At 69.0% G+C, this 91,313-nt stretch carries 87 protein-coding genes, 1 tRNA gene and 1 pseudogene; 48 read left to right on the top strand and 41 right to left on the bottom strand.

What is annotated here, in order from left to right; translation table 11 throughout:
• The 5 genes from CS1GBM4_RS22435 to CS1GBM4_RS22415 form a co-directional block, all read right to left on the bottom strand.
• On the bottom strand, positions 1-1,309 hold a 1,309-nt coding region (locus tag CS1GBM4_RS22435; RefSeq protein ID WP_186420984.1), incomplete at its 3' end, for an AAA family ATPase.
• Positions 1,310-1,567: 258 nt separating this feature from the next.
• Positions 1,568-2,188, bottom strand: coding sequence for a DsbA family protein (locus CS1GBM4_RS22430; protein ID WP_186420983.1), 621 nt, complete (start codon positions 2,186-2,188; stop codon positions 1,568-1,570).
• 82 nt (positions 2,189-2,270) lie between these two features.
• Positions 2,271-2,768 (bottom strand): DciA family protein, encoded by a 498-nt coding sequence (locus tag CS1GBM4_RS22425; protein WP_186420982.1) that lies wholly within the window; start codon positions 2,766-2,768, stop codon positions 2,271-2,273.
• A gap of 57 nt (positions 2,769-2,825) precedes the next feature.
• Positions 2,826-3,548, bottom strand: a complete 723-nt coding sequence (locus CS1GBM4_RS22420; protein WP_186420981.1) for a cytochrome c biogenesis CcdA family protein — start codon at positions 3,546-3,548, stop codon at positions 2,826-2,828.
• 9 nt (positions 3,549-3,557) lie between these two features.
• Positions 3,558-3,953 (bottom strand): thioredoxin family protein, encoded by a 396-nt coding sequence (locus tag CS1GBM4_RS22415; protein WP_186420980.1) that lies wholly within the window; start codon positions 3,951-3,953, stop codon positions 3,558-3,560.
• A 188-nt stretch (positions 3,954-4,141) separates the two neighbouring features.
• On the opposite strand from CS1GBM4_RS22415, the gene mutY reads away from it, so the two are divergent.
• A complete protein-coding gene (gene mutY / locus CS1GBM4_RS22410; RefSeq protein WP_186420979.1) occupies positions 4,142-5,215 on the top strand; it encodes an A/G-specific adenine glycosylase in 1,074 nt (357 codons plus the stop codon).
• 62 nt (positions 5,216-5,277) lie between these two features.
• Here mutY and CS1GBM4_RS22405 read toward each other — a convergent pair whose 3' ends face one another.
• From CS1GBM4_RS22405 to CS1GBM4_RS22390, 4 genes are all read right to left on the bottom strand, one after another.
• Positions 5,278-6,480, bottom strand: coding sequence for a site-specific DNA-methyltransferase (locus CS1GBM4_RS22405; protein WP_186420978.1), 1,203 nt, complete (start codon positions 6,478-6,480; stop codon positions 5,278-5,280).
• Between the two features lie 315 nt (positions 6,481-6,795).
• Positions 6,796-7,407 (bottom strand): ribonuclease HII, encoded by a 612-nt coding sequence (locus tag CS1GBM4_RS22400; RefSeq protein ID WP_186420977.1) that lies wholly within the window; start codon positions 7,405-7,407, stop codon positions 6,796-6,798.
• Between the two features lie 60 nt (positions 7,408-7,467).
• Entirely contained in the window at positions 7,468-8,361 is an 894-nt protein-coding gene (locus CS1GBM4_RS22395; protein WP_186420976.1) for an alpha/beta hydrolase, read from the bottom strand.
• 66 nt (positions 8,362-8,427) lie between these two features.
• Positions 8,428-9,621 (bottom strand): PA0069 family radical SAM protein, encoded by a 1,194-nt coding sequence (locus CS1GBM4_RS22390; protein WP_186420975.1) that lies wholly within the window; start codon positions 9,619-9,621, stop codon positions 8,428-8,430.
• A 117-nt stretch (positions 9,622-9,738) separates the two neighbouring features.
• Between CS1GBM4_RS22390 and CS1GBM4_RS22385 the strand changes: the two genes are divergently transcribed.
• The gene (locus tag CS1GBM4_RS22385; protein ID WP_186420974.1) at positions 9,739-10,227 is read left to right on the top strand and encodes a hypothetical protein; all 489 of its coding nucleotides are present in this window, start codon (positions 9,739-9,741) and stop codon (positions 10,225-10,227) included.
• Between the two features lie 83 nt (positions 10,228-10,310).
• On the opposite strand, the gene CS1GBM4_RS22380 is transcribed toward CS1GBM4_RS22385, so the two are convergent.
• The 4 genes from CS1GBM4_RS22380 to CS1GBM4_RS22365 form a co-directional block, all read right to left on the bottom strand.
• Positions 10,311-11,198, bottom strand: a complete 888-nt coding sequence (locus CS1GBM4_RS22380; RefSeq protein ID WP_186420973.1) for a neutral zinc metallopeptidase — start codon at positions 11,196-11,198, stop codon at positions 10,311-10,313.
• An 88-nt stretch (positions 11,199-11,286) separates the two neighbouring features.
• Entirely contained in the window at positions 11,287-12,291 is a 1,005-nt protein-coding gene (gene cydB, locus CS1GBM4_RS22375; RefSeq protein WP_186420972.1) for a cytochrome d ubiquinol oxidase subunit II, read from the bottom strand.
• Positions 12,292-12,304: 13 nt separating this feature from the next.
• Complete coding sequence (locus CS1GBM4_RS22370) at positions 12,305-13,735, bottom strand: cytochrome ubiquinol oxidase subunit I (RefSeq protein WP_186420971.1); 1,431 nt, start codon at positions 13,733-13,735, stop codon at positions 12,305-12,307.
• Between the two features lie 137 nt (positions 13,736-13,872).
• Positions 13,873-14,673, bottom strand: a complete 801-nt coding sequence (locus tag CS1GBM4_RS22365; RefSeq protein WP_186420970.1) for a uracil-DNA glycosylase — start codon at positions 14,671-14,673, stop codon at positions 13,873-13,875.
• Positions 14,674-14,847: 174 nt separating this feature from the next.
• Between CS1GBM4_RS22365 and CS1GBM4_RS22360 the strand changes: the two genes are divergently transcribed.
• The 3 genes from CS1GBM4_RS22360 (at position 14,848) to CS1GBM4_RS22350 (ending at position 19,821) form a co-directional block, all read left to right on the top strand.
• A complete protein-coding gene (locus CS1GBM4_RS22360) occupies positions 14,848-16,527 on the top strand; it encodes an electron transfer flavoprotein-ubiquinone oxidoreductase (protein WP_244607357.1) in 1,680 nt (559 codons plus the stop codon).
• 464 nt (positions 16,528-16,991) lie between these two features.
• Entirely contained in the window at positions 16,992-18,755 is a 1,764-nt protein-coding gene (locus CS1GBM4_RS22355) for a tetratricopeptide repeat protein (protein WP_244607356.1), read from the top strand.
• Between the two features lie 181 nt (positions 18,756-18,936).
• Positions 18,937-19,821: a 4-(cytidine 5'-diphospho)-2-C-methyl-D-erythritol kinase gene (locus tag CS1GBM4_RS22350; protein ID WP_186420968.1), complete on the top strand. Its 885-nt coding sequence runs from the start codon at positions 18,937-18,939 to the stop codon at positions 19,819-19,821.
• 9 nt (positions 19,822-19,830) lie between these two features.
• On the opposite strand, the gene CS1GBM4_RS22345 is transcribed toward CS1GBM4_RS22350, so the two are convergent.
• Positions 19,831-20,847 (bottom strand): polyprenyl synthetase family protein, encoded by a 1,017-nt coding sequence (locus tag CS1GBM4_RS22345; protein WP_244607355.1) that lies wholly within the window; start codon positions 20,845-20,847, stop codon positions 19,831-19,833.
• Positions 20,848-21,019: 172 nt separating this feature from the next.
• Between CS1GBM4_RS22345 and CS1GBM4_RS22340 the strand changes: the two genes are divergently transcribed.
• Both CS1GBM4_RS22340 and CS1GBM4_RS22335 read left to right on the top strand, forming a co-directional pair.
• Entirely contained in the window at positions 21,020-21,247 is a 228-nt protein-coding gene (locus tag CS1GBM4_RS22340) for a DUF2007 domain-containing protein (RefSeq protein WP_186420966.1), read from the top strand.
• The gene (locus tag CS1GBM4_RS22335) at positions 21,237-22,004 is read left to right on the top strand and encodes a methyltransferase (protein WP_186420965.1); all 768 of its coding nucleotides are present in this window, start codon (positions 21,237-21,239) and stop codon (positions 22,002-22,004) included. The genes CS1GBM4_RS22340 and CS1GBM4_RS22335 overlap by 11 nt, the downstream gene beginning before the upstream one ends.
• Before the next feature lie 9 nt (positions 22,005-22,013).
• On the opposite strand, the gene CS1GBM4_RS22330 is transcribed toward CS1GBM4_RS22335, so the two are convergent.
• Positions 22,014-22,325 carry a hypothetical protein gene (locus CS1GBM4_RS22330; protein ID WP_186420964.1) on the bottom strand — a complete coding sequence of 104 codons (312 nt, stop codon included), beginning with the start codon at positions 22,323-22,325 and terminating at the stop codon, positions 22,014-22,016.
• Between the two features lie 131 nt (positions 22,326-22,456).
• Positions 22,457-22,738, bottom strand: coding sequence for a hypothetical protein (locus tag CS1GBM4_RS22325; RefSeq protein ID WP_186420963.1), 282 nt, complete (start codon positions 22,736-22,738; stop codon positions 22,457-22,459).
• A gap of 229 nt (positions 22,739-22,967) precedes the next feature.
• On the opposite strand from CS1GBM4_RS22325, the gene CS1GBM4_RS22320 reads away from it, so the two are divergent.
• The 9 genes from CS1GBM4_RS22320 (at position 22,968) to CS1GBM4_RS22280 (ending at position 32,572) form a co-directional block, all read left to right on the top strand.
• Positions 22,968-23,882 (top strand): glycine--tRNA ligase subunit alpha, encoded by a 915-nt coding sequence (locus tag CS1GBM4_RS22320; RefSeq protein ID WP_186420990.1) that lies wholly within the window; start codon positions 22,968-22,970, stop codon positions 23,880-23,882.
• 144 nt (positions 23,883-24,026) lie between these two features.
• The gene (locus tag CS1GBM4_RS22315) at positions 24,027-25,121 is read left to right on the top strand and encodes a Fic/DOC family N-terminal domain-containing protein (protein ID WP_186420962.1); all 1,095 of its coding nucleotides are present in this window, start codon (positions 24,027-24,029) and stop codon (positions 25,119-25,121) included.
• On the top strand, positions 25,121-27,637 hold the full coding sequence (gene glyS, locus CS1GBM4_RS22310; protein ID WP_186420961.1) for a glycine--tRNA ligase subunit beta: 2,517 nt from the start codon (positions 25,121-25,123) through the stop codon (positions 27,635-27,637). The genes CS1GBM4_RS22315 and glyS overlap by 1 nt, the downstream gene beginning before the upstream one ends.
• A gap of 320 nt (positions 27,638-27,957) precedes the next feature.
• On the top strand, positions 27,958-28,119 hold the full coding sequence (locus tag CS1GBM4_RS22305) for a Thivi_2564 family membrane protein (RefSeq protein ID WP_186420960.1): 162 nt from the start codon (positions 27,958-27,960) through the stop codon (positions 28,117-28,119).
• A gap of 361 nt (positions 28,120-28,480) precedes the next feature.
• On the top strand, positions 28,481-29,743 hold the full coding sequence (locus tag CS1GBM4_RS22300) for a GTP cyclohydrolase II (protein WP_186420959.1): 1,263 nt from the start codon (positions 28,481-28,483) through the stop codon (positions 29,741-29,743).
• A 7-nt stretch (positions 29,744-29,750) separates the two neighbouring features.
• On the top strand, positions 29,751-30,968 hold the full coding sequence (locus CS1GBM4_RS22295) for a URC4/urg3 family protein (protein WP_186420958.1): 1,218 nt from the start codon (positions 29,751-29,753) through the stop codon (positions 30,966-30,968).
• A 33-nt stretch (positions 30,969-31,001) separates the two neighbouring features.
• The gene (gene upp, locus CS1GBM4_RS22290) at positions 31,002-31,643 is read left to right on the top strand and encodes a uracil phosphoribosyltransferase (protein ID WP_186420957.1); all 642 of its coding nucleotides are present in this window, start codon (positions 31,002-31,004) and stop codon (positions 31,641-31,643) included.
• A 63-nt stretch (positions 31,644-31,706) separates the two neighbouring features.
• Complete coding sequence (locus CS1GBM4_RS22285) at positions 31,707-32,135, top strand: antitoxin Xre/MbcA/ParS toxin-binding domain-containing protein (RefSeq protein WP_186420956.1); 429 nt, start codon at positions 31,707-31,709, stop codon at positions 32,133-32,135.
• Positions 32,135-32,572 carry an RES family NAD+ phosphorylase gene (locus CS1GBM4_RS22280; protein ID WP_186420955.1) on the top strand — a complete coding sequence of 146 codons (438 nt, stop codon included), beginning with the start codon at positions 32,135-32,137 and terminating at the stop codon, positions 32,570-32,572. Before CS1GBM4_RS22285 ends, CS1GBM4_RS22280 begins: the two co-directional genes overlap by 1 nt.
• Before the next feature lie 99 nt (positions 32,573-32,671).
• On the opposite strand, the gene CS1GBM4_RS22275 is transcribed toward CS1GBM4_RS22280, so the two are convergent.
• The 9 genes from CS1GBM4_RS22275 to CS1GBM4_RS22235 all read right to left on the bottom strand — a co-directional run bounded on the left by CS1GBM4_RS22275 (position 32,672) and on the right by CS1GBM4_RS22235 (position 41,150).
• Positions 32,672-33,118 (bottom strand): DUF1236 domain-containing protein, encoded by a 447-nt coding sequence (locus CS1GBM4_RS22275; protein WP_186420954.1) that lies wholly within the window; start codon positions 33,116-33,118, stop codon positions 32,672-32,674.
• 103 nt (positions 33,119-33,221) lie between these two features.
• Complete coding sequence (locus tag CS1GBM4_RS22270) at positions 33,222-33,767, bottom strand: ureidoglycolate lyase (RefSeq protein ID WP_186420953.1); 546 nt, start codon at positions 33,765-33,767, stop codon at positions 33,222-33,224.
• Positions 33,768-33,876: 109 nt separating this feature from the next.
• On the bottom strand, positions 33,877-34,848 hold the full coding sequence (locus tag CS1GBM4_RS22265) for a tripartite tricarboxylate transporter substrate-binding protein (RefSeq protein WP_186420952.1): 972 nt from the start codon (positions 34,846-34,848) through the stop codon (positions 33,877-33,879).
• 61 nt (positions 34,849-34,909) lie between these two features.
• A complete protein-coding gene (locus CS1GBM4_RS22260) occupies positions 34,910-36,412 on the bottom strand; it encodes a tripartite tricarboxylate transporter permease (protein WP_186420951.1) in 1,503 nt (500 codons plus the stop codon).
• A 3-nt stretch (positions 36,413-36,415) separates the two neighbouring features.
• A complete protein-coding gene (locus CS1GBM4_RS22255) occupies positions 36,416-36,934 on the bottom strand; it encodes a tripartite tricarboxylate transporter TctB family protein (RefSeq protein ID WP_186420950.1) in 519 nt (172 codons plus the stop codon).
• The gene (locus tag CS1GBM4_RS22250; protein WP_186420949.1) at positions 36,934-37,920 is read right to left on the bottom strand and encodes a LysR substrate-binding domain-containing protein; all 987 of its coding nucleotides are present in this window, start codon (positions 37,918-37,920) and stop codon (positions 36,934-36,936) included. The genes CS1GBM4_RS22255 and CS1GBM4_RS22250 overlap by 1 nt, the downstream gene beginning before the upstream one ends.
• A 230-nt stretch (positions 37,921-38,150) precedes the next feature.
• Positions 38,151-39,092 (bottom strand): DMT family transporter, encoded by a 942-nt coding sequence (locus CS1GBM4_RS22245; protein ID WP_244607354.1) that lies wholly within the window; start codon positions 39,090-39,092, stop codon positions 38,151-38,153.
• An 86-nt stretch (positions 39,093-39,178) separates the two neighbouring features.
• Positions 39,179-39,841 (bottom strand): glutathione S-transferase family protein, encoded by a 663-nt coding sequence (locus CS1GBM4_RS22240; protein WP_186420948.1) that lies wholly within the window; start codon positions 39,839-39,841, stop codon positions 39,179-39,181.
• A gap of 151 nt (positions 39,842-39,992) precedes the next feature.
• Positions 39,993-41,150: an acyl-CoA dehydrogenase family protein gene (locus CS1GBM4_RS22235; protein ID WP_186420947.1), complete on the bottom strand. Its 1,158-nt coding sequence runs from the start codon at positions 41,148-41,150 to the stop codon at positions 39,993-39,995.
• A gap of 324 nt (positions 41,151-41,474) precedes the next feature.
• Here CS1GBM4_RS22235 and mgtE point away from each other — a divergent pair, with 324 nt between their 5' ends.
• Positions 41,475-42,857, top strand: coding sequence for a magnesium transporter (gene mgtE / locus CS1GBM4_RS22230; protein WP_186420946.1), 1,383 nt, complete (start codon positions 41,475-41,477; stop codon positions 42,855-42,857).
• A gap of 59 nt (positions 42,858-42,916) precedes the next feature.
• On the opposite strand, the gene CS1GBM4_RS22225 is transcribed toward mgtE, so the two are convergent.
• A complete protein-coding gene (locus tag CS1GBM4_RS22225; protein ID WP_186420945.1) occupies positions 42,917-45,883 on the bottom strand; it encodes an ATP-binding protein in 2,967 nt (988 codons plus the stop codon).
• A 256-nt stretch (positions 45,884-46,139) separates the two neighbouring features.
• Between CS1GBM4_RS22225 and CS1GBM4_RS22220 the strand changes: the two genes are divergently transcribed.
• The 6 genes from CS1GBM4_RS22220 to CS1GBM4_RS22195 all read left to right on the top strand — a co-directional run bounded on the left by CS1GBM4_RS22220 (position 46,140) and on the right by CS1GBM4_RS22195 (position 49,284).
• Positions 46,140-46,535, top strand: coding sequence for a phasin (locus tag CS1GBM4_RS22220; protein WP_186420944.1), 396 nt, complete (start codon positions 46,140-46,142; stop codon positions 46,533-46,535).
• 157 nt (positions 46,536-46,692) lie between these two features.
• Entirely contained in the window at positions 46,693-47,544 is an 852-nt protein-coding gene (locus CS1GBM4_RS24800) for a phasin family protein (protein WP_186420943.1), read from the top strand.
• Positions 47,545-47,669: 125 nt separating this feature from the next.
• Positions 47,670-47,746: transfer RNA gene (locus CS1GBM4_RS22210), tRNA-His, on the top strand.
• A gap of 108 nt (positions 47,747-47,854) precedes the next feature.
• Positions 47,855-48,259, top strand: a complete 405-nt coding sequence (locus CS1GBM4_RS22205; RefSeq protein WP_186420942.1) for a RidA family protein — start codon at positions 47,855-47,857, stop codon at positions 48,257-48,259.
• A 125-nt stretch (positions 48,260-48,384) separates the two neighbouring features.
• A complete protein-coding gene (locus CS1GBM4_RS22200) occupies positions 48,385-48,813 on the top strand; it encodes an Hsp20 family protein (RefSeq protein ID WP_186420941.1) in 429 nt (142 codons plus the stop codon).
• A gap of 216 nt (positions 48,814-49,029) precedes the next feature.
• Positions 49,030-49,284: a DUF1150 domain-containing protein gene (locus tag CS1GBM4_RS22195; protein WP_186420940.1), complete on the top strand. Its 255-nt coding sequence runs from the start codon at positions 49,030-49,032 to the stop codon at positions 49,282-49,284.
• 120 nt (positions 49,285-49,404) lie between these two features.
• Here the strand turns inward: CS1GBM4_RS22195 and CS1GBM4_RS22190 are convergent, their stop codons facing one another.
• Positions 49,405-50,190 (bottom strand): alpha/beta hydrolase, encoded by a 786-nt coding sequence (locus tag CS1GBM4_RS22190; RefSeq protein ID WP_244607353.1) that lies wholly within the window; start codon positions 50,188-50,190, stop codon positions 49,405-49,407.
• A 128-nt stretch (positions 50,191-50,318) separates the two neighbouring features.
• On the opposite strand from CS1GBM4_RS22190, the gene CS1GBM4_RS22185 reads away from it, so the two are divergent.
• Entirely contained in the window at positions 50,319-51,536 is a 1,218-nt protein-coding gene (locus tag CS1GBM4_RS22185; RefSeq protein ID WP_244607359.1) for a glycosyltransferase family 4 protein, read from the top strand.
• Positions 51,537-51,624: 88 nt separating this feature from the next.
• The gene (gene infC, locus CS1GBM4_RS22180) at positions 51,625-52,167 is read left to right on the top strand and encodes a translation initiation factor IF-3 (protein WP_186420987.1); all 543 of its coding nucleotides are present in this window, start codon (positions 51,625-51,627) and stop codon (positions 52,165-52,167) included.
• Positions 52,168-52,310: 143 nt separating this feature from the next.
• Here infC and CS1GBM4_RS22175 read toward each other — a convergent pair whose 3' ends face one another.
• A complete protein-coding gene (locus tag CS1GBM4_RS22175; RefSeq protein WP_186420938.1) occupies positions 52,311-52,844 on the bottom strand; it encodes a hypothetical protein in 534 nt (177 codons plus the stop codon).
• Positions 52,845-52,912: 68 nt separating this feature from the next.
• Here CS1GBM4_RS22175 and CS1GBM4_RS22170 point away from each other — a divergent pair, with 68 nt between their 5' ends.
• Positions 52,913-53,491: a Crp/Fnr family transcriptional regulator gene (locus CS1GBM4_RS22170; protein ID WP_186420937.1), complete on the top strand. Its 579-nt coding sequence runs from the start codon at positions 52,913-52,915 to the stop codon at positions 53,489-53,491.
• Between the two features lie 52 nt (positions 53,492-53,543).
• On the opposite strand, the gene CS1GBM4_RS22165 is transcribed toward CS1GBM4_RS22170, so the two are convergent.
• The 5 genes from CS1GBM4_RS22165 to CS1GBM4_RS22145 all read right to left on the bottom strand — a co-directional run bounded on the left by CS1GBM4_RS22165 (position 53,544) and on the right by CS1GBM4_RS22145 (position 58,336).
• Entirely contained in the window at positions 53,544-54,176 is a 633-nt protein-coding gene (locus tag CS1GBM4_RS22165) for an arylsulfatase (RefSeq protein WP_186420936.1), read from the bottom strand.
• A gap of 91 nt (positions 54,177-54,267) precedes the next feature.
• On the bottom strand, positions 54,268-55,305 hold the full coding sequence (locus CS1GBM4_RS22160; protein WP_186420935.1) for an amino acid ABC transporter substrate-binding protein: 1,038 nt from the start codon (positions 55,303-55,305) through the stop codon (positions 54,268-54,270).
• 57 nt (positions 55,306-55,362) lie between these two features.
• The gene (locus CS1GBM4_RS22155) at positions 55,363-56,700 is read right to left on the bottom strand and encodes an aspartate aminotransferase family protein (RefSeq protein ID WP_186420934.1); all 1,338 of its coding nucleotides are present in this window, start codon (positions 56,698-56,700) and stop codon (positions 55,363-55,365) included.
• Positions 56,697-57,587, bottom strand: coding sequence for a MurR/RpiR family transcriptional regulator (locus CS1GBM4_RS22150; RefSeq protein WP_186420933.1), 891 nt, complete (start codon positions 57,585-57,587; stop codon positions 56,697-56,699). Before CS1GBM4_RS22150 ends, CS1GBM4_RS22155 begins: the two co-directional genes overlap by 4 nt.
• 158 nt (positions 57,588-57,745) lie before the next feature.
• Positions 57,746-58,336 (bottom strand): TetR/AcrR family transcriptional regulator, encoded by a 591-nt coding sequence (locus tag CS1GBM4_RS22145; RefSeq protein WP_186420932.1) that lies wholly within the window; start codon positions 58,334-58,336, stop codon positions 57,746-57,748.
• 117 nt (positions 58,337-58,453) lie between these two features.
• On the opposite strand from CS1GBM4_RS22145, the gene CS1GBM4_RS22140 reads away from it, so the two are divergent.
• From CS1GBM4_RS22140 to rplT, 4 genes are all read left to right on the top strand, one after another.
• Positions 58,454-59,665 (top strand): MFS transporter, encoded by a 1,212-nt coding sequence (locus CS1GBM4_RS22140; RefSeq protein ID WP_186420931.1) that lies wholly within the window; start codon positions 58,454-58,456, stop codon positions 59,663-59,665.
• Positions 59,666-59,907: 242 nt separating this feature from the next.
• On the top strand, positions 59,908-62,409 hold the full coding sequence (locus CS1GBM4_RS22135) for a chemotaxis protein CheW (protein ID WP_186420930.1): 2,502 nt from the start codon (positions 59,908-59,910) through the stop codon (positions 62,407-62,409).
• 163 nt (positions 62,410-62,572) lie between these two features.
• Complete coding sequence (gene rpmI / locus CS1GBM4_RS22130; RefSeq protein ID WP_186420929.1) at positions 62,573-62,773, top strand: 50S ribosomal protein L35; 201 nt, start codon at positions 62,573-62,575, stop codon at positions 62,771-62,773.
• Positions 62,774-62,801: 28 nt separating this feature from the next.
• A complete protein-coding gene (rplT, locus tag CS1GBM4_RS22125) occupies positions 62,802-63,176 on the top strand; it encodes a 50S ribosomal protein L20 (protein WP_186420928.1) in 375 nt (124 codons plus the stop codon).
• 130 nt (positions 63,177-63,306) lie between these two features.
• Here the strand turns inward: rplT and CS1GBM4_RS22120 are convergent, their stop codons facing one another.
• A complete protein-coding gene (locus CS1GBM4_RS22120; RefSeq protein ID WP_186420927.1) occupies positions 63,307-64,068 on the bottom strand; it encodes a TIGR00730 family Rossman fold protein in 762 nt (253 codons plus the stop codon).
• A 221-nt stretch (positions 64,069-64,289) separates the two neighbouring features.
• On the opposite strand from CS1GBM4_RS22120, the gene pheS reads away from it, so the two are divergent.
• The 7 genes from pheS to CS1GBM4_RS22085 all read left to right on the top strand — a co-directional run bounded on the left by pheS (position 64,290) and on the right by CS1GBM4_RS22085 (position 72,759).
• The gene (gene pheS / locus CS1GBM4_RS22115; RefSeq protein ID WP_186420926.1) at positions 64,290-65,372 is read left to right on the top strand and encodes a phenylalanine--tRNA ligase subunit alpha; all 1,083 of its coding nucleotides are present in this window, start codon (positions 64,290-64,292) and stop codon (positions 65,370-65,372) included.
• A 29-nt stretch (positions 65,373-65,401) separates the two neighbouring features.
• Complete coding sequence (locus CS1GBM4_RS22110; RefSeq protein ID WP_186420925.1) at positions 65,402-66,589, top strand: glycosyltransferase; 1,188 nt, start codon at positions 65,402-65,404, stop codon at positions 66,587-66,589.
• Positions 66,586-69,009, top strand: a complete 2,424-nt coding sequence (gene pheT, locus CS1GBM4_RS22105) for a phenylalanine--tRNA ligase subunit beta (protein WP_186420924.1) — start codon at positions 66,586-66,588, stop codon at positions 69,007-69,009. The genes CS1GBM4_RS22110 and pheT overlap by 4 nt, the downstream gene beginning before the upstream one ends.
• A gap of 225 nt (positions 69,010-69,234) precedes the next feature.
• A complete protein-coding gene (locus CS1GBM4_RS22100; RefSeq protein ID WP_186420923.1) occupies positions 69,235-70,146 on the top strand; it encodes an alpha/beta hydrolase in 912 nt (303 codons plus the stop codon).
• A complete protein-coding gene (locus CS1GBM4_RS22095) occupies positions 70,143-71,222 on the top strand; it encodes a tartrate dehydrogenase (RefSeq protein WP_186420922.1) in 1,080 nt (359 codons plus the stop codon). Before CS1GBM4_RS22100 ends, CS1GBM4_RS22095 begins: the two co-directional genes overlap by 4 nt.
• Before the next feature lie 72 nt (positions 71,223-71,294).
• A complete protein-coding gene (locus CS1GBM4_RS22090) occupies positions 71,295-71,999 on the top strand; it encodes a TerC family protein (protein ID WP_244607352.1) in 705 nt (234 codons plus the stop codon).
• 19 nt (positions 72,000-72,018) lie between these two features.
• Positions 72,019-72,759, top strand: coding sequence for a TerC family protein (locus CS1GBM4_RS22085; protein WP_186420921.1), 741 nt, complete (start codon positions 72,019-72,021; stop codon positions 72,757-72,759).
• Positions 72,760-72,769: 10 nt separating this feature from the next.
• Here the strand turns inward: CS1GBM4_RS22085 and CS1GBM4_RS22080 are convergent, their stop codons facing one another.
• Complete coding sequence (locus CS1GBM4_RS22080) at positions 72,770-73,378, bottom strand: 4'-phosphopantetheinyl transferase superfamily protein (protein WP_186420920.1); 609 nt, start codon at positions 73,376-73,378, stop codon at positions 72,770-72,772.
• A gap of 122 nt (positions 73,379-73,500) precedes the next feature.
• Here CS1GBM4_RS22080 and CS1GBM4_RS22075 point away from each other — a divergent pair, with 122 nt between their 5' ends.
• The 3 genes from CS1GBM4_RS22075 to CS1GBM4_RS22065 all read left to right on the top strand — a co-directional run bounded on the left by CS1GBM4_RS22075 (position 73,501) and on the right by CS1GBM4_RS22065 (position 75,560).
• Positions 73,501-74,229, top strand: a complete 729-nt coding sequence (locus CS1GBM4_RS22075; protein WP_186420919.1) for an AzlC family ABC transporter permease — start codon at positions 73,501-73,503, stop codon at positions 74,227-74,229.
• Positions 74,216-74,533: an AzlD domain-containing protein gene (locus CS1GBM4_RS22070; RefSeq protein WP_186420918.1), complete on the top strand. Its 318-nt coding sequence runs from the start codon at positions 74,216-74,218 to the stop codon at positions 74,531-74,533. The genes CS1GBM4_RS22075 and CS1GBM4_RS22070 overlap by 14 nt, the downstream gene beginning before the upstream one ends.
• A 160-nt stretch (positions 74,534-74,693) precedes the next feature.
• Positions 74,694-75,560 (top strand): branched-chain amino acid aminotransferase, encoded by an 867-nt coding sequence (locus CS1GBM4_RS22065; RefSeq protein ID WP_186420917.1) that lies wholly within the window; start codon positions 74,694-74,696, stop codon positions 75,558-75,560.
• Between the two features lie 64 nt (positions 75,561-75,624).
• On the opposite strand, the gene murJ is transcribed toward CS1GBM4_RS22065, so the two are convergent.
• Both murJ and CS1GBM4_RS22055 read right to left on the bottom strand, forming a co-directional pair.
• Entirely contained in the window at positions 75,625-77,151 is a 1,527-nt protein-coding gene (murJ, locus tag CS1GBM4_RS22060; protein ID WP_186420916.1) for a murein biosynthesis integral membrane protein MurJ, read from the bottom strand.
• Between the two features lie 183 nt (positions 77,152-77,334).
• A complete protein-coding gene (locus tag CS1GBM4_RS22055; protein WP_186420915.1) occupies positions 77,335-78,384 on the bottom strand; it encodes a glycosyltransferase family 2 protein in 1,050 nt (349 codons plus the stop codon).
• Between the two features lie 83 nt (positions 78,385-78,467).
• Here CS1GBM4_RS22055 and CS1GBM4_RS22050 point away from each other — a divergent pair, with 83 nt between their 5' ends.
• Both CS1GBM4_RS22050 and CS1GBM4_RS22045 read left to right on the top strand, forming a co-directional pair.
• Positions 78,468-79,307 carry a ChbG/HpnK family deacetylase gene (locus CS1GBM4_RS22050; RefSeq protein ID WP_186420914.1) on the top strand — a complete coding sequence of 280 codons (840 nt, stop codon included), beginning with the start codon at positions 78,468-78,470 and terminating at the stop codon, positions 79,305-79,307.
• Positions 79,308-79,423: 116 nt separating this feature from the next.
• On the top strand, positions 79,424-81,133 hold the full coding sequence (locus CS1GBM4_RS22045; RefSeq protein ID WP_186420913.1) for a HAMP domain-containing methyl-accepting chemotaxis protein: 1,710 nt from the start codon (positions 79,424-79,426) through the stop codon (positions 81,131-81,133).
• 63 nt (positions 81,134-81,196) lie between these two features.
• Here CS1GBM4_RS22045 and CS1GBM4_RS22040 read toward each other — a convergent pair whose 3' ends face one another.
• Positions 81,197-81,796 (bottom strand): superoxide dismutase, encoded by a 600-nt coding sequence (locus CS1GBM4_RS22040; RefSeq protein ID WP_186420912.1) that lies wholly within the window; start codon positions 81,794-81,796, stop codon positions 81,197-81,199.
• 281 nt (positions 81,797-82,077) lie between these two features.
• Between CS1GBM4_RS22040 and CS1GBM4_RS22035 the strand changes: the two genes are divergently transcribed.
• Complete coding sequence (locus CS1GBM4_RS22035) at positions 82,078-83,517, top strand: hypothetical protein (RefSeq protein ID WP_186420911.1); 1,440 nt, start codon at positions 82,078-82,080, stop codon at positions 83,515-83,517.
• Positions 83,518-83,590: 73 nt separating this feature from the next.
• Here CS1GBM4_RS22035 and CS1GBM4_RS22030 read toward each other — a convergent pair whose 3' ends face one another.
• Positions 83,591-85,732, bottom strand: a complete 2,142-nt coding sequence (locus CS1GBM4_RS22030) for a S9 family peptidase (protein ID WP_186420910.1) — start codon at positions 85,730-85,732, stop codon at positions 83,591-83,593.
• A gap of 398 nt (positions 85,733-86,130) precedes the next feature.
• Here CS1GBM4_RS22030 and CS1GBM4_RS22025 point away from each other — a divergent pair, with 398 nt between their 5' ends.
• The 3 genes from CS1GBM4_RS22025 to CS1GBM4_RS22015 all read left to right on the top strand — a co-directional run bounded on the left by CS1GBM4_RS22025 (position 86,131) and on the right by CS1GBM4_RS22015 (position 87,931).
• Positions 86,131-86,547 (top strand): MucR family transcriptional regulator, encoded by a 417-nt coding sequence (locus tag CS1GBM4_RS22025; protein WP_186420909.1) that lies wholly within the window; start codon positions 86,131-86,133, stop codon positions 86,545-86,547.
• 212 nt (positions 86,548-86,759) lie between these two features.
• Complete coding sequence (locus CS1GBM4_RS22020) at positions 86,760-87,131, top strand: helix-turn-helix domain-containing protein (RefSeq protein WP_244607350.1); 372 nt, start codon at positions 86,760-86,762, stop codon at positions 87,129-87,131.
• Complete coding sequence (locus CS1GBM4_RS22015) at positions 87,128-87,931, top strand: DUF6456 domain-containing protein (RefSeq protein WP_186420908.1); 804 nt, start codon at positions 87,128-87,130, stop codon at positions 87,929-87,931. The genes CS1GBM4_RS22020 and CS1GBM4_RS22015 overlap by 4 nt, the downstream gene beginning before the upstream one ends.
• Before the next feature lie 13 nt (positions 87,932-87,944).
• On the opposite strand, the gene CS1GBM4_RS22010 is transcribed toward CS1GBM4_RS22015, so the two are convergent.
• Both CS1GBM4_RS22010 and CS1GBM4_RS22005 read right to left on the bottom strand, forming a co-directional pair.
• A complete protein-coding gene (locus CS1GBM4_RS22010) occupies positions 87,945-88,370 on the bottom strand; it encodes a SufE family protein (RefSeq protein WP_186420907.1) in 426 nt (141 codons plus the stop codon).
• A 91-nt stretch (positions 88,371-88,461) separates the two neighbouring features.
• Entirely contained in the window at positions 88,462-88,743 is a 282-nt protein-coding gene (locus CS1GBM4_RS22005) for a hypothetical protein (RefSeq protein ID WP_186420906.1), read from the bottom strand.
• A 381-nt stretch (positions 88,744-89,124) separates the two neighbouring features.
• Here CS1GBM4_RS22005 and CS1GBM4_RS22000 point away from each other — a divergent pair, with 381 nt between their 5' ends.
• Entirely contained in the window at positions 89,125-90,900 is a 1,776-nt protein-coding gene (locus tag CS1GBM4_RS22000; RefSeq protein WP_186420905.1) for a PAS domain-containing sensor histidine kinase, read from the top strand.
• Between the two features lie 17 nt (positions 90,901-90,917).
• A pseudogene (locus CS1GBM4_RS21995) lies at positions 90,918-91,313 on the top strand (hypothetical protein); the annotation flags it as partial.

Below are 91,313 nucleotides of genomic sequence, written 5' to 3'. Positions count from 1 at the left end.
AGGAGGCGGTGCCGTCGGCGTCGAGCGCCGCCTGGTCGCGCTGCAGGCGTTCGCGTTCGGCGGCGTGGCGGGCCTCGCGCTCCCTGGCCTCGCGCACGGCCCGTTCGAGCGCGCCGCGGCGGGCGGTCAGCTCGGACAGCCGCGCCTGCACCGCGGCATGCTCGGTTTCCGCCGCCGCCAGTGCCGTCTCGGCCTCCGACAGTGCCGTCGCCGCGGTCCCGGCGCCTGCGGCCGCGGTCTCGGCTTCCAGCCGCAGGCTCTCGTCTTCCGCCGCCAGCCGCGCCAGGCTGTCGTTCGCATCCTTGCCGAGGCTCGCCTGCCGGGCGAGGTCGCCCTGCAATTCGCCGAGCCGCTTCGCCAGCTCCTCGGTGCGCTGCCTGGCGCGCCTGTTCTCCGCCTCGATCTCGTCGAGGCCGCGTTTCAGCCGCACGAGCGCGGCGGCAGCCGCCGCCTCGTTCTCGCGCAGCCCCGGCAGGGCATGCGCGGCGATCGCCTGCAGCCGCGCCGCTTCCGCCTGCACGCCGGTCTTGTCGGCGACCTCGCGAACGGCGGCTTCGAGCGCGCGTTCGGCCCCGGCCTCCTGCGTGCGCGCCTCGTGATGGGCGATCAGCGCGAGCACCGCTTCCGCCTTGCGGATCTCGGCGGCGAGGTTGCGGTAGCGCGAGGCCTGCCGCGCCTGGCGCTGCAGCGCCTCGACCTGGCCGTCGATCTCGGCGAGCACGTCCTCCAGCCGGTCGAGGTTGTCCTCGGCGCCTTTGAGGCGCAGTTCCGCCTCGTGCCGGCGGCTGTGCAGCCCGGCGATGCCGGCGGCGTCCTCGAGGATGCGCCGGCGCGATTGCGGCTTGGCGGCGATGATCTCGCTGATCTGGCCCTGGCGCACCAGCGCCGGCGAGCGCGCGCCGGTCGCGGCGTCGGCGAAGAGGAGCTGCACGTCGCGCGCGCGCACCTCCTTGCCGTTGATCCGGTAGGTCGAGCCTTCCTCGCGCTCGATCCGGCGCGTGACCTCCAGCACCTCGGCCTCGTTGAAGGCGGCGGGCGCCTTGCGGTCGCTGTTGTCGAGGGTGAGAGCGACCTCGGCCATGTTGCGGGCCGGGCGCTCCGACGAGCCGCCGAAGATGACGTCGTCCATGCCCGAGCCGCGCATGTTCTTGAACGAGCTTTCGCCCATCACCCAGCGCAGGGCTTCGACCAGGTTCGACTTGCCGCAGCCATTGGGGCCGACGATGCCGGTCAGCCCCGGCTCGATCACGAATTCGGTCGGCTCGACGAAGGTCTTGAAGCCGGCGAGCTTGAGGCGCGTCAGGTGCATCGGCGCGCTCCGGCATCCGCCGCCCTCTTTCCGGGGCGCGCCGCAGGCGCGGGCCCGGAAGCCCTGAACACCATCGCTTCCTTCACGGCCGGGCTCGTCCCGACGATCCACATCCCTGCCGGTGGGGACTGGCGTTCAAGACGTCGATGCTCGCCACGACGGCGAGCATGACGAGACCGGAATGGCGTCGTGGCCATCGGTTTCGGGCTTTTCGCCAGGCGAAGCCCCGGAATGACGGCGGTAACGGAAGGACGTGCGTCAGCTGCCGAGCAGCGGCTCGAGGATCTTGTCGAATTCGGCGATGCTGAGTGCACCGGAACGCTTCTGCCCGTTGATGAAGAAGGTCGGGGTGGAGTCCACGCCAGCCTTGGCCCCACCTTCCTTAACCTGCGTGACGGCGTCATAAATGTCCTGCCGTTTCAGGCAGGCCTCGAAAGATTCCTGTGTGAAACCGGCCTGCTTGACCATGGTCGAGAGCGCATCGACGGGCTTGTCGACGAAGGCCCAGTTCTTCTGCTGCGCGAACAGCAGGTCGGTCATCGGATAGTATTTGTCGTTGCCGTTGCAGCGCGCCAGCATGAAGCCGGCGGTGGCGAGCGGATCGAGCGGGAATTCGCGCAGCACGAAGCGCACCTTGCCTGTGTCGATGTACTTCGCCTTCAGCGTCGGCCAGGTGTCCTTGTGGAAATTGGCGCAGTGGCCGCAGGTCAGCGACGCATATTCGACGATCGCGACCTTGGCGTCGGCGTTGCCGAGCCAGACGTCGCCGAGCGGGTTGGCCACCCCGGGGGCCGTCTGGGCGGAGGCGCCCCGGCCGGCGAGAAGCGGCGACAGAGCCAAGGCGGCGGAGCCGATCAACACCCGACGGCGGCTGGTCATGACGAAATCCCTGATGGCGGCGTGATTGCGCGGACCATAGTCGCCATCAGGATTGTGGCAAGATCGGTTCGTCGGTTCCCGCTCACGAAGCCGTGTCGTCGCCTGCGGCCTTGCGCCGCTGGGCGATGCCGCGCCCGAGACGGGCCAGCGCCTCGCGCAGCTCGGCGTTTTCGACGGAGGAGACCTGGGCGTCGATCCGCGCAAGCACGGCCGGATCGGGCGGGGGCGCGGGCCGTGAGACGGCCGGCGCTGCGACGGGCCCCTGCTTCAGCACCAGCTTGCCGACGGCGCGCCAGCCGAGATGGCTGTTGACCCGCTCCAGCACCAAGGGACCGAGCTGCTGCATCTCGAGCGCGAAGGCGCCCTCGACGCGCACGACGAGCGTCGCCGGGTCCGAGAGCTCTCCCGGCGCCCCGCGCCGGCGCGGCCAGTCGATCTTGAGCGGCCGCGTCCGCTGCGCCAGCCGCTCGCCGACGATCTCGGGCCAGAACGCCACGACCGAACGTCCCGCGAAGCCCTGCGCGGCGAGCGCGGGGGCGAGGCAGTCGTCGATCAGCTCGGCGAGGGGCTTGGCGGCCATGCGCCTATCTGCGCCGGCCAAGGCCGCGAGGCAAGCCGGCTGCGTCGGGTCTGCCGGTCAATATCGCGTGGTCAGCTCGACCAGCCAGGCGGGGGAGGCCTCGACCAGGGCCGCCTCGAGCCGCTTGTCCTCACCGGTGAGGATCAGGCCGCCGACGGCGATCAGGACGAGCCCGAGCGCCACCTTGAGGCCCTTGCCTCCGCGCGCCAGCCGCTCGCGCCAGCGCAGCAGCGCCTGGCGGGAGAGCGAGCCGAGCACGAGCAAAGGCGTCGCCGCGCCCAGCCCGAACAGGGCCATGGTCGCGGCGACCTGGCCGAGATCGCGCCCTTGCGCCGCCAGCACCGAGGCGGCGCCCAGGGTCGGGCCGACGCAGGGGCTCCAGACGGCGCCGAGCAGCAGCCCGACGCCGAACTGGCCGCCGACGCCGCGCGTCGAGAAGCCGGAGAGATTGCGGTCGGCCCAGTCGCTGACCGGCCCGCCCGCGGCCGCGACCCGGACCTGCAAGGCCGGCGAGGCGAGCACGAGGCCGATCGCGATCATCATGATGGCCGAGGCGATCCGGAACACCTCGGCGTTGAGGCCGATGCCGAAGCCGACCGTCGCGACGAACAGGCCGATCGCGACGAAGGAGATGACGACGCCGCCCGCCAGCGCCGCGGGCGCCAGACGGTGCTCGGCGGCGGCCGAGCCGAGCACGATCGGCAGCAGCGGCAGGACGCAGGGCGATAGGATGGAGAGGACGCCGGCGAGATAGGCGAGGCCGAGGCTGCCGATTGCCATGGCGTGATCTCAGAGCGCCTTGGCCAGCAGGGCGCCGATCGAGCTCTTGCTGGTGTCGCCGACGGAACGCCCGGCCTCCGCTGCACCCCTGAACGTGATCAGCGTGCTCTGCTGGCGGGCGCCGAACTGCCTGACCACCTCCTTCTGACTGTCGAAGTCGACGCGGAACACGACGAGGTCCCTGAAGCGCGGCTCCTTGCGCAGCTCGGCGACGACCGGCGCCTGGGCCTTGCAGGTCGGGCACCAGCCGGCATGGATCTCGACCAGGATCGGCTTGCCGGCCTTCTGCGCCGCGCCGAACTCGGCGGAGGAGAAGCTGCGGACGTCGTCTGCTGCGGATGCGGCGAGCGGCGCCAGCGACAGGGCACAGGCGGCGGTGAGGACGAGGCTGCGACGAGACATCATGAAGGCGATCCCGGATTGGGTGTCGAAGGCGTGCCGGCGGCCCGCTTCGGCTTATTCGCGTCATGCCGGTCCGCCGTTACAGCCCCCGGGCTGCGATCACGTCGAGTTGATTCGGTTGGCGATGTCCGTCCGGAAGCCGGGCTCGCGCGCGCCTTGCGGTCGATGGCCGAGACGCTAAACCAGGGCTCATGGACGCCTCCGTTCCCCGGCCTCGCGCCGCCGATCTCCTGGCCTGGTACGACCGTCACCGCCGCGTCCTGCCCTGGCGGGCGCTACCGGGAGAGCGGGCCGATCCTTACCGCGTCTGGGTCTCCGAGATCATGCTGCAGCAGACCACGATCGCGGCGGTGAAGCCCTATTACGAGCGCTTCATGGCGCGCTTCCCGACCGTCGAGGCGCTGGCCGCAGCACCGTCGGAGAGCGTCATGCAGGCCTGGGCCGGGCTCGGCTATTATTCCCGCGCACGCAACCTGCATGCCTGTGCGCAGGCGGTGGTGCATCGGCATGCCGGCCGCTTTCCCGACAGCGAGGAGGGCCTGCGCGCCCTGCCGGGCATCGGCGCCTATACGGCGGGCGCCGTCGCCGCGATCGCCTTCGACCGGCCGGCGGTGGCTGTCGACGGCAATGTCGAGCGGGTGGTCACCCGCCTCTTCGCCATCGAGGACGAGATGCCGGGCGCCAAGCCGCTGATCCGCGAGCAGGTGCTGGCGCTGCTGCCGCATGATCGGCCCGGCGATTTCGCGCAGGCCCTGATGGATCTCGGCGCGACGATCTGCACGCCGCGCTCGCCGGCCTGCGGGCTCTGCCCCTGGCGCGAGCCCTGCCGGGCGCGCCGCGCCGGCACGCAGGAGAGCTTTCCGCGCAAGGCGGCGAAGAAGCCCGGCAGGACGCGCTACGGCGCCGCTTTCGTCGCGATGCGCGCGGACGGCGCCGTGCTGGTCCGGACCCGACCGGCCAGGGGCCTGCTCGGCGGCATGGTCGAGGTGCCCGGCAGCGACTGGCGGGCGGATTACGACTTGGGGGATGCCTTGCGTGATCAGCCGGTGCCGGCGCCGTGGCGGCGGCTGATGCTGCCGGTTCGCCACGTCTTTACGCATTTTCCGCTCGAGCTGACCGTGTTCGCTGCCCGCGTGCCGCTGGCGACGCGCGTACCCGAGGGCATGCGCTTCACGCCGTTCGCGCGGCTGAAGGAAGAGGCGTTTCCGAACGTCTTCCTGAAGGCGCTGGAGGCGGGGCTGGACGAGCTGGAGCGCGCTTCATAGCGCGCCTCGAACCACGCCCGTCTTTCCCAACGCGGGCCTGCGGCCCCCCGGACAAGGGTTTCCTACGCCGCCGCGAGCTGTGCCCGGATCTCGCCGCGCAGCGCGTCGAGCAGCAACGCTTTGCCCTCGCGCTCGACATGCCAGAAGGTCCAGCCATTGCAGGCCGGCAGACCCTGCGCCAGCGCGCCGACCTTGTGGATCGAGCCGACGGCGGGGCCGAGCACCAGCGTGCCGTCTGCCCGCACGGTCGCGCTGTGGCGGCGCTTCTCGTCGAACACGCGCTCACCCGCCTTCACCAGCCCGGCCTCGACCAGGCTGAGGAACGGCACGCGCGGCTCGCTGCGCTTCGAGGGGGCGGTGGCGAAGGCCTCCGGCGGCAATGGCTGCACCGCGGCGATGCGCTCGCGCGCCGCCCTGGCATAGACCTGCTCGCGCTCGATGCCGATGAAATGGCGGCCGAGCGCCTTGGCGACGGCGCCGGTCGTGCCGGTGCCGAAGAACGGGTCGAGCACCACGTCGCCTGGATTGCTGGCCGAGAGCAGCACGCGGGCGAGCAGCGATTCGGGCTTCTGGGTCGGATGGACCTTGGCGCCCTTCTCGTTCTTCAGGCGCTCCTCGCCGGTGCACAGCGGCAGATACCAGTCCGAGCGCATCTGCAGGTCGTCGTTGCCGCCCTTCAGCGCCTCGTAATGGAAGGTGTATTTCGAGCTCTCGCCGCGCGCCGCCCAGATCAGCGTCTCATGCGCATTGGTGAAGCGCCGGCCGCGGAAGTTCGGCATCGGGTTGGCCTTGCGCCAGACGATGTCGTTCAGCATCCAGAAGCCGAGATCCTGGAGGATCGCGCCGACGCGGAAGATGTTGTGATAGGAGCCGATCACCCAGAGCGCGCCGTCCGGCTTCAGCGCCCGGCGGCAGGCCGAGAGCCAGGCGCGGGTGAAGGCATCGTACTCGGCGAAGGAGGCGAACTTGTCCCAGTCGTCGTCGACGGCGTCGACGAGGCTGTCGTCGGGTCGGCGCAGGTCGCCCCCGAGCTGCAGATTATAGGGCGGGTCGGCGAAGACGAGGTCGACACTCGCCGGCGGCAGCGCCTCGAGCGCGGCGATGCAATCGCCGACGACGACCTGGTCGAGCGGCAGCTCCCGGGGGAGCACCTGGATGGGAGGAAGGCCCTTGGCCTTCATCCGGGCCCCCAGCGCGGGCCGTCCGGTACGCGAAACCTGAATCCGGACGGGAGCGCTGGCGGTCCCGGTACGCGAGGTACTCATGACGCCAAGACCGTTACGCAACTTCAACGCTCGCGATCTTGGCCGGACAGGGTAAAGGGCGGGTTTCCGGGTTGAAAAAAATCTGTCCCGTTCTGGGGCTGCAGATTTTGCCTACCCGATTGAATATATTCGTGAATTCGTAACGGAAGTTAAGGAAGGGTAAGCGGCTTTCGGCTGCCGTCGCGGCAGGCGCCGGGCTCGAGCCTGACCCGAACATCTCAGGCCGGAAGAGGCTCCGGCCTGCGCTCTGTCGTCGTGAGATTCTCGGATCTGCGCTTCGCTCCGCCCGAGAAATGACGAACCCGGCAACCGCCGTTATCGCGACCAGAGGCCCTTGATCGGCGCGAAGGAGTAGCGATGCGCAGGGCAGGGGCCGTGCGTTTTCAGCGCCGCGCGGTGTGCGGGCGTGCCGTAGCCGACATGGCTGGCGAAACCATAGCTCGGATAGGCGAGGGACAGCCGCGCCATCATCGCGTCGCGCGTCACCTTGGCGACGATCGAGGCGGCGGCGATCGAGGCGATCAGCCCGTCGCCGCCGATGACCGCCTCGCAGCCACAGGCCAGCGCCGGCGGATCGTTGCCATCGACCAGGACGAGATCGGGAGACAGCGGCAGCGCCGTCACCGCGCGCCGCATGGCGAGCAGCGTCGCCTGCCGGATGTTGATCGTGTCGATCTCGACCGCCGAGGCGCTGCCGACGCCGACGGCCAGCGCGTTGGCGAGGATCAGGGCGCAGAGCTCTTCCCGGCGCTCTGCGGTGAGTTCCTTGGAATCGGCCAGACCGTCGGGAACCGCCAGCGGGTCGAGGATGACGGCGGCAGCCACGACCGGTCCGGCGAGCGGGCCGCGGCCGACCTCGTCCACGCCGGCGACGCGGGCGCGCCCGGCAATCATCGCGGCCTGCTCGCGGGTGAAATCGGCGGTCATGCCACCGCTATGCCAGAACCCGAGGCGAAGGTCTGCCGGGCTCGAGGCCGCATCCACAGATCAGGCCGGGTCCAGGAAGAATCCGCGCAGCGCCTCCGCCGTGGCCATGGGATGTTCCTCGGGGAAGAAGTGCCCGCCCGCTACGCCGGCGCCTTCGACCGTGTCGGCCCAGCGGCGCCAGATCGCGAGCGGTCCGCCATCGGCTTCGTACCAGCGCGCCAGCGCGCCTTCCGCGCTCCACAGCGCGAGCACCGGGCAGGCGATGCGCCGCCCGTTGCGGCGGTCCTCGCGATCATGCTCGCGATCCAGCCCTGCCGCGGCCCGATATTCCTCGCAGATCGCGTGGATGTGCCCGGGCGCGCGCAGCGCCGCGATATAGGCCTCACGCACGGATGGCGGGAAGGCCGTTGCCGCTGTGCCCCAGCCGGCGAGGGCACTGTCGACGATCGCATCCGGCGCCGACGCCAGCAGCCGCTCCGGCAGCGGGGCCGGCTGGGCGAGCAGCGTCCACGGCCAGAATCCGAGCGCGAAGCGGGCATCGGCCCTCTCCCAGGCTTCGGCGGTGGGCAGGATGTCGAGGACGGCGAGCTTCGCGATCCGGTCGGGATGGTCGAGCGCCATCCGGTAGGCGACGCGGCCGCCGCGATCGTGTCCCGCCAAGTGGAAACGGCGAAAGCCGAGGCGCTCCATGACGGTCACCATGTCGCGGGCGAGCGCGCGCTTGCCGTAAGGGCCGTGGTCCGGCGCCGAGTGCGGGCAGGAGCTCGCGCCATAGCCGCGCAGGTCGGCACAGACGACGGTGAACTCCTCCGCCAGCAGCGGAGCGCAATCGCGCCACATCAGATGCGTCTGCGGAAAGCCGTGCAGCAGCAGGAGGGGCGTGCCCGACCCCTTCCGGCGCAGGAAGATCCGGGCCTCGCCCGTCTCGACGAACTCGCTGCTGAACCCGTCCATGCCGGCCTCCGCGTTTCAGAGCGGAACGCGCGGCGAGGCGGTCGGTGCCATCGGAGCGGCTGGACATCAGAACAGGCTGAGCTGCGCCTTCGTTTTCTCCGGCCTGACGAACAGATCGGTGCGCAGCCGGAGCCGCGTGCCGTTGAAGCCGAGGCGCTCGGCCGCCATCTCGAAGCGCCGGCCGATCATCCAGGCATAGGGGCCGGAGCCGACCTGGCGCTGGCCCCAGGCCGCGTCATAGTCCTTGCCGCCGCGGGTCGAGCGGATCAGCGAGACGACATGGCGCATCTTGTCGGGGTGATGCGTCACCAGCCAGTCCTGGACGATGTCCTTCACCTCGAGCGGCAGGCGCAGCAGCACATAGCCGGCCTCGCGCGCCCCCGCCGCCCTGGCAGCGTCGAGGATGCGCTCGATCTCGTGCTCGTTGATCGCCGGCACGATCGGCGCGACGAGCACCGTCACCGGGATTCCAGCCTCCGAAAGCTTGCGGATCGTCTCCAGCCGCTTGGCCGGGGAGGCCGCGCGCGGTTCCATGGTCCGTGCCAGCTTCGGATCGAGCGTCGTCACCGACAAGGCGACCTTGGCGAGCCCCTTCGCCGCCATCGGCGCGAGGATGTCGATGTCGCGCTGGACCAGCGCCGACTTGGTGACGATCCCGACCGGGTGGTTGAACCTGGCGAGCACCTCGAGAATCTGGCGCATGATCCGCAGCTTCTTCTCGATCGGCTGGTAGGCGTCGGTGTTGGTGCCGATCGCGATCGTGCGCGGCTGGTAGCTCGGGGCCGAGAGCTCCTTCTCCAGCAGCGCAGCCGCATCGGGCTTGGCGGTCAGCTTGCTCTCGAAGTCGAGCCCCGGCGAGAGGCCGAGATAGGCGTGGCTCGGCCGGGCGAAGCAGTAGACGCAGCCATGCTCGCAGCCGCGATAGGGATTGATCGAACGGTCGAAGGAAATATCCGGGGAGTCGTTTCTGGTAATAATGGTCCGTGGCTTCTCGATCGAGATCTCGGTCTTGAACGGCGGCAATTCGCCGAGCGAGCCCCAGCCGTCGTCCTCGCTGACGCGCTCCTCCGCCTCGTAGCGCCCGCCGGGGTTGATCGTCGCGCCGCGGCCGCGCCGCCGGTCCGGGTCGATGCGGCTGCCGGCATGAGCGAGGGGATCGACCGGCGCGAGGCGCACCGGCGCAGAGATCGAGACCGAGCCCGGATCGGCGTCGCGGCGTTTGAGCGGTTGCGTCCTGGCTGAGGGCCTGGGCTGAAGCATGGCGTCGTCTCCCCGGCGGAATCGCATGTCGCGAGATCAAGGAATGTGAACATAACAGGAACAAAATGCAAGCGGCAGGATTGCGGCATGTTGCGCTGCGACATAAGCTGGTCGTCCATGATCACCGCCGTCATCCGGGCCAGTCGTGACGTCGAGGCGCTCGCCGCGACCTTGTCCGTCCTCATTCCGGCGGTGGCCGGCGGTGTGGTCGGCCATGCCGTGGTGATCGACGAGGCGGACGACGCCGCGGTCGCGCGCCTCGCCGACGAGACCGGCGCCAGCTACGTCAGGGCGAAGAACGGCGAGGCCTGGTCGCGCGGGGTGGCGGAGGCGCGCGGCGACTGGGTGATCCTGCTCGAAGCGGGCGAGATGCCGGACCAGCAATGGACGCCGAACGTCGAGCGGCACCTGATGACGGCTGCGGCGACGCCGGCGCTGATGCCGCTGCGCGGCGTGGCGGCGGCGCTGTGCGAATGGGGCGCGATCTCGCTGCGTTCGCGCGCCGTCAGGGCCGGGCTGCTGGCACCGAAGGCGCAGATCCTGTCCGGGCGGCTGGCGCGCGCGCCGCGTCGGCTGGCCGTGCGCCGCCGGCGCGCCCCCGTCTGACCTCAGTTCCGAGCCGGCCGCTTCGTGTTCATGCCGTCCGGGCTCAGGCCTGCCGGCCTGCTCCGGAAAGGCAGCGAGGCAGATCAGAGCTGGTTGGTGCGGAAGGTGTCGCAGCTCTGCATCGAGCCGGAGCGGAAGCCGGTGTTGAACCAGCGCGTGCGCTGCGCCGACGAGCCGTGCGTGAAGGAATCGGGCACGACGACGCCGCGGCCCTGCTGCTGCAGCTTGTCGTCGCCGATCGCCGCGGCGGTGCGCATCGCCTCCTCGACGTCGCCCGGCTCGATCCGGTCCATCGCATTGATGTTGTAGGCCCAGACGCCGGCGAAACAGTCGGCCTGCAGCTCGACGCGGACCGAGAGCTGGTTCGATTCGCGCTCGGAGAGCCGCTGGCGCAGCTCGTTCACCTTGGGCAGGATGCCGAGCAGGTTCTGGATGTGGTGGCCGACCTCGTGGCCGACCACATAGGCATAGGCGAAGTCGCCGCCGCCGCCGAGCTTGCGTTGCATCTCCGCGAAGAAGGAGAGGTCGAGATAGACCCGCTGGTCGTTCGGGCAATAGAACGGACCCATCGCCGCCTGGGCCGTGCCGCAGCCGGAGCGGTCGACATTGCTGAACAGGACCAGCTTCGGCGCGACATAGCGGCGATTGGCCTGCTGCGGCAGCACCTTCGACCAGATGTCCTCGTTCTGCGCCAGCACGGCGGAGACGAAGCGGCCCATCTCGTCCTGCGGCGGGCCGGCCGATTTGCGCTGCTCCTGCGTCGGGGGATTGCGGCCGCCGATGCCGCCGATCAGCTCGGCGCCGCCGATCAGCAGGCGCGGATCGATGCCGAGCGCCCAGCCGAGCAGGCCGAGCACCACCATCGTGCCGATGCCGATGCCGCCGCGCCCGCCGGGAAGGCCGGCATACTCGCCGCCGCCGCCGCGCCGGTCCTCGATGTTCTCGGACTGGCGATAATCTTCCCAACGCATGCGCGAACCCTTGTTGCAGCGCCGCCAATCTCCGCGAGGCGGCGGTCGAACTCAAGTCCCGTCGCGTGGGCGCCCGGTCGTCGGGCGCTCAATGATAGCCGGCATCCGCCTTCACCTTGCCGCGGAAGGTCCAGTAGACGAAGGCCGTGTAGAACAGGATCATCGGCAGCAGGAAGGTCACGCCGATCAGCACGAAGACGTGCGCCGCCGGCGTCGCCGCCGTGTCCCAGATCGTCAGGCCGGGCGGTACGAGATAGGGGTAGTTCGAGATCGCCAGGCCGAGGAAGCAGAGCAGGAAGATCGCGATGGTGAAGGCGAAGGGTGTGAACTCGTGCGCGCCATGGAGCCGCTTCCAGGCCATGTAGCCGCAGAAGGCGGTCAGAACCGGGAACGGCCAGAGCAGCATCAGGTTGGACGGCGTGAACCAGCGCTCGGCGATGCGCGGATGCGCATAGGGCGTCCAGAGCGAGACCAGGACGGCGAAGGCGAGCAGGCCGGGGACCAGCATCTTCGCCTGCCGGCGCGCCCGCTCCGCCACGGGGCCTTCCGTCTTGTAGACCAGCCAGGTCGCGCCCAGCGCGGCATAGCCGACGACGACGCCGACGCCGCACATCAGCGTGAACGGGGTGAACCAGTCGAAGGGGCCGCCGGCGAACTGCTTGTCGACCACCTTCACGCCCTGGATCAGCCCGCCGAGGATCAGCCCCTGGGCGAAGGCCGCCACGGTCGAGCCCGCCCAGAAGGCGAAATCCCAGACCTTGTGACGCGGCTTCGCCACCCAGCGGAACTCGAAGGCGACGCCGCGGAAGATCAGGGCCAGCAGCATCAGGATCACCGGGATGTAGAACGCCGGCATGATGATGGCGTAGGCGTGCGGAAAGGCGACCCAGAGCCCGCCGCCGCCGAGCACCAGCCAGGTCTCGTTGCCGTCCCAGAACGGTGCGACCGAGTTCATCATCTGGTCGCGCTCGCCCTCTTCCCGCGTCGTCGGGAACAGGATGGCGATGCCGAGGTCGAAACCGTCGAGCACGACGTAGAGCATCACGGCGGTGCCGATCAGCCCGGCCCAGATCACGGGGAGATACCATTCCATCGCAGGGATCCCCTCAGCTCGCCGGCTGGATCTTGTCGTCGCCGGGACGGCCGTCGCCGAAGATCGCGGCCGCCGGCGCCTGCGCCGCCTTGAGCGGGCGCTGGGAGGGCTGCTCGGGCGGCTCCTCGGGGCTGATCTCGTCCGGTCCCTTCTCGACCAGGCGGTTGATCAGCACGATGCCGGCCGCGAATACCACGCAGTAGACGAAGACGAACAGCGCCAGCGAGATCGCGACCTCGGCCGCCGTCACCGGCGAGACCGCGTCCTTCGAGCGCAGCAGGCCGGTCGCGAGCCAGGGCTGACGGCCGACCTCGGTGACGAACCAGCCGGACAGGATGGCGAGGAATCCGGCCGGCCAGCTGTGCTTGGCGATCAGCAGCCAGCTCCGCGCCTCGAACACCGTGCCGCGCTTCCACAGCCAGGCGCCGGCCCAGCCGAACAGGATCATCAGCACGCCGATGCCGACCATGGCGCGGAAGGCGAAGAAGGGGATGAGCACCGGCGGCCGGTCCTCCGGCGGAAAGTCCTTCAGGCCCTTGAACAGCGCGTCCATGCTGCCATGGGTGAGCAGGCTGGCGACGCCGGGGATCGAGACCTCGAAGCGGTTGAGCTCCGCCTTCTCGTCCGGCCAGGCGAAGAGCACGAGCGCCCCGGGTCTGGACGAATCCCAATGGGCCTCGATCGCAGCGAGCTTGGCCGGCTGGTAGATCGCGGTCTGCTTGCCGTGGAAATCGCCGATCAGCGCCTGCAGCGGGGCGGTCAGCGCGATCATCAGGATCGCCATGCGCACCATCGTCTTGGCCGATTCGGTGCGGTGCCCGGCGAGCAGGTGGCGCGCCCCGGTCGCCAGCACGACGAAGGCGGTGGTGAGATAGGCCGCCGTCATCATGTGCGCGAAGCGCAACGGGAAGGTCGGGTTGAAGATGACCTGCAGCCAGTCGACCGGATAGGCGATGCCGTCGCGGATTTCGTGCCCGGCCGGATACTGCATCCAGCTGTTGGCCGAGAGGATCCAGAAGCCCGACAGCGCCGTGCCGCCGGCGACGATCACCGCGGAGAGGAAATGCAGCCAGGGCGGCACCCGCTTCCAGCCGAACAGCATCACGCCGAGGAAGGAGGCCTCGAGGAAGAAGGCGGTCAGCACCTCGTAGCCGATCAGCGGGCCGACGACGTTGCCGACCGCGACGGAGAAGCGGCTCCAGTTGGTGCCGAACTGGTAGGAGAGCACGATGCCGGAGACCACGCCCATCGCGAAGGAGACGGCGAAGATCTTGGTCCAGAACCGGGCGAGCAGGTGGAATTTGGGGTTGCCGGTCTTCAGCCATAGCCCGAGCAGCGTCGCGATATAGGCCGAGAGCCCGATCGTGAAGGCCGGGAAGATGATGTGGAAGGAGACCGTGAAGGCGAACTGGATGCGGGACAGCAGAAAGGCGTCGATTTCCATCGCATCGCTCCGGCATGCCGGCCAGGTCATGGCCGCGAGACCCTGCTGGGTTGCAGGTTCCACTTTGCACTCGGAATAATCAAGCCGTGGTGACAGGGCAGCCGCCGCCAGTGACGCAGCGGCGTCGCGCCGCTGCGTCAAAATGCGTCGAGTGCGGCCCTGATCGCGCGCAGATCCCGCCAGGCGAGGCGCTTTTGCAGCGGCTGCCGCAGCAGATAGGCCGGGTGCAGCGTCGCGATAGCCCGGATCATCCGCCTGCCGGTGTCGTACTCCATCCAGCGCCCGCGCGAGGCCAGGATGCCCGAGACGCCGAGCAGCCCCTGCGCCGAGGGGCCGCCGATGCAGACCAGGATGTCGGGGTCGGCGAGCTCGATCTGGCGCTGGATGAAGGGCAGGCAGATCGCGACCTCCTGCGGCGTCGGCGTGCGGTTGCCCGGCGGGCGCCAGGGCAGGAGGTTGGCGATGTAGACGTGCTCCTGGCGGGTGAGGCCGATCGCGGCCAGCATCCGGTCGAGCAATTGCCCCGAACGTCCGACGAAGGGCAGGCCGATCCGGTCCTCGTCGGCGCCCGGCGCCTCGCCGACGATCATCACCTTTCCGGCCGGGTTGCCGTCGGCGAAGACCAGGTTCTTGGCGGTCGCCTTCAGCGGGCACCCCTCGAAGCCCGCCAGCGCCGTCTTGAGCTCCTCCAGCGTCGCCGCGTCCCGCGCCAGCGCCCGGGCCGACAGCGCCGCCTCGTCGGGCGGTGTCGCGGCGGCCACGGCGACGGGGCGCCGTGCCGGCTGCTGCGCGGCAATCTGCGGGCGGGCGACGGGCGGTCGCGTCGGCTCGGGCGCAGCCGCGAAATGATCGTGCGGCGTCTCGTCCAACGCCTCGGTCACGCCCATCTCGGCGTACCAGGCGATCAGTTCGGCGGCGGAGACGGCGTCGAGGGACATGGCCGGCAGGATATCGCGCCGCCGGCGACGAAGCGAGCCCGTTCGCTGTTGCAAAATCGGCGGGAGGTCCGGATAGAGGAGTTCCAATCAGCCCCGCGGCGGCGCTTGGCGGGACGATCGAGATAGTTCATATATGAACTATATAGGGCGAAGACGGCGCGGGTGGAGGGCAGCATGGATCTGAAGGAAGCGCAGAGCACGCCGCGCGAGAGCATGGACTATGACGTCGTCATCGTCGGCGCCGGTCCCGCCGGGCTCGCCGCCGCGATCCGGCTGAAGCAGCTCGACGAGGCGATCTCGGTCGTCGTGGTCGAGAAGGGCTCCGAGGTCGGCGCCCATATCCTCTCCGGCGCGGTCATCGATCCGATCGGCCTCGACAGGCTCCTGCCCGACTGGCGGCAGGACGAGGCGCGCCCGCTGCATACGCAGGTCAGCGAGGACGTCTTCTATTTCCTCGGTCCGGCCGGCGGGGCCCGGCTGCCCAATTTCGCCATGCCGAAGCTGATGAGCAATCATGGCAATTTCGTCGGCTCGCTCGGGCTGGTCACGCGCTATCTCGCCGCCCGCGCCGAGGCGCTCGGCGTCGAGATCTACCCGGGCTTCGCCGCCGCCGAACTGCTGTTCAACGCCGATGGTTCGGTCGCGGGCATCGCCACCGGCGACATGGGCATCGCCCGGGACGGCACGGTCTCCGACCGCTTCACCCGCGGCATGGAGCTGCGCGGCCGCTACACCCTGCTCGGCGAGGGGGCCCGGGGCTCGCTCTCCAAGATCGCGATCCGGCGCTTCGCCCTCGACGAGGGACGCGAGCCGCAGAAATTCGGCATCGGCCTCAAGGAGATCTGGCAGGTCCAGCCGGAGAAGTTCCGCAAGGGCCTAGTCCAGCACTCGTTCGGCTGGCCGCTCGACGGCTCCACCGGCGGCGGTTCCTTCCTCTACCATTTCGACGACAATTTGGTCACGGTCGGCTTCGTCGTCCACCTCAACTATACGAATCCGACGCTCTCGCCCTTCGACGAGTTCCAGCGCTTCAAGACCCATCCGATGATCCGCGACGTCTTCGAGGGGGCGAAGCGCCTCTCCTACGGCTCGCGCGCCATCACCGAGGGCGGCTGGCAGTCGGTACCCAGGCTCACCTTCCCGGGCGGGGCGCTGATCGGCTGCGCCGCCGGCTTCGTCAACGTGCCGCGCATCAAGGGCAGCCACAACGCCATCCTCTCCGGCATGCTGGCGGCCGAGCAGCTCGTGCCGGCGCTGGCGGCGGGGCGGGCCCATGACGAGGTCGCCGGCATCGAGGAGGGCTGGCGCTCCTCCGAGATCGGGCGCGACCTCAAGCCCGTGCGCAACGTCAAGCCGCTCTGGTCGAAGCTCGGCACGATCGGCGGGGTCGTGCTGGGCGGCGTCGACATGTGGCTGAATCAGCTCTTCGGCTGGTCGCCCTTCGGCACGCTCTCGCACGGCAAGCCCGACCATGCCACGCTGAAGCCGATCGGGATGGTCAAGCCGATCGTCTATCCCAAGCCCGACGGCAAGGTCTCCTTCGACAAGCTCTCCTCGGTCTTCCTCTCGGCGACGAACCATGAGGAGGACCAGCCGGCGCATCTGAAGCTCACCGACCCCAACGTGCCGGTGCTGCAGAACCTGCCGATCTATGGCGAGCCGGCGCGGCTCTACTGCCCGGCCGGGGTCTACGAGGTCGTCTATGCCGATCCGGAGAAGCAGACGATGCCGCGCTTCGTGATCAACGCGCAGAACTGCGTGCACTGCAAGACCTGCGACATCAAGGACCCGGCGCAGAACATCACCTGGACGGTGCCGGAAGGCGGGGGCGGCCCGAACTATTCGAACATGTGACGAAGCCGCGCCTGCGCCGGCTCGAAACGGAGAAAGGCCGCGCGGGGGGACCGCGCGGCCTTTCGATCTTCTCTCCCCTCCGGGACGAATCAGCCCTTGCGGACGATCGGAGCGGGCTTCTCGGGCTCCTTGGTGGCGCAGCCGCCGGCGATGCCGGCAAGCGTGAGAACGGCCGCGAGCGCGAGCGAGACCTTCTTCATCTGGGAACACCCCTGGCGAATCGCCGCGTAATCGCGGCGAGGCCGAGATTACGCCCAGAAAATTCAACGAATCCATTACTTCGCGCCTGCCCGGATGGGGCGCCTGCGGTTTTCACGTCAGCGTGACATCGGTGACGCAGCCCGGCTCGCCGGACTTGTCCCGAGGCCCGGAAACGGCCATGTTGGCGGCCTAATCGTTCAGGTCACGGTCCCGTCCACGGACCAGCTCCCGCAAGCCGGGGCGGACCAGGGAGAATGGCGAACGTGACGTTTCAAATCGACGGCCGCAGCGCCGCCCTCGTGCTGGCGTTCATCGCGGGCCTGCATCTCGGCGTGCCGGCGCTCGCGCAGGCGCGCCCGGTCGACAAGTTCGAGCCGGCCGAAAGCCTCGAGGGCAATTATCTGGCCGCCGTCGTCGCCGGGGCCGGCCGCGATCTCGGCGCCGCCTCGATCTATCTGCGCGAGGCGATCAAGAACGATCCGCAGAACAGCGAGCTGCTCGAGCGCGGCTTTGTCGCCTTCCTCGCCGACGGCGCGATGAACGAGACCTTCCGGGCCGCCGAGAAGCTGATCCAGCGCGACGCCACCAACGGGCTCGCCCAGCTCGCGCTCGGCGTGCGCGCCCTGAAGCAGAAGAACTATGCCGCGGCGCGCGCCCAGCTGCAGCGCGGCGGCCGCGGCCGCTCCGCCGACATCACCGCGACCCTGCTCGCCGCCTGGGCCTATTCCGGCTCCGGCGAGACCAACCGCGCCCTCGAGACGCTGGAGCGGCTCAAGGGCGAGGCGACCTTCGACAGGTTCCGCGATTTCCATGCCGGGCTGATCCTCGACATCGCCGGCCGCCGCAACGAGGCGAACCGCCGGCTCAAGGCCGCCTACGAGGCCGAGAAGACCAATCTGCGACTGGTCGATCTCTGGGCCCGCCAGCAGGCTCGCACGGGCGACAGCGAAGCCGCTCTGGCGACGCTGAACGAATTCGAGCAGCGCGTGCGCCCGAACCACCCGGTCGTGCGCGACGCGATCGCCAAGGTCAGCAGCAAGGAGCCGCTGCAGCGCATCGTCGGCAACACCCAGCAGGGCGCGGCCGAGGTGCTCTACGGCCTCGCCAGCGCCGGGATTCTGCAAGGCGACGAGGCGACCGCGCTGCTCTATCTGCGCCTCGCGGTCTATCTCGACCCCGGCCACGACCTCGCCGTGCTGACGCTGGCCGACATCCTTGAGCGCGCCAAGCAGACCGAGGATGCGGTTCAGGTCTACCGGCGCATGCCGGAGAACTCGCCGCTGCGCCCGGTCGCAGACATCCAGATCGGGCTCGGCCTCGAGCAGCTCGGCAGGACCGAGGAGGCGGTGAAGCAGCTCGAGGCGCTGATCGTCGCCCGTCCCGACGACATCGACGCGATCTCGGCGCTGGGGAACATCTACCGCTCGCGCAAGCGCTTCGAGGAGGCGGCCGCGACCTATGACAAGGCGGTCGCCAAGCTCGGCACGCCCGGCCGCGCCAATTGGGACCTCTTCTATTCGCGCGGCATCGCCTATGAGCGCATCAAGAAATGGCCGCAGGCCGAGGCCGATCTGCGCAGGGCGCTGGAGCTGATGCCCGAGGCGCTCGGCCGCGAACGGGCTCTGGTGCTGAACTATCTCGGCTATTCGCTGGTCGACCAGAACCTCAAGCTCGAGGAGGCGCTCGGCATGCTGCGCCGCGCCGTCGAGCTGCGGCCCCGCGACGGCTACATCATCGATTCGCTCGGCTGGGCGCATTACCGGCTCGGCCGCTATGACGAGGCGGTGACGGAGCTCGAGAAGGCGATGGAGCTGCGCCCCTCCGACCCGGTGATCAACGACCATCTCGGCGACGTCTACTGGAAGACGGGGCGCTATCTCGAGGCGCGCTATCAGTGGAACTATGCCCGCGACCTCGGTCCGGAGCCTGAGGATCTCGCCCGGATCCTGCGCAAGATCGAGAAGGGCCTGGACGAGCAGGGACCCTCGGCCAATGCGGCCGAGCCGAAGAAGGACGGCGGCGGCTGAGACTTCTTGATCTTTCTCTGCTCCGTCATGGTTGGGCTTGTCCCGACCATCCACGTCCTTCCTCGGTGAAGGCTCGTGTTCAAGAGGGTGGATGTTCGCCACAAGGGCGAGCATGACGAACTGGACCGACGTCGTGGCCATTGGCGGCCGGTCTCAGTGCTTGGAATGACGGCGTAATTCAATGTCACCCCCGCTGGCGACCCGCGCTCCGGCCAAGGTCAATCTGAGCCTGCGCGTCCTCGGCCGACGCGCCGACGGCTATCATGAGCTCGACAGCCTCGTCGCCTTCGCCGGCGTCGGGGACGAACTCGCCCTGACGCCGGGCGAGCCCGGCGGCCTCCAGATTTCCGGTCCCTTCGCCGCCGGCCTGTCCGATGCACCTGACAACCTCGTGCTGAAGGCCGAGCGCGTGCTGCGCGAGCAGGTCGCGGGGCTGCGCTCCGGCCGCTTTCACCTCGTCAAGCGCCTGCCGGTCGCTTCCGGCATCGGCGGCGGCTCGGCCGACGCGGCGGCGGCCTTGCGCCTGCTGGCGCGGCTCAACGGCCTGCCATTGTCGCATCCGGCCTTGCTCGCCGCCGCCGGCCGGATCGGCGCCGATGGTCCGGTCTGCCTGGAAGCGCGCGCCCGCATCATGGCCGGTATCGGCGAGCGGCTCGGCCCGCCCTTGCGCCTGCCGCGCCTGTTCGCGCTGCTGCTCAACCCCGGCGTGGCCGTCGAGACGGCGCCGGTGTTCCGCGCGCTCGGGCTGAAGGCGGGACAGGCGCATGCGGGTTCGGCGGGAGCATTCGCTCACGATGAACCGACGCCGACGACCGCAGCGTCCCTGATCGCCGCCCTGGCCGCCGCCGGCAACGATCTCGAAACGCCGGCCCGCATGGTCGCCCCCGTCATCGGCGAGGCCCTGTCGGCACTGTCGGCGCTGCCCGGCTGCCGGCTGGCGCGCATGTCCGGCTCGGGCGCGACCTGCTTCGCCCTGTTCGACGATTGTCGAGCGAGCGCCGCAGCGGGAAAGCTGCTGGCGAAGCAGCGGCCGGATTGGTGGGTGAAGCCGACCGTAATTGGATGATGTCTGCGCTCAGTGCGCGCGCGCCACGCAGAAATCGACGGCGTCGTTGAGCGCCTGCTTCATCGGCGACGCGGGATAGAGGCCGAGCGCGTCCTTCGCCATCTTGGCGTAGTGCTTGGCGCGCTCGATCGTGTCGGCCAGCGCGCCGTGCCGGCGCATCAGCGCCTGCGCCTCCTCGAGATCGCCGTCGCGCACCTCGCCCTGCTGCAGGGTGCGCCGCCAGAAGCCGCGCTCCTCCGCGTTGCCGCGGCGGAAGGAGAGCACCACCGGCAGCGTGATCTTGCCCTCGCGGAAATCGTCGCCGACATTCTTGCCGAGCTGGCCCGACGAGCCGCCATAGTCGAGCGCGTCGTCGACGAGCTGGAAGGCGATGCCGAGATTGAGCCCATAGCTGCGGCAGGCCGCCGCCTCGCTCTTCGACGAGCCGGCGATCACCGGCCCGACCTCGCAGGCGGCGGCGAAGAGCTCGGCGGTCTTGCCGCGGATCACGGCGAGGTACTCGTCCTCCGTCGTCTCGGTGTTCTTGGCGGCGGCAAGCTGCATCACCTCGCCCTCGGCGATCACGGCCGCAGCGGTCGAGAGGATGTCGAGCGCGCGCAGCGAGCCGACCTCGACCATCATCTTGAAGGCCTGGCCGAGCAGGAAATCGCCGACGAGCACGCTCGCCTCGTTGCCCCAGAGCATCCGGGCGGCGAGTTTGCCGCGGCGCATATCGCTCTCGTCGACGACGTCGTCGTGCAGCAGCGTCGCGGTGTGCATGAACTCGACCGAGGCCGCGAGCTTGACATGGCCTTCGCCGCGATAGCCGCACAGCGCCGCCGTCGCCAGGGTCAGCATCGGCCGCAAACGCTTGCCGCCCGAGGAGATCAGGTGGTTCGCGACCTCCGGGATCATCGTGACCTGCGAGCCGGTGCGCGACAGGATCATCGCATTGACCCGCTCCATGTCGGCGCGCGTCAGCCCGACCAGCGGCTCGATCCCGCCCAGGCCGGTGTCCTTGTCTTCGAAAGCTACGACGACGCCCACTCGCAAACTCCGGCCGTTTCTCGCGCGGTCGCGCGCGCCCTGCCTTGCCATAAACGTCGCATGCGTGACCAGCCCCGGCAATCATTTCGCGACGCAACAGTTTGACGCTGCATTGCCGCGTCACGGGATCTTTCCTGTTGCGCTGCGGCCGTGCGGCGGATTCCATGGGAGCATGCACGAACTCGTCCGCTCCAACGACCTCGTCCTGCTCGGTGCCATCGAGGCTTTGCTGACTTCAGCCAATCTCGATTGCCTGATCGCCGACCAGCACATCAGCGCGCTCGAGGGCATGATCGGCGCCTTCCCGCGCCGCCTGCTGGTGCGCGAGCAGGACAGCAGGCGCGCCCGCGCCCTGCTGATCGAGGCCGGCTATGGCGACGAACTGCGCCATGACCGCTGAGGCGTCCGGGCTCGGCGAGATCGGCGAGGATCGTCTGCTCGGCGGCCGCCTGCGCCTGCTGCAGCCGGCGAGGGGGCATCGCGCCGGTTCCGATGCGGTGCTGCTCGCCGCCGCGATTCCGGAGCTCGGGGAGGGGCCGCTTGCCGATTTCGGCGCCGGCGTCGGCACGGTCGGCCTCGCCGTCGCCTTGCGGCAGCCCGCGCTCGCCGTCGTCCTGGTCGAGCGCGATCCGGAGCTCGCGGCACTTGCGGCGCGCAATGCCGAACTCAACGATGTGGCCGAGCGTGTGCGGACCGTCGTCGGGGCCATAGGCGAGCGGAACGGCGATCTCGCCGGCACGGGCCTCGCGACCGCCTCGGTGGCCTGGGTCGCGATGAACCCGCCCTTCTTCGAAGCGGGCGAGGTCCGCGCCTCGCCCGTCGCCAACCGGCGTGCGGCGCATGTCGCCGGGCAAGCCCTCGGGGACTGGCTGAAGGCCGCGCGCCATGGGCTGAAGCCGGGCGGCGGCGTCAGCATCATTCATCGTGCCGAGGCGCTGGGAGCGATTCTCGCAGGTCTGGAGACCGGCTTCGGGGCGGTCGAGATCCGCCCGGTTCACGCGCGGGCCGGGCGGCCGGCGATCCGGGTCATCGTCTCGGCCCGCCTCGGCAGTAGAAAGCCGGCAGCGCTGCTGCCGGCTCTGATCCTCAACGGGGAGGATGGGCGCTTCACCGCATTCGGCGAAGCGCTCCATCGCGGCGAGGCTGTGCTGGCCTGAAGGCGCCGGTCAGCGGCAGATGCGGCGCTCGCGCACCACCCAGCCCCAGCCGTCCCAGTACCGGACCGGACGGTAGTAGCAGCGCGGACCGTAAGAGGGCCGGCCATAATAGCCGTATCGCGGCCGGGCGTAGTAGCCGCCGCCCCAGCCGGGATTGCTGTAGCGCGGGGCGTAGGGATGGCGGCTGCCGCTGCCGGGATAGCCGTAGCCGCCGCTCAGCGCCTGCGCCTCGGCCGGCGTTGCCGTGACTGCCCCGATGCCGAGCGCGGCCGCGCCGAGCGTGGCAGCGGCTGAAAGGCCAAGAATGAGTTTACGAAGCATGGTTGCCTCCTTCGCGATTGCCCGGCGGGCCTGTGCGGGACCGATCGGGCGTCATCGTGGCAGCCGGCTTGCGGCTGTTGGGCTGAACGGCGGCATGGCCCGCCCGTTCAGCCCGTCGGCGATGGCGGACGTCAGCGGCAGACGCGCACCGGGCGGATCACCCAGCGCCAGCCGTTCCAGACGCGCCGGTCGACGAAATAGCAGCGCGGCCGATAGACCGGACGGCCGTAATAGCGCCGCGGGCCGTAATAGGGCCGGCCGTAATATTGGGCCTGCTCGACGAGGTCGGTGCCGGCGGAACCGGCCGGAACACCGGCCGCGATCGGCGCCGCGCTGGCCGGGGCGACAGCGAGGCCGGTGAAGAGGAGTGCGCCGGCACCGAACAGGGCGGCGACGATACGGTTCGACAGCATTGCAAGGTCTCCTGCTTGTCGCATCGGCCCGACTCAAGCGCTCGCCCCGAGCACCGCGGACCGTTCGATGGAGCGACGATAGCAACATCTCTATGAACGCGATGCTTGCCGAAGGGTTCATGCGCCATTCATGGCCCGGCGCTTGACCGTGAGCGCCGCCAGCCCCTAATCACGCCGCGAGTTTCCCGACAGTTCGAAGGCTGATCCCTTGGCCGCCTCCTCCGATCCGCTGAACCCGACCCGCTCCTTCCAGGGGCTGCTGCTGACCTTGCAGCGCTTCTGGGCGCAGCGCGGCTGCGTCATCCTCCAGCCCTACGACATGGAGGTCGGCGCCGGCACCTTCCACCCGGCGACGACGCTGCGCGCGCTCGGGCCGAAGCCCTGGAAGGCGGCCTATGTCCAGCCTTCGCGCCGGCCGAAGGACGGCCGCTATGGCGAGAACCCCAACCGGCTCCAGCACTATTACCAGTTCCAGGTCATCCTGAAGCCGTCGCCGGCCGATCTGCAGCAGCTCTATCTCGACTCGCTGGCCGCGATCGGCGTCGACCTCGCCCTGCACGATGTCCGCTTCGTCGAAGACGACTGGGAGAGCCCGACCCTCGGCGCCTGGGGACTCGGCTGGGAATGCTGGTGCGACGGCATGGAGGTCAGCCAGTTCACCTATTTCCAGCAGGTCGCCGGCGTCGAATGCGCGCCGGTGGCGGGCGAGCTGACCTACGGGCTCGAGCGCCTCGCCATGTATGTCCAGGGCGTCGAGAACGTCTACGACCTCAACTTCAACGGCCTCGAGGGCGAGGACCGCATCAGCTATGGCGACGTCTTCCTGCAGGCCGAGCAGGAGTTCTCGCGGCACAATTTCGAATATGCCAATACCGAGACGCTGTTCCGCCATTTCAACGACGCCGAGGCCGAGTGCAAGGCGCTGCTCGCCGCCGGCGAGGCCGATGCCGGCAGCAACGATCCGAGCCACAAGCTCGCTCTGCCGGCCTATGACCAGTGCATCAAGGCGAGCCATGTCTTCAACCTGCTCGACGCGCGCGGCGTGATCTCGGTCACGGAGCGCCAGGGCTACATCCTGCGCGTGCGCGAGCTCGCCAAGGCCTGCGGCGCCGCCTGGCTCAAGACCGCCGGCGGGGGAGCGTGAGCATTGTCGCTTGCTATAATTTGCTCCGGGAGTTTTAAACGAAACTGGCTTTTCCTATAAAAGTCAGGCCGGGTCTTAAACGTGGATAGAAGTCAGTTCGACGCATCGCCTGCGGGGCGTCTCGTTCCGACGATGCATGCCCAAGTGGCCTTCGTTCCGAATGATCTTCCGCCTGTCTTCGACAGCGCGGCTATCCTGACGCGGCTGGTGTCGGCAACGCAGGCGCTTGGTGAGCTCAATGGCATCCTCCGGACGCTGCCGGATCCCTATATCCTGATCCAGCCCCTCCAGGCGCGCGAGGCTCTGTCCTCGTCGAGCATGGAGGGCACTTATACGACGGTCGATGCACTGCTGCTCGCGGAGGCTGGTTACGGTGCCTCCGCCGAGAGCGGCGATACGCGCGAAGTGCTCAACTACTCGCGCGCGCTGCGCAACGCCGTCAGCAGCCTGGACGAGGTCCCGCTTTCGCTCAGGACAATCAGGGGGGCCCATCGCGACCTTCTCCAGGGCGTGGCCCGCGCCCGCGGTGCCGCAATCCAGGCCGGCGAATTCAAGGTCCATCAGAACTGGATCGGAGCTGCATCGATCGAGGCCGCACGCTTCGTGCCGGCGCCGCCCAAGGAAGCCTATGACGCCTTGTGCAGGCTGGAGCTCTACATTCAGCGGCCGGACCGCGAAACAGTCCCGCCGCTGATCGATGCGGCGCTGATCCATTATCAGTTCGAGGCGATCCACCCTTTTGCCGACGGCAACGGGCGTGTGGGGCGCATTCTGATCCCCGTCGTCTTGTTCGAACGCAAAGCCTTGCTGCATCCGGCCCTGTTCATCAGCCCGGTGCTGGAACGGCGCAAGGATGAGTATATCGACCATATGTTCGAGGTGTCCCGCTCGGGTGCCTGGGAGAGCTGGCTGATCTTCTTCCTTTCGGTCGTCGAAGACACCTGCCGCGAGACCATCGCCATCGCCGACCGATTGTTCCTCCTGCGCGAGCGCTACCGCAGGGCGCTGCAATCGGCAGGGAGGTCGGCCTTGTTGTTGTCGATTGTCGATCGGTTGTTCGTGCGGCCGGTCTTCTCGATTCCGCAGCTCGCCGAGTACCTCGGTGTCACTTACCCTGCTGCCCAGAAAAACCTGGAAACGGTTCTCTCGCTCGGCTTCGTCGAGGAAGTGCCGGAAACCGCGCACCCGAAATTCTTCGCCGCCCGCGAAATCATGAACACCATCACCGGACAGCCCTGATGCCTGATCTCCTGCTCGAACTCTTCTCCGAGGAAATCCCGGCGCGCATGCAGCGCAAGGCGGCGGAGGATCTGAAGAAGCTCGTCACCGATGCGCTGGTCGAGCGCGGGCTGGCCTATGAGGGCGCCCAGGCCTTCGCGACGCCGCGCCGGCTCGCCCTCCACGTCGCCGGCCTGCCGGTGCGCGGCCGCGACGTCCGCGAGGAACGCAAGGGCCCGCGCGTCGGCGCGCCCGAGGCCGCCGTGCAGGGCTTCCTCAAGGCGGCGGGGCTCGCCTCCCTCGACCAGGCGACGATCGTCAGCGACGCGAAGAAGGGCGATTCCTACGTCGCCGTGATCGAGAAGCCGGGGCAGGAGACGGTCCAGGCCATCGCCGAGATCGTGCCGGCGGTGATCCGCGCCTTCCCCTGGCCGAAATCGATGCGCTGGGGCAAGGCCTCGGCGGAGACCGGTTCGCTGCGCTGGGTCCGCCCGCTGCATTCGATCCTCTGCACCTTCGGCGCCGAGACCGAGGATCCGGAGGTCGTGCCCTTCGAGGTCGACGGCATCCGCTCCGGCAACGTCACCTATGGTCACCGCTTCCATGCGCCGGGGCCGATCACGGTGAAGCGTTTCGACGATTACGTGCCGAGCCTGGAGCGGGCCAAGGTCGTGCTCGACGCCGACCGCCGCAAGGCGATCATCCTGGCAGACGCCAAGAACCTCGCCTTCGCCGCGGGGCTCGAGCTGGTCGAGGACGAGGGGCTGCTGGAGGAGGTCGCCGGGCTGGTCGAGTGGCCGGTGGTGCTGATGGGCGATTTCGAGGAACGCTTCCTCGAGATCCCCGGCGAGGCGATCCGCGCCACCATCCGCGCCAACCAGAAATGCTTCGTGCTGCGCGATCCCGCGACGGGCGAACTGGCAAATCGCTTCATCCCGGTCTCGAACCTGATCGCCAGCGATGGCGGCGGCGCGATCACCGCCGGCAATGGCCGCGTAGTCCGCGCCCGCCTCTCGGACGCATCCTACTTCTGGCAGACCGACCGCGGCCCGCTGCCCGATCTGGAGACGCTGAGGGACAGCGCGGACAAGCTCGGCCTCGATCTGAAAAAGCCGCTCGACCAGCGCATGGCCAAGCTCGACCGGCTCGGCGTCGTCTTCCACGCCAAGCTCGGCACGCAGGGCGAGCGCGTCCAGCGCATCGCCGCGCTGGCGAAGGAACTGGCGCCGATCGTCGGCGCCGATCCGGCGCTGGCCGAGCGCGCGGCGAAGCTCGCCAAGGCCGACCTGCCGACCGAGATGGTCGGCGAGTTCCCCGAACTGCAGGGGTTGATGGGCCGGAAATACGCGGAGTTGCAGGGCGAGAACCCATCGGTCGCCGCTGCCATCGAGGAGCACTACAAGCCGCTCGGCCCCTCCGACCGCGTCCCGACCGATCCGGTCTCGGTGGCAGTCGCGCTCGCCGACAAGCTCGACACGCTCGTCGGCTTCTGGGCGATCGACGAGAAGCCGACCGGGAGCAAGGATCCGTATGCGCTGCGAAGGGCGGCGCTGGGGGTGATCCGGCTGGTGGTCGAGAATGGGGTGCGATTACCCCTCCAACAGTGGCTTCATTACCAGATCAACGGTTTCGAGTTTCACAAGCTGGCCAATCCGCGGTGGGCTACTGTTGATACCGTCAATGCGGCAATTCGGTCATCTCTTCCCGAAGGTGGCGCCACACTGTCGGAGTGGGCGCGGGCCAAGTCCATCGAGATGCTGCTGCGAGCATCTACGGCACTAAGCATCGACCAAGAAAAGGAGCTGATCGAACGAGCGGTAGCGTTGGGCCTCCCGAAAGCTGTCGATCTCCTCTCCTTCTTCCACGACCGCCTGAAAGTCATGCTCCGCGATCAGGGCGCGCGGCATGACCTTGTCGATGCAGTTCTCGCTGGCTCCCCTTCTCCCCTTGCGGGAGAAGGTGGCATCGCGCCAGCGATGACGGATGAGGGGTCTCGCGACGCATCCAGCGTCGGTGGCCCGCAGACGCAAACGGGTGAGGGCGGCGCGACCCCTCACCCCAGCCCTCTCCCGAAAGGGGAGAGGGGGCAGGTCGGCGGCTCCGACGACCTCCTGTTCATCACCCGCCGCGTCGCGGCGCTCGGCCGCTTCCTCGACACCGAGGACGGCAGGAACCTGCTCGCCGGCTATCGCCGCGCCGCCAACATCCTCAAGATCGAGGAGAAGAAGGATGGTGAGGGCGCCTTCGCCGGCAAGGCCGATCTCCAGCTCATCGCCGATGCCGGGCTGATCGAGGAGAAGGGCCTGGCGGTCGCGCTCGCGCAGGCGACGCCGAAGGCGGAGGCCGCCATCGCGGCCGAGGATTATGAGGGCGCCATGGCGGCGCTCGCCGAGCTTCGGCCCGCGGTCGATGCCTTCTTCGACAAGGTCACGGTCAACGATCCCGATCCGGCTCTGCGCGCCAACCGCCTCAAGCTGCTCAACCAGCTGCGCGAGGCGACCCGCGCCGTGGCGGATTTCTCGCGGATCGCGGGGTAGGGTGCGGGGGCCGCAGCAGAACCCCTCCGCCTTGTGGGGAGGGGTAGGGGACCGCCATTGATGATTGAGGCGAGGCGGCGCCGTTGTGCCTTCTGCGGATAGGGCTGGCCCTCATCCGGCGCTCCGCGCCACCTTCTCCCATCCGGGAAAAGGCTTCCCGCGCCCTTGGCTCGAAGGGTTCGCTTCGTCCCCCACCAGCTGCCCTTCCGGAACCTTTTCCGGCGGCTCCACGTTCCCTTGCCCGAGATCGCCGGCTGCGAATGCCTCGCGGCCGGCGCCTCGGGGGGCCGGCTTTCGGCCGCGATAAGAGGATTTGAGCCATGAATATTCTGATTTCGCTGCTGATCACGATCCTGGTGATCGGACTCGTGCTTTATCTCGTCCGCATGCTGCCGCTCGACGGCAACATCAAGAACATCGTCCAGATCATCGTCATCATCATCGGCATCATCTCGCTGCTGCGTTATCTCGCGGTGTTCTAGTTTTCGATCAGGTTGAACTGCTTCAATCGTCATTGCGAGGAGCGTAGCGACGAAGCAATCCTGGGGCGACAGAGCTCGACATCCCTGGATTGCTTCGCTGCGCTCGCAATGACGATTCAGTCTGGTCGAGCTCGGATATCGCCGGCCGTGTGGCGGGCGTTCCATACGTCGCGGGTGACTGGCGCGTGCCGAGACATCCCGCGGCGATTGACGAAAATCCCGCGCTGATCCACACTTTCATTGGTCCAGAGGGCCCCGGACGCGACCCGTCCCGGGGCCCTTTCCCGTTCGAGCATGGTCCGCAAAAGTGGGAACCGGTCTTGCGATCAGGCCATGCTCCGCAGAATCGAGCGCTTGCGCGATGACGTCGCAGAACCGCACCACCCATATCCGCCTGACCTCGCATCCCGAGCCCGGCAGCGCCGCGGCGCGCTTCCCGATCCACTGGGGGGCCCCGACCCCCGAGGAGCGCGGCCCGGTCATCGCATCCACGACCAATCCGGCCGATCGCAACGTCATCGGCGCCCATGGCGGGTCCTATTCGGTCTACCGCGCGCTCGCCATCTCGGCCCGGGCGATGAACCCGGCGCAGCGCCCTGACCTGACCAACACCCACCCGACCTCCGACATCCTGCCGCAGCCGCAATGGTTCGAGCCGGGCAGGATCGTCTCGCTCGATCCGTTCGGGCATCGAGTCGCGCAGGATTTCGGCAAATGGATCGCCGAGGGCGTCGACATCCGCCCGACCATCGCGGTCACCAAGGCGCGCCTCAACCTGCCCGAGATCCTCGCCGCCATGGCCGGCCACCGGCTCTCGGCCGATGGCGGCATCCTCCACGGCTCCGGCGACATCAGCGTCACCAAGATCGCGGTCGATCCGGTCTGGTACCTGCCCGGCATCGCCGACCGCTTCGGCACCACCGAGAAGGAGCTCCGCCGCACGCTGTTCGAGCAGACCGGCGGCATGTATCCCGAGCTGGTGACGCGGCCGGACCTCAAGGTCTTCCTGCCGCCGATCGGCTCGATCACCGCCTATGTCATCGGCGAGGTCTCGGCGATCGCCGACCCGAAGAAGACGCTGGCCTGCCGCGTCCATGACGAGTGCAACGGCTCCGACGTCTTCGGCTCCGACATCTGCACCTGCCGGCCCTATCTCGTGCATGGCATCGAGGAGGCGGTGAAGGAGGCGCAGGGCGGCGGCGTCGGCCTGATCGTCTACAACCGCAAGGAGGGCCGGGCGCTCGGCGAGGTCACCAAGTTCCTCGTCTACAACGCCCGCAAGCGCCAGGAGGGCGGCGATTCGGCCGCGACCTATTTCGAGCGCACCGAATGCGTCGCCGGCGTGCAGGACGCCCGTTTCCAGCAATTGATGCCGGACGTGCTGCACTGGCTCGGCGTCAGGAGGATCGACCGGCTGATGTCGATGTCGAACATGAAATACGACGCCATGGTCGAGAGCGGCATCGAGATCGGCGAGCGCGTCGCCATCCCGCCCGAGCTGATCCCGCCGGACGCCTCCGTCGAGATCGAGGCGAAGAAGGCGGCCGGCTACTATTCGCCGGACGGCACGCCCGGCGACAACGCGCTGAAGGCAACCGTCGGCCGCGACCTCGAGAAGTTCTGACGCGCTGATGCCCGATTCCAACCCCGAAGCCATCCGCCAGCTGCTCAAGCCGGCCACCGTCCGCGAGCGCGCGCATGAGATGCTGCGGCTCGGCCTCGAAGGCAGGCTGGCGCATTTCAGCGTCCATCCCGAGCGGCTGCCGGCCTGTGCGGCCTATGTGCTGGAGACGATCCGGCTGAACTATCCGGCGCTGGACATTCCCTTCCATGCGCGCTGGCGGCATTTCGTCGTCGCCGGCATCGACCGCTGGAAGGTGCTCGACAGCGGCGCCCATTTCGCCGATGCTGGGGCACGCGGCCGCGCCGCCTACGATCTCGCCGTGGTCAGCGTCCTGCTCGATGCCGGCGCCGGCGCCGCCTGGCGTTATCGCGACGCCGTCAGCGGACAGAGCATCGGCCGCTCCGAAGGGCTGGCCCTCGCCTCGCTCGACATGTTCGCCGCCGGGGCCTTCTCCAGCGATCCCGGCGAGCCACTGCGCGTCGATGCCAATGCGCTGAAGCATCTCGACGCCGCGGCGCTCGCAAGCGGCTTCCAGGTCGCGCAGGCCAATCCCCTGGTCGGCCTCGAAGGCCGTGCCGCGCTGCTCAACCGGCTCGGCGAGGAGCTGGAGAGACATGGCCTCACCCGGCCGGGCGACCTGTTCGACCGCTTGGTCGAGGCGGCGGAGGGGCGCTCGATCCGCGCCGCCTACATCCTGTCGCAGGTGCTCGAAATCTTCGGCGGCATCTGGCCGTCGCGCCTGACCTATGCCGGCATTCCGCTCGGCGATACCTGGAAGCATCCGCTGATCGCCCCGGACGTGGTGACGCGGGGGCTCGTCCCGTTCCACAAGCTCTCGCAATGGCTGAGCTATTCCCTGATCGAGCCGCTGCAATGGGCCGGCATCCGGGTCGTCGGCGTCGACGACCTCACCGGCCTGCCGGAGTACCGCAATGGCGGGCTCTTTCTCGATCTCGGCGTGCTCGCGCTCAAGGACCCCGCCGATGCGGCGCGGGCTCACGAGGTCGGTTCCCAACTCGTCGTCGAATGGCGGGCGCTGACGGTCGCGCTGCTCGATCGGATCGGCGAGCTCGTGCGCGCCGAGCTCGGCCTCAGCGCCGAGCAATTGCCGCTCGCCAAGGTGCTGGAAGGCGGCACCTGGGCCGCCGGCCGGCGCATCGCCCGCGAGAAGCGCGAGGGTGGCGGTCCGCCCTTGACCATCGTCAGCGACGGCACCGTATTCTGAACACAACGACAAGGCGAAGGGGATCAGGACTGCATGACCAGGAGCGCTAACGGCGTCACCGTCGTCGACCACCCGCTGGTGCAGCACAAGCTGACGCTGATGCGCGAGAAGGACCGCTCGACCAAGAGCTTCCGCCAGCTGCTGAACGAGATCGGCATGCTGCTCTGCTACGAGGTCACGCGCGATCTGCCGACCGAGATGATCGAGATCGAGACGCCGCTGCAGAAATCCATGCAGCCGGTGATCTCCGGCAAGAAGCTGGTCTTCGCCCCGATCCTGCGCGCCGGCGTCGGCTTTCTCGACGGCATGCTGGAACTGGTGCCCGCCGCACGCGTCGCCCATATCGGCCTCTATCGCGACCCGGAAACCCTGCAGGCGGTCGAGTACTATTTCAAGGCGCCGTCCGACATCGCCGACCGCATGATCGTGGTGATGGACCCGATGCTGGCGACGGCGAACTCGGCGGTGGCGGCCGTCGACCGGCTGAAGGAGCGCGGCGCGAAGGATCTGCGCTTCGTCTGCCTGCTCGCCGCGCCGGAAGGCATCGCCCGCATGCGCGACGCCCATCCCGACGTGCGCATCTGGACGGCGGCGATCGACGAGCGCCTCAACGATCACGGCTATATCGTGCCCGGCCTCGGCGATGCCGGCGACCGGATGTTCGGCACGCGCTGACGCACCGCATTGCAGTTCTGGCGATATGCGCCTACCTTGAGGGCATATCGCCAGGAGATGTTCATGACGGCTCTGCGTGCCATCGAGGTCGTCGGCGGCCCCGAGGTGATCGGCGCTCCCGTCGAGACCAGCCTCGAATTGATCGCGGCCGTCCGCCGCGGTTTCCCGGTCGGGACGGTCGAGCACGTCATCGCCAGCGGCCGGATGACGCTGGCCGAGATCGACGAGGTTGTGCTGCCCCGCAAGACGCTGAGCCATCGCCGCAAGATCGGGACGCTGACCAGCGATCAGTCAGACCGCCTCGTGCGTGCCGCCCGCGTTATCGCCGAGGCAGAGGAAACCTTCGGCTCGCAGGAAAAGGCCGGCCGCTGGCTGCGCCGTCCGACCAGCGCGCTCGACGGCGAGAAGCCGCTGGCGCTGCTCGATACGGGCGAGGGTGCGAATGCGGTCGAGGCGCTGCTGGGGCGGATCGCGCACGGTATCGCCGTCTGATGAAAGCTTGGCGCGTCGCCCGCGCGCCCTTTGCCGATCTGACCGGCGAGGGCGCGCGCCTCTATGGTGGGCGCTGGAATTCGCCGGGGCGGGCGATGGTGTACACGGCCGAGAATCCGGCGCTCGCCATCCTCGAGGTCCGCGTCCATCTCGACCTCGAGCCCGATCTCGTCCCGGACGATTATGTGCTGATCGAGATGGCGCTGGGCGAAGCGCCGGCCTTGGTGCTCGAAACCGCACCCGATGACCGCGCCGCCTTCGGCGATGCCTGGCTCGCCCGGGCTGGGGAAGCGGTCCTGACGGTTCCGTCCTTCATCGCGCCGCGAAGCTTCAACTACCTCGTCAATCCAGCCCATCCCGGCGCCGGAGCGATCCGCATCGCCTCGACCCAACCCTTCGCCTTCGATCGGCGGCTTTGGTTGCCTCTGGCCGGCTGACGCGCAAAAAGAAGCCCGCCCCGTTCCCGGAGCGGGCCTTGCGATCCGGATGCTCGCTCAGGCCGCGATGGCGCGAGCGGCAAGCGGACCAGCCTTGGATCAGTCGATGATCTGCACCACGCGGCGGCTCTGCGGCTCGACCAGGACGGCGCGGTTGTTCACCACCGTGTAGCGATAGCCGCTGGCGCGCTCGCCGAACTCGGCCGGAACCTCGCGATAGACTACACCCTGCTGCGGCAGAACGGTGCCGACGACCACGGGCTCGGCATAGGTGTAGGACGGGACGCGCTGCTCGACCACATAGCTGCGGAAGCGCGGGGTGTTGTCGCCGATGATCCCGCCGGTCACGCCGCCGACCACCGCGCCGCCGACGCCGCCGACCACCGCGCCGACAGGCCCGCCGACGACGGCTCCGCCGACCGCGCCCGCCGTCGCACCGCCGACGATGCCGCTGGCCGCACCGCCCTGCGCACCCTCGGGATTCTGGGCGAAAGCCGCGGCGGGAACCACGGCGAGAGCCGTCACGAGAGCAAGTTTCTTGAGCATGTCCGTTCTCCTTCAGAGGGGATGACCTCGGGGAAGGAACGGATACGCGTCGGTCCCGGTTCCGCCCGGGCGGTCACGAGCTGTGAACGGTTGTGAACGAGCGTTACGGATTCAGTTGTCCGCGCAACGGGTTGGCCTCGATCACGAGCTCGACGCCGGCCGCCCTGAAATCGTGAATCTGCGTCCGTACCGGCGCCCGCGCGGGATTGTCGAACAGCTCGCTCACCGTCGCCTCCTCCGACAGGAAGAGGAAGTCGGCATGGCTGCCGCTCTCCGGATAGGCGTCGATCGCATGCCAGGTCCCGCGATGGAACATGATGCCCTCGCCGTCGAGGCGGAAGGCCCGCAAGGCCTCGGGCGCCGGCGGCGTTTCCGACGGCTCGGCGACCACGATGATCGCCGGCGGCCCGCCGAGCGGCTGGCGCGCTTCGGTGACGTGGAGATGCCGTTCGATCACGGCGACGGCGAGCGGCCGGGCGTGGTAGCGCACGATCTGCAGCCGCGGCCGGCTCTCGGCGGCGAAGGGCCGGATCCAGATGTCGTAGCCTTCCCGGCCCGCATCGCGCGCTCCCGCGGCGGACAGGAGATGACCGTAGGGGGCGAAGCTCTCGGCGGAGAGGGGCGAGACGGGCAGGACGACGCGGCGCATGCCGCATCCTAGATCACGCCGCTCCCGGACGGAATCGGCAAGCGGAGAGCATCAAAGAAAGCGGCGGGCCGACGGCCCGCCGTGCATGGCGAGGTGAAGGTTTCGCCGCTTACTGCTTCGCCGCGGCCGACAGGACGGGGGTGAGCTTGTCGGCGTCGCGCTTGATCAGGGCGCCGAAGCCTGCCGGCTTGCGGTCGGTCGCGCTCGGGATGGTCGCGCCGAGATCGAGCAGGCGCTTCTTGACGTTCTCGTCGTTCAGCGCCTTGTCGAGCGCGTCGACCAGCTTGTCGACCACCTCCTTCGGCGTGCCCTTCGGCGCGGCGATGCCGTTCCAGGCCTCGATCTGGTAGTCCGGCAGGCCGGCTTCCTTGGTGGTCGGAATGTCGGGCAGCGCCGGCGAGCGTTCGGCCGAGGCCACGGCGTAGGCCTTGATCGTGCCCGCCTTGATCTGCTCGGAGACGCTGACGATCTGGTCGCACATGAAGTCGATCTGGCCCGAGACCAGGTCGTTCAGCGCCGGGCCGGTGCCGCGATAGGCGACGGAGTTCAGCTTCGGAACGCCGAGTTGGCCCTTGAGCAGCGTGCAGGTCGTCCACGACACCGAGCCGACGCCGGCATGGGCCTCGTTCACCTTGTCGGGATTCGCCTTCACATAGGTGACGAACTCCTTGAGGTCCTTGGGCGCGAAGGCCTTCTTGGCGACGATCAGGATCGGGGTGCCGCCGGCGAGGCCGATCGGCTGCATGCCGTTGATCGGGTCGTATTTCAGCCCCGGATAGGTGGCGGGGGCCGCCGAGAAGGTGCCGAGGTGCCCCATCGCGATGGTGTAGCCGTCCGGCGCCGCCGTCAGGGCACGGGTGATCCCGGTGGTGCCGCCGGCGCCCGCGACGTTCTCGACCACGATCTGCTGGCCGAGCGTCTTCGACATGCTCTCGCTGACGATGCGGGCGATGATGTCGGTCGGTCCGCCGGCCGCGAAGGGCACGATCATGGTCACCGGCCGCTCGGGATATTTGGATTGGGCCTGCGCCGGCAGCGCCAAGGCGAGCGTCGCGGCGAGGCCGAGTACGAGCTTCTTCATAGGTGATCCTCCCTGATGCGATAGTCTGACGATGAGGGAACGGGGCTGGCTGGCAACCCCGTCATTCGGTGAACACCTCGTCGCGCTTCTTCGACATCGACGGCAGCAGCGCCACGACGAGAATCGCGACCGCGACCAGCAGCAGCCCCGCCGAGATCGGCCGCTCGATGAAGGTCATGAACGAGCCGCGCGAGATGATCAGCGCCTGGCGCAGCTTCTCCTCCATCAGCTTGCCGAGCACGAAGCCGAGCAGCATCGGCGCCGGCTCGAAGCCGAGCTTGATCAGGAGATAGCCGAACAGGCCGAACAGCGCTGTGAAGGCGACGTCGACGGGCTGGTTGTTCACCGAGTAGATGCCGATCGAGCAGAAGATCAGGATCGCCGGGAACATCAGCCGGTAGGGCACCTGCAGCAGCTTCACCCAGACGCCGACCAGCGGCAGGTTGATGATCAGTAGCATCAGGTTGCCGATCCACATCGAGGCGATCATGCCCCAGAACAGGTCGGGATTCTTGGTCATCACCTGCGGGCCGGGGATGATGCCGTGGATCGTCATCGCGCCGACCATCAGCGCCATCACCGCATTCGGCGGGATGCCGAGGGTGAGCAGCGGGATGAAGGCGGTCTGCGCGCCGGCGTTGTTGGCCGATTCAGGACCGGCCACGCCCTCGATCGCGCCCTTGCCGAAGCGCGAGGGATCCTTGGCGATCTTCTTCTCCAGCGTGTAGCTGGCGAAGGGGCCCAGCACCGCGCCGTTGCCGGGCAGGATGCCGAGCGTACCGCCGATGAAGGTGCCGCGCAGGCACGGCGCGATCGACTGCTTGATGTCGTTCCAGTCGGGCAGGAGACGGCCGATCTTGGCCTTGACGACGTCGCGTGCTTCCGGGTTCTCCAGATTGCGCAGCACTTCGGCGAAGCCGAACACGCCCATCGCCAGCACGGCGAAGTCGATGCCGTCCGAGAGCGGCGGGAAGCCGAAGGTCATGCGCTCCTGGCCGGTCTCGAGGTCGGTGCCGACGGTCGAGAGCAGGAGGCCGAGCATGATCATGCAGAAGGCCTTGAGGATCGAGCCGCGCGCCAGCACGACGGCGAAGCACAGGCCCATCACCATCAGCGAGAAATATTCGGCCGGGCCGAACAGCAAAGCGAGACGGGTCAGCGGCGCGCCGAGCGCGGCGATGATCACGGTCGCGACGCAGCCGGCGACGAAGGAGCCGATCGCCGCGGTGCCGAGCGCGACGCCGGCGCGGCCCTGCTTAGCCATCTGGTGGCCGTCGAGCGTGGTGACGACGGCGGTCGCCTCGCCGGGGATGTTGACCAGGATCGCCGTGGTCGAGCCGCCGTACTGGGCCCCGTAATAAATGCCGGCGAGCATGATCAGCGCGCCGACCGGGTCGAGCCCGAAGGTGATCGGCAGCAGCATCGCGATGGTGGCGACCGGGCCGACGCCGGGCAGCACGCCAATCAGCGTGCCGACGAGGCAGCCGACGAAGCAGAGCGCGACGTTCTTCAGCGTCAGAGCGACGCCGAAGCCCAGCGCGAGATGGGCGAACATTTCCGTCATGGATCAGATCCCGAGCAGCCAGGGCGCCAGCGGGATCGGAAGACCCAGCGCGTATTTGAACAGGAGGGCGCAGCCGATCGTCATCGCCGCGGCGAAGATCACGAGCTCCTTGAGCCTCACATCCGTCGCCGCGAGGCCGGAGACGATCACGACGAGCGGCCCGGAGACGAGCATGCCGAGCTGCGGCACCTTGAGCGGGCCGACATCGAAGCCGCGGATGGTCAGGCCGAAGACGACCGCCGCGCCGAGCACGAAGATGACGCCGCGCCAGGACCAGCCCGCGAGCCGCTCGCCATTGTAGCGCAGCGAGTTGAAGGCGAGCAGCGCCCCGAGACCGGCGCAGATCCAGGCGAAGGCCTTGGGCAGCATGCCGGGGCCGATCTGGCGCAGCGTTCCGGTCGAGAGGTCGCTCGACAGGAACAGCGCCAGCCCGGCCAGCGCGATCATGAACAGGCCGGCGGCCAGGTCCTGCGTCGAGCGGACGCGCCAGCCCTGCGCGGCCTCGATCTTGTTCAGACTCATCAACGTCCTCCGGCTCGGGTGATTGCTGTACGCATGGTGGGCTTCCTGCGTCCCGCGACGCTGAAGGGCAGGATGTTGCCCTCGTCGATCAGGGTCACGCTCTCGCGCAGGATTGCGAGGAAATCGTCGCGGGCGGCGAGCTTCTGATGCGGCCGCCAGGCGACGCCGACGAGCGCGCCGGGGGGCGGGGGGTCGAGCAGCGCGCCGCGCAGGCGCCGCATCGTGACGCCGGGAAAGCTCAGCCGCGACACCCAGTCCGGTGCCAGCGCCATGCCGAGACCGGCCGCGACCGCCGACATCATGGCCGGCTTCTCGGTCGCCTCGATGGTGACGTTCGGTACCGCGCCGACGCTCTCGAAATAGGCCATGACCAGATCATAGGCGAAGGGGCGGATGCGCTTCGACGGCACGACGAAGGGCTCGCCGACGAGGTCCTGCATGGTCAGGTATTCGCGCGCGGCGAGCGGATGGTTCTCGCTCAGCACCACGATCGGCCGCTCGACCCGCAGGATCTCGAAGGCACAGTCGGTCGGCTTGCGCGGCGGCCGCAGCAAGGCGAGGTCGAGCTTGCCGGCCTCCAGCATCTGCACCAGCGGCGCGGTCATCGCCTCGACGAACTTGATCTCGATGCCGGGATGGCGCGAGCGGAAGGTGACGAGAGCCTCCGGCACGAAGCTCGACGAGGCCGCGTCGATCGCCCCGACACGCAGGACCTTGCTCGACGCCAGGGAGGCCTCGCGCACCGCGCGGGAGGCGCGCTCCATCCTGACCAGGATCGCCTTGGCTTCCTCGAGCATGATCAGCCCGGCGCGGGTGAGGGCGACCTGCCGCGTGGTGCGGGTCAGCAGGCTGACGCCGAGCTCGTCCTCGAGCGCGCTGATCTGGCGGGAAAGGGCCGGTGGTGCGAGGCCGAGCCGCTCGGCCGCCCGGCCGAAGTGCAGCTCTTCCGCCACCGCGATGAAACATCGCAGCTGCCGCAAATCCATGGTTGTCGCGCTCCCCTCTGGCGTATCGTTTTTTGTGATATCATCCAGTCGTTTCGATGATGCCCTTTAGCGACAATCGCCGGTTTTGCGACCGTAGAGCAATTCATAATTTTTTGGCAACAAAGCTTCTCGCCGCGGATTCGGCGTCCGCAGGGGCGGGCTTCGCCATGGCGTCCTGTGCCCGGCCGCAAGCCCCGAGTCGACGGGCTGGGAGGGCGGGCCGGCCCGGGTCAGCCCGTCGGTGCGCCCGCCCGGCGCGCGCGCCGCAGCCCCGCGACGCGGCCGTCGATCAGGGCGAGGCCGGCGAAGATCGCCGCCATGCCGGCGAAATGGCGCGGCAGCAGGTCTTCGCCCAGCAGACCGGAGCCGAGCAGAATCGCGCTGACCGGGATCAGGAAGGTGACGAGCATGACATTGCTCGGGCCGGCAGACCGCATGATCCTGAAGAAGATGATGTAGGCGAGCGCGGTCGAGATCAGCGCCAAGCCGATCAGCGCGAGAACGGCCTGCTGGGAGGGGACCGGCAGTGTCCAGGGCGGGTTCAGCACGAAGACGATCGGCACGATCATCAGCGTCGAGGCGCTGAGCTGGCCCGTCGCGGTGACGAGCGGCGGCAGGCCGCGGAAGCGCCGGCCGAACAGGCCGGAGAAGGCGTAGGAGATCGCCGCGAGGACGCAGGCGAGCTGGGCGGCGAGATTGGAGCCGAGCCCGCCGATCGCGTCGGGGCCCATCAGGACGGCGACCCCGACGAGGCCGGCCAGCACGCCGCCCAGCTTCAGCCCCGTCGCCTTCTCGTCGGCGAAGCAGTGCATCACGAGCACGGAGAAGATCGGCGTTGTCGCGTTCAGGATCGAGGCGAGGCCGCTGGCGATCTGCTGCTGCCCCCAGAGGAACAGGCTGAACGGGATCAGATTGTTCAGGATGCCCATGCCGAAGAAGGCGAGCCAGAGGCTGCGCCCCACCGCCATCGAATGCCCGGTGATCCGCACCATCAGCAGCAGCGACAGGGCCGCCAGCCCGACGCGCACCTGCACCACGGCGAAGGGCGGCCATTCCGCCACCGTGAGCTTGTTGAAGAAGAACGAGCCGCCCCACAGGATCGAGAGGGCGACGAGCAGGAGCCATTCGATCGGGCCCATGCGCGGCGAGGCGGCGGAGATCGGCTGTGTCATGGCGGATCTGTCCTCGCAGGCCGGGTCATCCTGCGTCAGTAGGCAGCCGGGCGCGGCCCGGCCACCCGTTTCCCGCCCGGACGGCCTCAGGCCGGTTCGGCCTCGCGTGCCGCCCACATCGCCTTGAAGGCGGGGCGCTGATGCAGCTTGTCGAGCCAGGCCTTGACGTTCGGCGCGGCGTCGAAGAGCTGCGCCGCCGGCTTGGCGTAGCGGATGATCTCGGCGACGTTGATGTCGGCGACGGTGAAACGCCCGCCCATGACATAGCCGCCGCCTTCCGACAGCGCCTTGTCGAGCACCGCGAAGGGCGCAGCGAGCGCGGCCAGCGCCGCCGATACGAGAGCCGGATCGCGCTTCTCGGGCGGATAGGCGGCCAGATGGTAGGTCAGGTTGAGCGCATGGGTCTCGCATTCGGTCGCGGCCCAGAGCGACCACATCGCCGCCAATCCTTCCTCCTGTACGTTCTTCGGCGCGACCGGCCCGCCGTGCTTGCGGGCGAGATAGAGGTTGATCGCGAGCGACTCGTGCAGGACGAAGCCGTCATCGTCGATCGACGGGATATGACCGTTCGGGTTCACCTCGAGGAACGCGGCGCTGCGCGTATGCACCGGCGCGTCGGGCGCCTTCGGATCGGGCAGGCGGTAGGCCTGGATCACGGGCACATGCTTGAAGCTGAGGCCGAGCTCGTTGGCGAGCCAGACATTGCGCGTCGCGCGCGAGCGATAGCAGCCATAGATGGTGAGAGACATGGGCGTTTCCGGTCCTGGTCGAGGTAGACGATTCTTCTCTTCGTCATTCCGGCCGTAGCGTAGCGGAGCGCCGGAATCCATCGTAGAACTCGGCGGTCTTCGATGGCTCCCGGGTCTGCGCTTCGCTTGCCCCGAAATGACGGGGCCGGCTTCAGCCGAGCTGGCGCAAGGTCTCGCGGGCGATGATCAGCCGCTGGATCTCGGAAGTGCCTTCGTAGATCCGGGTGATGCGTGCATCGCGCGCATAGCGCTCGACCGGGAAATCGCGGCAGTAGCCGGCCCCGCCATGGATCTGGATCGCCGCGTCGGTGCAGCGATGCGCCGCCTCCGAGGCGAACAGCTTCGCCATCGAGGCCTCCTTGGCGAAGGGCTCGCCGCGACCCTTCTTCGCCGCCGCGTCGAGGATCAGGAGCCGCGCCGCGTGCAGGTCGAGCTCGCGGTCGGCGATCAGCCATTGCAGGCCCTGGAATTCGGTCAGAGCCTGGCCGAACTGTTTGCGCTCGCGGGCATAGGACTTGGCCGCGTCCATTGCGGCCCGGGCGATGCCGAGCGAGACGGCGGCGACGCCGATGCGCCCGCCGGCGAGTTCCCCGACCGCGACGCGGAAGCCGTCATTCTCCCTGCCCATCAGATTGGCGGCAGGGATGCGGGCGCCGTCGAAATGGATGGTGTTCGTCGCCGAGCCGGTCTGGCCCATCTTCTTCTCGGCTTTGCCGACGCTCACGCCCTCGGTGTCCGCCGGCACGAGAAAGGCCGATATGCCCTTGCCTTTGGGCGCGTCGGCATCGGTCACGCCCCAGACCACGAAGAGGCCGGCATATTCGCCCGAGGTGATGAAGATCTTCTGGCCGTCCAGGACGTATTCGTCGCCCTCGCGCCGGGCGCGCAGCTTTATGCCGGCGGGGTCGGAGCCCGCTCCGGCCTCGGTCAGGCAGAAGGCGCCGGCCGGATAGGTCCCGTCGGCCAGCTTCGGCAGATAGGTCGATTTCTGCGCCTCGTTGCCCACGGCCTGGATGACTTCGCCGACCATGTTGGTCACCGAGGTCGTCACGGCCGTCGAGGCGCAGGCGGCGGCGAGCTCCTCCAGCGCCAGCGCGAAGGCGACCGTGCCCGCTTCGGTTCCGCCGAACAGTCCCTTGACGTTGAGCGCCATGAAGCCGTTTTCGGCGAGCAGCTTGAGATTGGCGAGGAACTCCGGCCGGCCCTCGCCACGGTCGAGCCGCTCCGCCAATGGCGCCAGCCGCTCGGTGGCGAGCTTGCGCGCGCTCTCGCGGATGAGCTCTTCCTCCTCGGTCAGGGCGAAATGCATGGCGGCGGCTCGTTCGTCGGAACTGATGCCGGGACTCTAGAGCCTGCGCCGTTGGCCGCCAATGCGCGGCTTCGCCCGGCGCGTCGTGCGGATGCGAGGTGGCGGGGTTGACGAGCGCGGCGTCCGGGCGCATGTGCGCCCTCGTTCGCCGATCCGCGCTGCGGCCCGGATGGCGGCTCCACAGGAACCCACGAACCCCATGCCAAGCGACAGTCCCAGTCGACAGTCCTTGCCGTCCTCGGCTCGCCCGGGTGCCTGATCCTTGACCGGCAGGCTCGCTCCGGTCTGGCCGCATGACGGCCAAACCGAGAAGGAAAGCGAGCCATGAACGCCGCCGTCACCGCAATCCTGCCCGCCGCCGATCTTCCGGCCGAGGCCCTCGCCGCAACGCTTGCGCGCACGCATGTCGCCGATATCGTCGAGCGGCTGAACGAGCACGAGCCCGGCTATGCCGCGCGGGTGCTGCTCGACCTGCCGAGAGGCCGCGCCGTCGATGTGCTCGACCAGCCCGAATTGCGTGAGCCGGGCGCCGTGCTGAAGGCGCTGCCGCTCGATCGCGCCGTCGCCCTCATCCAGGGGATGTCGTCCGACCGGATCGCCGACATCTTCCGCAACGATTTCTCCGAGCCGGAGCGGCACCGCTTCGTCGCGCGGTTGGATGGCGAGACCAGGGCGGCGCTCGCCTCGCTGCTCGCCTATCCCGAGCACAGCGCCGGCGCGATCATGACGACCGAGTTCGTCAGCGTCCCGGCCGAGTGGACGGTGGCGCGGACGCTCGAGCATGTGCGCACCGTCGAGCGTACGCGCGAGACCGTCTATGCCATCTATGTGCTCGATCCCCTGACGCAGGCCTTGCAGCAGGCGGTCGGGCTGCGCCGGCTGATCTCGGGCGATCCCGATGCGCTCGTCGGCTCGGCGGCCGGCCGGCGCGAGCCGGTCAGCGTCGCGCCCGCGACCGATCGCGAGGAGGTGGCGCGGCTGATCGCCAAGTACAATCTGCTCGCGGTGCCGGTCGTCGACGACGCACGGCGCGTCCTCGGCATCGTCACCGTCGACGACGTCATCGACGCCATGATCGACGAGACCACCGAGGACGTCCAGAAGCTCGGCGGCATGGAGGCGCTGGGCGAGCCCTACCAGCAGATCGGCTTCCTCACCATGATCCGCAAGCGCGCCGGCTGGCTCAGCGTGCTGCTGATCGGCGAGATGCTGACCGCCTCGGTGATGCAGTATTTCGAGGGCGAGCTCGAAAAGGCGATCGTGCTGACGCTGTTCATCCCGCTGATCATGAGCTCCGGCGGCAATTCCGGCTCGCAGGCGACCTCGCTGATCATCCGGGCGCTGGCCCTGCGCGAGGTCCGGCTCGGCGACTGGTGGCGTGTCGCGCTGCGCGAACTGCCGACCGGTCTGACGCTCGGCGCCATCCTCGGCGCGATCGGTATCGTCCGCGTGGTGACCTGGCAGAAGCTCGGCCTCTACGATTACGGCGAGCACTGGCTGCTGGTCGCGGCGACGGTTGGCGCCGCCCTGGTCGGCATCGTCACCTTCGGTTCGCTGACCGGCTCGATGCTGCCCTTCGTCCTGACGCGGCTCGGCTTCGACCCGGCCAGCGCCTCGGCGCCCTTCGTCGCGACGCTGGTCGATGTCTCCGGCCTGGTGATCTATTTCAGCATCGCCGCGCTCATCCTGGGCGGCACGTTGCTGTAGATGGATCGCCGATCCGGCTCGTCCCGTCCCATGGCGGCCGGAGCCGAGCCGGTTCCGGTTCAGCTCGCCAGAACCCGCTGCGGCGGGAAGGTGACCTCCACCAGCGTGCCTTCCTTTTTGACGCTGGTGATGGTCAGCGCCGCGCGGTTGGCCTCGACCAGCGCCTTGGTCAGCGGCAGGCCGAGTCCCGTTCCGCCGGATCTGCGCGTCGTCGGCACCTGCCGGAACGGCTCCAGCGCCAGCTTGATCTCGTCGTCGTCCATGCCGATGCCGGTATCGCGCACCCGCAGGATCGCCTCGCCCTGGTCTCCGAGCGCTGTCGAGACGATCACCTGCCCGCCGGCATCGGTGAACTTCACAGCGTTGGAGAGCAGGTTGATCACGATCTGGCGCAGCGAGCGTTCGTCGGCGACGACCGGCGGCAGCTTCGGCGCCAGGCCCGAGCGCAGCACGACGCGGCCGCGCTGGGCCTCCGGCTGCAGCAGGTTGACCGCCGAAAGCGCGATCTCGTTCAGGCTGACGCTGACGAAGTCGAGGTCGAGCTTGCCGGCCTCGATCTTGGCGAGATCGAGCAGGTCGTTGACCAGGCTGATGACGTAGCCGCCGGACTGATGGATGTCGCGCAGGTATTCCTTGTAGCGCTCGTTGTCGATCGGGCCGAAGCGCTCCTCGGCCATCACCTCGGCGAAGCCGATGATGGCATTGAGCGGGGTGCGGATCTCATGGCTGATCTTGGCGAGCACGTCGGATTTCTGCGCGCTCGCCTTCTCGGCCGCCTTGCGCGCCTCGACCAGCTCGCCCTCGGTCTTCTTCCAGGCGGTGATGTCGCGCAGCACGGCGCAGAACTTGCTGTCCGGCCCCTCGGCGATGCGGCCCATGGTCATGAACAGCGGGATGCGCCCGCCCTGGCGCACGCGGCCGACGACCTCGCGGCCATCGTTCATCAGCGAGGCGACGCCTCCGCCGATCAGCCCGTCGAGATAGTCGAGCGCCGGCGAATGGCTTTCCGGCGCGAAGAGCAGGGTGAAGAGCTCGCCGGCGACCTCGCGCTGGTCGTAGCCGAACAGCGCCTCGGCGCTCTTGTTGAGCGACAGGATGCGCCCACGCCCGTCGACGGTGACGACGCCGTCGGTCGCGGTGTCGAGCATGGCGGCGAGTTCGGCGACGCGGGCCTCGTTCGCCTGGCCTTCCAGCCTCAGCAGCTCGATGCGCCCGGCGGCCTCTTCCTCCTCCGCCTCGAATTCGGCGGCGAGCTCCAGCTCCTCCGCCTCGTCCGGCGTCAGCCTCTTGAGGTCCCCGCCGGGCACGCTGTTGCGGAAGGCCATCAGCGTCGCGGGCTCGCCCTGCCAGCTCACGCTGGAGAGCCGGCCGTCGACGCTGATCAGCCCGCCCTTGCGATCGACCAGGATCATGGCGCCGTCGCTGTCGCGGCCGCTGCTCCTGATCAGCTTGCTGACTCCGCCCGCCGCGGCCAGATCGTCGAGATCGGCATAATCCAGCAGGTCGAGCAGGGTGCGGTTGGCGTAGAGCGCCGTCTCGTCGCGGTTGACCAGCACGGCGATCGGCAGCCGGTCGAGGATGTCGGCATGCGCGTTGGCGACGCGCGGCCGCTGTTCGGCGGGGGTGACCGGGGCGATCGCGGGAGCGGGAGCGGCCATGGCGGGCTCCGCCTTGCCGTCGCCGGCCGCCTTCTCGCGCACGCGCAGCGGGGCGGCGGCCGGCAGGCGCGGCTCGCCGGGCTCGCCCTCCTCGCCGGCGATGCGGGCGCCGAGCGCCTTGGCGATCTCGCGGAAGGCGCTGCGCTCCGCCGAGGAGAGCAGGGTCTTGGACGGCTCGAGCACCGGCCGGACGGCCGCCAGATGGCCGTTGCGCAGCGGCACGACATTGGCCGGCGGGGCCTTGGAAGGCGGCGGCTCGGCGACTTCCGGCGCATCGTCGCCGACGGGTGCCACCCGGGCCTCTTCGTCCGCGGCCGCCGGGGCGGCGGCCTCGCTCCGGGCAGCTTCCGCCGGCGCCGGGGCGTCCGCTTCGGCGCTGGCACCGCCGAAACCGGCCTCCGTGATATCGTCCGTCTCGGCCGCGGCAGTGTCGTCCGAAGCGCATACCGGTTCCGCGTCTTCCGCGACGATCGCCTCGGGTGATTCGCTGTCGACATCCGGCGCCGGCGCGACGGCCTTCTCGGGCCGCTCCCGCTCGGGAAACGCTTCGTTCGCGGGCGAGCGGGCGAGGCCGAAGCCGCGGAAGCCCGCGGGGTTGCGCTCGCCGTCGAACAGCGGGAAGCCCGAGAGCTCGACGCGGGCGCCTTCGCCGGCGCGAATCCGCCACAGCACGGCCCGCCCGCTCCAGGTCGAGGAGGTCGACAGGCGTTCGGCCAGGTCGCCGTCGAGGTCGAGGACGTCGCTCGCCAGCAGCGTGGACCAGTCGCGTCCCTTGGTCGCCTCGGCAGCATCCCGGCCGACGAGCTCGGCGAAATCCTGCGACAGGCCGATCAGCGTGCCGTCCGGGGCGCTCTCCCACAGGAAGCGCAGATTGGCACGGCGCTGACCGGCCGCGGCGGCCCGGAGATCGGCTTCGTCGGGCAGCGCCGCGGGGGCGGGCGAGGGGGCGGCTGCCGGCGCAGAGGATGCGGGCGGCTCCGCCTGCGGCACGGCGATGCCGAGGCGCCGCAGCTCGGCAGCCGTGACGCCGAGAGCCAGCGCCGGGCCGGCTTCGGTCTCGACCCGCCTGCAGGCGCAGGTCACGAGCCCGGCCAGAGACGGGCCGAGCCGCAATCTCTCGAGCCTGAGCCCGCTCGACGAGGCAAGGCCGCCGGCGAGCAGGCGCAGGCGCTCGCGCGTCGCCACGGGCAGCTTCGTCGCGCCGCCGAAGGCGCCGAGCAGCGCCCGGCCGCCCGCATTGGCGAAGACCGGTTCGCCGCCATCGCCCGTCCAGAGCAACAGGGCGCCGTCGCCCGAGAAGCCCGCAAGTGCGGGATCCTGCGTCAGCGCGCTGGCAACGCCGTTCCAGTCCTGCCCGGATTCGCTCATTCCGCTCCGCTCAACCTGCTGGCGACTCCAGCCCGCGCGAATATGCCTAACAAATCTTTAATAGCGGCGCGAGGAGGGTGAATCCATGCGGAACCCGGCCTCTCCCCTGACGTTTCGAAACAACGTTAATATGGGCACCGCCGCCCAGCCGGCGGCGCGTTGTCATTGCACTGCAATAGTGATATTGCAGTGCACAATCATGGCGTGGTGCCGGGGACGGCGAGCACGCCTCGGCCCGGTCGCAGGAGGACCCACCATGGACGGCAAGCTTCCCTACGAAGTTCCCACCGAGATGCGCGAGTTCGCCGAGAAGAGCGTCGACCAGGCCCGCAAGGCCTTCGACGGTTTCATCGGCGCGGCCCAGAAGGCGGTGGACAGCGCGCATGGCTCGGCTGAATCGGCCCGCGCCAATGTCCAGGACATGACCAGGAAGGCGATGACCTACGCCGAGACCAACATCGCGGCGGCCTTCGACCTCGCCGACAAGCTGGTCAAGTCCAAGGACATGAACGAGGTGCTCCAGCACCAGTCCGAGTTCCTGAAGGCGCAGGCCGCCGCGCTGCAGGCGCAGCTGAAGGAGATCGGCACGAGCGTGCAGGAAGCCGCCAAGAAGACGGCCGAGACCGCCGCCAAGGCGACCAAGCTGAAGTGAGGCCTTGAGCCCCGCGAGGGCGGAGCGGGCTTTCACGACGAGACGGCCGGATCGGCATGGGGACGCGCCGAGGTGAAGCCACCCCGGCCGGAGCTGGGCCGCCCGGCCTTGTCGATCGCGCAGGTTCGTCCTGCCGGAACCGTGAAGGAGAGATCCGATGGCGAAACAGACTACCCCCGGCAAGGCACCGATCAGCCTCGCGCCGGTCAAGGCGTTGAGCGAGCCGAAGCCGGTGGCGCCGGCGCTCCCGGCCAAGGCTCCGGAGGCCGGGCCCGTGGCGGAGGCCAAGCCCGCCATCGCCAAGCCGGTCTCGGTGCCTGCCGTCGCCAAGGTCGAGGCCAAGCCCGCGGTCGCCAGATCCGAGGCTCCCAAGCCCGTTGCGCCCAAGTCCGAGGCGCCCAAGACCGCCGCACCGCAGCCGGCAACCCGGCCGGAGGCGAAGATCGCGCCGGTCGCCGCCGCGCCGGCGCCGAAGCCCGCGATCGCCGCGGCGCCCGCCAAGCGCGTCGCCTCGCGCAAGGCCAGGATCGCCAAGCCGGCGCCCGCCAAGGTCGCCGCGCCGGCCGCCGCGAAGGCTGGTGTCGCCGAGGTCGCGATTGCCAGGCCGGGGCCGGTCGAGCCGGCGCCCGCCAAGGTCGAGCCGGTTGCGGTGAAGCCGGCCTCTCCGGCGGCAGCGCCTGCGCTCGCCGCTGCCAAGCCTGCTGCGGTTCGGTCGGCCGTCACCAAAGCTGTCGAGCCGCCGAAGCCGGCTGCGGCGTTCCCCGCCGCCTGGCTCGAGCCGACGCTGGCGCTGACGCGTACCTTCGGTGCGGTCCAGGCCAAGATGCTCGACCATGCCTGCGCCGAGCTCGAGGCGACGCTCGGCGAGATCGAGACGCTGGCGCGCACGAAAAGCGTCGCCGACGCGGTCGCGCTTCAGGCCAAGGCGTTCCGCCGCAGCTACGAATCCCTCGCCACCCATCTCGGCGAGCTCGCCGCGACGGCGCGCAGCGAATTGCCGCGCGGCTGATTCGGGGCCGGCGCGGTTTTCCGCGCTCCGGCCTGCATTTCGCCGTTGCATTCGGCGAGGCGTGGCACTAGGTTCCGCGCCGTCGCCGAGCCGCTTCCCAGCGCCGCGACATCGGCGCGAGCCGTGCAGCCATAGCTCAGTTGGTTAGAGCGCTAGATTGTGGATCTAGAGGTCCCCCGTTCGAGCCGGGGTGGCTGTACCATCTTTCCCCGTCGGTTCCGCGTTTCCCCGAGATTGCGCCCGCGCACCGCGTCGGCCTAGCCTGCCGCCCGACCGCGCGGCTTCGGCCCGCCAGCTTCGGGAGCCTCTCATGCCCAGCAAGATCGATCTCGTCAGCCCCGCCTCGCTCTCGCCGCCGACCGGCTATTCGCATGTCGCCATCGTCGAGGCGGCAAAGCAGGTGCATATCTCCGGCCAGGTGGCGTTCGATCCGATGGGCAAGGTGGTCGGCGAGGGCGATATCGCCGCCCAGGCCGAGCAGGTCTACGCCAACCTCGCCGCTGCCCTCGCTGCGGCCGGGACGGACTTCACCAAAGTGTTCAAGCTGGTGACCTATGTCGTCGGTCTCAGCACGGAGAAGGCGGTCGCGGTCCGCAAGGTGCGGATGAAGTATCTCGGCGACGGCCCGTTCCCCGCGAGCACCATGGTCGGCGTCACCGCCCTGGTCGATCCGCGCCTCCTGATCGAGATCGAGGCGATCGCCGCGTTGGACTGAAGGGCTTGCGGCCGGGCGCGCCGCTCGCCATATCTTGCTCACGCGGTTGGGTTCGCCTTTCGCGTGCGGGGTGCTGCGCAAGCGGGCTCCGGGAGATCCAGAGGCGCCTTTCAAAGGGCTTCGTGATGACGCGTCCGCCTAGCCTGTCGCATCCTTTCCTGCTCGGCTTCGATGATATCGAGCGGGCTCTCGACCGTGTCGCCAAGGGCGCCGGCGATGGCTATCCGCCCTACAATATCGAGCGCATGCCGCGCACGGACAACGAGCCCGACAAGCTCAGGATCACGCTCGCGGTGGCCGGATTCTCGCGCGACCAGCTCGAGATCACGCTGGAGGAAAACCAGCTGACCATCCGCGGCCGGCAGGTCGACGACAAGACGCGGCATTTCCTGCATCGCGGCATCGCCGCGCGGCAGTTCCAGCGCTCCTTCCTGCTCGCCGACGGCATGCAGGTCCTGGGCGCCGACCTCTCGAACGGGCTGCTCGCCATCGATCTGGCCCGTCCGGAACCGGAACGGCTCGTCCGGCGTATCGATATCATGAGCCGCGACTAGCGCGCTTTCCGTTCGATCGGACTCGATCGATCGAAAGGAATTCGCGCGGAACCAAAGTTGAGCATGTCCTGATCGCACAAGCGGGAACCACTTTGCGGAACATGCTCAGGCCCCTGAGGGCTGCAGAAGGTCGGTACGTGGGGCATGCGGTTTGCCTTCCGTTCATGATCAGGAGTCACAATCAAACCGCCTCGCACTGCTCTGAAGGAGGGCGCGATGACCGAGACCAGAACTACCCCTCTGACCACGGCCGAATTCGCCGCCCTCGGCAACGGCCAGGTCGCCTATCTCAAGCCGATCACCTCGGACGAGCTGGCGCGCATCTTCCCGCAGGCGCCGGAGATCGAGCCCGGCCTGCAGCTCTTCGCGTTGCTCGCGGCTGACGGCGCGCCGATCCTGGTGACCGATTCGCGCGAGGCCGCGACGGCAAATGCCTGGGAGCACGACCTGAAGATGGTCAGCCTGCACTAGGTCGCGCTGCCTTTGGACGATTTCGTCCAAAGGCAGACAACGTGATCGATTCTCATAGTTTAGAGCGTGCTCGGTGCGAAGAACCGTTGCCACTTTTTCGCAGCATGCTCTGATCCGGTTTCAGTCCGTCGCGGGTGCGATGCCCGCGACGGCCGCGATCAGGCGCTCGATGTCTTCGGGCGTCGACAGGCGGTGGTCGCCGTCCTTGATCAGCGTCAGCACGACCGGATCGTGCGGGAGATGCTCGACGAGCTTGAGCGCCTGCCCGTAAGGCACGTCGGGATCCTTCATCCCCTGCAGGATGTGGACGGGGCAGCCCGTGTCGAGCGAGTGCCCGAACAGGAGGTGGCGCCGGCCGTCCTCGATCAGCGCCCGCGTGATCGGCATCGGCTCGGGCGAGTATTCCGACGGCCTCTCCCAGACACCGTCCCGCATGATGGTTTCGCGGATCGCGTCCGGCATCCGGGCCCACATCAGCTCTTCGGTGAAGTCGACCGCGGGTGCGATCAGGACGAGGCCGGCCGGACGCCGCTGCGGCGCACTCGCGCGCAGGCGCAGCGTCGTCAGCAGCGCGACCCAGCCGCCCATCGACGAGCCGACCAGGACGGCGGGAGCGTGCGCATGGCTGGAAAGGACGGCCTGCGCATCCTCGAGCCAATGCGACATTGTCCAGCGCGCGAAATCGCCGCTCGATTCGCCGTGCCCGGCATAGTCGAAGCGGATGAAGGCCCGCCCCGTGCGTTCCGCCCAGGCGGCGAGGGCCTCGGCCTTGGTCGCGCGCATGTCCGAGCGCAGGCCGCCGAGCCAGACCACCGGGGGGCCCTTGCCGGCCTGTGCCAGCACGGCGATCTCGCGGCGCTCCGCGCCGGTGCCGACGGTCAGAAATTGCGGCTCGGGCCTCGTCACCTTAATCTCTCCTGTGATGAACCGGGCGCGGGCACCGATAGGTGCTGCAATCCCGCCCGATTTTGTGATCATCACGACCCGATAACACTGGCGAGTCGTCAAGCAGAAGGCCCTTTCGAGCGGTGAGCATCTCCCTGCGTTCCGGCGCGCATCTGTCCCTGCCTTCGACCGAGACGCATCCGCTTGCCGGGCGCACCGTGCTGCAGATCATCCCGGAACTGGAGGCCGGCGGCGCCGAGCGGACCGCGGTCGACATCGCCGCGGGGCTGACCGAGGTCGGCGCGCGGGCGCTGGTGGCGACCGAGGGCGGGCGGCTCGTCGCCGAGTTGCAGGCCAAGGGCGGCATCTGGCTGCCCTTCCCGGCGGCGGCCAAGAACCCGGTCTCGATGCTGCTGAACGTGCGCAGCTTCGCGCTGCTCTGCAAGCGCGAGCGGGTCGACCTCGTCCATGCCCGCTCCCGGGCACCGGCCTGGGTCGCGCTGGCAGCGACGCGGGCCTTGAAGCTGCCCTTCGTCACCACCTATCACGGCTCCTATAATGCCCGCTCGGCGGTGAAGAACCAGTACAATTCCGTGATGGCGCGCGGCGACGTCGTCATCGCCAATTCCGACTACACCGCCGACCTGATCCGCGCCCGGCACGGCTTCGCCCGCGACCGTATCCGCGTCGTCCACCGCGGCACCGATTTCTCCGCCTTTGCACCGGCCGCGGTGAGCCCGGACCGGGTCAGCGCCCTGCGCGGCGCCTGGGGCGTCGAGCCGCATCAGCGCATCGTGCTGCTGCCGGGCCGGCTCACCGGCTGGAAGGGCCAGAAGGTGCTGATCGAGGCGGCGCGCCAGCTTCGCGATGCCGGGGACGACGAGACGGCCTTCGTCCTGGCGGGCGATGCGCAGGGCCGCGACGGCTATGTCCGGGAGCTCGACGAGGCCATCGCCAGGGCCGGGCTCGAAGGCCGCGTCCGCCGCGTCGGCCATTGCAGCGACATGCCGGCCGCCTTCCTGGCGGCGGCCGTGGTCGCCGTGCCCTCGACCGAGCCCGAGGCTTTCGGCCGCGTCGCCGTCGAGGCGCAGGCCATGGGCACGCCGGTCGTCGTGTCCGATCTCGGCGCGGTGCCCGAAACCGTCCTCGCGCCGCCGCAGGTGGCGCCGCAGGAGCGCACCGGCTGGCGCGTGCCGCCCGCCGACGCGGCGGCGCTCGCCGATGCCCTGCGCGAGGCGCTGGCGCTCCGGCCGTCCGCCCGCGATGCGCTGGCGCGGCGCGCCAGGCTGCATGTCGAGCGCCATTTCTCGCTGGCCTCGATGGTCAACGACACGCTCGACGTCTATTGCGCCCTGCTCGGGCGCTGAACACCGTCTGATCCATTGACAACGCTTCGCGTTGTGCAATGTGTCTCACCAACGGCGCGAGGCGCGCCATACACAGGAGAATACAGCCATTCGTCGTCCCTTCCGTGCCGCTCCAGCCCCCGTCAAGGACGGTCCCCGCGCCAACCGCGACATTCGCGGCGTCCGCGACGTCCAGCTCATCGACGAGACCGGCGCCAACCGTGGCGTGGTGTCGTTCTTCGAGGCGCTCAAGATTGCCGAGGAAGCCGGCCTCGACCTGGTCGAGATCGCCCCCAATTCGCAGCCGCCCGTCTGCAAGATCCTCGACTATGGCCGCTTCCGCTTCCTCGAGCAGAAGAAGGCCGCCGAGGCGCGCAAGAAGCAGCGCACCATCGAGATCAAGGAGATCAAGCTTCGCCCCGGTATCGACAAGCACGATTACGAGGTGAAGATGAAGGCGATGCACGGCTTCTTCGAGGAAGGCGACAAGGTGAAGGTCACCTTGCGCTTCCGCGGCCGCGAAATGGCGCACCAGGACCTGGGCGTGAAGGTGCTGGAGCGCGTCAAGGCCGATACGGTCGAGGTCGCGAAGGTCGAGAGCGACTGGCAGCTCGAAGGCCGCCAGATGGTCATGGTGCTCGCGCCGAAATAGGCGGCGCGCCTCCTTCGAGGCGGCGTACCCGGGGCTGCTCTTACCGAAGCCCGGCCGAACCGGCCGGGCTTCGTCGTTTCAATGGCAGCCGGCCCTGGAATTAAAGCGAACCGGATTTCGGCGGGCGGTTTCGTCCGCGGCAATCATGGCCGGCGATAACCTCGTGCTCGGGCATAGGCCTGAGCCTGGTCGTCGGTAAGCAGGGTCTTCATCGACAGATGGAAATCCAGATGGCTTGCGCGAAGCCGGCCCTGGATGCCGGCAGCCTTCTCGGTGGCTGCTGCGATCGAAAGCGATGTCGCTCGCCCGTCCCGGAACAGGCGGTCGAGCTCGGTCTCGGCGGCAATCAGCTCTTCTCCCAGGCTGGCCGCCCGCGTTTTCATGGTGGCGAACAGCTCTTCCGTTCGCTGCCTTTGCTCCTGGGTCAGGCCGATCCGGTCGGCCAGTTCCAGCACATGGCTCGGCCCCGGATAGCCGTTCAGCTCGGCCGGCAAGGCGAGCGACAGTCCCCGCCCGGCCCGGAGGTCCTCGATCTGCTCGACAGACAGGGCTTTCACCGAGCGCTCCGCCAGGCCGGCATAGGACGAGGAGGCCCTGCCCGGCCCATGGCCTGCATGCTGTGCGAGTGCCGAACCCGCTGCGAGAGTGGCGACGACGGCGGCGAGGTGGCGGCGCATGACGGTTGACTCCTCCGAACCTCCGGGAGACTTGCCACTCCGCCCGGCTTGCCGACATGATAGCTATCATGTCGAGCCGATTGATCGCATTGCTGCTGGAGATGGGGGACAGCGAGCATCGCCTCGCAGCCGGCGAAAGCCTGTTTCGTGCCGGCGATTCCGTCTTCAGGATGTTCATCGTCACGGAGGGGATGGTCAGCCTCGTCCGGTACGGCGAAACCGGGAGGCGGCTGGTTCTGCAGCGCGCTGCGGCAGGAAGTCTTCTGGCCGAGGCGTCCTATTTCGGCACGGAATATCACTGCGACGCCGTGGCCTGCGAGCCGTCCAGCGTGATCGGAGTGAGCACGCGCAAGCTGAAGGCGGCAGAAGAGAGAATGCCGGATTTCATGCGCGAGCTGGCCGCGCATCTCGCTCGTGACGTTCAGCGCATGCGGGCATACGCCGAGATCCTGGCGCTCAAGACGGTCGCGCAAAAGCTCGATGCCTGGCTGCTGGCCAGTGGCGAGCGGCTCCCCGCGAAGGGAATGTGGGGTGGGCTGGCGGCACAGATCAACGTCGCTCCCGAGGCACTTTATCGGGAACTGGCTCGCCGCCGGCGCTGCGCGGGGCGGCCCGCTGGCCGGGAACGGTTCCGGGAGGGCTGTTGAACCATCCGCCGGGCCGGTTCCGTCGATCTGGCGGGACGCTGTCGGGCAGGGCCTATCGGCCCAGTAGCCGCTTGAGCTTGCGCACCGCGCTGTCCGGCGTGGTCAGTACCGGCTTGCCGGTCACAGCCGCGACCGCCGCCGCCGCCCGCGCCAGGCTGAACTGCGCCAGCGCGATCGCATCGCAATCGGCCAGCTCGGCCGCCGCCAGCGCCGCCAGCCGGTCGTGCTCGGCGCCGTCGCCGCGGTCGAGCGCTGCGAGCGCGCCTTCCGCCAGCTTCGGGATGAGCGTCAGCGATCCCGGGAACTCCGGCGGCATCGAGCGCAGTGTCGGCGCGAAGCTGGCGAGCAGGCCGATCCGGCCGCCGGCCGCCTCCGCCTCCTCGATCATCGCCTCGTTCGGCTTCAGCACCGGCAGTGGTGCGAGCGCATCCCGCACAGCCTCGATGCAGGGTCCGAAGGCCGAGCAGGTGCAGAGGATGCCGTCGGCGCCTGTCGACCGGGCATAGCCCGCCAGGCTCAGGAAGCGCCCGGTCATCGCCTCGGTGATCCGCCCGTCGCGGGAGAGGTCCGCCGAGAGGCTGTCGTCGAGCAGATTCATCAGCGTGGCCTGCGGCCACAGTCGCGCGAACGCCGCCTCGATCGGAGGCGGCGAATGGCGCAGCGCGTGAATCAGCGCGATCCGCATCAGTGCGCTTTCCGTTCGGCCGCACCCGGCCGAACGATCTGAATTCGTGCCACTTCAAGCGATTTCAGCATGCCTGCCGAATGGCACATGGTCAGCGGATCGGATGCGGGTATTGCAGGCCGCCGCGCGAGGCGAGGTCGTTCAGGCCGCGCTTCAGCTGCAGCTTCGAGCCCATGCCGACATTGCGCTCGAAGCTCTCGCCGTAATTGCCGACATGCTTGATCACGCGATAGGCCCAGTCATTGGTCAGGCCGAGGCCCTCGCCGAACTTGCCCTCGACGCCGAGCAGGCGCTTGATCTCGGGATTGGTCGATTTCAGCATCTCGTCGACATTGGCCTTGGTCACGCCGAACTCCTCGGCGTTGAGCATGGCGTAGTGCACCCATTTCACCAGCGCCACCCAGCTTTCGTCGCCGCGCTTCACCGCCGGGCCGAGCGGCTCGCGCGAGATCAGCGTCGGCAGGATCACGAAATCGTCGGGCTTGGAGAATTTCAGCCGCTCGGCGGCGAGGCCCGAGGAGTCGGTGGTGAAGGCGTCGCAGCGCCCCGCTTCCAGCGCCTTCACGCCCTCCTCGTTGGTGGCGAAGCCGATGATCTCGTATTTCAGCTTGTTGGCCCGGAAGAAGTCGGCGAGGTTGAGCTCCGTCGTCGTGCCCTGGGTCACGCAGATCGAGGCGCCGTCCAGCCCTTTCGCCTCGCTGACGCCGGCCGATTTGCGCACCATGAAGCCCTGGCCGTCGAAATAGTTGATGATCGGCCAGGACATGCCGGCCGAGGTGTCGCGCGACATCGTATAGGTCGCGTTGCGGGCCAGCATGTCGACCTCGCCCGATTGCACCACGACGAAGCGCATCTGCGGCGTCGTCGGCACGAACTTGATCTTGTTCGGGTCGTTGAAGATCGCCGCCGCGACGGCGCGGCAGAGGTCGATGTCGAGCCCGTCCCAGCGTCCGTCCGGGCCCTGGATGCCGAAGCCGGGCAGGGCGATATGGTTGCCGCAGATCAGCTCGCCGCGCGCCTTGACGCGCTCGAGCGTGCCGGTCTGGGCGCTGGCCGCGCCGCCGAGCCCGAGCGTGGCGAGGCCGGCGAGGAGCAGGTGTTTCAGTCGCTTGGTCTTCAGCTGTCGCATCGCAATTCCCCTGTGGTGGTCGCTACGGGCTCTTGGCGGCCCGGATTCCGGTGAGTCTCAGGCCGGTCGTGCCGAGGCCAGGCTCGCGTCGAGTGCGTCGCCGAGACGTTCGACGATGGTGTCGACGGTGGCGGCGTCGATGATGAAGGGCGGGGCGAGCAGGACATGGTCGCCGGCCGTGCCGTCCGCCGTGCCGCCCATCGGGTAGATCAGCAGGCCGCGCTCCTGTGCCGCCTGCTTGATCCTGGCGTTGAGCTTCAGCGCGGGATCGAAGGGCGCCTTGCTCGAGCGGTCGGCGACGATCTCGACGCCCCAGAAATGGCCGCGCCCGCGAATGTCGCCGACATGGTGGTGATTGCCGAAGCGCTCGCGCAGGCGCTGCTCCAGCCGCGCCCCCTGCTCGCGGACATTGGCGAGGAGGTCGTCGCGCTCGATCACCTTCTGCACCGCGAGCGCGGTGGCGCAGGCGAGGGGATGGCCGACATAGGTCTGGCTGTGCGGGAAGACGCCGGACCCGTGCCTGACCGCATCGACGACCTTCTTGGAGGCCAGCATCGCTCCGATCGGCGCATAGCCGCCGCCCAGCCCCTTGGCGATCGCCATCAGGTCGGGCGCGACGCCTTCCTGCTCGCAGGCATGCAGCGTGCCGGTGCGGCCCATGCCGCTCATCACCTCGTCGAGGATCAGCAGCACGCCGTGGCGGTCGCAGATTTCGCGGACGCGCCTGAAATAGCCGGGCACGGCCGGCACCGCGCCGAGCGTCGCCCCGACCACGGTCTCGGCGACGAAGGCGCAGACCGTCTCCGGCCCGAGCTCGAGGATCTTCGCCTCGAGTTCCCCGGCGACGCGCAGCCCGTAGTCCGCGCTGGTCTCGTCGGCCCGGCGGCCGCGATACTCGTAGCAGGGCGAGATGTGATGGCCCTGCATCAGCATCTGCTCGAAGGGCGCACGGTCCTTCATCCGCCCGCCGACCGAGAGCGCACCGAGCGTGATGCCGTGATAGCTCTGTCGGCGCGAGATGAAATTGACGCGGGCTTTCTCGCCCCTCTCGACGAAATAATGCCGGGCCAGCTTCAGGCAGGCTTCTATCGCCTCCGAGCCCGAGCTGCAGAAATAGACCGAATCGATGCCGGCCGGCGCCCGCGCGATCAGATGGTCGGCCAATTCCTCGGCCGCGTCGGTGGTGAAGAAGCTGGTATGGGCATAGGCCAGCCTGTCGATCTGCGCATGCATCGCCGCCAGCACGTCGGGATGGGCGTGGCCGAGACAGGAGACGGCGGCGCCGCCCGAAGCGTCGATATGCTCGCGGCCCTCGCGGTCGCGCAGCACCATGCCCGCGCCGCCTGACGCGGTCGGATAGCTCTTGCCGAGAACGCGGTGCAGGATGTGGCTCATCGGCGGCCTCGCCTGGCTGCAGGGGTGAGGAAGGTGCCGGCCGCGTCGAGCACGGCCTCGTGGCGGGCGATCGCGGCGAGCGCAGCCTCGCCCTTGCGCGCCGTCATCAGCGCCGCCAGGCATTCGACCGCGGCGAAGGCCGGCGTCATCGTATGGAAGAAGGACGGCGTCTCGGTCCTGACGAGCAGGGTTGCGTCGGCGAGGGCTGCGAGCGGCGAGAGCGCGCTGTCGGTCAGCGCCACCACCTTCGCGCCGTGCGCCCTGGCGATCTCCGCCGCCTGCACGGTGAGCCGCGTATAGGGCGCGACCGAGACGGCGAACAGGGCATCGCCCGGGCCGATCCGGCGCAGCGCGTCGATGCCGCGCCCGCCGGCGCCGTCGACGAGGGCCGAACCCGCTCCGATCAGGTCGCGGATGTAGTCGAGCATGAAGGCGGCCGGGAAGGCCGAACGCAGGCCGAAGCAGAAGACGGTTCGCGCCTCGCTCAACAGATCCGCGGCCTGCTCGAAACGGGCGAGCGCCTGCGGTTCGCGCAGCGCCCGGAGATGCTCGGCCAGCGCCGCGAACATGTCCTGCGCGATTGCACCCGCCCCTTCTTCGCCATGGCGCTGCATCAGCTCGCCGGCGCGGCCGGCAAAGCCCTCCGGCCGGCGTCGCAGCGCCGCTGCGTGCAGGGCACGCACCTCGTCATAACCTGTGAGGCCGAAGCGCTGCGCCAGCCGGGTGAGGGTGGCCGGGGACAGGCCTGCCCGCTTGGCCTGCTCGCGCGTCGTCAGCAGCGCGACGTCGGCCGGATGGTCGAGCACCCAGCGCGCCGCCGCCTGCAGTTGCTGCGGCAGCTGCTCGAAGCCCGCGGTGAGGCTCGCCGTCAGGTCGGGCTGGTTCATGCGCCGGACATTAGCAGGGCTGATGGGGATGTGAAACAAAATATCCGATATAAATAAACCGCAACATCTGTTTCAATGACGAGGGGCGGGAGCGGACTTTGTGCGCTCCTCAGGATGATGGCTCTGCAAGGATGAGCGATCGGCCCAGCCACTGCCGCTCAGCTGCGCTTCAGCAGCCCGTCGAGCATCAGGTTGAAGGCCTCGATGGCCTTGCGCGAGGTCGCCTGCGGGTCGGGCGCATGGGCGATCCACTGCGCCGCATATTGCGTCGCGCCCGCGATCAGCCGCGCCGCCGCCTCCGCGTCGACCGGAGCGACGATGCCGGCCTCCGCCAGCCTCGTCAGGCTCTCGGTCATCGAGCGGAGGCACTCGCTCAGCGTCGGCCAGTCCCAGGGGTCGCCGAGCACCGCCGGGCCTTCCCTGAGCACGATGCGCTGGATCTCGGGATCGAGCGCCAGCTCGATATAGGCGGTGCATTCGTCGCGGAAGCCGGTCCAAGGATCGGGCGCCTTCGCCGGGATTGCTCGCATATGCGCGTTCATCTCGCCGTCGATCTCGGCGATCACCGCCGCGAGCAGGCCCTTCTTGTCGCCGAAATGATGGTAGAGCGCGCCGCGCGTCAGCCCGGCCGAAGCGGTGAGATCGTCCATCGAGGTCTCGGCATAGCCGATCGTGCCGAAGGCGGTGCGCGCCGCGGCGATCAGCTTGGCCCGCGTCTCGGCGATCATCTGCGTGCGCGGCCTGCGCATCGTCCATACCTCTCTCACATACGGTGCGTAGGTGAATTGACATACGTACCGTATGTCTCTAGCAATGTCACATACGCAACGTATGTCAATCAGCGCGTCGCTGTGACGGAGACGTCGATGCCCAACCCCTATCGCGAAATCTTCAGGGCGCCCGGGACGATCGGCTTCTCGGCCGCCGGCTTCATCGCCCGCATGCCGTTTTCGATGGTGACGATCGGCATCGTCACCATGCTCTCGCAGGCGCGCGGCGAGTACTGGCTCGCCGGCGGCGTCGCCGCGACCTTCGCGCTCGCCAATGCCGTAGTCGCGCCGCAGATTTCGCGGCTGGTCGACCGCCATGGCCAGAGCAGGGTGCTGGTCCCGGCGACCCTCGGAACCCTCCTCGCGCTCGCCGGGCTGATGCTGGCGACCCGCTTCGAGGCGCCCGCCTGGGTCCTCTTCGCCTTCGCCGGGCTTGCCGGCGTGGCGCCGAGCATGATGGCGATGGTGCGCGCGCGCTGGACCGAGATCTATCGCGACACGCCGCATCTACGCACCGCCTTCGCCTTCGAGTCGGTCGTCGACGAAGTCATTTTCATGATCGGCCCGGTCGTCGCCATCGGCCTCAGCGTCGTCTGGTTCCCGGAGGCGGGGCCGCTGGCGGCGACGATCCTGCTCGCCGTCGGCATGGCGCTGTTCCTAGCGCAACGCGGCACCGAGCCGCCCGTGCACCCGCAGGGCGCCGACAGCGGCCGCTCGGCCATCCGGTTGGTGCCGGTGCAGATCATCGCGCTGCTGATGGTCGCGCTCGGCATGGTCTTCGGTACGGCCGAGGTGACGGCGGTGGCCTTCGCCGAAGCGCAGGGGAACAAGGCGGCGGCGAGCCTGGCGCTTGCGTCCTACGCCGCGGGCTCCTTCCTCACCGGTCTCGTCTTCGGCGCGCTGCGCCTGCGCTTGGCGCTCGCCACGCAGCTGCTGCTCGCGATCGGCCTCGCCGCGGCGACGACCTTGCCGCTGCTGATCGTCTCCTCGCTCTGGATGCTGGGCATCGTGCTCTTCATCGCCGGCGCCTCGATCTCGCCGACCATCATCGTCGCCATGGCGCTGGTCGAGCGGCATGCCCCGCCCTCGAAGCTGACCGAAGGCATCACCTGGGTGATGACCGGCATGGGCATCGGCATGGCCCTCGGTTCCGCCCTGTCGGGCTGGCTGATCGACCTCCACGGCGCTCGCTCGGGTTTCTTCGTCTCCGTCGCCGGCGGCTTCTCGGCGCTCGCGATCGTCGCCCTCGGCTTCTGCCTGCTCGCCGAGCCGCGGCCGGCCGGGAGAAGGCATGTGGCCGCCGCCTGACCTCGGCTGCGAGGCTGCCGCGCGGCCAGGGCCGCGCTCTGGCTGCCAAATCGTCGAATCTGCCTATCAAATCAGCAGCTTTTCGGCTCGTCTCCGATGCGAATCAGGTCAGGTCTGGTCTAGCGTCCGAACCGCGTGCCGGGCGCTGGCGGGAAGTGCGCCCACGGTCTGATCGGGAGCAGATGATGGGGAGCAGCCAGGATTTGGCCGCGGGTCCACAGCTTGCGCATCTCGTCAGGCACATGCACGCGATCAGGGCCTATCGCGAGGAGCTCGGCCGGCTGCAGGCCTCCTGGGACACGTTGAGCCTGCTCGGTGAACTCTCCGGCAACGCCACCGAAATGGCCGGGACGCGCGCCGCCTTCGGCGAGCTCAGCACGACCTTGCTCCACCAGCTCGCGGTCGAGACCCATCGCAAGGCGCTGGCGGATGTGAGGACCAAGGCGCAGAACGCCATCAACATCCTGATCCGGAACCTGTTCGAGCGCACGGCCGATATCGGCTTCCTCTGCGCGGACGAGCATGTCCACGCGTTGCTGGAGAGCGAGGATGCGGGGGCCGACGGCCGGGCCGCCCTGGAAGCCCGCTTCCGCGAATACGTCGCCAAATACTCGGTCTATTCGGATATCGTCCTGCTCGACGCCGAGGGCGCCGTCCGCGCCCGGCTGCAGCAGCATGCCGCCGCGGCCAGCACCCATCCGATCGTTGCCGACGCGCTGGCGGGGGAGGGCGGTTATGTCGAGTATTTCGGCCCGCTCGACGTCGTCTCCGGCGAGTCCCGCCTGGTCTATGCCTGGCGGGTCGAGCGACCAGGGCAACGCCCTTCGGGCGTGCTCCTGCTCGTCTTCCGCCTCGCCGACGAGATCGACGGCATCTTCCACAAACTGATACCGCCGGAGGACTGGTCGGTACTCGCCTTCGCCGCCGCCGACGGTTCGGTGATCGCGAGCTCCTGCCCGATCCAGCTGCCGGTCGGCGTGAAGCTGCCGCCGCAGGCCCTGCGCGCCTCGGAACGGCTGCTGCGGCTCGGCGGCCGGCAATATCTGTCGGTGGCCTGCACCGCCGCCGGCTATCAGGGCTATCTCGGGCCGGGCTGGACCTCGATCGGGCTGCTGCCGCTCGAGACCGCGTTCGAGCAGGAGGACGGGGTCGGCGTCGGCACCATCGCCCCCGGATTGCTCGACGCGGCTTCGGGTGGCTCGGCGCTGCTCTCCGAGGAGCTGCGGACGGTCTCGCGCAAGGCGGCGGTGATCCAGCGCGACCTCAACCGCTCCGTCTGGAACGGCTGGATTCGGCAGACCGATTCGACCGAGGCCAATGTCGCCTTCTCGAAACTGCTCCTGTCGGAGGTTTCGAATGCCGGCGGCAAGACCCAGGCCGTCTTCGAGGCGTCGATCGGCGATCTCTACCGCACGGTGATCGCCGCCATCCTGGCGAAATGCCAGGCCCACGCCGCCTTCGCCATCGACGTCATGGACCGCAATCTCTACGAGCGCGCCAACGACTGCCGCTGGTGGGCGCTGGACGCGACCTTCGCCGCCGGCCTGGCCGAGAGGACGCCGCAGAGCGCCCGCGCCTGCCGCGACGTGCTCGCCGCGATCAACGCGCTCTACACGGTCTACAGCAACCTGATCCTGTTCGATGCGGAGGGCTGCGTCGTCGCCGTCTCCCAGCCGGCGCAGGAGCATCTCCTCGGCAGCACCCTCGAGGGCGACTGGGTGCGGCGGACGCTGGCATTGCGCACGACGCAGGACTACGCCGTCTCGGCTTTCGAGCCGACCGCGCTCTATGGCGGGGCGGCGACCTATGTCTATGCCGCCGCGGTCCCGAGCCGCAGCGGCCGCCCGCCCGGCGGCGTCGCCATCGTCTTCGATGCGACACCGCAATTCGCCGCGATGCTGCAGGACAGCGTCCCGCGGGATGCCGGCGGCCGTCCGCTCCCCGGCGCCTTCGCGCTCTTCCTCGACGAGGCGGGCCATGTCATCGCCGCCAGCGACGACCGTTTCCCCGTTGGGTCGACCTGCCCTCTGGACGTCGACCTCGCCATGATCTCGGCGGGGGAGCATCTGGGCCGGACCGTGATCTTCGACGGCTGCCATTATGCGATCGGCGCGGCACTTTCGCAGGGCTATCGCGAATACAAGAACCAGGACGGCTACCGCTGCGACGTCGTCGCCATCTGCGCCGTGCCGCTCGGCCCGGTCGTGGCCGCGAGAATGGCCGTTTCGCGGCAGGCCGCGGCCGGCGCGGAAGCAGGGCTGCGCCGCAGCGGCGAGCGCGGCCCGGTGCTCGAGATCGCCAGCTTCCATATCGGCCCGCACTGGCTCGGCGTCCCGGCTCGCGAAGTGCTGGCCGCCGTCGACGCGCTCGATGTGAAGACGGCCGCCGCGACCCGCCCGGGCGAGGCCTTCGCCGGCTACAAGCTCCATCAGGGCGCGCCCGTTCCGGTGCTGCGGCTCGGCGCCCGTCTGAACATCGCCGAGGGCGCGCCCGACGAGCAGCAGATCGTCATCGTGCGCTCGCGCGGCAGGGCGCTCGGCCTTCTGGTCGATGCGCTGGGGCCGATTCCCGCGGTCGCTTCGGGGGATATCATGCCGTTGAAGGACCTGACCGCCCGCGACGACGTGCCTGCGATCGGTGTCGTCGGCAATGCCGGCGCCGGCATGCTGATGCTGCTCGACGTCGAGCGGCTGGGCTGCGATCTGGTGGGAGCGCAGACGCAGCGCGTCGAGGCGGCCGAATAAAGAGGCCGCTCGCCGCGGGCCCTTGTCAGCGCGCGGCTTTTCTGTCATAGGCGCCACCTTCGATCGCCCGGCTGATAAGGGCTGCCGTGGCGGTCGTTCTTTGCTTCCCGAAGCAAGATCGAAGCGGCGCACCTCGCGCGCCCGCGACCTATGAGGAGCTGAAATGCCCAAGATGAAGACCAAATCGGCCGCCAAGAAGCGGTTCAAGCTCACCGGAACCGGCAAGGTGCTCTACGCCCAGGCCGGCAAGCGTCACGGGATGATCAAGCGGACCAACAAGCAGATCCGCAATCACCGCGGCACGACGACCCTGTTCGAGGGCGACGCTGCCAACGTGAAGAAGTACTTCCTCCCCAACGGCTGACGCCTGACAACCTTTCCGGAGATCTGACATGGCTCGCGTGAAACGGGGCGTTACGTCCCACGCCAAGCACAAGAAGACGTTCAAGGCCGCCAAGGGTTTCTATGGCCGCCGCAAGAACACGATCCGCGCCGCCAAGGCGGCCGTCGATCGTTCGATGCAATATGCCTATCGCGACCGCAAGAACAGGAAGCGCACCTTCCGCGCGCTCTGGATCCAGCGTCTCAACGCTGCGGTGCGCGAGCACGGCCTGACCTATTCGCTCTTCATCGGCGGCCTCGCCAAGGCGGGCCTCGAGCTCGACCGCAAGACCCTGTCGGCTCTCGCCATCGACGACGCCGCCGCCTTCGCAGCGGTGGTCGAGACGGTCAAGGGCGCGCTGGGCGCGGAAGCCAAGGCCGCCTGAGCGGTCTGACCCGAACGGAATACGAAGGCCGGCGACAAGCCGGCCTTTTTGTTTGGGCTCGCGGTCATGCTCGCCTTGTGGCGAGCATCCTCGGGACAAGCCCGACCATGACGGGGAGGCGTCGGGCTGCTTACGTCTGCACGCTGTCGACCGCCTTCGGCGTCCAGCTCTCGCCGACGCCGTCGACGATCCGCAGATAGGCCTCCTCCGGCGTGTCGGCATAGCAGAACAGTCCGAGGTCCTGCGGCCGGATGAAGCCCGCCTCGGCCATCCGGTCGAGGTTGAGCAGCCCCGGCCAGTAGGCGCTGTCGTAGAGCACGATCGGCACGGGCGGCATCTTGCCGGTCTGCACCAGCGTCATGATCTCGAACAATTCGTCCAGCGTGCCGAAGCCGCCGGGGAAGACCACCAGCGCCGTCGCCCGCATGGCGAGGTGCATCTTGCGCATCGCGAAATAGTGGAAGCGGAAGGTCAGGTCCGGCGTCGACCAGGCATTGGGCTCCTGCTCGTGCGGCAGGGTGATGTTGAAGCCGATCGAGACGGCGCCGGCTTCGGTCGCGCCGCGATTGGCCGCCTCCATGATGCCGGGCCCGCCGCCGGTGGCGATGACATGGTGCCGGCCGCCATGCTTGCCGTCGAGCGCGCCGCCGCGTTCCGAAGTGATCCTGGCGAATTCCCGTGCCGCCTCGTACCAGGGATTGCCCTCGCGCACCCGCGCCGAGCCGAAGACGACGATGGTCGAGACGATGCCGCGGGCCCTGAGACTGTCCTCGGCCTTCTGGTATTCGAGCATGAAGCGCGCCCCGCGTGTCGAATCGCCGAGGATGAAGTCCTGGTCGAGCGCGGCGAGGCGGTAGCTGGGCGAATTCTTCTGGGCGCTGTTGTCGGGCATGCTGGCTTCTCCGTCTTCCCGATTGCATAGCCGCGGCGGCCCCGTCCTGTCGCCCCCCGCTTCCGGCCTGGGAAGGATTGCGACGGGATTGTCATGAACCTGCCGCCCGAGCGGCGAGCATCATCGAAATCCTCGTGGGCGCGATGCTTTGCCAGCACGATTGGGCTGGCATCCACCTGCCGGACACCCTAGAAGGTGCCTCGCTAACGGACCCATTTCGCATGAACGACATCGATACCCTTCGCGAGTCCCTGGTCGGGGAGATCGAGGCGGCCGGCGACGAGGCGGCGCTGGAGCAGCTGCGCATCGCAGCGCTCGGCAAGTCCGGCTCGGTCTCGGCCCTGCTGAAGACGCTCGGCGCGATGACGCCGGAGGAGCGCAAGGAGCGCGGGCCGCGCATCAACGGCCTGCGCGACGCCGTCCAGCAGGCGATCGCCGCCCGCAAGGACGCGCTCGGCGAGGCCGCGCTCGAGGCGCGGCTGGCAGCCGAGCGGCTCGACATCTCGCTGCCCGTCCGCGAGGGGCCGGAGGCGCGCGGGCGCATCCACCCGATCAGCCAGGTCATCGACGAGATCACCGCGATCTTCGGCGATATGGGCTTCTCGATCGCCGAGGGTCCGGATGTCGAGACCGACGACCTCAACTTCACCAAACTCAACTTCCCCGTCGGCCATCCCGCCCGCGAGATGCACGACACCTTCTTCTTCGCCCCCGACGCCAATGGCGAGCGCAAGCTTCTGCGCACCCACACCTCGCCGGTGCAGGTGCGCACCATGCTGGCGCAGGAGCCGCCGATCCGGGTGATCTGCCCGGGCCGGACCTATCGCATGGATTCCGACCAGACCCACACGCCGATGTTCCATCAGGTCGAGGGTCTCGTCATCGACAAGAAGACCCATTTCGGCCACATGAAATGGGTGCTGGAGGAGTTCTGCAAGGCGTTCTTCGAGGTCGACGGCGTCAAGATGCGCTTCAGGCCGTCCTTCTTCCCCTTCACCGAGCCGTCGGCCGAGGTCGACATCCAGTGCTCGCGCAAGGGCGGCGAGATCCGCTTCGGCGAGGGCGACGACTGGCTCGAGATCCTCGGCTGCGGCATGGTCCATCCGAACGTCCTGAGGAATTGCGGGCTCGATCCCGACGTCTATCAGGGCTTCGCCTGGGGCATGGGTATCGACCGCATCGCCATGCTGAAATACGGCATGCCGGATCTGCGGCCTTTCTTCGAGGCCGATATCCGCTGGCTGTCGCATTACGGCTTCCGGCCGCTCGACCTGCCGAGCCTGACCGGCGGCCTGTCCTCGTAACCTCCAAGGCTGCTCGAAAGGGGAGACGCATGAGCGCGGCGCACTGGGCTGGACTGATCGCGGCGCTGATGGTCGCCGCCAATCTGGTCTGCCTCGCGATCGCGTTCGCGCGCCTGCGCCGCCGGCAGGCTCCGTCGCGCCTCCAGAAGCTCGCCCCGCCGGTGACGATCGTGCGGCCGGTGCGCGGCATCGAGACCTTCAGCCGGGAGACGCTGACCTCCGGCCTCGAGCTCGACTATCCCGCCTACGAGACGATCTTCTGCGTCGCCGACGGGCATGATCCGATCGTGCCGCTGATCGAGGAGCTGATCGCGACGCATGGCGCCGATCGCGTCCGCCTGATCGTCGGCGACGTCGCGGTCAGCGCCAATCCCAAGCTCAACAACTGCGTCAAGGGCTGGGAGGCGGCGCGCCACGACTGGGTGATCCTCGCCGATTCCAACGTGCTGATGCCGAAGGACTACGTCCAGCGGCTGATGGCATCCTGGCGCGAGGATACCGGCCTCGTCTGCTCGACGCCGGCCGGCTCGCGGCCGGACGGATTCGGCGCCGAGGTCGAGTGCGCCTTTCTCAATACCTTCCAGGCGCGCTGGCAATATGCCGGCGAGGCGCTCGGTTTCGGCTTCGCGCAGGGCAAGTCGATGCTCTGGAACAAGCCCTTCCTCGACGCCAATGGCGGTATCGCCGCGCTCGCCGCCGAGATCGCCGAGGATGCGGCGGCGACCAAGCTGGTGCGCCGGGCCGGCAAGCACGTCCATCTCGTGGGGCAGCCCTTCGAGCAGCCGCTCGGGCCGCGCCGGCTCGGGGAGGTGGTGCAGCGCCAGTTCCGCTGGGCGCGCCTGCGCCGGGTCACTTTCCTGCCCTTCTTCGCGCCGGAGATCCTGGTCGGGCCGCTGGTGCCGGCGCTGCTGGCGGCCTATGGGGCTCCCGCCTTCGGATTTTCCGCCTGGCAGGGCGTGCTCGCCGTGCTCGCGCTCTGGTATGCCGGCGAGATCGTCCTCGCCAGGGGCGTCGGCTGGTTCCTGAACTGGCGCACGCCTCTGGCCTATCTGGCGCGCGACCTCGTATTTCCCGGCATCTGGGCCTATGCCTTCGTCGCGCGCGAAGTGAGCTGGCGCGGCAATGCCATGAAGATCAAGGCCGATGGCGAGGACGAGCTGAACCAGGCCGTCCCGGCGCTCTCGACGGCGAACATGCGTAGCGACGGAAGACCATGAAGTTCACCCTCTCCTGGCTCAAAGAGCATCTCGACACCACCGACTCGCTCGACACCATCACCGAGACGCTGACCCGGATCGGCCTCGAGGTCGAAGGCGTCGAGGACAAGGCCAAGGCGCTCAGCGCCTTCACCATCGCCTATGTCATCGAGGCGAAGCAGCATCCGAACGCCGACCGCTTGCGCGTCTGCATGGTCGATACCGGCCAGGGCGAGCCGGTCCAGGTCGTCTGCGGCGCGCCCAATGCCCGCACCGGCATGAAGAGCGTGTTCTCGCCGCCGGGCACCTATATCCCCGGCAAGGACATTACCCTCGGCAAGGGCGTGATCCGCGGCGTCGAATCGAACGGCATGCTCTGCTCGGCCGCCGAATTGCAGATCTCCGAGGATCATGACGGCATCATCGACCTGCCGGAGGATGCGCCGGTCGGCCAGCCCTATGCGGCCTATGCCGGGCTCGACGACGCCGTCATCGAAATCGCGGTGACGCCGAACCGCGCCGACGCGCTCGGTGTCGCCGGCATCGCGCGCGACCTCGCCGCCGCCGGTCTCGGCACGGTCAAGACGCCGCCGGTCCAGCCGGTGCGCGGCGCCTTCCCGTGTCCGGTGGACCTGAAGCTCGATTTCGCCGAGGAAGACCGCGATCTCTGTCCCGCCTTCGCGCTGCGGCTGGTGCGCGGCGTCAGGAACGGCCCGTCGCCGGACTGGCTGCAGGCGCGGCTGCGCGCCATCGGCCTGCGGCCCATCAACGCCCTGGTCGACATCACGAATTTCATGACCTTCGACCGCAACCGGCCGCTGCACGTCTTCGATGCGGGCAAGGTCAAGGGCGGCCTCGTCGTCCGCCGCGCCAAGGAAGGCGAGGAGGTGCTGGCGCTCGACGGCAGGACCTATGCGCTCACCTCCGAGATGGTGGTGATCGCCGACGACAACGGCGTCGAATCGATCGCCGGCGTGATGGGCGGCGAGCATTCCGGCTGCGGCGACGGCACCACCGACGTGCTGGTCGAGAGCGCGCTCTGGAACACGCTGAACATCGCCCGCACCGGCCGCGCGCTCGGCATCAACTCCGATGCGCGCTACCGCAACGAGCGCGGCATCGACCCGGACTTCACACGACCGGGCCTCGACCTGGCGACGCAGATGATCGTCTCGCTCTGCGGCGGCGAGGCGTCCGAGGTCGTCTTCGCCGGCGAACTGCCGGACAGCCCCGGCGCGATCGACTTCCCCTGGTCCGAGGTCAAGCGCCTGACCGGGCTCGACCTGCCCCAGGCCGAGATGAAGCTGGCGCTGACCTCGCTCGGCTTCCACGTCTCGGGCGCGGGCGACCGCGTCAAGGTCGCGCCGCCCTCCTGGCGCGCCGACGTCGAGGGCAAGGCCGATCTTGTCGAGGAGATCCTCCGCATCGCCGGGCTCGATCGTGTCGAGCCGGTGCCGATGCCGCGCATCAAGGGCGAGGTGATCAAGCCGGTGCTGACCGTGCTGCAGAAGCGCACGCGCCAGGCCAAGCGCCTGCTCGCCAGCCGTGGCCTGGTCGAGGCCGTGACCTGGTCGTTCATCTCCCATGCCGCGGCCAGGCTGTTCGGCGGCGGCTCGCGCAAGCTCGCGCTCGCCAACCCGATCGCGGCCGATCTCTCCGACATGCGGCCCTCGCTGCTCCCGGGGCTGATCCGCGCCGCCCAGGCCAATGCCGATCGCGGCTTCGGTGACGTCGCCCTCTTCGAGGTCGGCCAGGTCTTCCAGAGCGACGAGCCGGAAGGCCAGCTCATCGCCGCCGCCGGCCTGCGCCGCGGCACGGCGAAGTTCGAAGGCGCCGGCCGCCATTGGGACGGCGCTGCCAAGACGGTCGACGCCTTCGACGCCAAAGCGGACGTGCTCGGCCTGCTCTCCGGGCTCGGCGTGCCGGTCGGCGGCCTGCAGATCGTCGCCGGCGGGCCGGCCTGGGCCCATCCCGGCCGCTCGGCCACGCTGCAGTTCGGGCCCAAGGGCGTGATCGGCGCCTTCGGCGAGGTCCATCCGCGCGTGCTCAAGGCGCTCGACGTCAAGGGCCCGCTGGTCGCTTTCGAGATCCATCTCGATGCGCTGCCGCTTCCCAAATACAGGCCGACCAAGGTCAAGCCGAAGCTCGCCCTCTCCGATTTCCAGCCGGTGACCCGCGATTTCGCCTTCATCGTCGACAAGGCGGTGGCGGCCGGCGAGATGGCCAGGAGCGCCCAGAATGCCGACCGGGCCTTGGTGTCCGATGTCGGCGTCTTCGATCTCTATGAAGGCGCCGGCGTCGAGCCCGGCAGGAAGTCGGTGGCGTTGGCGGTGACCTTGCAGCCGACGCAGAAGACCCTGACCGATGCGGAGATCGATGCCGTCTCGGCCAAGATCGTCGCCGAGATGGGCAAGCGCTATGGCGCGGTGTTGCGCGGATAGGAAGCCCGTGGTCGGCCTCGAGCCGACCATCTCAGGCCGGAAGGGCGCCATCTGGCGCGTTTCCGTCATGAGGTTCTCGGGCCTGCGCTTCGCTGCGCCCGGGAATGACCCCCGATCTGCTTCCGGCCCTGCCGCCGTTATTGATCAGGATTGTGAAATAATCGGCGGGCGAAATCGCCGGAAGAACAGGGTATCGGCTCCGATTATTGCAATCCGAGAGGCCTGATGTCGCTGACCGAGCTGCCCGTCGAGGACGATCTCTTTCCCGGCTTCCGGCTGCTCGACGTCGCGACGACGGGCGCGCGCATTCGCGTGCGCACCGGCGGGGAAGGGCCGCCGCTGCTCCTGCTGCACGGCTATCCGCAGACGCATGTGCTCTGGCACAAGCTCGCCGAGCGGCTGAAGCACCGCTTCACCCTCGTCTGCGCCGATCTGCGCGGCTATGGCGACAGCGAGAAGCCGCCGAGCGACGCCGGGCACGCTCCCTATTCCAAGCGCGCCATGGCGCAGGACATGGCGCAGGTGATGACGGCGCTCGGCCACCGGCGCTTCTTCGTCGGCGCCCATGACCGCGGCGCCCGCGTCACGCACCGGCTCGCGCTCGATCATGAGGAGCGGGTGATCCGCCTCGCCACGCTCGACATCGCGCCGACGCGCGAAATGTATGCGCATACGACCGACGCCTTCGCCCGTGCCTACTGGCACTGGTTCTTCCTGATCCAGGCGGCGCCGTTCCCGGAACGGATGATCGGGGCCGATCCCAAGGCCTACTGGCTGAAGAAGTGCGGCTCCGGCTCGGCCGGCCTCGCGCCGTTCGCCCCGCAGGCGCTGGAGCACTATCTGCGCTGCTTCGCCGATCCGGCGACGATCCATGCCAGCTGTGAGGATTACCGGGCGGCCGCCACGATCGACATCCGCCATGACGACGAGGACGGCGAGCGCAGGCTCGCGCAGCCGCTGCTCGCGCTCTGGGGCGAGAACGGCATCATCGGCCGCTGTTTCGATCCGCTGGCGCTCTGGCGCCGGCGTGCATGGAACGTCCAAGGCAAGGCCTTGCCCGGCGGTCATTATTTGGCGGAGGAGATCCCCGATCTCGTCGCCGCCGAATTCTCGGCCTTCTTCGGAGAGGAAACATGACCGGAACCAATCGCGTCCATCGTATCGCCGTCATCGCCGGCGACGGCATCGGCAAGGAGGTCATGCCCGAAGGGCTGCGCGTGCTCGAGGCGGCCGCCAAGCAGCACGGCTTCGAACTGCGGTTCGACGAGTTCGATTTCTCGTCCTGCGACTACTATGCCAAGCACGGCAAGATGCTGCCGGATGACTGGAAGGAGAAGATCGGCGGCCATGACGCGATCTATTTCGGCGCCGTCGGCATGCCCGCCCAGGTGCCGGACCATATCTCGCTCTGGGGCTCGCTGCTGCTCTTCCGTCGCGAGTTCGACCAGTACGTCAACCTGCGCCCCGTGCGGCTGATGCCCGGCGTGCCCGGCCCGCTCGCCGGCCGCAAGCCGGGCGACATCGACTTCTTCGTCGTGCGCGAGAACACCGAGGGCGAATATTCCTCGGTCGGCGGGCGCATGTATGCCGGCACCGAGCGCGAGGTCGTCATCCAGGAGACGGTGATGAGCCGCGTCGGCGTCGACCGCGTGCTGAAATACGCCTTCGAGCTGGCGCAGCGGCGGCCGCGCAGGAAGCTGACCTCGGCGACCAAGTCGAACGGCATCTCGATCACCATGCCGTATTGGGACGAGCGGGTGAAGGAGATGGCCAAGCGCTTTCCCGACGTCGCGGTCGACCAGTACCATATCGACATCCTCACCGCGCATTTCGTGCTCAATCCCGATCGTTTCGACGTGGTCGTCGCCTCGAACCTGTTCGGTGACATCCTCTCCGATCTCGGCCCGGCCTGCACCGGCACGATCGGTATCGCGCCATCGGGGAACATCAACCCGACCGGCGAATTCCCGTCCCTGTTCGAGCCGGTGCACGGCTCGGCGCCGGACATCGCCGGGCAGGGCATCGCCAATCCGGTCGGCCAGATCTGGTCGGGCGCGATGATGCTCGATCACCTCGGCGAGCACGACGCGGCCAAGGCGATCGAGGCGGCGATCGAGCGCGCGCTCGGCGACGCCCGCACCCGCACGCGCGATCTCGGCGGCAGCCTGAGCACGCAGGCCGCCGGCAAGGCGATCGAGCAGGCATTGGGTTGACGACGACGCAGGCGCCGACCACAAGCTCTGGCCGGCGCCTACAAGACGTAAGACTTAAGGAGGGGGGACCAGGTGCCCGATCTGACGTTTTCGCTGTTCGACCCGGCGCTCTGGGGCAAGCTCTTCGAGATCATCGCGCTCAACATCGTGCTGTCCGGCGACAATGCGGTGGTGATCGCGCTCGCCTGCCGGGCGCTCGCGCCGGAGCAGCGCGCCAAGGGCATCGCGCTCGGCGCCGCCGTCGCGGTGCTGCTGCGCGTCGTCTTCACCGTGCTGATCGCCTCCCTGCTCAACATGCCATTCCTGCACATCGTCGGCGCCGCGCTCCTGGTCTGGATCGCGGTCAAGCTGATCATCGAGGACGGCGACGGCAGCGAGGATTCGATCGCGGCCAGCAGCAAGCTCTGGAAGGCGGTGCAGACCGTCGCGATCGCCGACATCGTCATGAGCCTCGACAACGTCCTCGCCATCGCCGCCGTCGCGAAGGATTCGATCCCGCTGCTGGTCGGCGGCCTGATCATCTCGATCCCGCTGATCGTGCTCGGCGCCTCGCTGATCACCTCGCTGCTGGCCCGTTTCCCGATCCTGGTCTGGGCCGGCGCCGGCCTGCTCGGCTGGGTCGCGGGCGAGATGTTCGAAAGCGATCCCTGGCTGGTCGGCAAGCTCGGCGCGGCGCTGGCGCATCAGTTCGAATACCCGGCCGCGATCCTGGGTGCCGTGCTGGTGCTCGGTCTCGGCTATTTCCTGAAGCGACGCCGGCCAGATCCGGCCCTCTGACACGGGGACTGACCGACCAATGGATTTCTCGTCATCGACCTTCTGGGTGTCGCTGCTCCAGATCATCTGGATCGACCTGCTGCTCTCGGGCGACAATGCGGTGGTGATCGCGCTCGCCTGCCGCTCGCTGCCCGAGAACCGGCGCAGGCTCGGCATCTGGCTCGGTGCCGGCGCCGCGGTCGGTCTGCGGATCATCTTCGCGCTCGTGGTCACCTATCTGCTCGGCGTGCCATATCTGAAGCTCATCGGCGGGGTCCTGCTGCTCTGGATCGCGATCAAGCTCGCCAAGGGCGAGGAGGAATCGCACAACGAGATCGAGGCGAGCGACAATCTCTGGCGGGCGGTGCGCACGATCGCGATCGCCGACGCTGTGATGAGCCTCGATAACGTCATCGCGATCGCCGGAGCCGCCAAGGGCCACCCGGAGCTCTTCATCTTCGGCCTCCTGCTCTCGATCCCGCTGATCATCATGGGTGCGCAGCTGCTGACCTCGATCATCGAGCGCTATCCGATCCTGATCTGGCTCGGTGCGGCCTTGCTCGGCTGGATCGCGGCGGAGATGATCCTCGGCGATTCGGCGGTCCTGGGCTGGCTGACCACGGTCATGCCGAGCTGGGTCAAGACCGTTCCGACCGATGTCAATCCGGTCGGGCTCGCGCCCGCAGACCTGCCGCATTACACGGCGGCGATCATCGGCGCCGCCTTCGTCTGCCTCGTCGGCTACCTGCTGAAGGCGAGGTCGGCGGACCAGCCGGGCTGAAGCGCCCGGCTCACCCGATCACGACGAACGCGGCGGCCATGCCCTCATGGCCGCCGTTTTCGATGATGCGGCTCTGCCCTGTCGCAGTGCCGTCGCGGCCGGGATCGCGCACCGTGAAGCCGCCGGCATCGTCGAGGACGATCCGGAAACTCTCGGGCGCGCGCGCAAAACCGGTGCCCAGCGCCTTCACATAGGCTTCCTTGGCGCTCCAGAGCTGCGCGAAGCGGACCGGGCGGGCCGCGTGCGGCAGGCTCTGCAGCATCCGCCGCTCCTGCGGATGCAGCAGGTCGAGCGCCGCTTCGCCGCCCGGCACGATCTGCTCGACGTCGACGCCGACCGGCCCATGGGCCAGCCCGACCGCGACGAGACCGGCACGCGTCGCCAGCGATAGCCAGATCCCGGCGCCTCGCGGCGCCGCGATCAGCGGTCGGCCGGCCGGTTCGTGGGCCAGCGCGACGGCATGCTCGGGGAGGCCGAGCTGCCGCGCCAGCACGCGCCGCGCAACCGCCTGCCGCAGCAGCGAGCGCTCCGGCAGGTTGCGGGGCTGCTCGCCGGTCCCGATCAGCCAGGCGGCCGGCAGCGCCGGGGCGGTCTCGTCGGCTGAGGAGAGCCAGAACATCGGCTGCTTCTAATGCACCGTGCCCGGAGGCGGAAGACGAGGCAGGCGTCCTGCGCAGAGCTCATGGAGCCCCGCAGCTCGGGGGGCGTTGACGTCGACCGAGGAAACCGGTTCGTGAAGCCATGCCATCCGGAGCGAAATCGGAGCCGCCCGTCGCGGCGCAGCTGAGCCTCGCCGGCGTCAGGCTCGGCATCCGCCGCGTCGCGGTGCTGACACCGGGCATCGTCGTCTTCTCCGTCGCCTTCGGCGCCGCCGCGGCGGCAAAGGGGCTGAGCCTGCTCGAGGCCGTGCTGATGAGCGCCATGGTCTATGCCGGCGTCTCCCAGCTCGTGGCGATGGAGCTGTGGCGCCCGGAATGGAGCTGGGGCGCGATCGCCGGCCTCGCGGTGGTCACTGCGACGGTCAATGCCCGCATGGTGCTGCAGGGCGCGTCGCTCCAGCCCTGGCTCGCGCGCTATCCCAGGCTGGTCAATGCGGTGCATCTCTTCTTCTTCACCGACGCGAACTGGCTGATCGGCACGCGCTACCAAAGCGAGGGCGGGCGCGATCTCGGCGTGCTGGTCGGCGCCGGGCTGGCGCTCTGGCTGATCTGGGTGGTGGCGACGCTGCCGGGCTATCTGCTCGGCGCGCTGGTCGCCGATCCGCGCCAGTACGGCATCGACCTCGTCATGCCGATCTTCTTCGCAGCGATGCTCGTGCCGCTCTGGCGCGGCCCGCGCGCGGCGCTGCCCTGGATCGTGGCCGGCATCGTCGCGCTGGTCACCGCCCGTCTCGTCGGTGGCTACGCCTTCATCATCGTCGGCGCGCTGTCCGGCGCTCTCGCGGGGGCGCTGCTCGATGACCCTGCCTGAACCGGGAAGCTGGGGGCCTTATCTCGCCATCGCCGCCATGGCGCTGGCGACCTATCTCTGCCGCATATCCGGCGTGGTCCTGATGGGCTTCATCCCGTTGACGCCACGGGTGCGGCGCGGGCTCGCGGCCCTGCCGGGCTCGATCGTGGTCGCGACCGTGCTGCCGATGATCGAGCGCCTCGGCCTCGCGGCCGGGCTCGCCCTGCTGGCCGCCATCGCCAGCATGGTTCTCCGGCGCAGCGAATTGCTGGCGCTGCTCGTCGGCATGGCCGTGGTCTCGCTGATGCGCGCCGCGGGATTCTGAGCGCGGCGGGCGGGTGCCCTTGCCGCGGGCTCCCCATCCATCACCGGCTGCGATCATATGCATCACATCAATCGTTCGCCGACAGGGGGCGGCGATGTTGACGCCGCTCCGCCCCAGGCAGACGGTACCGGTCAGCAACACTGACCGATCGGAGCGCATGATGGCCTGGTATTCGCAAACCTGGACCTGGTTCGAAGGCGAATGGCACGAGGGCAATCCGGGCATCATGGGGCCGCGCACCCATGCGAGCTGGCTGTCCTCGACGGTCTTCGACGGCGCTCGCCATTTCGACGGCGTCACCCCCGACATCGACAGGCACGCCGCCCGCGTGAACCGGTCCGCCGAAGCGCTCGGTCTCAAGGCGACGGTCTCGGCCGAGGAGATCATCGAGCGCACCCGCGAGGGCGTGAAGAAGTTCGCGCCGGGAACGGCGCTCTATGTCAAGCCGATGTACTGGGCCGAGGCCGACGGCCTCTCGACCATCATGGGCGATCCGGAATCGACCAAATTCTGCCTCTGCCTGTTCGCGGCGGCGATGGGCGACCCCGGCAAGGGCTTCACCGTGACGAAGGGCGCCTATCGCCGCCCGACGCTCGAGACGATGCCGACCGATTCCAAGGCCGGCTGCCTCTATCCCAACAATGCCCGCATCCTGCGCGAGGCGAAGGCGAGGGGCTTCGACAACGCGCTCGTGCTCGACATGCTCGGCAATGTCGCCGAGACCGGCACCTCCAATATCTTCCTCGCCAAGGACGGCGTGGTGAAGACGCCCGCTCCGAACGGCACCTTCCTCAACGGCATCACCCGCCAGCGCGTGATCGCGCTGCTGCGCGGTGCGGGCGTGCCGGTCGAGGAGACGACCCTGCGCTACGCCGATTTCGAGCAGGCCGACGAGATCTTCTCCTCGGGCAACTACTCCAAGGTCATGCCGATCTCGCGCATCGACGGCCGCGAACTCCAGCCCGGCCCGATGTTCCGCAAGGCGCGCGAACTCTACATGGACTTCGCCCACAGCAAGAGCGCCTGAGACGCGAACTGCCGGGCGAGCGGACTGTCCGGCGGCTCGCCGCTGCGCGCGGGGGGAGGCGCTCCTACCGCAGCAGCCGCCAGAGCCCGGCCGATCTGAGCCCCCCGAGCGCGACCGCGCCATAGATGCCGGCGGCGGCGAGGCTCAGCAGGCCGAGCGCGATCAGGCGCGGCTCGTAGGGAAATGCGATGAGCAGGCCGTAGAGCGGCTCGGCCAGCAGGCGCGCCACCAGCGCGGCGATGCCCGCAGCGACGCCGACGATCACGATCAGCAGCGGCAGGCCGCGATCGGGATTGGTCCAGCCGCGCCTGAGCGCCAGCCCGTAGAGGGCGCCGAGATTGATCCAGGCCCCGACCGCGGTGGCGAAGGCGAGGCCCGGCGCACCATGGCTGCGCCAGAGCAGCAGCTTCAGCCCGACATTGGCGACGATGGCGGCGAGCGAGACCAGCATCGGCGTCGTGGTGTCGCCCCGCGCCTGGAAGCTCGAGACCTGGGCGCGGATCAGCACGATCGCCGGCAGGCCGATCGCATAGGCGAACAGCACTGCGCCGGCGGCCTGCGTCGCCGCCTCGTCGAAGCGGCCGCGCTCGAACAGGGCCGCCACGATCAGTTCGGGAACGGCGAGGAAGGCGGCGGCGAAGGGAGCGGCTGCGACCAGCGTCAGCGCGATCGCCCGGTTCTGCGCCGCTTCCGCCCCGGCCTCGTTGCCCGCGGCGATGGCGCGGCTCATCGTCGGCAGCAGCACGGTGCCGACGCCGATCGCGATCACGCCGAGCGGCAGCTGATAGAGCCGCTCGGCGTAGTACAGCGCCGAATAGGCGCCGGCCGGCAGCAGCGAGGCGATGATGGTGTCGGCGAAGAGCGCGATCTGGACGCCGGCCGAGCCGATCACCGCCGGCCCGAAGGCTTTGAGGAAGCTCCGGACCTCGCCGTCGAGCCTCGGCCGCGTCAGTGCCGCCGAGACGCCGGCCCGCCGCGCCGAGATCCAGAGCAGGAGCCATTCGAGCACGCCGGCGGCGGCGACGCCCCAGGCGGCGGCATGGGCCGCGCTCGGGAACAGGAAGGCGGTGAAGAGCGCGCCGATCAGGCAGAGGTTCAGCAGGATCGGCGCCGCCGCCGCCGCAGCGAACCGGTCGACGGCATTGAGATTGGCCGAAAGCAGCGTCACCAGGGTGACGAAGAGCAGATAGGGGAAGGTGATCCGCGTCAGCGCGACGGCGAGGTCGAAGCGGGCGGGATCGCCGACGAAGCCGGGCGCCAGCAGCCGCACCAGCTCGGGCATGAACGGCAGGGCGAGCCCGAGCAGCACGAGCTGGACGGCGAGGTTGAGCGAGAAGACGCGATCGGAGAATTGCGCCGCGGCTGCCTCGCCCGATTGCTCGCGGATGCGGCTATAGGCCGGAATATAGGCCTGGTTGAATGCACCCTCGCCGAAGACCGCACGGAAATGGTTGGGCAGGCGCAGCGCCACCGAGAAAGCGTCCATCAGCCCGCTGGCGCCGAGCGCGGCCGCGAGCACGATGTCGCGGAGGAAGCCGGACAGCCGCGAGAGCAGCGTGAAGCCGCTGACGGAGAGGATCTTTCTCAGCATCGCGCCACTCGGGGCCGCCGGGATCGGCAGGCCGGACTGAGCCTAGCCGCATAGCTGCGTCGCGGGAGATGGTCCAGCGCCGCGCCGCCGCGCCCGTCACTGCGGGCGCAGCGAAGCGGTCCGGGAAGGCTTCCTCGGTGGTGCAGGGCTTCGCCGTGCCCGGGCATGGCGACGACGACGGCGCTATCGGATCAGCGGCGGCAGCGCGTCGCCGCGCGGATGGACGCTGTCGTGCTTGGCGAAGCCGACACGCTCGCCCACCAGATAGAGCGGCCGGCGCTTCACCTCGGCGAAGATGCGCCCGACATATTCGCCGATCAGTCCGAGCGAGATCAGCTGGATGCCGGAGAAGAACATGATCGAGACGATCAGCGACGGGAAGCCGGGCAGGTCGGTGCCAAACAGCAGCGTCCGGACCATGAAGTACAGGCCGGTCAAGGTGGCGACGATCGCGATCAGCACCCCGAGCCAGGTCGCGATCTTCAGCGGCACGGTCGAGAAGGAGGAGAGCCCGTCGAAGGCGAAGCTGAACAGCTTGCGGAAGCGGAACTTGCTCTCGCCATGGGCGCGCTCGCCGACCTCGAACGGCACGCCGGTCGCCGGGAAGCCGACCCAGGCGTAGAGCCCCTTGGAGAAGCGGGCCCGCTCGGGCAGGGCCCGCAGCGCCTCGACCACGCGCCGGTCGAGCAGGCGGAAGTCGCCGGCGCCCTCCGGCAGTTCGGTCTCGCCGAAGCTGGCGAACAGCCTGTAGAACGCCTTGGCGAAATTGCGCTTCAGCCGGCCTTCGCCGGCGCGGTCGGTGCGCTGGCCATAGACGTTGAGGAAGCCCTCGCGCCATTTCGCCAGGAAGGCCGGGATCACCTCCGGAGGGTGCTGCAGGTCGGCGTCCATGATGACCACGACATTGCCGTCGGCGTGGTCGAGCCCGGCGGCGATGGCGACCTCCTTGCCGAAATTGCGGCTGAAAGAGATCGCGTTGATCCGGCCGTCCCGCGCATGCAGGGCGCGCAGCGCGGCCAGCGTTCCGTCGCGGCTGCCATCGTCGACGCAGACGATCTCCCAGGACGCGACCTGAGCATCGAGCACCGGCTTCAGCCGCTCGATCAGCGGGGCGAGGTTGGCGGCCTCGTTGTAGACCGGGACCACGACGGACAGCTCCGGCCGCGTGCCGGACGCTGCTGCGGCGGGGGGAGAGGTGGACGCAATCGCGGACAAGGCGTTCGGGACCTTCATTGCTCGGCTGGGGCCGGGACCTTGCGGAGGGCCAGCCGCCGGCTCCATACATCACCGCCGATGAACAGAGGACAACAGCCGGCATGCCCCGCAGCTTCGTGCTCTGCGCCGACGACTTCGCCTTGACCGAGGGAGTGAGCCGCTCGATCCTCACGCTGCTCGCCGCCGGCAAGCTCTCCGCGACGGGAGCGATGACCAATCGGCCGCACTGGCGGAACCTGGCGGGCGAGCTTGCGGCGTTCTCGGGCAAGGCCGATCTCGGCCTGCACCTCAACCTCACCTGCGCGGCGCCGCTCTCGGCGATGCCGACCGTCGCGCCGCGCGGCGCGCTGCCGAAACTCGGCGAGCTCGCACCGCTTGCGCTGCGCTCGGGTGCCGCGCGTCGCGAGATCGCGGGCGAGGTCGCCCGGCAGCTCGATGCCTTCGAGCGGCATCTCGGCCGGCAGCCCGACTTCGTCGACGGCCATCAGCACGTGCATGTCCTGCCCGGAATCCGCCGGGCCGTGCTCGACGCCGTGGCCCGGCGCTATCCGCAAGGCTCGGTCTATCTGCGCGATCCCTCCGATTCCGTCGCGGCGATCCGGGCGCGCCGCGTCGCCGTCGGCAAGGCGCTGACGGTCGCCGGGCTCGCCGCCGGCCTGCGGCGCGCTGCGGCCCGGCGCGGCATTCCGACCAATCGCGGCTTTGCCGGCTTCTCGCCCTTCGACGTAAAGCGGCCCTTCGCCGACGATCTCCAGGCCTTCCTCGTCCGGCCGGGGCGGGCGCATCTGGTGATGTGCCATCCCGGCCATGTCGACGACGAGCTCGCGACGCTCGACCCCGTCGTCGCGACGCGGCCGCTCGAACATGCGGCGCTGATGGCTTTCGAGCCGCCGCCGGGTTGGCGCATAGGCCGCCTGGAGGACGCTCTCCGGACGATCTGAGCCGGCATCCGATCGCGAATCCGCCGCCTGAAAGCGAATATTTACCCTGATGGGGGAGGCTGGTGCGTGGAAGCCCCGGCCTATCCGCGGGTCTCGACGTCTGGAGCCTGCCGATAATGAGCGTGATGGCCTGGTTGAAGTCGCGGGCGCGGCGATCGCAGGCGGCGGCCATACCGCAGGTCGGCCAGGTCGAACCGGTGATGCGCTCGCTCAGCAGCCAGATCGCCGGAGCGGCGGTCGCCATCGTGGCGGTCGCCATCGTCTTCGTGGTCATCGCCGCCGCCCGCTACAACGAGGGCAAGACGCGCGGCGATCTCGAGCAGAAGATGATGTCGCTGACGGCGATGATCGCCCATGCCGCGCCGCCGCTGATCCTGGCGCGCGACACGATCACCCTGAGCTACATCCTCGAATCGCTGAAGCGCGATCCCGATTTCGACGCCGGCATCATCGCCGACGACATCGTCGCCCTCGCCACTGCCGGCCGCACCGAGGAGGCGCGACTGTCGCTCACGCCGACCGGTCTCGGCCGGCTGATCGGACGCGACGCCTGGAGCGCGCTCGACGAGCAGGGCACGCTGCGGCTCGAGGACCAGACTTATGTGACGCAGCTGCTCGCCGTGAAGGTCGGCGGCTTCAAGAAGCAGATCGGCTATGTCGCCCTGCGCTTCGACAAGAGCCGGCTGATCGCGCGCGCCGCCTGGGAACAGATTCTGACGATCGGGCTCGGTATCGCGGTCCTCGTCGTTCTCGGACCGCTGCTGTGGTTTTCGCTGTCGCGGGCGATGCGGCCGCTGCAGAGCATGACCCGGGCGATCGTCGGCATCTCCGACGGCAATCTCGATACCCGGATCGATGCGACGGGCCGGCACGACGAGATCGGCGCCATCGCGCGTGCGCTCGGCGTGCTGAAACTGCGCCTCGCCGAGCGTGCGACGCTGCAGGAGCGTCAGCTCGCGACCGACACCGAGCGCCATCGCCACCAGAAGCATATCGAGGAGGCGATCGCGCTGTTCCGCGGCGAGGTCGGGGTCGCGCTCGAGGCATTCAAGAGCAATGCCGACCGGATGGGAGAAGCCTCCGACGGTCTGGCGCGCGTCGCGGCCGAGTCGTCGGAACGCGCTGCCAGGGCCGCCCAGAATTCGCAGGGCGCATCGGCCAATGTCGAGAGCGCCGCCCAGGCGGCCGAGGAGATGGGGGCGGCCATCCGCGAGGTCGAGTTCCAGGTGCGCCGCGTCCGGACCGAGATCGTCGAGGCCGCCTCGGTGTCCCGCGACACGGCGGGCTCCGTCCAGGCGCTGGATGAGACGGCGCGGGCGATCGGGGAGGTGGTGAGCCTGATCCGCGACATCGCGGCCCAGACCAATCTGCTCGCGCTCAACGCCACGATCGAGGCGGCCCGTGCCGGCGAGGCGGGACGCGGCTTCGCCGTCGTCGCGGCCGAGGTGAAGAGCCTCGCCTCCCAGACCGCCGACGCCACCGACCGCATCGTCAGCCAGGTCGGTGCCATCCAGGGGGCGACGACCGAGGTCGTCGACGCGATCCAGAACATCGCCAGCCGGATGGGCGCGATCGAGAACTTCGCCAATTCGGTCGCGACCTCGATCGAGCAGCAATCGCTCGCCACCGGCGAGATCGCCAGCGGCGTCGCCATGGCGAGCACCTCCGCGCTCTCGGTCTCCAGCGACCTCAGCGTGCTGGCCGACAGCGTCGAGGAGACCGGGCGTTCGGCCGAGCAGGTCCGGCATGCGGCCGGCGAGGTCTCGGCCCAGGCCATGCGGCTCGATTCGACCGTCGACCAGTTCCTGAAGCGCGTGGCCGCCTGACCCCGGCGCAAACGAAACGGGGCCCCGAAGGGCCCCGTATTGTCCGTCCGCTCGATCCGGCGCTTAGGCCTTGGCGCCGTCGTAGAGCTCGGCGACGTAGTCCCAGTTCACCAGGTTCTCGAGGAAGGCCTTGAGATAGTCCGGGCGACGATTGCGGTAGTCGATGTAGTAGGAGTGCTCCCAGACGTCGACGCCGAGGATCGGCGTGCCGCCATGGACGAGCGGGCTCTCGCCGTTCGGGGTCTTGCTGACGGCGAGCTTGCCGCCCTTGACCTCGAGCCAGGCCCAGCCGGAGCCGAACTGGCCGACGCCGGCGGCGACGAAGTCTTCCTTGAACTTGTCGACGGAGCCGAAGGACTCCGTGATCGCCTTCTCCAGCGCGCCGGGCAGCTTGCCGCCGCCGTTCGGCTTCATCCACTTCCAGAAGTGGAGGTGGTTGTAATGCTGGCCGGCATTGTTGAACACGGCCGGGTTCTTGCCGTAGGAGCCCTTGACGATCTCCTCGAGCGACTTGCCCTCGAATTCCGTGCCCTTGATCGCGTTGTTGCCGTTGTTGACGTAAGCCAGATGGTGCTTGTCGTGATGGTACTCCAGCGTCTCCTTCGACATATAGGGCTGGAGGGCGTCATGCGCGTAAGGAAGATCGGGCAGGGTAAAGGACATAGGGCCTCTCCTTGGGCTGTCGAAATCGCGACGTGAGAATGGCTGCAACGACGCAACGCATGGGCAATGACTGCCCGGCGGAACACCCGCCATTCGCCTGTTAGTTAAGCCCGCAGCCTCGCAGCGGCAACCGCCGAGACTGGAGAATTCCGGCAGGGTGGGGCTGCGTTGCAACGGCTGGGCGGGCTGGGTGGTTCGGTTGGCAATACGGCATGGTATCGATAGGTTAACTGCCGAGGCGGCAAGCTGTCGCAGCTCGCCCAGCCTTAAAGGAGCAAGCGTTGGTCAGGCTTTTCGTGGTTCTCGGGCTCGCTCTGCTGGCGGGCGGCGCCTATGCCATCGTCGATGGTTGGCCTTATCTCGTCCTGGAGCGTGGCTTCACCGAGGTCATCCTCGGGGCTCTGGCTGCAATCGCAGGCTTGATCCTGCTCGCGCTCGCTGTGGTGCTCGCGGAGGTCCGGCGGCTGAAGGCACTGGTCAGCGGCGTCATGGCGACTGCCGCTCCGGTCGAGCCGCGCTATGAGCCTGGCCCACCTGCGGACGTCGCGCCGGCGCGCGCTGAGCCCACGCTCGAACGGGAGCGCCAGCCCGAGACGGGGCATGTTGGCATCGCGACCACGCTCGCGGCAGGGGCCGGTGCCGCAGTGCTGGCCGGGGCGCTCACCGGTCCGGCGAGAAGCGAGGAGCAGCCGGCCGAGACGGCTACGGAGGATGCACAGGAAACGTCCGGCACCGATGACGTCCGGGCGGCCGACGCCCCGGCTGAGGCGGAGCCGCCGTCGCCCTCGGCGACGGCCGAGACGATCGACGACTGGCTGCTGCCGCCGGCGCCAGCGACGCTCGACGCTCCCGCGGCTGTGAGGGCGGATGAGCGCCGCGAGCCCGAGGATATCGATCGGGCCGCCGCGGCCGAGGAGGGCGAGCCGCTCGAGCCCGCGGCCATCGGCGACGCCGCGCCGCGCCCGGGCGATGACGGCGCGAGCGGCAAGGGAGAGCTCGCTGACGCAGCCGTGAGTGAGACCAGGGCGGAGCAGGCGCCGGTCGGCGGCGTCGAGCCGACACAGGCTGCGACGCCGGGGCCGGATGAGGAGGACCGGCCGTGGTGGCCGCGCATCGACCGCCCCGCAAGCGAAGCCGCCGCCTCCGTCGGCGACGAGTTCAGCGCCCTGCGCGAGCAGCTCGTCGGCGCCGTCGATGCGCCGTCCGCTCCGGAGATCGCGCCGCCGCGGCGCGACCGCGATGCTCTCGCCGATTTCGGCGGCTGGGCAGCACCGCGGCCCTGGCCGCCGGTGACCCAGCCGCGCGACCCCAGCGCCCTGGCCGATCTCGAAACCGAGGCGGCCGCCAAGGCGCCGGCTGCGGAAGCCGAGACCGCGCCGGCCGTGGCCGGCGAAGAGCCTGCCGCGCCCGAAGCCGAAACGCCGGACGAGCCGGCGGAGATCTCGGCCCCGGCCGAGGCCGCTCCGTCAGCCGCGGACGAGGCGGCGCCGGTCTCGGAGACCGGGCCGGAGCAGACGCCGGCGGCCTCGGAGGAGGGCGTGATCGGCGCCTATCAGGTCGGCGAGACGCAATTCACCATGTATGCCGACGGCTCGATCCATGCCCGCACCCCGGATGGCGACTACACCTTCGCCTCGATGGACGAGCTGAAGGCCTATCTCGCCAGCGAGAAGGACAAGCTGGAGCCTAGGGCCGGATCCGATCAGATTGAACCGATCTGATCGGTGAATCCGTCTCTCACTCTTCGCTTTGGATCACGCTGCATTTGGAGGATTCCGTCCAGATTCAGTGTGTCTAGCTCGAACTGACCGGCCTGCCGGCCGCCTTCAGGTCGCCGGCCGCCGCCGCGATGGCGAAGGCATAGGCGAGGGCGGTGTCCTTGAGCGAGTCGAAGCGTCCCGCCGCGCCGGCATGGCCGGCGTCCATGTTCGTGTGCAGCATGACCGGGCCGCCGCCGGTCATCCTGGCGCGCAGGCGAGCCACCCATTTCGCAGGCTCCCAATAGGTGACGCGCGGATCGGTGAGCCCGCCCGTCGCCAGGATCGGCGGATAGACCTGCGCCTTGACGTTGTCATAAGGCGAATAGCTCAGGATCGTCCGGAAGGCCGCCTCGTCGCGGATCGGGTCGCCCCATTCCGGCCACTCCATCGGCGTCAGCGGCAGGCTCTCGTCGAGGATGGTGTTGAGCACGTCGACGAAGGGCACCTCGGCGATGATGCCGGCGAACAGCTCCGGCGCGAGATTGGCGACCGCTCCCATCAGCATGCCGCCGGCGCTGCCGCCCTGGGCGACGATGCGGCCGCGGCGGGTGAAGCCCTCCGCCGCCAGCATCTCGCCGGCGGCGATGAAGTCGCTGAAGCTGTTGGGCTTGTTCTGGCGCTTGCCGTCGAGATACCAGCCCCAGCCCTTGTCCGTGCCGCCGCGGATATGGGCGATGGCGTAGACGAAACCGCGATCGACCAGGCTGAGCGGCCGCGTCCGGAAGGAGGCCGACATCGCCGAGCCATAGGAGCCGTAGCCGTAGAGCAGGCACGGCGCCGAGCCGTCGCGTTTCAGATCGCGCCGGTGCAGCAGCGAGACCGGTATCTTGGCGCCGTCCACGGCCGTGGCGAAGATGCGGCGCACGACATAGGCGTCCGGATCGTGGCCGGAGGGCACCTCCTGGCGCTTCACCAGCACCCGCTCCCCGGTCGCAAGGTCGTAATCGTAGGTCTCGGCCGGGCGCGCCATCGAGGCGTAGATGAAGCGCAGCCGGTCGGTCTCGAACTCGTAGCCGGCGTCGATGCCGAGCCCATAGGCTTCCTCGGCGAAGGCGATGCTGGCCTCCGCCCCGCTACTGAGGTCGCGTATGACGATGCGCGGCAGGCCGTCCTCCCGCTCCAGCCGGATCAACCGGCCGGCGAGGCAAAGATGGCTGAGGACGAGACGGCCGCGCTCATGCGGCACGAGATCGGTCCAGTTCGACGGCGACGGGTCGGCCAGTGGCGCGCGCACGATCTTGAAGTCTTCGGCCCCGTCCGCATTGGTCAGGATCAGCAGCTCGTCGCCATGGTGTTCGACGCTGTATTGCCGGCCCGTCTGCCGCGGTGCGATCAGCCTCGGCCTGCCCGCCGCGTCCTGGAGATCGACCAGCCTGACCTCCGAGGTCTCGTGGTCGCTGCTGGAGATCAGCAGGAAGCGGCGCGACTGCGTCTGGTCGATATCGGCGAACAGGCCGGGATCGGTCTCCTCGTAAAGCAGTTCGTCCTCGCTCTGCGGCGTACCGAGCCGATGGCGCAGGACCCGCGTCGGCCGATGGTCGGCGTCGAGCGCGACATAGACGAAGGCGCGGGAATCGGCGGCCCAGATCATCTCGCCGGATGTCTCGGCGATCGCGTCGGGCAGGTCTTCGCCGGTGGCGAGGTCGCGGATCCGGATCAGGTAGAGCTCGGACCCGGCCTCGTCGGCGCTCCAGGCGAGCAGGCGATGGTCCGGGCTGTGCTCGGCGTCGCCGAGATCGAAGAACTCCTTCCCTTCGGACAGGGCGTCGGCATCGAGCATGATCTGCTCGCGGCCGGCCTCGTCGCCCTTGCCCCGGCGCGGCTTGCGGCAGATCAGCGGGTGCTCGCCGCCGCGTCGATAACGGCTGTAATAGAGGAACGGCCCATCCGGCTGCGGCGGCTCGCTGTCGTCCTCCTTGATCCGTCCGCGCATTTCCTTGACGAGCGTGCGCTGGAGCGCCCGCGTCGGCGCCATCAGCTTGTCGCACCAGGCGTTTTCCGCCTCGATATGCGCCCGGATCTCCGCGGGAAGCGCCTCCGGATCGCGCAGCACGTCCCGCCAGTTCTCGGCCCGCAGCCAGGCGTAATCGTCGATCAGTGCGACGCCGTGCACGACGCGGCTCTGCGGACGGATGGCGGGGACCGGCGGGGCGGTGACCCTGCGCTGGCTAGTCATGCGTGGTCTCCAGGCTTGATTTGACCGCTTCGAAAAAGACGAGGTCCCGGTCAGGAACGCTTCCTCCTGCCGGTGACGACAGGTAGAGGTCGGTGCCGACACTGACAAGGACAACCTTGTGGCGCAAATGCTGCAACCGAAAGCGCATTGGTTACGATTTCGGTCCGCAAAATCAGCAATAATACGGCAGAGCGAATGTATTCGAATCCTTGTCAAGGCACTTGCGATATTGATGCGTATGGCTTAGACGAGTTCCGGCTGGTCCGTTTTGCATGATTCTATTCCGGTGGAGATTCGACCATCCGTCGGCGGAGATCAGGGAGGGCGCTCGCGCCTGGAAACAGAGCTGGCGCAGTCATCGCTATGACCGGTCAAGATAACAATGGAGCAACGCCATCATGGCTGACCAAGACGGTGCCGATTTCATCGAGCTGACGGCAGATATCGTTTCCGCCTACGTGTCGAACAATTCCGTTCCCGCGTCCGATTTGCCGGCGCTGATCAACGATGTCCACGCTGCACTCAATCGCGTCGTCGGCGGCGCAGCGCCGGTTGCCCCGGTCGAGGCGCCGAAGCCGGCCGTTGCGGTGAAGAAGTCGATCACGGCAGATTATCTGATCTGCCTCGAGGACGGGAAGAAGTTCAAGTCGCTGAAGCGCCATCTGCGCACGCAGTACAACATGTCGCCCGAGCAGTATCGCGAGAAGTGGGGTCTGCCGCCCGACTACCCGATGGTCGCGCCGAACTATGCCGAAGCGCGCTCGCAGCTGGCAAAGAAGATGGGCCTGGGCCAGCAGCGTCGCAAGCGCCGCTGACCTGCCGCAGGTCCCGCCGGCACCATCGCCGGCCGACAAGGCCGCCGGTTCTGCCGGCGGCTTTTTTCGTGCGCCCTGGCCGGCCACCCAAATCTGTCAGGAGCCTGTCACAGGGAAGCGGAACGCGCTTGCCATTTCGAGTATAGGAATATAACCCTAATTCGATCTTCGCGGTTGAGTTGGGCAGGGCGGCGCTCGCAATGGAACATAGCATGAACAAACTGATTGCCAAGCGGTCTGATGCGATGCATCGCCGCGCCGTCGCGCGGCTGGCCGAGGCCGCCGCCTGCGGCGCGCTCCGGGTCCCGGCGGCGGCGCTGCGACGAGAGCGCGGCGGAACACGCAGTGTCGCTTTCGCCCGGCAGATGGCGATGTATCTCGCCCATGTCGTCTTCGGCCTGACGATGACGCAGGTGGGCTGCTGCTTCGAGCGTGATCGGACCACCGTCCGTCACGCGTGCGCGCTGATCGAGGACCGGCGTGACCGGCCCGCTTTCGATCTCGCCGTCGGGGCCCTGGAGGCCGGGCTGATGAGCCTCGCACTCGGGTTCGAGGCCGAGCCGCTGGTGGAGATGGCACGATGAGCGGGACCGATGATCGGACCGAGGCGCCCTCGCGCCTGCTGCGGCACCTCAGCAGACCCGGCGCCTATGCGATCGCCTCGCCGATCGGTTGCGGCCGCATCGCCCTTTACCGTCGCCACGCCGGCACGACGCTGGGCGCGGGCTATGCACCGGCGCCGGAGGCCGAGGCCCTCGTCGCCGCCGGCTTCGCGGCCTGGTGCGTCGAGGGCGGGAAGCGTCTGCTGCGCCTGGCGGAGGCCGAAAGGCCGCGTGCGACCACGGTCGTGATGGCCGATGGGCAGGCGCAACAGGTCGTCCTCGACGAGCGCGAGAGCCCGCTGCTCTGGCTCCACCGCCGTCCCGGCAAGGATGGCGCGCCGCAGATCTCGGCGGCCGAGTTCGCCGCCGGCGAGCGTTTCCGGGCCGACCTGACCCTGGCGCAGATGCTGCCGCGGGTGACGGTCAACTGGGATGCCGGCCTCGCCGCCGGCACGCATGCGCCGGCGCGTGGGCCGGCCGAGGCATCCGATTCCAGCCTGGCGGCGCGCCAGCGCGTGCGCAACGCCTGCAAGCGGCTCGGCCCGGAGCTTTCCGGCCTGGCGATCGATGTCTGCGGTTTCCTCAAGGGACTCGATCAGGTCGAGCGCGAGCGCAAATGGCCGGCCCGTTCCGCCAAGGTCGTGCTGCGCCTGGCGCTCTCGGCGCTCGCCGAGCATTACGGCCTGGGCGGGCGGCCGAACGGCCGCGGGAGCCGCCATGATGCATGGCTCGCCTCGGATGCGCGGCCAGCGTTCCCGCCACGCGGCCCGGACGCCGGCTGATCGCGCCGGCGCGTCAGCCGAGCGCGGCGCGAGCGTCGCTCTTGATCCGCTCCATCATGGCGCGCACGCCGTTGGAGCGCTGCGGCGTCAGATGAGCCGCCAGTCCGAGCCGCTCGTAGATCGCGAAGGCGTCGGTGGCCAGGATCTCCTGGGCCGTGTGTCCGGAGTGGATGGCGATGGCGAGCGCGACCAGGCCGCGCACGATATGGGCGTCGCTGTCGCCGCGGAAATGAAGGCGCCTGGTCTCTCCGGGCTCCCCCTCGATGCGGGTCTCGAGCCAGACCTGGCTGGCGCAGCCGCGTACCTTGTTGGCGTCGCTATGCGCCTCCTCGGGCAGCGGCGCGAGGCTGCGCCCGAGCTCGATCAGATAGCGATAGCGGTCGTCCCACTCGTCGAGCAGCTCGAAATTGGCGACGATCTCGTCGAGGCTTTCGCTCATGACCTGCGCTTCCGGCTCCGGCCCCATCCTGCCGCCGCCGGTGGGCGGCGCTGGCGAGCCTCTTCGGCCGCCCGCGCGGCGAGGTCAAGCGTCAGCGCTGTCGCGGCCGGGCCTCGTCGCTCCTGGCCGCGGCGCTTGCGGCGAGTGCGAGGACCCGGGCGCGGGTCTCGGGTTCCAGCCCGGCGAGCACCTCGGCCGCCTCGCGCAGGCTGGCCGCACCTTGCAACGCGGCCTTCGGATCGATCCTGGCGAGAACCGCGATCGCGGCCGCGGCGTCGATGGTCAGCGCATCCGGCTCGGTCTTCGTGCCGTGCACGGGCGAATTCAGCGCGATCACGCCGACGATCGCGAGGCTGCGCAGAAGATAGGCCATGCTCGCCCCCGTGCCGTTACAGGCTCCCCAGCCCGTGAATGCCCTGACCCTAGCGCATGGGTCGAAAGATCCGGTGTTCCCGAAAGCGTCGATTTGAATCGAAGCCGACGGATCGTCTTCAGCTTCCGTTCACCTTGCCGGCAACAACCGCTTGCCTTCCGGACAGCCTGCGATGCCGGCGCAAGCCATTGCAAAACAAGATCTCTTCTGGTTGCCGGGCCGCTCCTCGGCATGTCGCGGCCCGGGGCTCTTTAAGCCCCGCTTAAACGGCAGACGCGAGGATCGGGACAAGAAGGCGAGGCGAAAGCGCCGAGATCCGGCAGAGGTGCGCGTTTGCGGTTTTCCAGTTTGAGGACGGCGGTCAGGGCGCAGGTCGCGGCGATGGTTCATCCATCGGCGCTGGCCGATTCGCTCGAGCGCATGCGTCACGAGCGCTTCATGCTGACGAGACTTGCCGCCTCGACCATCGCGCTCAGCCTGGTCCCGGCCTATGTCGCCTGGCGCGGTCGCGTCGGGGCGCTCGAGCTCCTCGTCATCGTCGCGATGGCGCTTCCTCTGCTGGCGATCTTCCTTCTCTCGCGGACGGGCCGCCTCGACCTCGCCCATGGACTCTCGGGTGCGGCCATGATGCTGCTGATCGGCTCGCTCGCCTGCATGACCGGCGGAGCGGCGTCGCCGATGCTGCTCTGGCTCGCCGCGATCCCGGCCGAAGCCCTGTTCTTCGGTTCGCGGCTCCATGTGGCGCGCGCCGCCGTGATCGCGGCGATCGGTCTGGGCGCCGTCGTCGCTCTTCAGGCCGCCGGCGCGATCGGCGAGCCGGCGGCCTGGGCCTGGCAGGCGATGCCTGCCCTGTCGGCCGTCGCGATCCTGCATGCGACCCTGATCACGGCCGGCTTCCTCCATCGCCGCGACGACGAGCTGCGCGAGCATCGCGCCTCTGATGCGCGCGCGCGGCTGATGCTCGAGCATGTCGGCGACCTCGTCACCTGGCATGATGCGGCGGGCTCCGTCGTCTTCGCCAACGAGGCTGCTCGCGGCCTGACCGGCGCGGAACCGGGCCAGCTCTTCGGCCGTGGCCTGTTCGAGCGCGTCCACATCGCCGACCGGCCGCTCTTCCTGAAAGCGCTGAACGACGCCGCGCACGGTCCCGGCCGGGCCAGCGCCTGCTTCCGCGTCCTGTTCGTCCCGGCCGGCGTCGGCGCCGAGCTGCCGGCGAGCCCGGTCGTGCGCTGGCTCGATCTCAGCGCCCGGCGCATCGAGCAGGCCGGGACGCGGGGCGGCGCCGCCGTCGTCTGCGTCAGCCGCGACGTGACCGACCGGCATGCCGTCGACGAGGAGCGTGAGCGGACCCACGCCGAGGCGGTCAAGGCGAGCGACGTCAAGGGCCAGTTCCTGGCGACCGTCAGCCATGAGCTGCGCACTCCGCTCAACGCCATCATCGGCTTCTCGGAAATGCTGGGGAGCGATCTGGGCGCCACCTTCAGCCCGGCGCAACGCCAGGAATACGCCAGGATCATCCACGATTCCGGCCAGCACCTGCTCGATGTGGTCAACACCCTGCTCGACGTCTCGAAGATCGAGAGCGGGGCGATGTCGATCGAGCAGGACGCCCTCGACATGGCCGAGCTCGCCGAGGATTGCTGCAACGTCGTCGCGCTCAAGGCCAAGGCCGGCGCGGTCGCGCTCGAGCGCGTCATCGGGCCGGAGCTGCCGCCCCTGCTCGGCGACAGGCGGGCCCTCAAGCAGGTGATGCTCAACCTGCTGTCGAACGCGATCAAGTTCACGCCGGCCGGCGGCCGCGTCACGCTCGCCCTGGTGCGTGACGGCGGTATGATCGACCTGTCCGTCTCGGATACCGGCATCGGCATCGCGGCGGCGGACCTGCCGCGGCTGGGCGACCCCTTCTTCCAGGCCAAGTCCTCCTATGATCGCGGCCATGACGGCACTGGCCTCGGCCTGTCGGTGGTGCGTGGCCTGGTCGGCCTGCATGGCGGCACGCTCACCATCGAGAGTGCGCCCGGCGTCGGCACCCGTGTCGGGGTCCGCCTGCCGGTCGGCGGCGTCTCCGCAGCGAGCGAGCCGGCCCGGATCGCGACCTTCGCCCGCGCGCCGCGCCGCGGGCTCGAAACCAAACAACCCATTCGCCTGACCGCCTGACCGAGAGTTGAAGACCGATGTCAGCCACGCTCGCCGCCCGCGCCCGCTCCGATGCGACGCTGTCCATCCCCGCCCGTCGCCCCGCCGGCCGGCGCGCCGCGCCATCGCTGCTGGCGCGGTTCCTGCGCTGGTTCGCCCGGCGCCCGGGGCGCGGTTTCGTCGTGTTGCTCTTCGCGGCGGTCTCGGTGCTGATCGTCCTGAATGCGGTCCTGTTCCAGAAGGGCCGCCATCCGGCGCCGATGCTGTCGCCGCCTTCGCAGTCGGCCGCTCGTCCGGCGGAGACGCGGCGGGCCGAGACGCCTGCCGTCGCCGAGCCGTCGAGCTCGGGCGGGCCGGCCCTGCAGGCGGTGATGCCGCCGGCCCGGCCCGGCACCCTGGCGCCGGCCGCTCGCGAGGCGGCGCCGCGTCCGCCG

The organism is Allobosea sp. CS1GBMeth4 (assembly GCF_900185715.1).
Taxonomy (GTDB): domain Bacteria; phylum Pseudomonadota; class Alphaproteobacteria; order Rhizobiales; family Beijerinckiaceae; genus Allobosea.
This window is presented reverse-complemented; position numbering and strand designations above follow the sequence as displayed.

Bases quoted from the DNA above. Each gene is read 5' to 3' on its own strand.
- CS1GBM4_RS22220 (WP_186420944.1), top strand. From the start codon at position 46,140: ATGGACGGCAAGCTTCCCTACGAAGTTCCCACCGAGATGCGCGAGTTC.
- CS1GBM4_RS22405 (WP_186420978.1), bottom strand. From the start codon at position 6,480: ATGAGTACCTCGCGTACCGGGACCGCCAGCGCTCCCGTCCGGATTCAG.
- pheS (WP_186420926.1), top strand. From the start codon at position 64,290: ATGAACGACATCGATACCCTTCGCGAGTCCCTGGTCGGGGAGATCGAG.
- CS1GBM4_RS22400 (WP_186420977.1), bottom strand. From the start codon at position 7,407: ATGACCGCCGATTTCACCCGCGAGCAGGCCGCGATGATTGCCGGGCGC.
- CS1GBM4_RS22270 (WP_186420953.1), bottom strand. From the start codon at position 33,767: ATGCGCCGCGTCGTCCTGCCCGTCTCGCCCCTCTCCGCCGAGAGCTTC.
- CS1GBM4_RS22235 (WP_186420947.1), bottom strand. From the start codon at position 41,150: ATGCATTTCGCCCTGACCGAGGAGGAAGAGCTCATCCGCGAGAGCGCG.
- CS1GBM4_RS24800 (WP_186420943.1), top strand. From the start codon at position 46,693: ATGGCGAAACAGACTACCCCCGGCAAGGCACCGATCAGCCTCGCGCCG.
- CS1GBM4_RS22075 (WP_186420919.1), top strand. From the start codon at position 73,501: ATGCCATCCGGAGCGAAATCGGAGCCGCCCGTCGCGGCGCAGCTGAGC.
- cydB (WP_186420972.1), bottom strand. From the start codon at position 12,291: ATGGAATGGTATCTCCCCGTGATCTGGGCCGGGCTGATCGGCACCGCC.
- CS1GBM4_RS22025 (WP_186420909.1), top strand. From the start codon at position 86,131: ATGGCTGACCAAGACGGTGCCGATTTCATCGAGCTGACGGCAGATATC.
- CS1GBM4_RS22005 (WP_186420906.1), bottom strand. From the start codon at position 88,743: ATGGCCTATCTTCTGCGCAGCCTCGCGATCGTCGGCGTGATCGCGCTG.
- CS1GBM4_RS22150 (WP_186420933.1), bottom strand. From the start codon at position 57,587: ATGAACCAGCCCGACCTGACGGCGAGCCTCACCGCGGGCTTCGAGCAG.
- CS1GBM4_RS22055 (WP_186420915.1), bottom strand. From the start codon at position 78,384: ATGAAGGTCCCGAACGCCTTGTCCGCGATTGCGTCCACCTCTCCCCCC.
- rpmI (WP_186420929.1), top strand. From the start codon at position 62,573: ATGCCCAAGATGAAGACCAAATCGGCCGCCAAGAAGCGGTTCAAGCTC.
- CS1GBM4_RS22020 (WP_244607350.1), top strand. From the start codon at position 86,760: ATGAACAAACTGATTGCCAAGCGGTCTGATGCGATGCATCGCCGCGCC.
- CS1GBM4_RS22330 (WP_186420964.1), bottom strand. From the start codon at position 22,325: ATGCTTCGTAAACTCATTCTTGGCCTTTCAGCCGCTGCCACGCTCGGC.
- CS1GBM4_RS22255 (WP_186420950.1), bottom strand. From the start codon at position 36,934: ATGAGTCTGAACAAGATCGAGGCCGCGCAGGGCTGGCGCGTCCGCTCG.
- CS1GBM4_RS22245 (WP_244607354.1), bottom strand. From the start codon at position 39,092: ATGACACAGCCGATCTCCGCCGCCTCGCCGCGCATGGGCCCGATCGAA.
- CS1GBM4_RS22385 (WP_186420974.1), top strand. From the start codon at position 9,739: ATGATCACCGCCGTCATCCGGGCCAGTCGTGACGTCGAGGCGCTCGCC.
- CS1GBM4_RS22200 (WP_186420941.1), top strand. From the start codon at position 48,385: ATGACGCGTCCGCCTAGCCTGTCGCATCCTTTCCTGCTCGGCTTCGAT.
- CS1GBM4_RS22195 (WP_186420940.1), top strand. From the start codon at position 49,030: ATGACCGAGACCAGAACTACCCCTCTGACCACGGCCGAATTCGCCGCC.
- CS1GBM4_RS22030 (WP_186420910.1), bottom strand. From the start codon at position 85,732: ATGACTAGCCAGCGCAGGGTCACCGCCCCGCCGGTCCCCGCCATCCGT.
- CS1GBM4_RS22205 (WP_186420942.1), top strand. From the start codon at position 47,855: ATGCCCAGCAAGATCGATCTCGTCAGCCCCGCCTCGCTCTCGCCGCCG.
- CS1GBM4_RS22240 (WP_186420948.1), bottom strand. From the start codon at position 39,841: ATGTCTCTCACCATCTATGGCTGCTATCGCTCGCGCGCGACGCGCAAT.
- CS1GBM4_RS22080 (WP_186420920.1), bottom strand. From the start codon at position 73,378: ATGTTCTGGCTCTCCTCAGCCGACGAGACCGCCCCGGCGCTGCCGGCC.
- CS1GBM4_RS22170 (WP_186420937.1), top strand. From the start codon at position 52,913: ATGTCGAGCCGATTGATCGCATTGCTGCTGGAGATGGGGGACAGCGAG.
- CS1GBM4_RS22360 (WP_244607357.1), top strand. From the start codon at position 14,848: ATGGATCTGAAGGAAGCGCAGAGCACGCCGCGCGAGAGCATGGACTAT.
- CS1GBM4_RS22040 (WP_186420912.1), bottom strand. From the start codon at position 81,796: ATGTCCTTTACCCTGCCCGATCTTCCTTACGCGCATGACGCCCTCCAG.
- mgtE (WP_186420946.1), top strand. From the start codon at position 41,475: ATGAACGCCGCCGTCACCGCAATCCTGCCCGCCGCCGATCTTCCGGCC.
- CS1GBM4_RS22045 (WP_186420913.1), top strand. From the start codon at position 79,424: ATGAGCGTGATGGCCTGGTTGAAGTCGCGGGCGCGGCGATCGCAGGCG.
- CS1GBM4_RS22145 (WP_186420932.1), bottom strand. From the start codon at position 58,336: ATGCGCAGGCCGCGCACGCAGATGATCGCCGAGACGCGGGCCAAGCTG.
- CS1GBM4_RS22395 (WP_186420976.1), bottom strand. From the start codon at position 8,361: ATGGACGGGTTCAGCAGCGAGTTCGTCGAGACGGGCGAGGCCCGGATC.
- murJ (WP_186420916.1), bottom strand. From the start codon at position 77,151: ATGCTGAGAAAGATCCTCTCCGTCAGCGGCTTCACGCTGCTCTCGCGG.
- mutY (WP_186420979.1), top strand. From the start codon at position 4,142: ATGGACGCCTCCGTTCCCCGGCCTCGCGCCGCCGATCTCCTGGCCTGG.
- CS1GBM4_RS22065 (WP_186420917.1), top strand. From the start codon at position 74,694: ATGGCCTGGTATTCGCAAACCTGGACCTGGTTCGAAGGCGAATGGCAC.
- rplT (WP_186420928.1), top strand. From the start codon at position 62,802: ATGGCTCGCGTGAAACGGGGCGTTACGTCCCACGCCAAGCACAAGAAG.
- CS1GBM4_RS22275 (WP_186420954.1), bottom strand. From the start codon at position 33,118: ATGCTCAAGAAACTTGCTCTCGTGACGGCTCTCGCCGTGGTTCCCGCC.
- CS1GBM4_RS22340 (WP_186420966.1), top strand. From the start codon at position 21,020: ATGCACGAACTCGTCCGCTCCAACGACCTCGTCCTGCTCGGTGCCATC.
- CS1GBM4_RS22250 (WP_186420949.1), bottom strand. From the start codon at position 37,920: ATGGATTTGCGGCAGCTGCGATGTTTCATCGCGGTGGCGGAAGAGCTG.
- CS1GBM4_RS22260 (WP_186420951.1), bottom strand. From the start codon at position 36,412: ATGACGGAAATGTTCGCCCATCTCGCGCTGGGCTTCGGCGTCGCTCTG.
- pheT (WP_186420924.1), top strand. From the start codon at position 66,586: ATGAAGTTCACCCTCTCCTGGCTCAAAGAGCATCTCGACACCACCGAC.
- CS1GBM4_RS22420 (WP_186420981.1), bottom strand. From the start codon at position 3,548: ATGGCAATCGGCAGCCTCGGCCTCGCCTATCTCGCCGGCGTCCTCTCC.
- CS1GBM4_RS22370 (WP_186420971.1), bottom strand. From the start codon at position 13,735: ATGGAAATCGACGCCTTTCTGCTGTCCCGCATCCAGTTCGCCTTCACG.
- CS1GBM4_RS22380 (WP_186420973.1), bottom strand. From the start codon at position 11,198: ATGCGTTGGGAAGATTATCGCCAGTCCGAGAACATCGAGGACCGGCGC.
- CS1GBM4_RS22350 (WP_186420968.1), top strand. From the start codon at position 18,937: ATGTCACCCCCGCTGGCGACCCGCGCTCCGGCCAAGGTCAATCTGAGC.
- CS1GBM4_RS22120 (WP_186420927.1), bottom strand. From the start codon at position 64,068: ATGCCCGACAACAGCGCCCAGAAGAATTCGCCCAGCTACCGCCTCGCC.
- CS1GBM4_RS22085 (WP_186420921.1), top strand. From the start codon at position 72,019: ATGGATTTCTCGTCATCGACCTTCTGGGTGTCGCTGCTCCAGATCATC.
- CS1GBM4_RS22415 (WP_186420980.1), bottom strand. From the start codon at position 3,953: ATGATGTCTCGTCGCAGCCTCGTCCTCACCGCCGCCTGTGCCCTGTCG.
- CS1GBM4_RS22095 (WP_186420922.1), top strand. From the start codon at position 70,143: ATGACCGGAACCAATCGCGTCCATCGTATCGCCGTCATCGCCGGCGAC.
- CS1GBM4_RS22335 (WP_186420965.1), top strand. From the start codon at position 21,237: ATGACCGCTGAGGCGTCCGGGCTCGGCGAGATCGGCGAGGATCGTCTG.
- CS1GBM4_RS22305 (WP_186420960.1), top strand. From the start codon at position 27,958: ATGAATATTCTGATTTCGCTGCTGATCACGATCCTGGTGATCGGACTC.
- CS1GBM4_RS22100 (WP_186420923.1), top strand. From the start codon at position 69,235: ATGTCGCTGACCGAGCTGCCCGTCGAGGACGATCTCTTTCCCGGCTTC.
- CS1GBM4_RS22365 (WP_186420970.1), bottom strand. From the start codon at position 14,673: ATGTCCCTCGACGCCGTCTCCGCCGCCGAACTGATCGCCTGGTACGCC.
- CS1GBM4_RS22135 (WP_186420930.1), top strand. From the start codon at position 59,908: ATGCACGCGATCAGGGCCTATCGCGAGGAGCTCGGCCGGCTGCAGGCC.
- CS1GBM4_RS22285 (WP_186420956.1), top strand. From the start codon at position 31,707: ATGACGGCTCTGCGTGCCATCGAGGTCGTCGGCGGCCCCGAGGTGATC.
- CS1GBM4_RS22265 (WP_186420952.1), bottom strand. From the start codon at position 34,848: ATGAAGAAGCTCGTACTCGGCCTCGCCGCGACGCTCGCCTTGGCGCTG.
- CS1GBM4_RS22430 (WP_186420983.1), bottom strand. From the start codon at position 2,188: ATGACCAGCCGCCGTCGGGTGTTGATCGGCTCCGCCGCCTTGGCTCTG.
- CS1GBM4_RS22425 (WP_186420982.1), bottom strand. From the start codon at position 2,768: ATGGCCGCCAAGCCCCTCGCCGAGCTGATCGACGACTGCCTCGCCCCC.
- glyS (WP_186420961.1), top strand. From the start codon at position 25,121: ATGCCTGATCTCCTGCTCGAACTCTTCTCCGAGGAAATCCCGGCGCGC.
- CS1GBM4_RS22110 (WP_186420925.1), top strand. From the start codon at position 65,402: ATGAGCGCGGCGCACTGGGCTGGACTGATCGCGGCGCTGATGGTCGCC.
- CS1GBM4_RS22015 (WP_186420908.1), top strand. From the start codon at position 87,128: ATGAGCGGGACCGATGATCGGACCGAGGCGCCCTCGCGCCTGCTGCGG.
- CS1GBM4_RS22155 (WP_186420934.1), bottom strand. From the start codon at position 56,700: ATGAGCCACATCCTGCACCGCGTTCTCGGCAAGAGCTATCCGACCGCG.
- CS1GBM4_RS22140 (WP_186420931.1), top strand. From the start codon at position 58,454: ATGCCCAACCCCTATCGCGAAATCTTCAGGGCGCCCGGGACGATCGGC.
- CS1GBM4_RS22000 (WP_186420905.1), top strand. From the start codon at position 89,125: ATGGTTCATCCATCGGCGCTGGCCGATTCGCTCGAGCGCATGCGTCAC.
- CS1GBM4_RS22280 (WP_186420955.1), top strand. From the start codon at position 32,135: ATGAAAGCTTGGCGCGTCGCCCGCGCGCCCTTTGCCGATCTGACCGGC.
- CS1GBM4_RS22225 (WP_186420945.1), bottom strand. From the start codon at position 45,883: ATGAGCGAATCCGGGCAGGACTGGAACGGCGTTGCCAGCGCGCTGACG.
- upp (WP_186420957.1), top strand. From the start codon at position 31,002: ATGACCAGGAGCGCTAACGGCGTCACCGTCGTCGACCACCCGCTGGTG.
- CS1GBM4_RS22175 (WP_186420938.1), bottom strand. From the start codon at position 52,844: ATGCGCCGCCACCTCGCCGCCGTCGTCGCCACTCTCGCAGCGGGTTCG.
- CS1GBM4_RS22390 (WP_186420975.1), bottom strand. From the start codon at position 9,621: ATGCTTCAGCCCAGGCCCTCAGCCAGGACGCAACCGCTCAAACGCCGC.
- CS1GBM4_RS22295 (WP_186420958.1), top strand. From the start codon at position 29,751: ATGCCCGATTCCAACCCCGAAGCCATCCGCCAGCTGCTCAAGCCGGCC.
- CS1GBM4_RS22165 (WP_186420936.1), bottom strand. From the start codon at position 54,176: ATGCGGATCGCGCTGATTCACGCGCTGCGCCATTCGCCGCCTCCGATC.
- CS1GBM4_RS22070 (WP_186420918.1), top strand. From the start codon at position 74,216: ATGACCCTGCCTGAACCGGGAAGCTGGGGGCCTTATCTCGCCATCGCC.
- CS1GBM4_RS22050 (WP_186420914.1), top strand. From the start codon at position 78,468: ATGCCCCGCAGCTTCGTGCTCTGCGCCGACGACTTCGCCTTGACCGAG.
- CS1GBM4_RS22160 (WP_186420935.1), bottom strand. From the start codon at position 55,305: ATGCGACAGCTGAAGACCAAGCGACTGAAACACCTGCTCCTCGCCGGC.
- CS1GBM4_RS22010 (WP_186420907.1), bottom strand. From the start codon at position 88,370: ATGAGCGAAAGCCTCGACGAGATCGTCGCCAATTTCGAGCTGCTCGAC.
- CS1GBM4_RS22325 (WP_186420963.1), bottom strand. From the start codon at position 22,738: ATGCTGTCGAACCGTATCGTCGCCGCCCTGTTCGGTGCCGGCGCACTC.
- CS1GBM4_RS22300 (WP_186420959.1), top strand. From the start codon at position 28,481: ATGACGTCGCAGAACCGCACCACCCATATCCGCCTGACCTCGCATCCC.